This window comes from Flavobacterium caeni (assembly GCF_900101895.1).
GTDB lineage: Bacteria > Bacteroidota > Bacteroidia > Flavobacteriales > Flavobacteriaceae > Flavobacterium > Flavobacterium caeni.
Map to the genome: position 1 here is coordinate 57,672 of NZ_FMVF01000009.1, position 115,343 is coordinate 173,014.

General features: G+C 50.3%; 101 protein-coding genes and 3 tRNA genes (2 of these 104 cut by a window edge). 56 read left to right on the forward strand and 48 right to left on the reverse strand.

Annotated elements, in window-relative coordinates:
* The 5 genes in view from BLP55_RS10110 to mraZ are tightly spaced (at most 20 nt apart) and all read right to left on the reverse strand, a layout consistent with a single transcriptional unit that may run on beyond the window.
* A protein-coding gene (locus BLP55_RS10110; RefSeq protein WP_091143093.1) for a UDP-N-acetylmuramoyl-L-alanyl-D-glutamate--2,6-diaminopimelate ligase crosses the window boundary here: on the reverse strand, nt 1–1,225 show its 5' portion. 239 nt of this gene lie to the left of the window's left edge; only the first 1,225 of its 1,464 coding nucleotides appear in the window; its start codon is at nt 1,223–1,225; the stop codon falls past the left edge of the window.
* Nucleotides 1,222–3,231, reverse strand: coding sequence for a penicillin-binding protein (locus BLP55_RS10115; RefSeq protein WP_091143096.1), 2,010 nt, complete (start codon nt 3,229–3,231; stop codon nt 1,222–1,224). The genes BLP55_RS10110 and BLP55_RS10115 overlap by 4 nt, the downstream gene beginning before the upstream one ends.
* Complete coding sequence (locus BLP55_RS10120; RefSeq protein ID WP_091143510.1) at nt 3,225–3,575, reverse strand: FtsL-like putative cell division protein; 351 nt, start codon at nt 3,573–3,575, stop codon at nt 3,225–3,227. The genes BLP55_RS10115 and BLP55_RS10120 overlap by 7 nt, the downstream gene beginning before the upstream one ends.
* A 20-nt stretch (nt 3,576–3,595) precedes the next feature.
* Nucleotides 3,596–4,504 (reverse strand): 16S rRNA (cytosine(1402)-N(4))-methyltransferase RsmH, encoded by a 909-nt coding sequence (rsmH, locus tag BLP55_RS10125; protein WP_170826843.1) that lies wholly within the window; start codon nt 4,502–4,504, stop codon nt 3,596–3,598.
* The gene (gene mraZ, locus BLP55_RS10130) at nt 4,479–4,952 is read right to left on the reverse strand and encodes a division/cell wall cluster transcriptional repressor MraZ (RefSeq protein WP_091143100.1); all 474 of its coding nucleotides are present in this window, start codon (nt 4,950–4,952) and stop codon (nt 4,479–4,481) included. Before mraZ ends, rsmH begins: the two co-directional genes overlap by 26 nt.
* Nucleotides 4,953–5,313: 361 nt before the next feature.
* Between mraZ and BLP55_RS10135 the strand changes: the two genes are divergently transcribed.
* The 3 genes from BLP55_RS10135 to BLP55_RS10145 all read left to right on the forward strand — a co-directional run bounded on the left by BLP55_RS10135 (nt 5,314) and on the right by BLP55_RS10145 (nt 8,952).
* Nucleotides 5,314–6,090, forward strand: coding sequence for an alpha/beta fold hydrolase (locus BLP55_RS10135; RefSeq protein WP_091143103.1), 777 nt, complete (start codon nt 5,314–5,316; stop codon nt 6,088–6,090).
* A gap of 236 nt (nt 6,091–6,326) precedes the next feature.
* Nucleotides 6,327–6,947: a ribosome biogenesis GTP-binding protein YihA/YsxC gene (gene yihA / locus BLP55_RS10140; RefSeq protein WP_091143107.1), complete on the forward strand. Its 621-nt coding sequence runs from the start codon at nt 6,327–6,329 to the stop codon at nt 6,945–6,947.
* Nucleotides 6,948–7,008: 61 nt separating this feature from the next.
* Nucleotides 7,009–8,952 (forward strand): S9 family peptidase, encoded by a 1,944-nt coding sequence (locus BLP55_RS10145; protein WP_091143111.1) that lies wholly within the window; start codon nt 7,009–7,011, stop codon nt 8,950–8,952.
* Here BLP55_RS10145 and gldC read toward each other — a convergent pair whose 3' ends face one another.
* Both gldC and gldB read right to left on the reverse strand, forming a co-directional pair.
* The gene (gene gldC, locus BLP55_RS10150) at nt 8,953–9,285 is read right to left on the reverse strand and encodes a gliding motility protein GldC (protein WP_091143115.1); all 333 of its coding nucleotides are present in this window, start codon (nt 9,283–9,285) and stop codon (nt 8,953–8,955) included.
* Nucleotides 9,282–10,241, reverse strand: a complete 960-nt coding sequence (gldB, locus tag BLP55_RS10155) for a gliding motility lipoprotein GldB (protein ID WP_091143119.1) — start codon at nt 10,239–10,241, stop codon at nt 9,282–9,284. Before gldB ends, gldC begins: the two co-directional genes overlap by 4 nt.
* 99 nt (nt 10,242–10,340) lie before the next feature.
* On the opposite strand from gldB, the gene nadE reads away from it, so the two are divergent.
* On the forward strand, nt 10,341–11,141 hold the full coding sequence (gene nadE, locus BLP55_RS10160; protein WP_091143123.1) for an NAD(+) synthase: 801 nt from the start codon (nt 10,341–10,343) through the stop codon (nt 11,139–11,141).
* Nucleotides 11,142–11,230: 89 nt separating this feature from the next.
* Nucleotides 11,231–11,860, forward strand: coding sequence for a response regulator transcription factor (locus tag BLP55_RS10165; protein WP_091143126.1), 630 nt, complete (start codon nt 11,231–11,233; stop codon nt 11,858–11,860).
* On the opposite strand, the gene dnaG is transcribed toward BLP55_RS10165, so the two are convergent.
* The 5 genes from dnaG to BLP55_RS10190 all read right to left on the reverse strand — a co-directional run bounded on the left by dnaG (nt 11,857) and on the right by BLP55_RS10190 (nt 17,577).
* Complete coding sequence (dnaG, locus tag BLP55_RS10170) at nt 11,857–13,836, reverse strand: DNA primase (protein ID WP_091143130.1); 1,980 nt, start codon at nt 13,834–13,836, stop codon at nt 11,857–11,859. The genes BLP55_RS10165 and dnaG overlap by 4 nt on opposite strands.
* A gap of 320 nt (nt 13,837–14,156) precedes the next feature.
* A complete protein-coding gene (locus BLP55_RS10175) occupies nt 14,157–15,200 on the reverse strand; it encodes a hypothetical protein (RefSeq protein ID WP_091143133.1) in 1,044 nt (347 codons plus the stop codon).
* A 24-nt stretch (nt 15,201–15,224) separates the two neighbouring features.
* Nucleotides 15,225–15,902 carry a hypothetical protein gene (locus BLP55_RS10180; protein ID WP_091143136.1) on the reverse strand — a complete coding sequence of 226 codons (678 nt, stop codon included), beginning with the start codon at nt 15,900–15,902 and terminating at the stop codon, nt 15,225–15,227.
* Nucleotides 15,889–16,449, reverse strand: a complete 561-nt coding sequence (locus BLP55_RS10185) for an RNA polymerase sigma factor (protein ID WP_091143139.1) — start codon at nt 16,447–16,449, stop codon at nt 15,889–15,891. Before BLP55_RS10185 ends, BLP55_RS10180 begins: the two co-directional genes overlap by 14 nt.
* A gap of 150 nt (nt 16,450–16,599) precedes the next feature.
* Complete coding sequence (locus tag BLP55_RS10190) at nt 16,600–17,577, reverse strand: polyprenyl synthetase family protein (RefSeq protein ID WP_091143142.1); 978 nt, start codon at nt 17,575–17,577, stop codon at nt 16,600–16,602.
* 118 nt (nt 17,578–17,695) lie between these two features.
* On the opposite strand from BLP55_RS10190, the gene BLP55_RS10195 reads away from it, so the two are divergent.
* Together BLP55_RS10195 and BLP55_RS10200 are read left to right on the forward strand one after the other, a co-directional pair.
* Nucleotides 17,696–18,523, forward strand: coding sequence for a hypothetical protein (locus tag BLP55_RS10195; RefSeq protein WP_139149646.1), 828 nt, complete (start codon nt 17,696–17,698; stop codon nt 18,521–18,523).
* A 113-nt stretch (nt 18,524–18,636) separates the two neighbouring features.
* Nucleotides 18,637–19,431, forward strand: coding sequence for a hypothetical protein (locus BLP55_RS10200; RefSeq protein WP_091143157.1), 795 nt, complete (start codon nt 18,637–18,639; stop codon nt 19,429–19,431).
* Nucleotides 19,432–19,462: 31 nt separating this feature from the next.
* On the opposite strand, the gene rlmN is transcribed toward BLP55_RS10200, so the two are convergent.
* Entirely contained in the window at nt 19,463–20,506 is a 1,044-nt protein-coding gene (gene rlmN / locus BLP55_RS10205; RefSeq protein WP_091143160.1) for a dual-specificity RNA methyltransferase RlmN, read from the reverse strand.
* Nucleotides 20,507–20,573: 67 nt separating this feature from the next.
* On the opposite strand from rlmN, the gene BLP55_RS10210 reads away from it, so the two are divergent.
* Complete coding sequence (locus tag BLP55_RS10210) at nt 20,574–21,215, forward strand: O-methyltransferase (protein ID WP_091143164.1); 642 nt, start codon at nt 20,574–20,576, stop codon at nt 21,213–21,215.
* Here BLP55_RS10210 and BLP55_RS10215 read toward each other — a convergent pair.
* From BLP55_RS10215 to BLP55_RS10240, 6 genes are all read right to left on the reverse strand, one after another.
* Nucleotides 21,171–21,788, reverse strand: coding sequence for a phosphatase PAP2 family protein (locus BLP55_RS10215; RefSeq protein ID WP_091143167.1), 618 nt, complete (start codon nt 21,786–21,788; stop codon nt 21,171–21,173). The genes BLP55_RS10210 and BLP55_RS10215 overlap by 45 nt on opposite strands.
* Nucleotides 21,785–22,156 (reverse strand): Sec-independent protein translocase subunit TatA/TatB, encoded by a 372-nt coding sequence (locus tag BLP55_RS10220; RefSeq protein ID WP_091143170.1) that lies wholly within the window; start codon nt 22,154–22,156, stop codon nt 21,785–21,787. Before BLP55_RS10220 ends, BLP55_RS10215 begins: the two co-directional genes overlap by 4 nt.
* A gap of 71 nt (nt 22,157–22,227) precedes the next feature.
* Nucleotides 22,228–24,453 carry a M1 family metallopeptidase gene (locus BLP55_RS10225; RefSeq protein WP_091143174.1) on the reverse strand — a complete coding sequence of 742 codons (2,226 nt, stop codon included), beginning with the start codon at nt 24,451–24,453 and terminating at the stop codon, nt 22,228–22,230.
* Nucleotides 24,454–24,504: 51 nt separating this feature from the next.
* Nucleotides 24,505–24,999, reverse strand: coding sequence for a DUF6702 family protein (locus BLP55_RS10230; RefSeq protein ID WP_091143178.1), 495 nt, complete (start codon nt 24,997–24,999; stop codon nt 24,505–24,507).
* The gene (locus tag BLP55_RS10235) at nt 24,996–25,751 is read right to left on the reverse strand and encodes a hypothetical protein (protein ID WP_091143182.1); all 756 of its coding nucleotides are present in this window, start codon (nt 25,749–25,751) and stop codon (nt 24,996–24,998) included. The genes BLP55_RS10230 and BLP55_RS10235 overlap by 4 nt, the downstream gene beginning before the upstream one ends.
* Entirely contained in the window at nt 25,732–26,487 is a 756-nt protein-coding gene (locus BLP55_RS10240) for a hypothetical protein (RefSeq protein ID WP_091143186.1), read from the reverse strand. The genes BLP55_RS10235 and BLP55_RS10240 overlap by 20 nt, the downstream gene beginning before the upstream one ends.
* 180 nt (nt 26,488–26,667) lie before the next feature.
* Between BLP55_RS10240 and pepE the strand changes: the two genes are divergently transcribed.
* Complete coding sequence (gene pepE / locus BLP55_RS10245; RefSeq protein WP_091143189.1) at nt 26,668–27,375, forward strand: dipeptidase PepE; 708 nt, start codon at nt 26,668–26,670, stop codon at nt 27,373–27,375.
* A 201-nt stretch (nt 27,376–27,576) separates the two neighbouring features.
* On the opposite strand, the gene BLP55_RS10250 is transcribed toward pepE, so the two are convergent.
* A tRNA-Gly gene (locus tag BLP55_RS10250) sits at nt 27,577–27,649 on the reverse strand.
* Between the two features lie 121 nt (nt 27,650–27,770).
* Between BLP55_RS10250 and BLP55_RS10255 the strand changes: the two genes are divergently transcribed.
* From BLP55_RS10255 to BLP55_RS10265, 3 genes are read left to right on the forward strand one after another with little or no spacing between them, the layout of a single operon-like run.
* Complete coding sequence (locus BLP55_RS10255; protein ID WP_091143192.1) at nt 27,771–28,208, forward strand: GNAT family N-acetyltransferase; 438 nt, start codon at nt 27,771–27,773, stop codon at nt 28,206–28,208.
* Between the two features lie 46 nt (nt 28,209–28,254).
* On the forward strand, nt 28,255–29,838 hold the full coding sequence (locus tag BLP55_RS10260) for a L,D-transpeptidase family protein (RefSeq protein ID WP_091143196.1): 1,584 nt from the start codon (nt 28,255–28,257) through the stop codon (nt 29,836–29,838).
* A complete protein-coding gene (locus tag BLP55_RS10265; protein ID WP_091143199.1) occupies nt 29,835–31,121 on the forward strand; it encodes a DUF2268 domain-containing putative Zn-dependent protease in 1,287 nt (428 codons plus the stop codon). The genes BLP55_RS10260 and BLP55_RS10265 overlap by 4 nt, the downstream gene beginning before the upstream one ends.
* A 6-nt stretch (nt 31,122–31,127) precedes the next feature.
* On the opposite strand, the gene BLP55_RS10270 is transcribed toward BLP55_RS10265, so the two are convergent.
* The gene (locus BLP55_RS10270; protein WP_091143202.1) at nt 31,128–31,829 is read right to left on the reverse strand and encodes a murein L,D-transpeptidase catalytic domain family protein; all 702 of its coding nucleotides are present in this window, start codon (nt 31,827–31,829) and stop codon (nt 31,128–31,130) included.
* Between the two features lie 236 nt (nt 31,830–32,065).
* Here BLP55_RS10270 and BLP55_RS10275 point away from each other — a divergent pair, with 236 nt between their 5' ends.
* The 9 genes from BLP55_RS10275 (at nt 32,066) to BLP55_RS10315 (ending at nt 43,552) form a co-directional block, all read left to right on the forward strand.
* Entirely contained in the window at nt 32,066–34,477 is a 2,412-nt protein-coding gene (locus BLP55_RS10275; RefSeq protein ID WP_091143205.1) for a DUF5916 domain-containing protein, read from the forward strand.
* 66 nt (nt 34,478–34,543) lie between these two features.
* Nucleotides 34,544–36,061: a 2,3-bisphosphoglycerate-independent phosphoglycerate mutase gene (gpmI, locus tag BLP55_RS10280; protein ID WP_091143208.1), complete on the forward strand. Its 1,518-nt coding sequence runs from the start codon at nt 34,544–34,546 to the stop codon at nt 36,059–36,061.
* A 15-nt stretch (nt 36,062–36,076) separates the two neighbouring features.
* The gene (locus tag BLP55_RS10285; RefSeq protein ID WP_091143212.1) at nt 36,077–36,841 is read left to right on the forward strand and encodes a DUF2490 domain-containing protein; all 765 of its coding nucleotides are present in this window, start codon (nt 36,077–36,079) and stop codon (nt 36,839–36,841) included.
* A 174-nt stretch (nt 36,842–37,015) separates the two neighbouring features.
* A complete protein-coding gene (map, locus tag BLP55_RS10290) occupies nt 37,016–37,834 on the forward strand; it encodes a type I methionyl aminopeptidase (RefSeq protein WP_091143518.1) in 819 nt (272 codons plus the stop codon).
* Between the two features lie 253 nt (nt 37,835–38,087).
* Nucleotides 38,088–38,852: a class I SAM-dependent methyltransferase gene (locus BLP55_RS10295; RefSeq protein WP_091143215.1), complete on the forward strand. Its 765-nt coding sequence runs from the start codon at nt 38,088–38,090 to the stop codon at nt 38,850–38,852.
* 82 nt (nt 38,853–38,934) lie between these two features.
* The gene (locus tag BLP55_RS10300; RefSeq protein ID WP_091143218.1) at nt 38,935–40,188 is read left to right on the forward strand and encodes a type IX secretion system plug protein; all 1,254 of its coding nucleotides are present in this window, start codon (nt 38,935–38,937) and stop codon (nt 40,186–40,188) included.
* A 74-nt stretch (nt 40,189–40,262) separates the two neighbouring features.
* The gene (apaG, locus tag BLP55_RS10305) at nt 40,263–40,649 is read left to right on the forward strand and encodes a Co2+/Mg2+ efflux protein ApaG (protein WP_091143222.1); all 387 of its coding nucleotides are present in this window, start codon (nt 40,263–40,265) and stop codon (nt 40,647–40,649) included.
* 186 nt (nt 40,650–40,835) lie between these two features.
* On the forward strand, nt 40,836–42,467 hold the full coding sequence (gene pruA / locus BLP55_RS10310) for an L-glutamate gamma-semialdehyde dehydrogenase (protein WP_091143225.1): 1,632 nt from the start codon (nt 40,836–40,838) through the stop codon (nt 42,465–42,467).
* Between the two features lie 74 nt (nt 42,468–42,541).
* Nucleotides 42,542–43,552, forward strand: coding sequence for a T9SS type A sorting domain-containing protein (locus BLP55_RS10315; protein WP_091143228.1), 1,011 nt, complete (start codon nt 42,542–42,544; stop codon nt 43,550–43,552).
* Nucleotides 43,553–43,832: 280 nt separating this feature from the next.
* On the opposite strand, the gene rsmG is transcribed toward BLP55_RS10315, so the two are convergent.
* Nucleotides 43,833–44,465 carry a 16S rRNA (guanine(527)-N(7))-methyltransferase RsmG gene (rsmG, locus tag BLP55_RS10320; protein ID WP_091143232.1) on the reverse strand — a complete coding sequence of 211 codons (633 nt, stop codon included), beginning with the start codon at nt 44,463–44,465 and terminating at the stop codon, nt 43,833–43,835.
* Nucleotides 44,466–44,573: 108 nt separating this feature from the next.
* Here rsmG and BLP55_RS10325 point away from each other — a divergent pair, with 108 nt between their 5' ends.
* From BLP55_RS10325 to BLP55_RS10340, 4 genes are all read left to right on the forward strand, one after another.
* On the forward strand, nt 44,574–45,668 hold the full coding sequence (locus BLP55_RS10325) for a fatty acid desaturase family protein (protein ID WP_091143235.1): 1,095 nt from the start codon (nt 44,574–44,576) through the stop codon (nt 45,666–45,668).
* A 19-nt stretch (nt 45,669–45,687) separates the two neighbouring features.
* Nucleotides 45,688–46,875, forward strand: coding sequence for a pyridoxal phosphate-dependent aminotransferase (locus tag BLP55_RS10330; protein WP_091143239.1), 1,188 nt, complete (start codon nt 45,688–45,690; stop codon nt 46,873–46,875).
* Nucleotides 46,876–46,995: 120 nt separating this feature from the next.
* Entirely contained in the window at nt 46,996–48,162 is a 1,167-nt protein-coding gene (gene purT / locus BLP55_RS10335) for a formate-dependent phosphoribosylglycinamide formyltransferase (RefSeq protein ID WP_091143242.1), read from the forward strand.
* 5 nt (nt 48,163–48,167) lie between these two features.
* Nucleotides 48,168–48,518 carry a DUF6370 family protein gene (locus BLP55_RS10340; RefSeq protein ID WP_091143245.1) on the forward strand — a complete coding sequence of 117 codons (351 nt, stop codon included), beginning with the start codon at nt 48,168–48,170 and terminating at the stop codon, nt 48,516–48,518.
* Nucleotides 48,519–48,543: 25 nt separating this feature from the next.
* On the opposite strand, the gene BLP55_RS10345 is transcribed toward BLP55_RS10340, so the two are convergent.
* Both BLP55_RS10345 and BLP55_RS10350 read right to left on the reverse strand, forming a co-directional pair.
* A complete protein-coding gene (locus BLP55_RS10345) occupies nt 48,544–49,098 on the reverse strand; it encodes a sugar O-acetyltransferase (RefSeq protein ID WP_091143248.1) in 555 nt (184 codons plus the stop codon).
* Between the two features lie 50 nt (nt 49,099–49,148).
* Entirely contained in the window at nt 49,149–50,012 is an 864-nt protein-coding gene (locus BLP55_RS10350) for an AraC family transcriptional regulator (protein ID WP_091143251.1), read from the reverse strand.
* Between the two features lie 87 nt (nt 50,013–50,099).
* Between BLP55_RS10350 and BLP55_RS10355 the strand changes: the two genes are divergently transcribed.
* The 8 genes from BLP55_RS10355 (at nt 50,100) to BLP55_RS10390 (ending at nt 59,323) form a co-directional block, all read left to right on the forward strand.
* A complete protein-coding gene (locus BLP55_RS10355; protein WP_091143254.1) occupies nt 50,100–50,459 on the forward strand; it encodes a DUF983 domain-containing protein in 360 nt (119 codons plus the stop codon).
* A gap of 175 nt (nt 50,460–50,634) precedes the next feature.
* The gene (locus tag BLP55_RS10360) at nt 50,635–51,309 is read left to right on the forward strand and encodes a response regulator transcription factor (protein WP_091143258.1); all 675 of its coding nucleotides are present in this window, start codon (nt 50,635–50,637) and stop codon (nt 51,307–51,309) included.
* Nucleotides 51,309–52,670 carry a sensor histidine kinase gene (locus BLP55_RS10365; RefSeq protein WP_091143262.1) on the forward strand — a complete coding sequence of 454 codons (1,362 nt, stop codon included), beginning with the start codon at nt 51,309–51,311 and terminating at the stop codon, nt 52,668–52,670. The genes BLP55_RS10360 and BLP55_RS10365 overlap by 1 nt, the downstream gene beginning before the upstream one ends.
* Nucleotides 52,671–52,767: 97 nt before the next feature.
* Entirely contained in the window at nt 52,768–53,487 is a 720-nt protein-coding gene (locus tag BLP55_RS10370) for a hypothetical protein (RefSeq protein WP_091143266.1), read from the forward strand.
* 39 nt (nt 53,488–53,526) lie between these two features.
* Nucleotides 53,527–54,450 (forward strand): bestrophin family protein, encoded by a 924-nt coding sequence (locus BLP55_RS10375; RefSeq protein ID WP_244503453.1) that lies wholly within the window; start codon nt 53,527–53,529, stop codon nt 54,448–54,450.
* Nucleotides 54,451–54,513: 63 nt separating this feature from the next.
* Nucleotides 54,514–55,389 carry an ACP S-malonyltransferase gene (gene fabD / locus BLP55_RS10380; RefSeq protein ID WP_091143272.1) on the forward strand — a complete coding sequence of 292 codons (876 nt, stop codon included), beginning with the start codon at nt 54,514–54,516 and terminating at the stop codon, nt 55,387–55,389.
* A 111-nt stretch (nt 55,390–55,500) separates the two neighbouring features.
* Nucleotides 55,501–56,769, forward strand: a complete 1,269-nt coding sequence (locus tag BLP55_RS10385; protein ID WP_091143276.1) for a hypothetical protein — start codon at nt 55,501–55,503, stop codon at nt 56,767–56,769.
* 4 nt (nt 56,770–56,773) lie between these two features.
* Complete coding sequence (locus BLP55_RS10390; RefSeq protein ID WP_139149647.1) at nt 56,774–59,323, forward strand: tetratricopeptide repeat protein; 2,550 nt, start codon at nt 56,774–56,776, stop codon at nt 59,321–59,323.
* Nucleotides 59,324–59,367: 44 nt separating this feature from the next.
* On the opposite strand, the gene galE is transcribed toward BLP55_RS10390, so the two are convergent.
* Together galE and BLP55_RS10400 are read right to left on the reverse strand one after the other, a co-directional pair.
* Nucleotides 59,368–60,381, reverse strand: coding sequence for a UDP-glucose 4-epimerase GalE (galE, locus tag BLP55_RS10395; protein ID WP_091143285.1), 1,014 nt, complete (start codon nt 60,379–60,381; stop codon nt 59,368–59,370).
* A gap of 110 nt (nt 60,382–60,491) precedes the next feature.
* Entirely contained in the window at nt 60,492–61,625 is a 1,134-nt protein-coding gene (locus BLP55_RS10400) for a DegT/DnrJ/EryC1/StrS family aminotransferase (protein ID WP_091143288.1), read from the reverse strand.
* 99 nt (nt 61,626–61,724) lie between these two features.
* Between BLP55_RS10400 and BLP55_RS10405 the strand changes: the two genes are divergently transcribed.
* The 3 genes from BLP55_RS10405 (at nt 61,725) to BLP55_RS10415 (ending at nt 65,734) form a co-directional block, all read left to right on the forward strand.
* Nucleotides 61,725–62,987, forward strand: coding sequence for a 3-deoxy-D-manno-octulosonic acid transferase (locus BLP55_RS10405; protein WP_091143292.1), 1,263 nt, complete (start codon nt 61,725–61,727; stop codon nt 62,985–62,987).
* A gap of 160 nt (nt 62,988–63,147) precedes the next feature.
* The gene (locus tag BLP55_RS10410) at nt 63,148–65,286 is read left to right on the forward strand and encodes a S46 family peptidase (RefSeq protein WP_091143297.1); all 2,139 of its coding nucleotides are present in this window, start codon (nt 63,148–63,150) and stop codon (nt 65,284–65,286) included.
* Between the two features lie 205 nt (nt 65,287–65,491).
* Nucleotides 65,492–65,734 carry a hypothetical protein gene (locus BLP55_RS10415; protein ID WP_091143300.1) on the forward strand — a complete coding sequence of 81 codons (243 nt, stop codon included), beginning with the start codon at nt 65,492–65,494 and terminating at the stop codon, nt 65,732–65,734.
* Between the two features lie 71 nt (nt 65,735–65,805).
* Here BLP55_RS10415 and BLP55_RS10420 read toward each other — a convergent pair whose 3' ends face one another.
* The 4 genes from BLP55_RS10420 to mutS all read right to left on the reverse strand — a co-directional run bounded on the left by BLP55_RS10420 (nt 65,806) and on the right by mutS (nt 69,159).
* Entirely contained in the window at nt 65,806–66,180 is a 375-nt protein-coding gene (locus BLP55_RS10420; protein WP_091143302.1) for a DUF1508 domain-containing protein, read from the reverse strand.
* Nucleotides 66,181–66,243: 63 nt separating this feature from the next.
* Nucleotides 66,244–66,329: transfer RNA gene (locus tag BLP55_RS10425), tRNA-Leu, on the reverse strand.
* A gap of 9 nt (nt 66,330–66,338) precedes the next feature.
* A tRNA-Gly gene (locus tag BLP55_RS10430) sits at nt 66,339–66,414 on the reverse strand.
* Nucleotides 66,415–66,552: 138 nt separating this feature from the next.
* Nucleotides 66,553–69,159 carry a DNA mismatch repair protein MutS gene (mutS, locus tag BLP55_RS10435; protein WP_170826844.1) on the reverse strand — a complete coding sequence of 869 codons (2,607 nt, stop codon included), beginning with the start codon at nt 69,157–69,159 and terminating at the stop codon, nt 66,553–66,555.
* Nucleotides 69,160–69,299: 140 nt separating this feature from the next.
* Here mutS and BLP55_RS10440 point away from each other — a divergent pair, with 140 nt between their 5' ends.
* Both BLP55_RS10440 and BLP55_RS10445 read left to right on the forward strand, forming a co-directional pair.
* The gene (locus tag BLP55_RS10440; RefSeq protein WP_091143305.1) at nt 69,300–69,755 is read left to right on the forward strand and encodes a DUF1573 domain-containing protein; all 456 of its coding nucleotides are present in this window, start codon (nt 69,300–69,302) and stop codon (nt 69,753–69,755) included.
* Between the two features lie 59 nt (nt 69,756–69,814).
* Complete coding sequence (locus BLP55_RS10445) at nt 69,815–70,345, forward strand: RNA methyltransferase (RefSeq protein ID WP_091143308.1); 531 nt, start codon at nt 69,815–69,817, stop codon at nt 70,343–70,345.
* A gap of 71 nt (nt 70,346–70,416) precedes the next feature.
* On the opposite strand, the gene BLP55_RS10450 is transcribed toward BLP55_RS10445, so the two are convergent.
* Nucleotides 70,417–70,959: a MepB family protein gene (locus BLP55_RS10450; protein WP_091143312.1), complete on the reverse strand. Its 543-nt coding sequence runs from the start codon at nt 70,957–70,959 to the stop codon at nt 70,417–70,419.
* A 34-nt stretch (nt 70,960–70,993) separates the two neighbouring features.
* Nucleotides 70,994–72,124: a 2-amino-4-hydroxy-6-hydroxymethyldihydropteridine diphosphokinase gene (gene folK, locus BLP55_RS10455; RefSeq protein ID WP_091143316.1), complete on the reverse strand. Its 1,131-nt coding sequence runs from the start codon at nt 72,122–72,124 to the stop codon at nt 70,994–70,996.
* A 101-nt stretch (nt 72,125–72,225) separates the two neighbouring features.
* On the opposite strand from folK, the gene sppA reads away from it, so the two are divergent.
* On the forward strand, nt 72,226–73,989 hold the full coding sequence (gene sppA / locus BLP55_RS10460) for a signal peptide peptidase SppA (RefSeq protein ID WP_091143319.1): 1,764 nt from the start codon (nt 72,226–72,228) through the stop codon (nt 73,987–73,989).
* Between the two features lie 131 nt (nt 73,990–74,120).
* Nucleotides 74,121–76,709, forward strand: a complete 2,589-nt coding sequence (locus BLP55_RS10465; protein WP_091143324.1) for an AsmA-like C-terminal region-containing protein — start codon at nt 74,121–74,123, stop codon at nt 76,707–76,709.
* Between the two features lie 53 nt (nt 76,710–76,762).
* On the opposite strand, the gene BLP55_RS10470 is transcribed toward BLP55_RS10465, so the two are convergent.
* Together BLP55_RS10470 and BLP55_RS10475 are read right to left on the reverse strand one after the other, a co-directional pair.
* On the reverse strand, nt 76,763–77,254 hold the full coding sequence (locus BLP55_RS10470; RefSeq protein ID WP_139149648.1) for a helix-turn-helix domain-containing protein: 492 nt from the start codon (nt 77,252–77,254) through the stop codon (nt 76,763–76,765).
* Between the two features lie 163 nt (nt 77,255–77,417).
* The gene (locus BLP55_RS10475; RefSeq protein ID WP_091143331.1) at nt 77,418–78,215 is read right to left on the reverse strand and encodes a DUF2797 domain-containing protein; all 798 of its coding nucleotides are present in this window, start codon (nt 78,213–78,215) and stop codon (nt 77,418–77,420) included.
* Between the two features lie 126 nt (nt 78,216–78,341).
* Here BLP55_RS10475 and BLP55_RS10480 point away from each other — a divergent pair, with 126 nt between their 5' ends.
* A complete protein-coding gene (locus BLP55_RS10480) occupies nt 78,342–79,865 on the forward strand; it encodes a GH3 auxin-responsive promoter family protein (protein ID WP_091143335.1) in 1,524 nt (507 codons plus the stop codon).
* Nucleotides 79,866–80,068: 203 nt separating this feature from the next.
* Nucleotides 80,069–82,540: a TonB-dependent receptor domain-containing protein gene (locus BLP55_RS10485; protein ID WP_091143339.1), complete on the forward strand. Its 2,472-nt coding sequence runs from the start codon at nt 80,069–80,071 to the stop codon at nt 82,538–82,540.
* A 69-nt stretch (nt 82,541–82,609) separates the two neighbouring features.
* Here the strand turns inward: BLP55_RS10485 and clpX are convergent, their stop codons facing one another.
* The 4 genes from clpX to BLP55_RS10505 all read right to left on the reverse strand — a co-directional run bounded on the left by clpX (nt 82,610) and on the right by BLP55_RS10505 (nt 86,443).
* A complete protein-coding gene (gene clpX, locus BLP55_RS10490; protein ID WP_091143342.1) occupies nt 82,610–83,842 on the reverse strand; it encodes an ATP-dependent Clp protease ATP-binding subunit ClpX in 1,233 nt (410 codons plus the stop codon).
* A 76-nt stretch (nt 83,843–83,918) separates the two neighbouring features.
* The gene (clpP, locus tag BLP55_RS10495; RefSeq protein ID WP_091143526.1) at nt 83,919–84,593 is read right to left on the reverse strand and encodes an ATP-dependent Clp endopeptidase proteolytic subunit ClpP; all 675 of its coding nucleotides are present in this window, start codon (nt 84,591–84,593) and stop codon (nt 83,919–83,921) included.
* A 91-nt stretch (nt 84,594–84,684) separates the two neighbouring features.
* Nucleotides 84,685–86,010, reverse strand: coding sequence for a trigger factor (tig, locus tag BLP55_RS10500; protein ID WP_091143346.1), 1,326 nt, complete (start codon nt 86,008–86,010; stop codon nt 84,685–84,687).
* 88 nt (nt 86,011–86,098) lie between these two features.
* Nucleotides 86,099–86,443: a phage holin family protein gene (locus tag BLP55_RS10505; protein WP_091143349.1), complete on the reverse strand. Its 345-nt coding sequence runs from the start codon at nt 86,441–86,443 to the stop codon at nt 86,099–86,101.
* 146 nt (nt 86,444–86,589) lie between these two features.
* On the opposite strand from BLP55_RS10505, the gene BLP55_RS10510 reads away from it, so the two are divergent.
* Nucleotides 86,590–87,915, forward strand: a complete 1,326-nt coding sequence (locus tag BLP55_RS10510; protein WP_091143353.1) for a T9SS type A sorting domain-containing protein — start codon at nt 86,590–86,592, stop codon at nt 87,913–87,915.
* A gap of 25 nt (nt 87,916–87,940) precedes the next feature.
* On the opposite strand, the gene BLP55_RS10515 is transcribed toward BLP55_RS10510, so the two are convergent.
* Both BLP55_RS10515 and BLP55_RS10520 read right to left on the reverse strand, forming a co-directional pair.
* Nucleotides 87,941–88,708, reverse strand: a complete 768-nt coding sequence (locus BLP55_RS10515) for an alpha/beta fold hydrolase (RefSeq protein ID WP_091143356.1) — start codon at nt 88,706–88,708, stop codon at nt 87,941–87,943.
* An 89-nt stretch (nt 88,709–88,797) separates the two neighbouring features.
* Nucleotides 88,798–89,511, reverse strand: a complete 714-nt coding sequence (locus BLP55_RS10520) for a pyridoxine 5'-phosphate synthase (protein WP_091143360.1) — start codon at nt 89,509–89,511, stop codon at nt 88,798–88,800.
* A gap of 97 nt (nt 89,512–89,608) precedes the next feature.
* Here BLP55_RS10520 and BLP55_RS10525 point away from each other — a divergent pair, with 97 nt between their 5' ends.
* From BLP55_RS10525 to murI, 8 genes are all read left to right on the forward strand, one after another.
* Nucleotides 89,609–90,268, forward strand: a complete 660-nt coding sequence (locus BLP55_RS10525; RefSeq protein ID WP_091143364.1) for a CBS domain-containing protein — start codon at nt 89,609–89,611, stop codon at nt 90,266–90,268.
* Between the two features lie 87 nt (nt 90,269–90,355).
* Nucleotides 90,356–91,240, forward strand: coding sequence for an NAD kinase (locus BLP55_RS10530; RefSeq protein WP_091143368.1), 885 nt, complete (start codon nt 90,356–90,358; stop codon nt 91,238–91,240).
* Between the two features lie 172 nt (nt 91,241–91,412).
* Nucleotides 91,413–92,096, forward strand: a complete 684-nt coding sequence (porG, locus tag BLP55_RS10535) for a type IX secretion system protein PorG (RefSeq protein ID WP_091143371.1) — start codon at nt 91,413–91,415, stop codon at nt 92,094–92,096.
* 1 nt (nt 92,097) lies between these two features.
* Nucleotides 92,098–92,838, forward strand: a complete 741-nt coding sequence (locus BLP55_RS10540) for an isoprenyl transferase (RefSeq protein ID WP_091143374.1) — start codon at nt 92,098–92,100, stop codon at nt 92,836–92,838.
* Nucleotides 92,771–95,482: a BamA/OMP85 family outer membrane protein gene (locus tag BLP55_RS10545; protein ID WP_091143377.1), complete on the forward strand. Its 2,712-nt coding sequence runs from the start codon at nt 92,771–92,773 to the stop codon at nt 95,480–95,482. The genes BLP55_RS10540 and BLP55_RS10545 overlap by 68 nt, the downstream gene beginning before the upstream one ends.
* A gap of 43 nt (nt 95,483–95,525) precedes the next feature.
* Nucleotides 95,526–96,539, forward strand: coding sequence for an OmpH/Skp family outer membrane protein (locus BLP55_RS10550; RefSeq protein ID WP_091143529.1), 1,014 nt, complete (start codon nt 95,526–95,528; stop codon nt 96,537–96,539).
* A 38-nt stretch (nt 96,540–96,577) separates the two neighbouring features.
* Nucleotides 96,578–97,078 (forward strand): OmpH/Skp family outer membrane protein, encoded by a 501-nt coding sequence (locus BLP55_RS10555; protein WP_091143533.1) that lies wholly within the window; start codon nt 96,578–96,580, stop codon nt 97,076–97,078.
* Nucleotides 97,079–97,141: 63 nt separating this feature from the next.
* On the forward strand, nt 97,142–97,915 hold the full coding sequence (gene murI / locus BLP55_RS10560; protein WP_091143380.1) for a glutamate racemase: 774 nt from the start codon (nt 97,142–97,144) through the stop codon (nt 97,913–97,915).
* 1 nt (nt 97,916) lies between these two features.
* On the opposite strand, the gene BLP55_RS10565 is transcribed toward murI, so the two are convergent.
* Genes BLP55_RS10565 through BLP55_RS10575 form a run of 3 tightly spaced genes read right to left on the reverse strand, consistent with a single transcriptional unit; the run spans nt 97,917 to nt 104,624 of the window.
* Nucleotides 97,917–98,441, reverse strand: a complete 525-nt coding sequence (locus BLP55_RS10565) for a gamma carbonic anhydrase family protein (protein WP_091143384.1) — start codon at nt 98,439–98,441, stop codon at nt 97,917–97,919.
* A gap of 33 nt (nt 98,442–98,474) precedes the next feature.
* Nucleotides 98,475–99,473 (reverse strand): PorP/SprF family type IX secretion system membrane protein, encoded by a 999-nt coding sequence (locus BLP55_RS10570; protein ID WP_091143388.1) that lies wholly within the window; start codon nt 99,471–99,473, stop codon nt 98,475–98,477.
* Nucleotides 99,474–99,479: 6 nt separating this feature from the next.
* Complete coding sequence (locus BLP55_RS10575; protein WP_091143392.1) at nt 99,480–104,624, reverse strand: choice-of-anchor L domain-containing protein; 5,145 nt, start codon at nt 104,622–104,624, stop codon at nt 99,480–99,482.
* Nucleotides 104,625–104,736: 112 nt separating this feature from the next.
* Between BLP55_RS10575 and BLP55_RS10580 the strand changes: the two genes are divergently transcribed.
* The 5 genes from BLP55_RS10580 (at nt 104,737) to BLP55_RS10600 (ending at nt 110,162) form a co-directional block, all read left to right on the forward strand.
* Nucleotides 104,737–105,630 carry a NifU family protein gene (locus BLP55_RS10580; protein ID WP_091143396.1) on the forward strand — a complete coding sequence of 298 codons (894 nt, stop codon included), beginning with the start codon at nt 104,737–104,739 and terminating at the stop codon, nt 105,628–105,630.
* Nucleotides 105,631–105,921: 291 nt separating this feature from the next.
* The gene (locus BLP55_RS10585; protein ID WP_091143399.1) at nt 105,922–107,943 is read left to right on the forward strand and encodes a thioredoxin domain-containing protein; all 2,022 of its coding nucleotides are present in this window, start codon (nt 105,922–105,924) and stop codon (nt 107,941–107,943) included.
* 50 nt (nt 107,944–107,993) lie between these two features.
* A complete protein-coding gene (locus BLP55_RS10590) occupies nt 107,994–108,557 on the forward strand; it encodes a hypothetical protein (RefSeq protein WP_091143402.1) in 564 nt (187 codons plus the stop codon).
* A 53-nt stretch (nt 108,558–108,610) separates the two neighbouring features.
* Nucleotides 108,611–109,441 carry a mechanosensitive ion channel family protein gene (locus tag BLP55_RS10595; RefSeq protein WP_091143406.1) on the forward strand — a complete coding sequence of 277 codons (831 nt, stop codon included), beginning with the start codon at nt 108,611–108,613 and terminating at the stop codon, nt 109,439–109,441.
* A 43-nt stretch (nt 109,442–109,484) separates the two neighbouring features.
* Nucleotides 109,485–110,162 (forward strand): hypothetical protein, encoded by a 678-nt coding sequence (locus BLP55_RS10600; RefSeq protein ID WP_091143410.1) that lies wholly within the window; start codon nt 109,485–109,487, stop codon nt 110,160–110,162.
* Here BLP55_RS10600 and tsaB read toward each other — a convergent pair whose 3' ends face one another.
* The 5 genes in view from tsaB to BLP55_RS10625 are tightly spaced (at most 59 nt apart) and all read right to left on the reverse strand, a layout consistent with a single transcriptional unit that may run on beyond the window.
* Nucleotides 110,163–110,825 carry a tRNA (adenosine(37)-N6)-threonylcarbamoyltransferase complex dimerization subunit type 1 TsaB gene (gene tsaB / locus BLP55_RS10605; protein ID WP_091143413.1) on the reverse strand — a complete coding sequence of 221 codons (663 nt, stop codon included), beginning with the start codon at nt 110,823–110,825 and terminating at the stop codon, nt 110,163–110,165.
* Nucleotides 110,825–112,117 carry an efflux RND transporter periplasmic adaptor subunit gene (locus BLP55_RS10610; protein WP_091143418.1) on the reverse strand — a complete coding sequence of 431 codons (1,293 nt, stop codon included), beginning with the start codon at nt 112,115–112,117 and terminating at the stop codon, nt 110,825–110,827. The genes tsaB and BLP55_RS10610 overlap by 1 nt, the downstream gene beginning before the upstream one ends.
* A gap of 5 nt (nt 112,118–112,122) precedes the next feature.
* The gene (locus BLP55_RS10615) at nt 112,123–113,490 is read right to left on the reverse strand and encodes a TolC family protein (RefSeq protein ID WP_091143422.1); all 1,368 of its coding nucleotides are present in this window, start codon (nt 113,488–113,490) and stop codon (nt 112,123–112,125) included.
* A 59-nt stretch (nt 113,491–113,549) separates the two neighbouring features.
* Nucleotides 113,550–114,671, reverse strand: a complete 1,122-nt coding sequence (locus BLP55_RS10620) for an efflux RND transporter periplasmic adaptor subunit (protein ID WP_091143426.1) — start codon at nt 114,669–114,671, stop codon at nt 113,550–113,552.
* Between the two features lie 21 nt (nt 114,672–114,692).
* On the reverse strand, nt 114,693–115,343 hold the 3' portion of the coding sequence (locus BLP55_RS10625) for an ABC transporter permease (RefSeq protein WP_091143429.1). Its footprint extends 615 nt past the window's final position; the window shows 651 of its 1,266 coding nt (coding positions 616–1,266); its start codon lies beyond the right edge, outside the window — the gene reads right to left on this strand; it ends in the stop codon at nt 114,693–114,695.

Sequence of the window (115,343 nt, forward strand, 5' to 3'; positions counted from 1 at the left end):
CTTCGGTACGCGGATTGTCGGACGTGATGATCAGTTTGTCGCTGAGTTCCGACCCGATACGCGCCATCACCGGACGTTTGGTCTTGTCGCGGTCGCCGCCGCAACCCACCACGGTAATGAGCTGTTCGTTCTTGGTACGGATGTCGTTCACGGTAGCCAGCACGTTTTCGAGTGCATCGGGCGTGTGCGCATAGTCGACAATGGCCGTTATTTTTTGGTTGGAGATGATGTATTGGAACCTACCCGAAACGCTTTCGAGTTCGCTCAACAAACGCAACACCTCGAGCGAATCCATACCCAATTCGACCGCCGTGCCGTAAATCGCAAGCAGGTTGTAGGCGTTAAAGGTGCCGATGAGCCGCACCCAAACCTCGTTGTCGTTCACCTTCAAAAGCAAACCCGACAACTGGCTCTCCAAAATTTGCGCACGGTAATCGGCATACGATTTCAACGCATAGGTCAACTTTTTGGCTTGTGTGTTCTGCAACATTACCGGCCCGTTCTTGTCGTCGGCATTCGAGAGCGCAAAAGCCGATTTTGGAAGCGCATCAAAAAACGACTTCTTCACGTCGCGGTATTCGGCAAAAGTCGCATGGTAGTCGAGGTGATCGTGCGACAGGTTCGTGAACACGCCGCCCGCAAACTGCAAACCTTCGGAACGTTTTTGGTGCACGCCGTGCGACGACACTTCCATAAAACAATAGTCTACACCCGCATCGACCATATCGCGCAAGAAGTTGTTGATCGTGATCGAATCGGGCGTCGTATGGGTTGCCTTGAACTCGAGCTCATCGACCATGATTTTGACCGTCGACAAAAGCCCCACTTTGTACCCCGCTTTTTTGAACAACTGGTACAGCAACGACGCAATTGTGGTTTTGCCGTTGGTTCCCGTAACGCCCACCAATTTCAAGTCCTGCGAAGGGTTCCCGAAATAGTTGGCCGCCAGATACGCGAGCGCCTTATTGGTATCCTTGACCTGGATGTAGGTCACGTGGTCGTGCGCCGTCTCGGGCATCGTATCGCAAACAACGGCCGTCGCGCCGAGCGAAATGGCTTTTTCGATAAAATCGTGCCCGTTCGAGACGGTTCCGCGGATGGCCACAAAAACGTCATCGACGGTAATCTGGCGCGAATCAAACGCCAGCTTGCCGATGTTGATCTCGGTCGAACCCTTGACGGCTTCGATCGATACTTTGTACAATATGTCCTTGAGTACGGTCACGATAATTCGAGTATGAGGGTTGCATTCTTATCGAGGCGCTGCCCGGGAAGAATCGATTGCTTTTTTACCTTGCCGATGCCCACGACCTTGACTTTCATGCCCAGGTTGCCCATCAGCGCGACGGCATCCATCCCAGACATACCTTTGAGGTTCGGGACAACGGTGTGTTTTTGTTGCGCCTTGTCGTAATACTGCGCGTAGAGTTTTTCGGTCTTGGCGTCTTTTTTGTCGATGTTCTTGATTTCGTTCATCGATGGCGCATCGGTAAAAATCTTTTGCGCGATGCGTTTGAACACAGGCCCGGCTACACCCGCTCCATAGTAGTCATTGCCCGCGGTGCTGGGTTCATGCACCACGACAATGCAGGAATATTTGGGTTTGTCGGCCGGGAAATAACCCACGAACGACGAAATGTAGTGCTTGGCCGTCCCGTCTTTTTTGTTGTAGTTCGCCTGCGCGGTACCTGTTTTTCCGGCCATCGAGAAATCTTTGGAATACAATTTCGCGGCGGTTCCGCGTTTGACCACATTCTCCAAAACGGCGTGCAGTTTCTTCAGGGTCTCGTCTGAACAAATTTTCGGGTTGATGACTTCTTTCTCGAACTTTTTGATCGTGCGGTTCCACTCCTTGATCTCCGACACGAACTGCGGCTTGACCATCTCTCCGTTGTTGGCCACGGCATTGTAATACGTAAGCGTTTGCAGCGGGGTGATCGAAACACCGTATCCGAAAGCCATCCACGGTAGCGAAATGGCGCTCCAGTGTTTGTCGCCCGGTTGCGGGATGTACGGTTTGCCCTCGCCTTCGAACGGCAGACCGAGCGGCTTGTTGAGTCCAAAATCGTTCAGATGGTCCACGAATTGTTTGGGATCGTCTTTGTAGGCGTTGTAAACCGATTGCACCAAAACCGTGTTCGACGAAACTTCGAAGCCGCGGCCGAGCGAAATCTTGCCGTAACCGCCTTCGTGCGAATCGCGCACTTTTTTGCCGCGGTAAACGATGGTGCCGCCTTGGCTGTCGTACACGTCGCTGGTATCGGCTTTTTTGTCTTCCAGCAGCGCCATCAAATCGGCAAGCTTGTAGGTCGATCCGGGTTCGTGCGATTCGCGGATCGCATAATTTTCGGTCTCAAAATACGTGCTGTCTGTTTTGGATGCGCGCCCCAAATTCGCAATGGCCTTGACCTGACCGGTCTTGGTTTCCATCACCACCACACAGCCGTGATCGGCTTTGTATTTTTGCAACTGCTTCAAAAGCGCGTGGTGCGCGATGTCTTGGATGTAGACGTCGATGGTCGATGTGACGTCGAAACCGTCCTGCGGCTCGACTTCGTTGACGTCGCGGATGGGCTTCCATTGGCCCTTGGCGATTTTCTGCTTGAGGATCTTGCCGTCCTTGCCGTTCAAGTATTTGCGGTAGGCCCATTCGATGCCTTTACCCACGTGCTTTCCGCTTTCGTTGATGCGCTCATAGCCGATGGTACGCCAGGCGATTTTACCTATCGGATATTCGCGGACGGTTTCCTGCTCGGTGATCATCCCACCCTTGAACGCGCCAAGATTGAACAGCGGAAACGTCTTCATTTTCATGTACTGCGTATAGCTCAGCCCGCGCGCAATCAGGTAATAGCGGTTCTTGTTGGCGCGTGCTTTGCGCAATTCCGATTGGTAAAAACCGGCGGGTTTGCCGAGCAACATCGACAGCGAATCGGCCAGGGAATTGACGTTCTTTTCGAAATTTTCGGCTTTGGGTGCCACTGCGTCGAAACGGATGTCGTAGTTCGGAATCGACGTTGCGAGCAAACTGCCATCGGACGAATAAATGTTGCCTTTGTTGGCCGGAATCACAAAATTACGCACCGTACGTTCCTTGGCCAGTTTGCGGTAGTAATCGCCTTCGACCCATTGGATGTTACACAGCTTGACCCCGATGGCCGCCGCTATGACAAACATCGCGAAAGCCACGAGATACATCCGGTAGGAAATATGTTTGTCTTCGTTTACCATAGGTTGCTGAAAAATCCTTTTTGTTCTTCTTTTTTGACTTTGATTTTCACCGGCGGCACCGATGAAGGGAAGATTTGTTTGCCTTCCATTTGCGCCGATACGGTCGATTCCATCTTGAGCTGCATGAGCTCTGAACGCCGATCGACAAACTCCGACCGCAATTCCTTGACTTCGCTCGTCAGGGCGACAATCTTAAATACTTTTTGCTCGTAGCGCTGCGTGTTGGCGATCATCAGGATGGCCAGCAAAATCAGGAAAACGATAAACCGCCAGTTCTTGGCCGCGTTGGCGTCTTCGTTGATCAGGTACCGCGCCTTGAGGATGCTGTACACGCCGTGCTTCATTTTCTTTTCTTCGGCCATCGTTACACTTTTTCTGCGATACGCAACTTGGCGCTGCGTGCGCGGTTATTGGCGGCTATTTCGTCGTCGGTTGGGATGATCAGTTTTTCGATCGATTTGAATGGCACCGAAAAATTGCCAAAGAAATCGCGTTCGGGCTCGCCCTCGAACATCCCGTTGCGGACAAACCGCTTGACCAGACGGTCTTCGAGCGAGTGGTACGAAATCACGCTGAGCCTTCCGCCGGGCTTGAGCACTTCGAGCGCCTGCTCGAGAAACTCCTTGAGCACTTCCATTTCCTGGTTGACTTCGATTCGGATAGCCTGGTAGATCTGGGCGAGGATCTTGTTGCTTTTGTGTTGGGGCAAAAAGCGGTTCAAAACGACTTTGAGCTGTTGGGTGTTCCGTATCGGAGCGTGCTCACGGGATTCTATGATGACGCGCGCCATGGCCGGGCCATTCTTGAGTTCGCCGTATTCGACGAATATTTTAGACAGATGGGCGTGGTCGTATTGGTTGACGACCGTAAACGCACTGAGATCGCTCTTTTGGTTCATGCGCATGTCGAGTTCGCCCTCGAAACGTGTCGAGAAGCCGCGCTCGGGCACATCGAATTGGTGCGACGAAACGCCCAGATCGGCCAGGATGCCATCGACCTGTTTGACGCCGTGAAACCGCAAAAACCTTTTGAGGAAGCGGAAATTTTCGTTGATGAGCGTAAACCGATCGTCGGGCAAGGCGTTGGCGAGCGCATCGAGGTCTTGGTCAAAGGCGAACAGTTTGCCGCCCGGACCCAATCTGCGCAAAATTTCTTTGGAATGGCCGCCGCCGCCGAAAGTCACATCGACGTAAATCCCGTCGGGCTTGATGCCGAGACCGTCCACGGAGTCATGGAGCAATACGGGATTATGATAGTCCATTGTCGTCATCATTTACATTTCCCATTACGTCTTCGGCCAGGTCGGCGAAGTCGATTACAGAATCGTCGATTGCTTTTTCATACGCATCCTTATCCCATATCTCGACAATATTCACAGCGGAAGACAACACCACATCTTTGGAGATGTTTGCAAAAACAGCCAGATCCTTGGCAATCAAGACACGACCGAGATCGTCGACCTCGATGATTTTCACGCCCGCGGTAAAGCGACGGATGAAGTCGTTGTTCTTTTTGACAAAGCGGTTGAGCTTGTTGATTTTTTGCATCATCAGGTTCCATTCGGCCATCGGATACAACTCGAGGCACGGCTGAAACACCGAACGCTTCAAGACAAAACCGTCCTGAATACCGGAAGCCAATTGCTTCTTGAGCGGCGCCGGCAACAGCAGCCTCCCTTTGGCATCGACTTTACATTCGTATGTTCCTACAATGGAATTCACAAAAGTGGATTAAATGATTACAGGCAAAAATAAAAAGATTTTACCACAATTTACCACAATCTACCACTTTGTTGATAAGTTTTACCACTTTCTCCCAAAAAGCAAAAGCAGCGGCTTTACTGGTCGTTTTCAGACGTTTAACAAATTGTTAAGAATTTAAGAAGTTTGGATTTTATGTTTCGGATTCTTGTTCAAAAACCGCCACGGAATTGTCGATTTTTTATTAAAACGAATATTTCGTTTCGGAATATGGGCCGCAAGCGCACTTCTTTCAAAATTTCCAAAATCTGTATGCAGACGTTAACATTTCGGCATAAAATCTTATATTTGTCCGCACAAACCAAGGGGCGACCCCTACTTTATGGAAAATTTGATCCAGGACGGGAAATACAAATACTTCGAAGCCGGCGAAGGAACACCCATCATCATCCTGCACGGACTCATGGGCGGACTGAGCAATTTTGACGGCGTCGCCAACTATTTCCCGCAACACGGCTACAAGGTGGTCATCCCCGAGTTGCCGATTTACACGCAAAACATACTCAAGACCAACGTCAAGGCTTTTGCAAAGTTTGTCAAGGATTTTATCACCTATAAGAAGTTCGACCGCGTGATCTTGCTCGGCAATTCGTTGGGCGGTCACATCGCTTTGTACCACGCCAAGATGTATCCCGAAAAGATGATCGGGCTCATCATTACCGGAAGTTCGGGATTGTACGAAAATGCGATGGGCGACAGTTATCCGCGTCGTGGCGACCGCGACTACATCCAGAAAAAAGCCGAAGACGTTTTTTATGACCCGAAAATCGCTACACCCGAAATTGTCGAGGAAGTGTATGCCGTGGCCAACGACCGCATCAAACTGATCAAGACGCTGACCATCGCCAAGAGCGCGATACGCCACAACATGGCCAAGGATTTGCCCAAAATGCACGTCCCAACCTGCATCATTTGGGGCCGCAACGACAAGGTTACCCCGCCCGAAGTGGCCGAAGAATTCCATGAATTGCTCCCCCATTCCTGGCTGTATTGGATCGACCAATGCGGGCACGCGGCCATGATGGAGCATCCCGATGAGTTCAACCGCATCATGCACGAATGGCTCACAGAAAAGGCGTCGTTGCTGTTCAAGGAATAACGAAATCTTTGTTTCGTTGAAAATTACAGTTTTTCTATAAGGTTGCTGCGTTTTAAAATTGTATTTTCGTCTCGTAGGGAAGGGGGCAGTGAAGGTATTCCCTACAAATTCCCGATGAGACACCATTACAGAAATTCTGTACATTTTGTTAAATTTTCTGTTGGCCGCCAACTCGTCGCCGCGATTCTCGATCAGATGTCTAGCAGTTTCTTGCTACCTTTGCACAAAATCCTACCATGAAAATCAACACCGCCGAATTTATCGTCAGCAATTCAGACGCTGCCAAATGTCCCGCCGAGCGCATCCCTGAATACGCCTTCATCGGCCGATCGAATGTAGGCAAGTCTTCGTTGATCAACATGTTGACAGGCAGGAACCATTTGGCCAAGACCTCGGCCAAACCGGGCAAAACGCAGCTCATCAACCACTTCAAGATCAATGCAAACTGGTTTCTGGTCGACTTGCCCGGGTATGGGTATGCCAAAGTTTCAAAATCGACCAAGGCGACGTTCCAAAAATTCATCACCGACTATTTCGAAAAACGCGAGCAGCTGGTTTGCGGCTTTGTGTTGATCGACATCAGGCACGAGGCGCAAAAAATCGACCTCGAATTCATGGCCTACATGGGCGAAAGCGAGATCCCGTTTTGCATCATCTTTACCAAGGCCGACAAAATCAGTAAAACCAAGATCGATTCGCACATCGCCGCCTACCGAAAAGCAATGAGGGCGAACAACTGGGAAGATATGCCACCGTATTTCGTTACGTCTTCACTCGAAGCCACGGGGCGCGATGCCGTCTTGTCGTATATCGACGACCTGAACGAGGACATTTTCAAAAACGCCAACGAATTTTAGCAGTCGGCAGTCGGTGCAACTCGGCTTTTTTTTGTAATATCGGCCGCACAAATCAACCGATATGAAACCAACCCTATTGCTGCCCGCACTACTGGCCTGCGGACTGTTCGTCCAAGCGCAAACCGCCAAGAATGTAGTAGTTCCGAACGAAAACCTCATCACCGAAAACATCCCCGACATTCCCAAAACGCTCGCCACCGAGGTAAAAAAATATACCGAATCGCGCGGCGCGAGCCTTGTCGACGTACATCCTGCCACGGGCGAAATCATCATCGGGACGCGTTTTGGCACGACTTCGCAATTGCACCAAGTCAAGCAACCGCTGGGGACCCGAACGCAAATCACTTTTGCCGATGAGCCTGTGGGCGGCGCGCAATTCGAACCCACCAAGGGCGAATACCTGGTTTATTCGAAGGACATCGGCGGCAACGAATTCGGGCAGTTGTTCAAGCTTGACCTTAAAACGTTGCAATCGACGCTGCTTACCGATGGCGGCCGATCGCAGAACGGCGGCGTGACCTGGCGCAACGACGGAAAGGGGTTCTATTTTATGTCGACCAAACGCAACGGTGGCGACCGCGAAGTGTATTTCATGGACCCGAACAACCCCAACGCCAAGCTGGTGCTCGAGCGCAAAGGCGGTGGCTGGGGCATCAACGACATTTCTGAAGACAATCAAACACTGATCATCAGCGAATACGTTTCGGCCAACGAGTCGCATTTGTGGTTGCTCGACATCGCTTCGGGCCAAATCTCGGAACTCACCGACCGTAAGAAATCGAAAGGCGTGGTGCAATCGAGCGCTTCGTTTTCGCACGACCCGAACCAGATTTGGTATGTGACCGACCGCGATTTCGAGTTCAAACGACTGGCTTCGTACAATCTGAAAACCAAAAAAACAACGTATCATTCCACCGACATCCCATGGAACGTAGAAGGTTACCGACTTAGCGAAGACAAAAAAACGCTCGCCTTTTCGACCAACGAAGCCGGTCTGGACAAACTTTATTTGATGGACGCTTCGACCAAAACCTACAAAGCGGCCGCCAATTTGCCCGTGGGTCTGATTGGCGGGCTGCGCTTTACCAAAGACGGGAAACATTTGTTCTTTACGCAATCGACGGCCAAAACCTCGTCGGATGTCTACCGCTTGACGGTGGCAACGGGAAGCATCGAACGATGGACGCAAAGCGAGCTCGGCGAAATGCAGGAATCCGATATTTCACTTCCGAAAGCGATCGAATGGAAAAGCTTCGACGGACTCAAAATCAGCGGATTTTACTATCCGGCCGCGGCCAAGTTTTCGGGCAAACGACCGGTGGTGATCAACATACACGGCGGTCCTGAAGGCCAATCGCAGGCCTCGTTCCTGGGCGCGTCCAACTACTACACCAACGAAATGGGCGTGGCGATCATTGCGCCCAATGTACGTGGTTCATCGGGTTTCGGCAAATCCTATTTGGCCAAAGACAACGGTTATTTGCGCGAAGATTCGGTCAAGGACATCGGCGCATTGCTCGACTGGATCGCGCAGCAACCCGAACTTGACAAGGACCGCATCATGATCATGGGCGGCAGTTACGGCGGCTACATGACGTTGGCCACGGCATTCCATTATGCCGACCGCATCCGTTGCTCGGTGGATATCGTAGGGATTTCGCACTTTGGCACGTTCCTCAAGAACACCGAGGAGTACCGACGCGACTTGCGCCGTGTAGAATATGGCGACGAACGCGACCCGAAGATGGCGGCATTTTTCGAGAAAATCGCACCGCTGAACAACATCGACAAGATCAAAAAACCGCTGTTCATCGTGCAGGGCACCAACGACCCGCGCGTTCCGGTGACCGAGGCCACGCAAATGCGCGACAAACTCAAGGCCAACGGCAATGTGGTGTGGTACCTCGAGGCCAAGGACGAGGGCCACGGGTTCAGGAAAAAACCGAACGCCGACTACCAAAGACTAGCCACCATCCGGTTCATGCAGGAATATTTGCTTAAATAATTATTTGAGCAGCTCCATTTTTTCGGCAAAATAGTCGCAAAAGTCTTTCATGGTTGCGGCCATTTTTTCGTCGTTGGTCGCGCGCTCGAAGGTATCGGACATGGCCACCAGCGTTTGGTGGAAAAACTTTTTCATTTCGTCTACGGGCATGTCCTTGGTCCAAAGATCGATGCGCAACGTTTCCTGCGCCTTGCTGTCCCAGATAGACAACAGCAATGCCTTGGCCGCCGCATTGTCGACACCGCCATCCTTGGCCGTCCAGCTCAATTTTTCGGGTACGCGGTTTTCGTCGAGTTCGATGTGGAATTTTATTTCAGAAGTGAGGTTGCTCATGGTTTCTTGGGTTTGTATTTGGATTGTTCGAACAACGTCTTGCTGTCGGTTTGCAGCATTTGTTCGAGTGAAACTTCGTTGTTTCGCATGTATGCCCGAACGATTTGCCATCCGAGCCACGCACCTACCTGGCCAGGCGATTCATTGTCGATTTCAAGATAGAACTTGGAAAACGGCGCAGGATTGATGAAACGCGGCAGCAATTTCTGGTCGGTATCGTAAAGCAAGGTGTTGTCGATAAAAAAGCGCCACATGTCGGCCTGGTTTTCTTCGCACCATTTGATTTGTTCGGGTTTGTAGCCGATTTTTTGCGCATCGGTGTAATCGGGCAACAACATATCCTTGAGATACAGTTCTTTCCCTGCATATACCATGTACGACAGCAAGGTGTTTTCCTGTGGCGGCGCTATTTTTCCTACCGAGAATGCGCTGGCGATATCGGGCAGGATTTGCTCTGGTTCAAAATTTTGCTTCAAATAATCGGGGAACTGGTAAAACCTGTGGTCTTTGCCCAAATACAATTCGAGCGAAACGATCATCACGCTGTCGGCATAGATGACCTTGTTCTGGTAATCCATTTCGGCGATGACGGTCACCACCTTGGGCACTTTCGTTGCCGGAAAATAATACTTGATGTGTTTGAACAGTGCGTCGATGCCTTCGGTTTCCTTTTCGAAGTTGCCGAATTTCTTTTGCACTTCCTGATAGAGCTCGCGCCATTGGGGATTCTGCATTTTGTCGGTCCACACCTTGTCGTCGTTGCCCTTTGGAAAAAACAACGGGTACTCGGCCTTTAACTTGGGCAGATCCTGCGGCTTGGCTTCAAAAAAGGCCTTGTCGAACCGCTCGACTTGAACCGAAACCGGAATTTCCTCGACCGCCTGTTCCACTTTCGACTTTTTGTCGCAGCCGAATGCAAAAAAAACAAATGCCAATAATGTAAAAATTTTCTTCATCAGATGGGGTAAATTAGCCAGCGGTTTCAAAGCGATAAGCGCTGAATAATCGCTAAGTTTGCAAATATACATTGCGCAATATTAAAATTTCTAAATAGTATGCAAAAATTAGAACCCATCGACGCGTCGAGCGTCAACGACCAAATCGTGCGTTGGCTCAAGGAATATGCGCAAAACGCGGGCGTCAACGGATTTGTGGTAGGCGTCTCTGGCGGCATCGACTCGGCGGTGACCTCTACGCTTTGCGCGCAAACCGGTTTTAAGGTGGTGTGTGTCGAGATGCCGATCCATCAGGCGGCCAGCCAGGTCAGCCGTGCACAGGAACACATCGCCCAGCTTAAGAACAGGTTCTCGAACGTAGACGAGGCCAGGATCGACCTCACCCCTGTCTTTGAAACATTCAAACAGCAAGTGCCTTCGCATGCCGACACGGCCAAGCTCAATTTGTCGTTGGCCAACACGCGCGCGCGTTTGCGGATGACGTCGCTTTATTATTTGGCGGGCATCCACGGGCTGCTTGTGGCGGGAACGGGAAATAAAGTCGAGGATTTTGGCGTCGGGTTCTTTACCAAGTATGGCGATGGCGGCGTCGATTTGAGCCCGATTGCCGATTTGATGAAATCAGACGTTTACGCGCTGGCCCGCTACCTGCAGGTGCCCGAATCGATCCAGCAGGCGCAGCCTACCGACGGTCTTTTTGGCGACGACCGTACCGACGAAGACCAACTGGGCGCGAGCTACGACGAACTCGAATGGGCCATGCTGCAAAACGAAGCCGGCAAGGTTGCGGGCGACTTTTCGGGGCGCGAATTGGTCGTTTTTAAAATCTACCAACGGCTCAACAAAGCTAACCAACACAAAATGAACGCGATACCCGTTTGCTACGTTAATCGTCGATAAACGTATTTTATCTAAAAAATTTGAAACTTTATATTTTTTTTAACTAAATTTACTCTTGATTTCTAACAAACACATTTAAAACAACGGTTATGATTAGAGTTTGTTTAGCGGATAATTATCCTGTAGTCCATTTTGGGGTCAAATCCTATTTTAAGGACCACATCGATATCAGTATTGTAGCCAATGTCGGTAATTTTTCGATGGTAAAAGACGTGCTCTATACCAAGGAAATCGACGTGTTGGTGTTGGATTTGGATTTGGACGGCCTCTCGAGTATATACGAATTGAAAGCAATCATCAAGAATTACCCGAAAACGAAAATCATCGTGTTCAGCAGTTTTTCGGAACAGATTTATGCGCCCAACGCCATCAAGGCAGGCGTGGCGGGCTATGTCCACAAGACTTCAAAGCTCGAAAGTTTGGGGATTGCGATCATGAAGGTACACCAGGGCAACGTCATCCTTAACGAGACGATCAAGAAAAACCTCGCGCTGATTGCCAAGCAAAACAAAAGCGAGCGGCTGTACCGCAAATTGTCGAACCGCGAAATCGAGGTGCTTCGCTACTTGAGCAGCGGCAAAAAGAACAACGAAATTTCAGCCATTTTGGGCTTGAACGAAAAAACGATCAGCACCTATAAATTGCGTCTGCTGACCAAACTCAACGTGACCAACCTGGTCGATTTGGTCAACAAAGCCAAAACGCTCGAAATCGTTTAACTGTAGCGCGACATTACCCTTCCCAGTTTTTTCGAAAAAGCATTGATGAGCTTGTAGTAATCCATGGCCATCGATAGAGGTTCGCTATTGTCGGCATCGGGCTCGGTCGAGATGTCGGCCTTGAGCGTTTCGATGATGCGGTCTACCAAATACCAGCGCAGCGTAAGGATGGTTTCCGATACGTATTGCGCAATCGACTGGTCTTTGCGTTTGACGATGATTTGCTGGCCCTCCCAATTGTGCAGTGTTTGTTGCTCCTCGAGCATCAGGATGTCGGTCACTTCGGCCGAAAATTCCGTGGGCAATTGCGTCAGGTATTGCTCGATCTGGAATGTTTCGTGTTGATGGAAATAGTCGATCAAGTGGTTGTAGATACCTCGAAACATAGGGTTCGCGAGCTCGACCTCATCTTCCTGCAAACTCAGGAAAATCCGCTGGTAGACTTTGTATTCCTTGTATTGCGACTTGGTTTCGACCTCGCCTTCGTCGTTGGTGGTAAGCACCACGTCTTCAAAATCCTCCGATTTATGGCCGTAAAGCAATAGTATTTCGATGATTTTACGCTCGAGTTCATACAATACGTCGATTTTCTCGGCCGCGATCGGCTCGTCGTTTTTGACCACTTCGAACGCCTTTTGCTGCTCTTCCCTGAAATTCTTATTGGCTTCCTTGAGGTCTTTTTGCGCCATTTGCGCCAGCGTATTGAGCAACACCTGCTCTGAAATATCCATGATGCGCGACGTTTCCTGGATGTACACCTCACGCTGGATGCGGTCTTTGATTTTCGAGATGCTCACGACCATGTCGCGAATCAGATCGGCCTTTTTGACGGGGTCGTTCTTGGCCTCGTCCATGAGCAGCGACGCCTTGAACTGGATGAAATCCTTGGCGTTGTGCTCCAGATAGGCGAGCAAATCTTCATAAGACGATTTTTTGGCAAAACTATCGGGATCCTCTCCGTCCGGGAACGTACAAACTTTGACGTTCATGCCTTCCTCGAGGATCAAATCGATACCGCGGACCGACGCGCGTAAACCCGCCGCATCGCCATCAAAAAGCACCGTGATGTTTTTGGTGAGTCGGTTGATGAGCCTGATCTGGTCGGGCGTCAGTGCGGTGCCCGATGAGGCCACGACGTTCTCGATGCCTGCCTGATTGAATTGGATGACATCGGTATAACCCTCGACCAGGTAACAATTGTTGAGCTTGGCGATCGACTGCTTGGCATGGAAAATCCCGTACAACACCTTGCTTTTGTGGTAAATGTCGCTCTCGGGCGAATTGAGGTACTTGGCCGCCTTTTTGTCGTTGGTCAAAATACGTCCGCCAAAACCGAGCACACGCCCCGACATGCTTTGGATCGGGAACATCACTCGCCCGCGAAACCGGTCGATCAACCGCTCTTCTTTGTTGATCGTAAGCCCTGTACTCTCGAGGAATTCCAGCTGATAGCCTTTGCCGAGCGCCTCCTTCGAAAACGCGTCCCAGGTTTCGGGCGAATAGCCGAGTCCGAATTTCTTGATGGTTTCAGCCGTAAAACCGCGCTCTTTGAAATACGACAGGCCGATGGCTTTGCCTTCTTCGGTATGCAACAATGTGTCGTGAAAATACTTTTGCGCGAACTCCGACACCAGGTACATGCTTTCGCGTAAATCGGTATTGGCTTTTTCTTCCAGCGTTTGTTCGGTTTCCTCGACCTCGATGTTGTATTTCTTGGCCAGATAACGGATGGCTTCGGGATAGGTGAAATGCTCATGCTCCATCAAGAACGCGACGGCATTGCCGCCCTTGCCCGACGAAAAGTCTTTCCAGATTTGCTTGACGGGCGACACCATGAACGAAGGCGAACGCTCGTCGGTGAACGGGCTGAGTCCCTTAAAGTTACTGCCCGCGCGCTTGAGTTGCACGAAATCGCCAATCACTTCCTCTACGCGGGTGACTTCGAAAACGGTATCTATCGTTGCTTTTGAGATCAAGGCTTGGCTTTTTGGCAGGTTTCAAATGTACAAAGATTCGGGCCTTGAAAAAAAAGAAATCGCGTTCGTCCAAAAATTGAATCGCGTGGCAGAAAACGCTAAAAACACACTTGCTTCCCCTGAGAAAACTTTAACAAAATCTACAGATTTTCTATAATGGAATGTCGGTTTTATTTTGTTGGGGTATACTTCCAATGCCCCCTTCCCTATCGTGAAGATACCATTATTTCAAATACACCCCTTACATAAAATCTGTAAATCCACCACAAAAAAAGCGCCCCCAAGGAGCGCCTCTTCATTGCAAACTAACTCAAGTTTCTTTAATTGAAGTCAAAACGGATGCCCGCCGACGCGTTGTGCTGGTCGATCGTGTTGTTCTTGAACATCGGACTAAGGTCGTATTTGACATACAAGCTCACTTCTTTGTAACCCACATACGCGCTCAAACCATAGTTAAAATCTTCTACATTCCAGCTGCCTTTCTGACGTGTGTTGTAGCGGTAGCCATCAATTTTGTACGACAAAAACTGTTTCGAATTTGTGTTGTAGCCCACATAGCCACCCAACCCCACGCGGAATCCGTTGTGCGAACGGAATACTTTTTTACCGTCCTCGACCTTGGTCTTGCTGAAATCAAACTCGAGGTGTACAGGCAAAGTCAAATACACATTCTTAAAGTGCGTATCCTTGGCGCGCAACCCCAGCGGATGCACTTCGAGATCGGTGGTTTGGCCGTTGTCTACAAAGTAGCGGTTCTCGGTAGCCGTGAGGTGGTTGTACATGAACGACAGCCCGTATTTGGCATGCAATAAATTACTATCGTGCAACAGGCGGGTATTGAACGTAAAACCCCATTCAAAAAACGTCGAGCGCAGGTAATAAAAATCAGAGTTGGCCACCGCGCCGTTGGTCACGAGGTTGTTGAAACCGAATGCAATAACTCCCTGCGAAGTGGTACGCCGCTCGCCGTTCTTTTCGATCTCCTCACAGTTCTGGTATCCGCCCGGAATTGAAATAGAGTGTTTCCCTCTTTTGCTTTTTTCTTCTATCTTCCCGTCTACTTTTTGCTGGATCAAATCTTCGAGTTCGCGTTTGGCCGGCGCCACACGTACTTCGATGTTGTTGGCGCGCGCCTCGGCGAGTTGCTGCTTCTTCTCGTCGGCTTGCGCGGCGCTGAGCGAGCCGTTCTCGAGTTGCAGGTTCACCGCTTCGATTTCGGTTTTGAGCGCGTCTTTTTCTTCTTTGGTGATGGTTTCGATTTTCTCGGCGATGACTTTGGCCTTGTCTTCAAAGGTTTCTTGTGCCGATGCGGTGCCAAAAATCAGGCATAGCAATGCCGTTAAGCAAAAGGTTGCATTTTTCATGTGTTCAGGATATTTGATTGTTGATTATTCGATGTTGCGGTTCAAAACGGCCGTGGCGACTTCTCCGGCCCGGCGGCGTACCTTTTCGCGGAACGACAGGTTGACATCGCGGTCTACTTCGCTAAGCAAGCTTTTGGCGTTGACCTTGACCGAGGTTTTTGGATGGGCCAGTGCCGATTGCGCTTCGGCAAGCAAGGCATCTGCATCTACCTGTACCGATGGGCGCTCGGTTGCGTTTTGATTGGCTGAAGCGATCAACTGCGGTTTTTGGATTTCGTTAACCGCTTCAACAGGATTTTGATTGATGATGGGTTGATTGATTGGATTTTGGTTGATGATTGATTTCTTTTGACTTGTCTTTGCTTTGCTGTTTGGCTTTTCGGCAGATGCGATTGCGCCTGGCTCGTCTGGTGCAACAACCGCTTCAGGCTCGGGCTGGGGTGCCACGATCGATTCTTCAAAAACCACTTCACGGCCTTGGTCGACCACTTCTTCGGATTGGCTCAAAAACACGCCGCCAATCGTGAGGAAACCTAAGATGCTTGCGGCTACGTAAAGCCAGCCATAACCGCGCCGCGACTTTTTTTCCTCGGCCACCGACAGCATCGCGTCGAGCCGGTCCCATGCCGCCGGCGAAGGCGTCATTTCACGTGCGTTGAGCTTGTCCCTGAAATCCTCTTCCATTGTCTTACGCTGTTCCATGGCTGTAGTTCTTTTGTTGGTTTATTTGTTGCTGCAACATTTTTCGCGCATGATGCAATTGCGACTTCGAGGTGCTTTCGCTGATGCCCAGCAACGCGCCAATTTCTTGGTGTTTGTATCCTTCGATGGCATACAGGTTGAACACCATCTTGTAACCGTCGGGTAGCGCGTCGATGAGTGTTTGGATGTCGTCTACACTCAGGTTGCTTTCGATGTTGTTGAACGCATCTTCCTGGTAATATTCGTCTTCGAGATAACCGATTTTCTTTTGCGCCCTGATAAACGAAATGCATTCGTTGACCATGATGCGCCTAATCCATCCCTCGAAACTGCCTTTATTTTCAAAATGTTTCAAATGGGCAAACACCTTCATAAAAGCCGTGATCATCAAATCTTCGGCGTGGTGCACGTCCTTGATGTATTGGCGGCACACACCCAGCATCCGCGAAGCATACTTGTCGTAAATCTGGTGCTGTGCGTGTCGGTTGTTCCCGACGGCCAGCGCGATGATTTCGGATTCTTCCTGATGCAGGTTGATGACTTTCAAAACGATTGAATTGGTTTGCTATGGGGATAGACGGAAACGGGTTAAAAATAGTTGCATGGAAGTTTTGAGAAAATTCCAAATTCCAAATTCCAAATTCCAAAAACCCAACAACCATGGGGATTTGCGACTGAAAAAATATTTTAGAAAATTTTATTTTTTTCGTTCTATGACATAATTGACCATGAGCGTAAGGGCTTCCTTGAACTCCGATTCGGGGTACTGTCGGAGCAATTCGAGCGCGGCCATCTGGAATTCGGTCATCTTTTGTTCGGCATAGGCCAAGCCGTTGCGGTCCTTGACAAACGCAATGACTTCTTTGACGCGCTTTTTGTCTTTGTTGTGGTTTTTGATCGAGTTGATGAGCCATGCTTTTTCCTTGGCATCACAATGGTTGAGGACGTGGATCAGCGGCAGCGTCATCTTTTGTTCCTTGATGTCGATGCCTGTGGGTTTGCCGATCGCCTCTTCGGAATAATCGAACAAATCGTCCTTGATCTGGAACGCCATCCCGATGAGTTCCCCAAAATGACGCATGTTTTCTACCTGTTGCGCATCTTCTACCACCGAGCGCGCACCGAGCGCACAACACGACGCAATCAACGTAGCGGTCTTTTTGCGGATGATGTCGTAGTACACTTCTTCGGTAATGTCGAGCCTGCGCGCCTTTTCAATCTGCAGCAATTCGCCCTCGCTCATCTCGCGTACCGCCACCGAAATGATCCGGAGCAAATCGAAATCGCCATGGTCGATGGACAGCAACAATCCTTTCGAAAGCAAATAGTCGCCCACGAGTACCGCAATTTTATTCTTCCACAATGCGTTAATAGAAAAGAATCCGCGACGGCGGTTGCTGTCGTCCACCACATCGTCATGTACGAGCGTGGCCGTGTGGATCAGTTCGATGACCGAGGCGCCGCGGTAGGTACGCTCGTTGACCGTGCCTCCCGAGACCATCTTGGCCGTCAGGAACACGAACATCGGACGCATTTGTTTGCCTTTTCGGTTGACGATGTAGTATGTGATCCGGTTCAAGAGCGCCACCTGCGACGACATCGACTGGTAGAACTTCTTTTCGAAAAGTTCCATTTCCTGTCGGATGGGATGTTTTATTTGTGAGGTGATGTTCATCGGCTCTCAAAGATACGCCGAATCGTACAAAAGTGATAAATTCGATCCAGATTTTTTAACCCGCGTTAAACCCTTCTGAATGAAGCCAGTCAATAGCGCAACTTTAAACCAAAAAACGATGAAAACGAAAATCCTCTGGCTCACCGCAGCCTTTTCGCTGGTGCTCATCGGCTGTAACAACGACGACGACAACCCAACAACACCCACCGTACCGATTGCAACCAATGACGTGCGCGCCAATTCAGAAATGGACGATATTTCAGACGATGTGCTCTACATCGCCGAATCCGAATCGAACGAAGCCATCTCGGGTCGTGGCGGCGGCAACACGTTCCTGGCCGGATGCGCCACGATCAATACCGAACAAGACGGCGACACCTGGATCAGGACGATTGATTTTGGCGACACCAATTGTACCTTATTCACGGGCAACCAGGTACGCGGAAAAATCATCCTGACGTTTACCACCGATTTCGAAGCGCAAACACGCACCGTATCGTATGCCTTTGATGGTTTTTACCACAACGACCGCAAAGTCGAGGGCAACCGCACCGTCGTCAGACAAATTCTTGGGAACGGCCATCCGCAGGCCACCATCAGCCTCAACCTGACCGTCACCGCGACAGACGGAACCGTTTACAACCGCGTTGGCGAACGTGTTCGTGAATTTACGGCGGGCTACGACACACCATGGAATTTGTTCGACAACGAATTTTCTATCACCGGAAGCTGGGTGACCTCGGTTTCGACCACGGGGCAAACCTATGCGACCACCATCAACACGCCGTTGCACATCAAATGGACGTGCCCGCATATCGTAAGCGGCAGTGTGACCGTGGTGCGCGGCAGCGATGGTGCGACAGCCATTTTGGATTACGGTGATGGAGCATGTGATGACGATGCAGTGCTCACGATCAACGGCATTGCCTACGACATCAATTTGTAATTTACTGTCCTACAAATACAGAACCGTCTTTATAAGGCGGTTTTTTTATGCCGCATTCGAAATATTTTGCGTGCGAATCCGTTTGTTAATTAAAACCAATTAACGAAAAACCTATGCAAAAGAAACTTTTAGGGTGCGCGGTCGCGTGCCTGCTGCTCTCGGGCTGCGGCAAGGACGATGACTTCCCGCTCAACGATTATCCAATCAACATTGATGTATCGGATGGCTACAACATCGATAAAATAGCCGACGACGTGGCCCAAATCGCGATTCTTGAATCTGACGACACAGCCATCAACATCGACTGCGCAACCATTACCGACGAAATTTCGGGAAGCAACCGGATCCGGACCATCGACTTCGGGGCGAGCAACTGCACACTATTTACCGGCAACCAAGTCCGCGGCAAAATCATCCTGACCTTTGAAACAGATTTTGGCGCGTCGACCCGCAACATATCGTTTGCGTTTGAAAACTTTTTCCACAACAACCGGTATGTTTTGGGCAACCGCGACGTTACAAAAACTACATTGGAAAATGGCCATCCGCAGGTTAAGATCAACCTAAACATGATTGTCACGGGGCCGACCGGCACCACCTTTACGCGAATCGGTGAACGCACACGGGAATTTACAGCCGGATTTGACACGCCTGGCAATGTGCTCGATGATTCCTACTTGACTACCGGAAGCTGGTCTACGACGATATCGGTGACCAAAATGACGAGCATTGCACAGATCGAAAGCCCGATAACCGTCACTGCAGATTGCGATTATATTTCGAGTGGCCTGATTTCGTATACGCGCGAAGATGGGGAATATTTGTCGTTCGATTATGGCGACGGCACGTGCGACAACAAGGTGTTGTTCACGCTAAACGGAATCACTTCCGAAGCGATTATCCCTTAAAAACAAAACCGCCTTCAACGAGTCGGTTTTTTTAGGCCTCTTTGTTGGCCAATTGCCCGCAGGCCGCATCGATGTCCTTGCCACGGCTGCGACGGACTTTTACCACAATATCGTTGGCTTCGAGCGCACGGATGTAGGCGTTGATCGATTCCTCGGAGGCTTGCTGAAATTCGCCATCGTCAATCGGATTGTATTCGATCAGGTTGACTTTGCACGGGGCATACTTACAAAATTTAACGAGCGCGTCTATGGCCGCCTTGTTGTCGTTGATGTCCTTCCAAACGACATATTCATAGGTGATTTTGCTCTTGGTCTTGGTGTACCAATACTGCAACGCCTCGCGTAAATCCTTGAGCGGAAAGTTCTCGCTGAACGGCATGATTTGCGCGCGTACCTCATCGATGGCCGAATGTAGCGACACCGCCAGTTTGAATTTGACCTCATCGTCGGCCATTTTCTTGATCATCTTTGGAATTCCCGAGGTCGAAACAGTGATTCTCTTCGGCGACATCCCCAAACCTTCGGGCGAAGTAATTTTATCGATGGCCTTGATCACGTTGTTGTAGTTCATCAGCGGCTCGCCCATACCCATAAAGACGATGTTCGACAGCGGGTGGCCATGGTACAATCGGCTTTCTTTGTCGATCGCGACCACCTGGTCGTAGATTTCGTCCGGGCCCAGGTTGCGCATGCGCTTGAGCCGCGCCGTCGCACAAAAATTGCAATCGAGGCTACAGCCCACCTGACTCGACACGCAGGCCGTGGTTCGCGTTTCGGTTGGAATCAACACCGATTCGACCACCAGACCGTCGTGCAAGCGCACCGCGTTCTTGACCGTACCGTCGGACGAGCGCTGCATTTGGTCGACCTTGATGTGGTTGATGACAAAATGTTTGTCGAGCATCTCGCGCGTAGGCTTGGCCACATTGGTCATGTCGTCGAAACTGTGCACCGCCTTACCCCAAAGCCATTCGTAGACCTGGTTGCCGCGAAATGCCTTGTCGCCGTTGGCCACAAAAAAATCGCGCAATTGGTCCTTGCTCAAGGCGCGGATGTCTCTCTTTTCCAATTCCATGGCGCAAAAGTAGCACTTATTAACGAACCGTCCGATTTTGATTTTATAACTTTGGGAAAAAATTACGATGCATTTCATCTCTGAAGCCCTCGAAAACTACGTCGCCAACCACTCGCAGGACGAACCCGAATTGCTGGCACGGCTCAACCGCGAAACGCACCAAAAGGTGTTGCAACCGCGTATGCTTTCGGGGCATTTACAAGGACGTGTGTTGTCGATGCTCGCCAAGATCATCCGCCCTGAAAACATACTCGAAATCGGGACCTATACCGGTTACGCAACCTTGTGCATGGCCGAAGGACTGGCGCCCGGCGGCACCATCGATACGCTCGACAACAACGAAGAATTGTTCGATTTTCAGCGCAAGTATTTCGACCAGTCGAATTGGGGTGCGCAAATCGTGCAGCATTTGGGCCAGGCGTTGGAAATCCTTCCGGGATTGGACAAAAAATACGATCTGGTTTTTATCGACGCCGACAAGGAAAACTACATCAACTACTTTCACGCCATCGTCCCGATGATGAACCCGGGCGGTATCATTTTGTCGGACAATGTGCTGTGGAGCGGCAAGGTGCTCGATGAGGTCAAGCCCAACGACAAAAGCACCAAGGTGTTGCTCGAATACAATGAACTCTTGAAAAACGATCCGCGTGTCGAGACGGTCCTACTCCCTATCCGCGACGGTCTCACCCTGAGCCGCGTCGTCTAAAAACTCGGGCTCATCGGGAAAAAGTTGGTTTTTTGACCTTTGGTAAATCTGCCACATCAAAAGCGCCATCAAAATCCCCCAAAGGTAACCGCACAAAATGTCGAGCGGGTAATGCAACCCAAGGTAAATACGGCTGTAGGCAAAAATCAGCGGCCACAAAAAGATAAAGCCCATGTGCCGCACATGCGGCCGGAGCACCATGAAAAGAAAAAATGCCGAGGCCATCGAATTGGACGCATGTCCCGAGATGAAGCTATACGACGTGCGCGTAATCACCGCACGGATGTGCCCCACCAAGTCGGGATCGCTGCCCGGCCTGAGCCTTTCGAAATAATTCTTGAACAGATTGGTCGTTTGGTCGGTGAGTGCGATGAGCAGCCCGATCATGAACAAAATCAGCAGTGCGTGTTTCCAGCCGAGGTGTTTGAACACCAGGTAGCCAAAAACCAAAAAAACGGGAATCCAGTTGATTTGTTTGGTGATGAACAGCCACAGCCCGTCAAACGGCGCGCTGCCCAACGAATTGAGGAACACCAAAAGGTCGCGGTCGAGCTCGAGTAATGTGTCGATCATCGGCCCTGGCGTTTGATAGGTCCGGTCATTTCCTCGATGTCCTGGTTGGTTTTGGAAACTTGCTGTGGCAAATCGCCTACAATGTCATCTTGGATTTTATGGAGTTGTTCGGGCGCATTGCCGATCAGGTTTTGCTTGGCTTTGTCGATTTCGGCGTTGATGTTACCCGTGATGTCGGTCATCGATTGCGTAATGCCGTTCTCGTCCATCCCTTTGTGGATTTCGCTCTTGATCTCGTTGGTCGCGTTCTTGAGTTGCGCCATCCCCTTGCCCAAAGCGCGCGCCAGTTCGGGAATCTTATCCGATCCGAACAACATCAACACGATGAACAAGATAAACACCAATTCGCCGCCGCCAATTCCAAACATAACCGTGGTTTTAAGTTATCGCAAAGGTACAAAGATACGAAAGCCCCAAATTCATATTAACAATAATTTGATTACTCGAACTTGGACTTCGTTTCTACTTTAGGCCATTGGTTGTTCGACAAATCGATGTCGGCCGTTTCCTGTTTCGGGTCGAGCGTTATTTTCGAGAGGACCTTTTGTGTGGCAAAAATGCGCGACACCTCGACATCGTTGAACTTCCAGATTTGCGCGGGAAACACGTGGTTTTCCTTGCTGCCGTCTTCGAACGTCAATTCGACCAGGATCGGCATGACCAGACCGCCGGGTTTGTTGAACGTCACTTCGTAAAAATATTTGGGCGATTGCAGCTTGGCCCGCTCTTGCGCCGTAAACTTGGCGTCGAGAAAAGCATCGAGCGTCTTGACGTTCTTGACTTCGAACGGCGCGTCCATGCCTGGCTTGAAATGAGCGCTGTCTTCTTTGACCAAATACACGTTGGGTGCCGGTTTGCTGTTGCGGCGTCGCGGATTCTCGGGCTGCTGGAATCCCTGCGGCGCCTGGTCGCTTACAAAAAACCGCTTGACCTGCTTGATGCCGATGTCGTTGAAATCGGTCGTGTAAAACCAACCACGCCAAAACCAGTCGAGGTCTACGGCCGAGGCATCTTCCATGGTCCTGAAAAAATCCTCGGGTGTCGGATGCTTGAACTTCCAGCGGTTGGCGTAGGTCTTGAACGCATAGTCGAACAGGTCGCGTCCCATGACGGTTTCGCGCAAAATGTTGAGCGCCGTGGCAGGCTTGCCGTAGGCGTTGTTTCCAAACTGGCGGATGCTTTCAGAATTGGTCATGATGGGCTCGAGCGTGCTCGGATCGCCACTCATGTAAGGAACGATGTGTTTGGCCGGACCGCGGCGCGTCGGGAAATTCGGGTCCCAGGCGATTTCGGTCAAATACTCCAAAAACGTGTTGAGACCTTCGTCCATCCAGGTCCACTGACGTTCATCTGAGTTGACAATCATCGGGAAAAAATTGTGTCCTACTTCGTGGATGATCACGCCCATCATGCCGTGTTTGACGCGGTCGGTGTACGAGCCATCGGGTTCGGGACGACCCCAGTTCCAGCAAATCATCGGATACTCCATGCCTTGGTCCTGCGCATGTACCGATACAGCCTTGGGATAAGGATAGTCAAAAGTATGCTTCGAATACACCTTCAAGGTGTGCGCCACGATACGCGTCGAATACTCGCCCCACAACGGATTGCCTTCCTTGGGATACACCGAAACGGCCATCGCGGTTTTGCCGTCGAGCTGCACCGCCATCGCATCGAGTATGAATTTGCGCGACGTCGCGATGCCAAAATCGCGTACGTTCTCGGCCTTGAATTTCCAAGTTTTCTTTTGCGTCGAAAAGTGTTTCTCGGCGGCCTCGGCCTCCTGTTGCGTCACGACCACAACGGGTTTGTCGAACGATTTTTCGGCCTGCGCGTAGCGTTTGAGTTGCGCGCCGGTAAAAACCTCGGCGCGGTTCTGCAACGTCCCGGTCGCTTCCATGACATGATCGGCGGGCACGGTAATGTTGACCTCGAAATTCCCGAACGGCAACGCAAATTCGCCGGAGCCCCAAAACTGCATGTTCTGCCAGCCCTCGACGTCGTTGTACACCGCCATGCGCGGATAAAACTGCGCCAAAATGTACACGTTGTTCCCGTCTTTTTCGAAATGTTCGTAGCCCGAGCGGCCGCTTTCGACCAGGTAATTGTTGATGTTGTACCACCATTTGATCGAGAACGAAATTTTCTCGCCGTGTTGGAGCGGCTTGGCGAGCTCGACGCGCATCATGGTTTGGTTGATGGTATACGGCATCGGCTTTCCATTGGCGTCTTTGATGTAGTCGATGTTGAACCCACCGTCGAATTTTTCCTGCAGATAGGTTCGCGAAAATTCGTTCACGCCCACCGATTCATTGGCTTTTTGGTCCTGGATCAGCGGCGACTGAGAATTTCGCGCCCTGCGGTTCTGGTCGAGTTGCAGCCACAGGTAGTCGAGCTGTTCCTTGGCGTTGTTGTGGTAGGTGATGACCTCGGTGCCGTACAGCTTGGTGTTTTTGTCGTCGAGTTCGATGTCGATCTTGTAATCGGCTTGCTGCTGGTAGTACTCGGGGCCGGGCGCACCCGATGCCGTGCGGTACATGTTGGGCGTGGCCATCACATCGTACATCTGCCGGAATTTATCGTTCCGTTCGCGGTCGTTTTTGGGCTGTTGCGCATGCCCGAGCAACGAGCAAAAAGCCACCAGCGCGGCCAAAGAATGTCTCATAAGATTGGATTGGGCTCTAAAAATACTTTTTTCGGATGGCAAAAAAACACCTCACGGCCATTTTAACACCCCCGATTTTTGATCGCGTGTGAGCAACAGGTTTCGTTTCTTGCCCGAAACACTGGCCTGGATGATGTTTTGTTGGTCGTCGAACAGCTCAAACAGCGCGGTATTATGCACTTCGAGCGATTGCACCTTGGCCACGTCGGTCACGCGAAAATACCCGAGCACCACATTGTCCTGCAATTCGTGACTGACGTATTCGATTGCTCTCGGCTTGCCGTTGACCTTGACCGTCATCCGATCGGAAAGATATTGCTTGAAAAAAACGACGTCTTGCGCCGACGCTTTGGCATCGCCTAAAAATGTACGGGTCTTGTACTGCTTTTCGAGCGCTTCATTGAGGTCGTCGACAAAAATGCGCGAAGTAATTTGCAGCATTTTCTTCTCGGGCGCAAAGTTGATTTGGTAAATCGACACGTAAAAAGGATGCGCGGCAAACGACACCAACAGCACCGACAACCCTATCAGCAGCCACTTTTTCATTTTTGCGTTTCGGTGCTTTTGGCGGCTTCGGCTTCTTCCTGTTTGATCAAATCGACATAATCGACGGCCAGCTTCTTGATGTAAAACATGGTCAGTGTTTTGTTTTTGTCGACCAGTGCGCGCGCAAAATCGGGGTCTTCGACAATGTAATACTGGAACCCGCCGATGTAATCGTTGGGGATCTTGAGCACGTCGGTGTAGTACTTGTCTTCATACAAACCGTCGAGCTTGAGCAGCAATTTCTCGTTCTTTTCGACCAGCACCTGCTTTTTGAGCATACGCGTACGGCCCGAGAGTTTGTTGAACAGCGGATCGAGCAAACCCGTGGTGGCGGTCCGCACCTTGCGTTCGGCCGGCGTGTAGTGCTTGGTGGCCGTCGGGATGCGCAGGCTTTCGGCCGTGATTTCAGATTGCTGGACCTTTACTTCGTCGAGTTCGTTGGCGAGCAGCGTCATTTTGAGCAGGATCAACTCGCCCCTTAGGTCCTCGGCGCGCACGAATTTGCGCTTGGTCTCGAGGTTGAACGACGACAAAATAAGCAAATCGCCAATCTTGACGCCCATCGAAAACTCGCCTTTGGCATTGGTTACCGTTGCTTTTTGCGTACGCGAATTGAGCACGTTGATGTTCTCGACCGATGCCGAATCGACCACGATCTTACCGTAAAAAGTTGGTTCGGCCGTTTGCGAAAACGCCCACTGCGCCACCAGCAGCAGCGCGATAAGGAGGATGTTATTTTTTTTCGTCGACAAGGATTTGTTTGTATTGTACGGCCAATTCGCCCATGATGAACGTGGCCATCGTTTTGTTTCGGTCGTTCAGTGCTTTTACAAAACTAGGGTTTTCTACGATATAAAAGTGAAACCCTTTGACGTGTTCTTCGGGCAGACCCAATTTGTCGGTAAAATAATCGGTTTCGTACCAGTAGTTGATCTTGTCGATCATGCGTTCTTTTTTCTCGACCTCGACGTTTTTTCGCAATTCGGCGCCGCGGCCCGTGAGCGCATTGATCAGCGGATCGAGCTGCAACGAACTGTTGAGCCCGATTTGCGGCTCGTAATCGGTGCCCGCTTTGAGCTTCCGCTCGGCCGGCGTATAGGTCTTCTGGCCTTTGGGGATGATGCCCAGCGACACCGCATTGATGTGGTCGTAGCGCACGATTTGCACCTCATCGAGTTGCTGCATCATGGGCTCCAGCCGAACGACGAACAAACCCTTCTCGAAATCTTGTTCATCAAGCGCCACCTTACGCCCTTTGAACCTGATCGAAGAAAAAACCAAGGTATCGCCCACGGCCGCGGCGATCGAAAAATAGCCGTTCTCTTCGGTCAAGACGCTTTTCTCGGTTTGCGGATTGATGACATAAATCCCACGAAGGTCGTTGGCAAAAGCCGAAACCTTGCCCTTGAGTGTACGTCGGGCCTGTTGCGCGGTGGCAGATTGGGGCGTCATGGATAGGGCTACAAAGGCGATCAGCAATTTGTTCATCGCAAAGCGGTTAGGGTTAGCTTGGTAAAAATATCGGGCGCGCCTGCCAATTGATTGCCAACACATTTGTAAATTAATGTTAATTGAGGTGAACAGACCATTTGTTGCGGTGAATGCCGATTGCGGCAGATTTGCTACCTTTATCGCGGGCCACCAGCCCCAAACTTCAAACCAGATACCATGAAGAAAATGATCATCGCCAGTACATCGACTTTGCACGGCGGCGGATACCTCGATTATCTTTTACCCACACTGACCGAATTTTTTAAAGGCCGCAGGTCGTTGCTTTTTGTCCCGTATGCGCGTCCGGGCGGGATATCGCACGACGAGTACACCCAACGCGTGCGCGACGCTTTTGCCCCGCTCGGGATTTCGGTTACGGGTTTGCATGAATACGAAGATGCGGCGGCGGCCATCGCAAAGGCGGAAGCGATTTTTACGGGCGGCGGCAACACCTTTTTGCTTGTCACGCAGTTGTACAAAAACAACGTGATGAATGCCTTGGCCGATGCGGTCAAGACCGGAACGCCCTATTTGGGCAGTAGCGCGGGCAGCAACGTTACGGGCCTTACGATGCAAACTACGAACGACATGCCCATCATTTATCCGCCGAGTTTCCAGACGTTGGGTTTGATTCCGTTTAACCTGAACCCGCATTATCTTGACCCCGATTTGCAGTCGAAACACATGGGCGAAACGCGCGAGACACGAATTAAAGAATTCCACCAATTCAATACGATTCCGGTGTTGGGGTTGCGCGAAGGCAGCTGGCTCGAAGTTTCGGGCGACAAGATCACGCTCAAAGGCGACTTGCAGGCGCGGTTGTTCCGGCAAGGGAAAGACCCCGAGGAACTGGCGGCGGGAAGCGATTTGTCTGGTTTGCGATAAACGTTCAAAGCGTTGCTCGCGTTAGCGGGTGAAGTGGAAATCCTTTTTTAAAAGGATTCGCCGGAGCGATAGCGCAGGCAAATCTCTTTTAAAAAAGATTGCAACGGAACACGCGGCGGCGGCGAGGAAAATGCGATCAGCTTTTTGCGAGCCGACGAACGCCCTAAAATAGAAAAGCCCGAACTAGGTTCAGGCTCTATGAGCGGAAGACGAGGCTCGAACTCGCGACAACCAGCTTGGAAGGCTGGAGCTCTACCAACTGAGCTACTTCCGCATGTGGGTGCAAATATAAATAACTATTTTGCTTCGATGCAAGTTTTTTTGGAAAAATACCATTTTTTGGACACCTCCATACAGTAAGGGTTTTAGGATGACGACTTTAAACTTGAAAAAACATGATCTGCGAAATTAACGCGTTGGCCACTTATCCGGTTCGGCACCCCGTATTGCGGGCCGGAAAGCCGCTGGAAACCTGTCGTTTCGATGGCGACGACGATGCGAAAACGGTGCATTTTGGCTACTACGAACATGGTCGGTTGCTTGGGGTTGCGTCGTTGTTTGCCGTGCCCAACCACGAATTCGAGTATCCGGCGCAGTTGCAGTTGCGCGGGATGGCCGTGTTGCCCGACGCGCAAAAGAAAGGCATCGGCGAGCAGCTCGTTCGGCATGCCGAAGACTTTGCGCACCAGCGGCATTACAAGCTGATTTGGTTCAATGCGCGCGAGGTGGCCGTCGGGTTTTATCAAAAACTGGGGTATTCGGTTTGGGGCGGACCATTTGCTATTGCCGGGATTGGGACGCATTTCATGATGTTCAAAAAATTGCGCGGCTAGTCGGCCAATGCATCTTGAAAATACCTATCTTGTATAAAAATCGCGTATGCAAAAAAACTACTGGATCCTCTTGCTGGCTTGTTTGGTCTTGGGCTGTAAAAAAGAATTGCCGCCCGAAAAACCGGTGGCTGCGCCGCCTGTAAAGGTATTGCGCGATTCGGCCAGCGTGACGTTTGATTCGGTGGTTGTGACCAAAAAAGACGATGCGACGCTTACGGCGTTTTACCGGCTCTACGGATTCGGGACGGTGTGGCACAAACCGCAATTGCGCCAAAAGCTGATCCAACTGTTGCGCGACGCCGAATTCGAAGGGCTGAACCCACGCGATTACAAAATCAGGAAAATCGAAAAACTAGAGGCCAAGGCCAAGACATTCTCGGATGCCGAAATGGTAGACTACGATTTGGTGCTCACCAAGTCGGCACAAAAATACCTTTGGCATTTGAGCAACGGCAAACTCAACCCGCGTCATATTTACCGCGATTGGGATTTGAAACGGAATCCCGTTGATTTGAACGGATTGCTTTCGGGCGGGATACAGGGCGATTCGCTCGCCGCGGTATTCGAAAGCGTCAAGCCGCACCATGAAATTTACGCAAGTCTCAAAAAAGCGCTGGTCAAAATGGACGATTATGCGAAGGACACGATCAAACCCGTTGTGTTCACCGAAAAAATCGTGCGTGGCGACACGAGCAGCCTGATGCCCTCGATCAAACGCAAGCTGATTGTTTGGAAAGAACTGCCCAAGCAAGACACACTGACCGAAATTTACGACAAAAAAACGGTCGCGGCCATCAAGAACTTCCAGCGCAAGCAAGGCCTTTCGCCCGACGGCGTGATCGGCAAGAGCACGGTCGAGGCGCTCAATTTGTCGATGGCGGAACGCAAACACCAGATCGTGGCCAACCTCGAGCGGTGGCGGTGGTTCCCGCGCGATATGGGCGACCATTACATCATCATCAACATCCCGGGCTACTATTTGCGCGTGATCAAGGACGGCGATACGATCGAGCGCAAACGCATCGTAGTGGGCAAATCGACGCGAAAAACACCCATACTGTCGTCTACGTTCAACAACATAGTGTTCAACCCCACCTGGACCGTGCCGCCGACCATCATCCGCGAAGACCTTGTGCCCGACGCGACCAACAACCGCGGGTATTTTGCCGCGCGCAGCATCACGATCTACAATTCGAAGGGCCAGGTTGTTGATCCGCAAAAGTGGAACCCCAAGAATCCGCGGGCGTACCGCTACGTACAGGCGCCGGGATACTATAATTCGCTGGGCGTGGTCAAATTCAACTTCCCCAACAATTATACGGTGTATTTGCACGACACCAACCACCGCGAGTATTTTGGCAAGCAGTACCGCAGTTTGAGTTCGGGTTGTGTACGGGTCGAGGATCCGTTGCCATTGGCGCAATACATGCTCAACGATTCGATCGAATGGCCGCGCGAAAAGATCGACACGCTGGTCGCGACCAAAAAAACCAAGACCATCGCGCTCAAACAAAAAATAAGGCTACACCAACTGTATTGGACCGCTTGGATGGAACGCAACGGCGAGATCGAGTTCCGTCCGGACATTTACAAATTGGATGAAGACTTGTATCAGAAATTGCAGAAATGACCAAGTGGATGGCCATCTTGATGTTGCCCACACTTTTGATGGGACAAAAAAAGCAGGTATTCGAAGCCAGCGACCTGAACTATTTTTGGACGGCCTATGATTTGATTGTCGCCACAACCGATACCATCGAAAAGCAGGAACTTCTGGAAAACCTATACTTCAATCCCGGCACGCCCGGACTCGACGCACTGCGCGAGGTGCGCCGTTACACCACCAAAGATTACCTTGATGCGATCGCGAACTACCCCAAGTTTTGGGCTTCGTTACGTGCAAAAACACAAACGGTCGAGACGCTTTATCCCGCAATCGAAACCGACATCGAGAAACTTCGGGCGGCCTATCCCGCACTCAAACCCGCAACCATCTATTTTGCCATGGGCGCGTTCAGGACCAATGGAACGGTATACCTAGACCGCGTGCTCATTGGCGCCGAATGCGCATTGGCCGACCGGTTTGTCGTGATCGACGAATTGCCCGAATGGCGGCAACCGTTTTACCGCGAATCGGAGCCGCGCGAAAATCTGGCGCTGTTGTGTACACACGAATACCTACACATCCAACAAAAACCATTGGTCGAAAATTTGTTGTCGATGTGCTTGTACGAAGGCGTGGCCGAATTTATTTCCTGCCTGGTAACGGGCAAAAAATCGACCGTGCCCGCAATTGACTTCGGCAAAGCGCATGAAAAAGAGGTTGTTGATTTGTTTGTCAAAGATTTGTACGTGATGAGCCACAACTACAACTGGATTTGGGGCGAAAACCGAAACGATTTCAAAATACGCGATTTGGGTTACTACATCGGATATGAAATCGCCGAGCGCCATTATGCAAAAGCATCCGACAAAACAAAGGCGATTGCAAACCTGATCGAACTCGATTATTCGGATGAAAAAGCGGTGGCGCGTTTGGTAGATGACACAAAGTTATTTCCGGAAGCGCTTTCGAAACTCAACGCCGACTATGAATCGCGACGCCCGACTGTTGTTTTGGTCGAACCGCTAATGGATGGCAACAAAATAAAGTCGGGAAAAACGCTGCTCAAAATCGTGTTTTCGGAACCGCTCAACGGCACGAACACCGGCGTCGATTTTGGCCCTTTGGGCGAAAGCGCATTTCCCGCATTGGGCGTGCAAAGAAAATGGTCCGACGACCATAAATCGTGGACCATTGAAGCGGATCTTGCGCCGAACCGGCACTATCAGATTTTGATATCGAATAATTTCAGGAAAGCCGATCAGACAAGGCTCAAACCTTATTTGATTGATTTCTGGACTTCAGATTAACCTTCTTTAGGAAACCAACCTGCTCGGCGCCTTGCGCGACGGATGGTAAATGAACAAACACGATTTGTCCTTGATCGCATCGATGATGCCATCGGTGAGTTCGACCGGGATGGCCGGACAACCCTGGCTGCGGCCCAAACGGTTGTGGTTCCTGATGAACGATTCCGATACATAATCGGCGCCGTGCATCACTACGGCACGGTGGCGCGCGTTGTCATTGACGCCTCGTTCCTGTCCGTCCAAACGCAACGATTTGCCGTGTTTGCCGGTGTAGATTTCGCCCGTGATGTAAAACCCGAGGCTGCTTTTGTAGGATTCGGCCTTGTTCGAGAACACCTTGGCGAATTCCTCGCCCGTGTTGCGGCCGTGCGCGACCAATGAGTGGAACAGTATGGTGTTCGTACCCAGGTCGATGACCCAAAGTCTTTTGGTGTTCGACGACAGGCTAAAGTCGACGAGCGTCAATACGTCTTTCTCGATTTTGCCTTTGGCCTTGAGTGCGTAGAATCCTTCGAGTGCCTTGGTAAAACTTTCCATTTTGGGCAATGCCGAAACGGTTGCCGAATGCAATTGTCCGTAAATAGAGGCCGCCTTGGTTTCAAGGGCCGATGCGGTATGGGAAGCGACGAGCGGTGTCTTGCTGTTGGTCTGGTTGGCCGAGAATGACATCAGGAGCAGCGCCATCATCGGTAAAATCTTGTAAATCATTCTTTTAATTTAGGTTAAACAATAGATTGGGGACGGCAAATGTAACAAAAAACGAATAGCGTCAAAATCTTTTACTGTTAAAATAATCGTTAAAACGCAAATTTTACCGATTAACTGCACAATACTCCCGAATTGGGCACCTGGAGAGGGGATAACGACAGCTTTTAAGTTTTATTGTGAAAAGCGTTGTGATTGTCAACATAATAGTTATTTTTGCTTGAGCGAACCCCAAGTTTATGACCAAAATCCGGTGCCTTTTTGTCGTTTTGACGCTGCTCGCGTGCCTTGTTTCGACGGCGCAGCGCAAATCGCTTCAAGCCATTTCAGTCACCGAAAACATTACAGTTGACGGCATCCTCGACGAAGAAATCTGGAAAACGGCCCCCATCGGTTCAGACTTTGTCATGTTTGCACCCGACAACGGGAAGCTCGTCGACGAAACCAAAAAAACCAACGTACAGGTCGTGTACAACGACGATGCGGTATACATTGCCGCGACCATGTACGACAACGAACCCCAAAAGATATTAAAGGAAGTCACGCAACGCGACCTGTTTGGCACGTCGGAACATTTTGGCGTGTTCATCAACGGTTACAACGACGGGCAACAGGATTTTCGCTTTTTTGTGTCGGCGGCCAATGTGCAAATGGATTGCGTGTTCACCGACCAGCAAGGCGAAGATTATACGTGGGACGCGATTTGGGAAAGCAACGTCAAGATCACCGATTTTGGCTGGGTGGCCGAACTCAAAATCCCTTACGCCTGGCTGCGTTTTTCCGAGTATCCCGTACAAACGTGGGGCATCAACTTTTACCGCGAATTCCGTCGCGACCGGCAACAATACACCTGGAATTTCATCGACGCCAAGATCGCCAACGAAAGCATGCAATCGGGCTATCTCGAAGGCATCCAATACATCGAGCCGCCTACGCGTTTGTTTTTTATCCCCTACTCTTCTTTCTATTATGAAGACACGGCCCGCGGCGCCGAGCAGAAGTTCAAGATCGGGATGGACATCAAATACGGGATCAGCGATGCGTTTACCCTCGACGCGATCCTCGTACCCGACTTTGGCCAAACGCGGTTCGACAACGTCATCCTGAACCTGGGGCCGTTCGAACAGCAATTCAACGAAAACCGTCCGTTTTTTACCGAAGGCACCGAACTGTTCAACAAGGGGAATTTGTTGTACACGCGTCGCATCGGCGGTACGCCATCGACCTATCCGGTCACGGGCGACAACGAAACGGTGACCGAATATCCGTCGGCGATCAACCTGATCAATGCGGTCAAGGTTTCGGGACGCACCAAAAAAGGACTCGGCATAGGCGTACTCAATGCCATCACCGAGCGCACGTCGGCGGTGGTGCTCGATACGGTTTCGGGCATCCGACGCAAGGTCGAGGTCGAGCCGATGGCCAATTACAACGTGCTTGTAGTCGATCAGCGCTTCAACCAGAATTCATCGGTATCGCTGGTGAACACCAACGTCACGCGCGGCGGCAGCTACCGCGATGCGAATGTGAGCGCGGCCGTTTTCGATTTGAACACCAAGAAGAACACCTACAACGCCTCGGGCAATTTCAAGTACAGCTACATCAACGAATTGGGGAACAATCCCGATTACGACGGTTTCAGCGCGGCGCTCAGTTTGGGCGAAACCAGCGGCAAATTCCGTTACCGCGTGGCGGGCAGTTATGTATCGAAGGATTACGACAACAACGATCTTGGGATCAACTTTTTGACGAATTACCACACGCTCGAGGCCTATGGTTCTTACCGCATCCTGAACCCGACCAAGCGTTTCAACACCTTTACGTTTTACACCGAATGGTACTCGGAATTCCAGAACACGACGGGCCGTATGCAGCAGGGTACGCTCAACATGTACGTCAATTCGACGAGCCGCAAGAACCACTATTTTGGTTATGGTGTGAACATCCGCCCGTTCAAGACGTATGATTTTTATGAATCGCTTACCGAGGGCCGTTTTGTCGAATTGCCCGAAAACTACCGCGGCTGGGTTTATTTCTCTTCGAATTACAACTACAAATTCGCGCTCGACATCCAGCCAGCGCTTACGCTCACCAGCGAAAAAGACCGGCTCAATTTCGAGTTTTTCATAAGTCCGAGGTACCGCGTGAGCAACCGCGTGATGCTGATTTATTCCTACGATTACCTGTACAACAAAAACAACCGCGGCCGCATCGCTTTTGACGGCGACGACATCATTTTTGCGCGTCGTGACCGCGATACGCACACGCATACGATCGAGTCGAAATTTGCGATCAACAACCGCATGACCGTTAATTTGCTGGCGCGGTACTATTGGTCTTATGCCAAGAATCTGGCGTATGAAGAACTACAGCCCAACGGCAAATTGGCGCCTTCGGACTACAACCAATACCTTAACGTGAACTTCAATTCGTGGAATGTCGATTTGTCGTATTCATGGTGGTTCGCGCCGGGCAGCCAGTTGTCGTTTTTGTACCGTAACAACGCGCTCTCGGACAAGCGCAACCTGGGTTACATCGACAAAAACCTGGGCGACAATTTCACCGATTTGTTTCGCGGCGACCTCAACAATGTATTCTCGGTGAGCATCCGCTACTTCCTCGATTACAACAACGTCAAGGGCTGGTTTTAAAGTTTATTTAACCGCTTGCGATTTCGCGCCACGCGGAATTTGCCTATTTTTGTAAAAATCCAAACCATGAACAAAAAAGTCATCCTCATGATCCTTGACGGATGGGGAAAATCGCCCGATCCGAAAGTCTCGGCCCCAGACAACGCCAACATTCCGTTTATCAAATCGCTTTTCGAAAAATACCCGAGCGCCGAGTTGCGCACCGACGGACTCAATGTTGGGCTTCCCGATGGCCAGATGGGCAATTCGGAGGTAGGCCACATGAATTTGGGCGCGGGCCGTATCATTTACCAGGACTTGGTCAAGATCAACCTGGCCGTCGAGAACAAGACGTTCAACAAGGAAAAGGCGATTGCCGATGCGTTCCATTACGCCAAGGAATACGACAAGGACGTGCATTTGCTCGGGTTGGTATCCGACGGCGGCGTGCACTCGCACATTTCGCATTTAAAGGGCTTGATCGATGCCACGCACGACTATGGTTTGAACAAAGTATACGTCCATGCGTTTACCGACGGACGCGACGTAGATCCCAAGTCGGGTGCCGGCTTCATTGGCGAAATCGTCGATCATGTCAAGGGTACGTCGGCCCAACTGGCTTCGGTTGTCGGAAGATATTATGCGATGGACCGCGACAAACGCTGGGAACGCGTGCAAAAGGCGTATGATTTGCTCGTACATGGCACGGGGCAACATTCGCGCGACGCCGTGGCATCGATCGAAGCCAGCTATGCGAAAAACGTGACCGACGAATTCATCGGCCCGATTGTCATGACCAATTCGCACGACGAGCCGCTGGTGACCATCAAGGAAGGCGATGTGGTTATTTTCTTTAACTTCCGCACCGACCGCGGACGCCAGCTTACCGAAGTCTTGTCGCAAAAAGACCATCCCGACCACCACATGCACAAAATGAATTTGTACTATGTGACGATGACCAACTACGACGACACGTTCAACAACATTTACCGCATTTTCGACAAGGACAACATCACCGAAACGTTGGGCGAAGTGTTGTCGCGCGCGGGCAAGAAGCAAATCCGAATCGCCGAAACCGAAAAATACCCGCACGTGACGTTTTTCTTCTCGGGCGGACGCGAAGAACCGTTCGAGGGCGAAAGCCGTATTTTGCGCAATTCACCAAAGGTCGCCACCTACGATTTACAACCCGAGATGAGCGCCCATGAGCTGGCCGATGCACTCGTGCCTGAACTCGAAAAAGGCGACGTCGATTTTGTATGTCTCAATTTTGCCAACGGCGACATGGTGGGCCACACCGGTGTTTTTGACGCCGCGGTCAAAGCATGCGAAGCCGTCGATGCATGCGCGAAAAAAGTAATTGACGCGGCATTGGCCAACGGTTACACGACCATCGTTATCGCCGACCACGGCAATTGCGAGACGATGATCAACCCCGACGGCAGCCCGCATACGGCGCACACGACCAATCCGGTGCCCATCATCTTGGTCGATCCCGAGATCACAAAAATCAACAGCGGCATTTTAGGCGACATTGCCCCTACCATCCTCGATTTGATGGGCGTGCCGCAACCCGCGTCGATGACGCAACATTCGCTTTTATAAATTTAATAATACGTTTTGAAGTTCAAGTTCTTTTTCCTTTCGCTTTTTTGTATCGCTTTTTCGCACGCGCAAACGCGCACCACCGACAAAAACAACATCGGTTGGTTTGCGGCCACTGGCACGTTCAACCTGTCTGAAAAATGGGGCCTCCACACCGAATACCAATGGCGCCGCGACGACTATGTCGAAAACTGGCAACAGGGCCTTTTGCGCGTGGGCGTCAACTATAAATTTTCGTCCGATGTGTTGTTTCGCGTGGGTTATGCGTGGGCCGAGACGTATCCGTACGGCGAGATTCCGCTCAACAATTTCGGCAAGGATTTTACCGAGCACCGCGTGTATGAGATGGTGCAATTGGGGCACAAGGTCGGCAGCCTGTCGCTCAACCATCGTTTTATGTTCGAGCAGCGTTGGGTGGGCCGGTACACGAATGCGTTGCTGACTTCGGAAGACGATTATGTGTATTTGAACCGATTGCGCTACATGATCCGACTGCAACTGCCGGTCTATAAAAAACTGTATGCCGCCGTGTACGATGAATTGTTCATGGGCTTTGGCGAGAACATCGGCGAGAACATCTTTGACCAGAACCGTTTTGGTGCGCTCATCGGCCATCCCATCGGCAAAAACATCCGTATCGAGGGCGGCTATTTGAACCAAACCGTACAGCTCGGCCGTGAAGTAGGTGGCAAAAATGCTTTCCAGAAAAACAACGGATTCATCATTTCGGGGATTTTCAATTTCGATTTGTACAAATCCGAAGACGCCGCAAAACCTTAAGTTTTTACCGCAAAGCAGGGAAGAAAACGCAAAGCACGAAAAGTTGCGTTTGTAGGCTCGACCTGCTTGGCTGTTGCTTATTTGATTGGCTTTGTGTACTTTGCGAGCACGCTTTTTTCTTTGCGGCAAAAATCAAATAAGATTCCTTATTTTTGCAGTCGAAAATTTGACGACATGATCATTCCAAAAACCAGCGAGGAAATCGAACTCATGCGCGAAAGCGCGTTGCTCGTTTCGAAAACGTTAGGCATGATTGCGGGCGAAATCAAACCCGGGATCACCACTTTGCAATTGGACAAAATGGCCGAACAATTCATACGCGACCACCAGGCCGTCCCTGGATTTCTTGGGTTGTACGGCTGTCCGTCGACGCTGCTTACGAGTGTCAACGAACAGGTCGTACACGGCTTGCCTGCCGATCGCCCGATCGAGGAAGGCGATATCGTGTCGGTAGATTGCGGCGTGCTCAAGAACGAATTCTACGGCGACCACGCCTATACGTTTGCCATTGGCGAGATCGCGCCCGAAACGCAAAAATTGTTGCAGGTGACCAAAGAATCGTTGTACGTCGGCATCCGCGAATTCAGGGCGGGCAACCGCGTAGAAGATGTTGGGAACGCCATCCAAAAATACACCGAGGCGCATGGTTATGGGGTCGTACGCGAACTCGTAGGGCACGGGCTTGGCAAGAAAATGCACGAAGATCCCGAGATGCCCAACTATGGCAAACGCGGCCGCGGCAAAATGTTTGTCGAAGGCATGGTGGTGGCCATCGAGCCGATGATCAACATGGGGACCAAAAACATCAAGCACCTCAAGGATGGCTGGACGATCGTGACCGCCGACCGCAAACCGAGCGCGCATTTCGAACACGACGTGGCGTTGATCAACGGGAAGCCGGAATTGCTTTCGACGTTTGCCTACATCTACAAAGCGCTGGGGATCGAGAGCGATGAGGAACGTGAATTCAGACGCGAACCGTTGGTCGTTTGATGGTCTTGGTGAAAAAGTGCAGTTTTTCTGTAATTGACCTTTAAGGGAAATGCGTATTTTTACCGTAGGGAAGGGGGCATTGGAAGTATACCCCAACAAAATAAATTTGACACGGGGCTACAGAAAATCTGTACATTTTGTTAAAGTTTTAGTTTCTGTTTCCGGATTGGCTCCGGCATCCCCAAACAAGGCCCTTTTTTAATATTTTTATGGCTCCCTATAGCATGTTCTTGTGCCGGCATCTTTCTAAAAAATGAAGAAAATCTTCAAATTCATACTCAACACCATCCCGCGTCCGCTCTTGATACGGCTGAGTTATGTGGCGCGGCCGATTTTGGCATTTTTGCTCAAAGGAAATACTTTCACCGATCCGATCGACGGCCAAAGTTTCAGACAGTTTTTGCCTTACGGATACGGCACACAACGCAACAACGTTTTGTCGCCCAGCACCTTGTCGCTCGAACGCCATAGGTTGTTGTGGCTGTATTTGAAGAACGAAACCGACTTTTTTACGGCGCCCAAAAAAGTGTTGCATTTTGCACCCGAACAGGCTTTTTACAAACGCTTCCGCAACCAAAAGAACCTGGATTATACCACGACCGATTTGTTCTCGCCGCTGGCCGACGTCAAGGCCGACATCTGCAATTTGCCGTTCGAGGACAACCAATACGATTTGATTTTGTGCAACCACGTGCTCGAGCACATCCCCGACGATACCAAGGCCATGCAGGAGCTGTACCGCGTACTCAAACCGGGCGGCATGGGCATCTTCCAGATTCCGCAAGACTTGAAGCGCGAAACCACATTCGAAGACGATTCGATCACCGATCCCAAACAACGTGCCGCCATTTTTGGCCAGTACGACCACGTTCGGGTGTATGGTCGCGATTATTTCGACAAGTTGCGCAGCATCGGTTTTAGGGTAATCGAAGAAGATTACACGCAAAAATTGACACCGGATTTGGTCGAAAAATACTGCTTGGCCAAGGGCGAAATCATCCCTGTTTGTTTCAAATAGCCGTCAATTAACACTTTGACGTACCGCCGTGCAATATCGTTTGTGCATTATTTGTTATATTTACCATCCTGAACGCACAATTATGACCAAACAAATTCTTGCCGGATTGCTGTTTTTGCTGGCAATCCCGATGGCTTCGGCCCAAATCGAAAAGGAAATCATTCCACCTTACAACATCAAGACCGTGAGTTTTACGCAGAACGGCATCAACATTGTCCCGCTCATCAAACTGGGCGATGCGTTTCGGTTTTCGTTCGACGATTTGTTTGGCAACGAGGCCAACTATTATTACGTGATCCAGCATTGCGACTACGATTGGAAACCGTCGCAATTGGTCAAGCAGGAATATTTGCAAGGGTTCGACGAGCAGCGCATCCAGGACTATCAAAACTCGTTCAACGCACTGCAACTCTATTCGCATTACAGGGTCGATTTCCCGAACCAACGCACCCGTTTGCTCGTGAGCGGCAATTACATGCTCAAGATATTGAACGAAGACCGCGATGTGGTTTTCTCGAGAAAGTTTATCCTTTACGAAGACCTGGTGAGCGTACCGCTGCAAATCAAACGCGCGCGCAACGTGGCCGATGTCAACTACAAACACAACCTTGATTTTTCGATCAAATCGCAAAATATTTTGTTCCAAAGCCCGCTCAAGAACGTCAAGGTGTTGCTGTTGCAGAACGGCAACCTCAACACGGCCATCACCAACGTTCCGCCCATGTATACCATCGGGAACGACTTGATTTACAAATACGATGTCGAGACGCAATTTTGGGGCGGTAACGAATTCATGTATTTTGAAAACAAAGACATCCGCGGGGCCAACAATTTTATCGCCAAGGTTGAATCGGGCGGCGGTTTGTACAACAATTACCTGTACACCAACAACGCACGCGGCGCGAACCCGTACACGTTTTACCCCGATTACAACGGCAATTTCATCATCCAGAACATCAATGCCGAGAACAACGATATCGAAGCCGATTATGCCTGGATTTTCTTTTCGCTTTCGGCACCTGCCTATTTTGGGAAAGGCGACATCTACATCAATGGCATGTTCAACAACTATGCGCTTTCGACCGAAAACAAGATGGATTACAACCGCGAAAAAGGGGTTTACGAAAAGGCAATCATGGTCAAACAAGGATTTACAAACTACCAATATGTAATTGCCGACAAGGCGGGCAAGATCGACAACGCCAATGCCGTAGACGGCAATTTTTACCAAACCGTCAGCGATTATTTCGTTTTGGTGTACTACCGCGAAAACAACCAACGTTATGACCGTGTCATCGGTCGTGGTGTGGCAACCTCGGAGGATATCATTAATTAACAAATTTTAAATCTAAAATTCACGTTGTCAAAGGTTATTTTTGTAAATTTGACATCATTTTGAGCAATCTACGCATGGTTTCACAAATCACAAGAGGTATAAAAATTTCGGTCTTGACGACTTTTGAAGGCACGTACTTCAAGAATCACAAGCTGCATTTTGCCTTTAGTTATGAAATCACGATCGAGAACCACAGCAAGGATTCGGTGCAACTTACTTCGCGCCACTGGGAAATCCTCGATTCGCTCAACGACCTCGAAACCGTAGACGGCGAAGGGGTCATCGGTAAAAAACCGGTGCTCAAACCCGGCGAATCGCACACGTACAATTCGGGCTGTTTGCTTGCGTCGCCGTTTGGGGCAATGCGCGGTTGGTTCAACATGGTCAACTTCACATCGACGCGAAACTTCAAGGTAATTGTCCCAAGTTTCAGGCTCAGCGCGCCATTTGCGTTAAACTAACTTTTATTTTTTCAAGTCTTGCATGGAGCCGTTTGGTTACTTCCATCGACATTGCTTTTGGGAAGACGGAACAGATTGAACCGATGCCGGGACGCTATGTTATCAAATTCGTAAAATCAGCGTCAAACCAATTCCATTTCTTATCTTTGCATCACTAAATTTTGACAATTCTTAAAAATATATCGTATGCTCAAAGGATTTTTTCACGTACCCAAAGCCGTCAACGAACCGGTAAAGACCTATGCCCCCAACAGCCCCGAAAAAAAGGCCGTTAAGGACGCCTACACCAAGATGTGGAACGAAACGATCGAGGTTCCGCTTTACATCGGCAGCGAAGAAATCCGTACAGGAAACACCAAAAACATGACCGCGCCGCACGACCACCAGCATGTGGTTGGAAAATACCATTTGGCCGAAAAACAACATGTCGAAAAAGCAATCGCCAATGCGCTCGAAGCCAAACACGCATGGGCCGACATGGCATGGGAACAACGCGCAGCGATTTTCTTGAAAGCCGCTGAACTCATTGCCGGACCTTACCGTGCCCGTATCAACGCGGCCACGATGATTGCACAATCGAAAACTATTTTTCAGGCCGAAATCGACGCGGCTTGCGAACTCATCGACTTTTTGCGTTTCAACGTCGAATACATGACCCAGATTTACAACGACCAGCCGAATTCGCCTTCGGACATGTGGAACCGTTTGGAATACCGTCCGCTCGAAGGATTTGTGTATGCGGTGACGCCGTTCAACTTTACGGCCATTGCGGCGAATTTGCCGGCGAGTGCGGCGATGATGGGCAATGTGGTGTTGTGGAAACCGAGCGACAGCCAGGTATTTTCGGCCAAAATCATTATCGATGTGTTCAAGGAAGCGGGCGTTCCCGACGGCGTGATCAACGTCGTATTCGGCGACGCGGCGATGATTTCTGACGTCGTGTTCAACCACGCCGATTTTGCGGGCATCCACTTTACAGGATCGACGCATGTGTTCAAGGACATTTGGGGCCACATCGGACAAAACATCCACAAATACAAGACGTATCCAAGAATTGTCGGCGAGACTGGCGGCAAGGATTTCGTATTGGCGCATCCGAGCGCGAATGTGAAACAAGTCGCGACGGGCATCGTGCGCGGCGCGTTTGAATTCCAGGGACAAAAATGTTCGGCGGCTTCACGCGGATACATCCCACAGAGTTTGTGGCCAGCGGTGAAAGACCAATTGATTGCCGACGTCAAATCGTTCAAAATGGGATCGCCTGAAGATTTTACGAACTTCATCACCGCGGTCATCCACGAAGGATCGTTCGACAAATTGGCGTCGTACATCGACCAGGCGAAAAAAGATGCCGATGCCGAAATCATCGTCGGCGGCAATTACGACAAATCGAAAGGCTGGTTCATCGAGCCGACGATCATCGTGACGACGAACCCGAAATACAAAACGATGGAAACCGAATTGTTCGGCCCCGTCATGACGATTTATGTGTATGAAGATGCCAAATGGGCCGATACGTTAAAACTCGTCGACCAAACATCGGAATACGCCTTGACCGGCGCTGTGTTCAGCCAAGACCGTTACGCGATCGAAGAAGCGACCGTCGCTTTGAAAAACGCCGCCGGAAACTTCTACATCAACGACAAACCAACCGGCGCCGTCGTGGGCCAACAGCCGTTTGGCGGGGCACGTGCCTCAGGAACAAACGACAAGGCAGGATCGGCATTGAACCTGTTGCGCTGGGTGTCGCCACGTACGATCAAGGAAACGTTTGTGACGCCTACGGACTATCGTTATCCGTTTTTGGCCGAAAAATAATTGAAAATCAAACCATTCAAAGCCCGATTCTTTCGGGCTTTTTTTGTTACTTTGGGTAACCTTAAAACTCGCTTATGAAATCAAAATTACTTTTAATTGCACTTTCTATCACTTCGTTTGCGTTTGCGCAAAGCCCAGTGCAAAGCTACTACGGGACCAATGGTGTTTCTTTCACCATTGTAGGAAACACCATCAACCACGCTGCTGCGGGCGCGAACGCCACTTGGAATTTTACCGGACTCACCAGTATCGGCGAATCGATAGATACAGACGCGCTTCCGAACGGATCCGAACTCGCCTCTTTTCCTGGCACTACGCAAAAAGTCGTCACAACCAGCACCTATGACAACAACACGACCGACACTTTCACCATTTTCTCGAAATTGGTGGGTGGCGTGTTATCGTTCACGGCCATTGACAATGGCGATGTGGTTTTGAACTACAATACCAACAATGCCGCAATCGGGTCATTCCCGCTTTCGTACGGTTACTCGAACACAGACAACGTTTCGGGAAATTACGACAATGGCAGCTACGCAGGGACATTTAGCGGAAGCATCACCACTTCGGTCGATGCATGGGGTACTTTGACGGTATCAGGCGCCGGGTTTACGCCCTTTAGCGGAGCGGTGACACGACTCAAGACCACGCAAACACTGAGTTTGAATTATGGGGCTTTCCCCAACGTGGGCACGGTAACCGAAACGACCTATTGTTACTACCCTACAACCGGATTCGCTCCTGGCATTCCTGCCTTTAGGACATCGATCATGACGATATCGGTTCCTTTGCTGTCGCTCAACGATAACATTACACAAAATGAAGCATTTTTGAGCGCGCCCTTGGCAACAAACCAATTCGTCGGCGCGCAGGACGTGTTACTCGCGCCCAATCCGGTAACCGACATACTCAACATCCAAAGCCAAGACGCCATCCGATTGGTTAGTTTGACCGATGTGACCGGAAAAATAGTTCTGACCGCTTCTGGTTCCAGCATCGATGTCGCGCATTTGCAAAAAGGCGTTTACTTTGCCAACATTCAAACCGATTCGGGTTCGACGGTGAAGAAATTCATCAAAAAATAAATTGATTTACCGCAAAGCGCTCCGAGTTTTCGCAAAGTTTAGAAAGTTTTTCTTCTTGCCTTTGCGGAAAACTCTGCGCTCTTTGCGTTTAAAATTACTTCGCTACGTATTTGAGCGGTAAGTGCACGACTTTTTTGGTTTCGAAGAATTCGTCGTCAAAAAAAGTGAAGAAATTCATCAAAAAATAAACTGATTTACCGCAAAGCGCACCAAGTTTCCGCAAAGTTCAGAGAGCGATTCTTCCTTTCTTTGCGAAAACTCGGCGCCCTTTGCGTTTAACTTATTTGGCTACGTATTTGAGCGGTAAGTGCACAACTTTTTTGGTTTCGAAAAATTCGTCCTTGAAAAAGTCTGCAATGTTGTATTCGACGGCCTTCGGAAAATCCTTCAATTCCTCCTGCAAATCGCCGCCTTTGAGGTACAAAATCCCGTTGGGCAAATCGTGTTTGTTTTGTTTTTTGGTCTTGCCCTTGACCCAGGTCACAAAATCGGGCATGTTGGTCACGGCGCGCGAAACGATGAAGTCGAATTCGCTTTTGACGAGCTCGGCGCGCAATTGTTCGGCTTTGATGTTTTGGAGCCCGAGCGCTTCGGCCACGGCCTGGACAACTTTGATTTTTTTGCCGATGACGTCAATCAAATGAAACCTTGTTTCGGGGAATAAAATCGCGAGCGGAATCCCGGGAAATCCACCGCCTGTGCCCACATCTAAAACCGTGCTTCCGGGCACGAACGTTTGCACTTTGGCGATGGCCAATGAATGTAATACGTGTTTGGTATACAATTCATCGATGTCCTTGCGCGAAATGACGTTGATTTTGGCGTTCCAATCCTGGTACAACGCTTCGAGTTTTTCGAATTGCATCCGTTGATTTTCAGACAGGTTATGGAATTGTTGGAGGATTTCTTCCATTTTCAAAATTTTGCACAAAAGTAAACATTTTACTGTTGAAATATTTTGCCAATTAACACGTTTCGATTGTGATTAATATTTACCTTTGGGCTCTAATTTAGAATGAATATGAACACCGTGATACCGACGTTTTCTAAAAACGACAGCCTCAAATTCTTCCGCACGCTGAATTCGAGGGTCAACAACTATTTTAAGGAAAACAACATCAAAAAAACGGGCAACTGGAAATTGCACCTGAAGGCCATTATCCTGTTTACCGTGTTTTTGACGCCGTACTTTTTGATCCTGACGCTTGACATGCCGTTTTGGGTGATGTTGCTGTTGTCTGTGGTAATCGGTATCGGGATGGCCGGTTTGGGAATGAACGTGATGCACGACGGCAACCACGGTTCGTATTCAACCAAATCGTGGGTCAATAAGTTTATGGGCGGAACCATTTATATTTTGGCCGGAAACGTTTACAATTGGCAAGTCCAACACAATGTTTTGCACCATACATACACCAACATCCACGGCCACGATGAGGATTTGGATGCCGGAAAAATCATCCGATTCACCAAAGAAGCCGAGTGGCGCAGATTCCACAAATTCCAACATTACTATTCCGTTTTTCTATACGGATTGCTCACGTTCAACTGGGCGCTTACGACCGATTTCCGCCAAATGCGCAGTTACCTCAAACGCAAATTGTCGTACGGCGAGGCGAAAAGTCCGAAGATTTTGTGGACGACGCTCATCATCACCAAAATCATCTACGTATCGGTTTGGATCGTATTGCCCATAGTGATCGGCATCACCTGGTGGAAAGTCCTGCTCGGGTTCTTTGTGATGCACTACACCGCCGGACTCATCTTATCGATCGTATTCCAGCTTGCACATGTGGTCGACGAAACCACCAATCCGGTGCCCAACGAACAGGGCGAGATCGAAAACACCTGGGCCATCCACCAACTCTACACCACCGCGAACTTTGCGCCTAAAAACGCCGTCGTCAACTGGTTTACAGGCGGATTGAACCACCAAATCGAACACCATTTGTTCCCGCACATCAGCCACATCCACTACGGAAAAATCGCCGACATCATCAAACAAACCGCCGCAGAATGCAACCTGCCGTACCACGAATTCAAAACGACGCGTGGCGCGATCATTGCGCATTTCAAGCACTTGCGCGATTTGGGCATGAAGCCTGCCATCGCATAACACAACTAACCCAACCATAATGAACCACCTTTTATCAGACAGAATCAACAATTTGTCTACCTCACAGACATTGGCCATGGCCGCGCTCGCGAGGGAACTCAAAGCCCAAGGCAAAGACATCATTTCACTGAGCCTCGGCGAACCCGATTTCAACACGCCAGATTTCATCAAAGCCGCCGCCAAACAAGCGATTGACGATAATTACAGCACCTACACGCCGGTCGATGGCTACGGCGATTTAAAAGACGCCATCTGCCGCAAATTCAAACGCGACAACAACCTCGATTACAAACCCGCCAACATCGTCGTATCGACGGGCGCCAAGCAATCGTTGTACAACATCGCGCAAGTCATGCTCAACGATGGCGACGAAGTCATTTTGCCTGCGCCGTTTTGGGTCAGCTATTACGAAATCATCAAACTTTCGGGCGGCGTTCCGGTAGAAGTTCCCACCACCGTCGACACCGATTTCAAGATCACGCCCGAACAGCTCGAAAAAGCGATCACACCAAAAACAAAAATGATGTGGTTTTCGTCGCCGTGCAACCCGTCAGGTTCGGTGTACAACCGCGAAGAACTCGAAGCTTTGGGCAAAGTCCTCGAAAAACACCCGAACATCTACATCGTTTCGGACGAAATCTACGAACACATCAACTTTAGCGGCACGTTTTGCAGCATCGGCACAATTCCGGGACTGTTCGAACGCACCATTACCGTCAACGGCGTCGCCAAAGCATTTGCAATGACAGGCTGGCGCATCGGCTACATCGGCGCACCCGAATTCATCGCCAAAGCGTGCACCAAAATGCAAGGCCAGGTCACCAGCGGCGCGAATTCAATCGCCCAACGCGCAACAATCGCAGCAGTCGATGCCGATCCATCGGTGCTCAAAGACATGGTCCAAGCGTTCCACAACCGACGCGATTTGGTCGTCAAATTGATGCAGGAAATCCCGGGCATCAAACTCAACGTTCCCGAAGGTGCGTTTTATGTTTTCCCGGACGTTTCGTCGTTTTTCGGCAAGACGCTCAAAGGCCAAACCATCAACAACGCCGACGATTTCTCGATGTATTTGCTCTCAGAAGCGAACGTCGCAACGGTCACCGGCGATGCATTCGGCAACCCGAACTGCATCCGTATTTCCTACGCGACCAGCGAGGACGTTTTGACCGAAGCAATCAAAAGAATCAAAGAAGCCTTGGCTTAAACATATGCCCCGTTTTTTCGGGGCTTCTTTTATTTTAAGTTTTGAATGATAAATTTTAAATGACGTGGATCATGCGCAATTTAAAATTCAAAATTTATCATTTAAAATAATTTCTCCTCCATGCAAAAGAAAATACTCCTCCTCGGCTCGGGCGAACTCGGCAAAGAATTCGTCATCGCCGCCCAACGCATCGGCCAAACCGTCATTGCCGTAGACAGTTATGAAAATGCCCCGGCCATGCAGGTCGCGCACGGTTTCGAAGTCATCAACATGCTCGATGGATCCGAACTCGATCGCATCGTTGCCAAACACCAACCGGATTTCATCGTCCCTGAGATTGAAGCCATCCGCACCGAGCGTTTTTACGATTACGAAAAGCAGGGCATCACCGTCGTGCCGTCCGCAAAGGCCGCGAACTTCACGATGAACAGAAAAGCCATCCGCGATTTGGCCGCCAAGGAACTCGGGCTCAAAACCGCGAATTACCGCTACGCGACGACTGCCGAAGAATTGCGAAAGGCCGTCGGCGAAGTCGGGATTCCTTGTGTCGTCAAACCGCTCATGTCGTCTTCGGGCAAAGGCCAATCGACGATCAAATCCGAAAGCGACATCGAAAAAGCCTGGAACTACGCGGTCAAAGATTCGCGCGGCGACGTGGTCGAAGTCATCGTCGAGGCGTTCGTTAAATTCAATTCAGAAATCACGTTATTGACCGTCACGCAAAACGGCAACCCAACGTTGTTTTGCCCGCCCATCGGCCACCGCCAGGAACGCGGCGATTACCAGGAAAGCTGGCAACCCGCATTGGTTTCGGATAAAGATTTGTTCGAGGCGCAGGACATGGCCGAAAAAGTCACCGAGGCCTTGGGTGGCGCGGGATTGTTTGGCGTCGAATTCTTTTTGGCCGACGACGGCGTGTATTTTTCGGAACTCTCGCCACGTCCGCACGACACGGGCATGGTTACTTTGGCCGGCACACAAAACTTCAACGAATTCGAACTGCATCTACGCGCCATTTTGAGCCTGCCGATTTTTGAAATCAAACTCGAAAAAACCGGCGCGAGCGCGGTCATCCTGGCTTTAGAAAATTCGCAAAACCCAACTTTTTCGGGCATCGACAAAATTGCCGGACTACCCAAAACCGATTTTCGTATCTTTGGAAAACCGACTTCGCGTCCGTACCGACGAATGGGCGTTGCCCTCGCGAGCGACACTTTGGAAACGCCCGTCGCCGAAGTGGTCGAACGCGCGAAATCGGCGGCAAAAACAGTAACCGTTAATCCTTAATTACCATGAAAAAATTTATCGCGATAGCACTGTTCCTCGGCACTCTGTCGGTCAGTGCGCAAGACAAGAAAATTGAGAACCAAACCGTAGACGCCTCATGCGGCCAATGCAAATTTGGGATGAAAAGCAAAAAAGGCTGCGATTTGGCGGTCAAGATCGACAACCAAACGTATTTTGTCGAGGGCGCCAAGATGGACCAATTTGGCGATGCGCACGGCCATGACGGTATGTGCAACACCGTCCGCAAAGCCCAAGTCAGCGGCGAAATCAAAGGCGACAAATTCGTTGCGAGTAGCTTCAAGGTGCTTCCGGTAGAAGGACACAAACACGATGCGCACGACGGACACAAACACTAATAGAGCGGACTTCGGTCCGCTTTTTTTATTCGTTCAATTGACGGATGACCTTGGCCGGATTGCCTACGGCTAGCGAGTCGTTTGGAATGTCTTTGGTCACGACCGCGCCTGCTCCAATCACGCACCGGTCGCCAATCGTGACGCCGGGGCAAATGATCGCACCGCCGCCAATCCAACAATCGTCGCCAATCGATACTGGTTTTGAAAACTCGATTGTCCTTCTCTCCATCGCGTTCAGTGGATGTGAAGCCGCGTAAATGTGCGCGCCCGGCCCAAAAAACACATTGTTCCCAATTTTGACTTTCATGGTGTCGAGCACCACGCAATTGACATTGAAATACACATTCTCGCCCGATTCGATGTTGTAACCGTAATCGCAATGAAAAGGCGGTTCGATGTAGGTGCGCTTGTGCGCGTTGGGCAACAGCTGGCGCAAAATCTGGCGCGCGTTGCCGTTCATCAGGTACTCGGTGACGTTGAGTTTGTGGAGCAATTTCTTGGCGTGCGTACGTTCGGCGGTGAGCTGTTTGTCGTTGGCGAGGTACGATTGCCCGGCCAGCATTTTTTCTTTTTCGGTCATGGTGTTGGCTTTACCGCAAAGTTCGCGAAGTTTTCGCAAAGGCAAGAAGTTTATTGGGTGGGTTTTTTGCGAAAATCGGATGGGGATTGTCCGGTTTGTTTTTTAAAGAAGCGTGAAAAATAGGAATAATCTTCGAACCCCAGCGTGTCGGCAATTTTGTTGACACTGAGTTTACGGTCGGCGAGCAAGCGCTTGATTTCGAGTAACACGCGGCCAGCGATGACCTCGGTCGCCGTCTTGCCGAGCATTTCACGGCAGATGCGGTTCAAGTGTTTGAGCGTGATGTGCAGGCGTTCGGCGTAAAACGACGGGGATTTTTCGTCGTGGAAATGTGTTTCGAGCAACGTTTCGAACACGCCTATTTTTGTGTTATAGCGATGGGTTCCGTGCGCCTCGTTTTCGGCATACTTTCGGGCGATGAAAATGTGGATGCAATCGATTAAATTGAACATCTGGTCGCGACGCAAACGCAGTTCGGATTGGCCTTCGCGAATCAGCGTCTCGAAGTAGGGCAAAACCGATTGCATTTCAAGTTGATCTAAAACCACTTCTGGCTTTTGGTGCGCCGATGCGTAGAACGGATAATCCGACAACTGTTTTCGTCCGAAATAAAGGTTGTATTCCTCGGTCGAATAAATCACTACAAATCCATCGATGTCTGTCGACAAATCCCAATGGTGCAATTGCCCCGGCTGTAGTGCAAACAAACTGCCCGGCGCGATGGTATAGGTATCAAAATCGACGGTGTGCGTACCCGAACCTTGCGTAAAAAAAAGCAACAAATGCGAATTGTGGCGGTGGGGCTCTTCGACAAAGGCGTGGCTTTTCAAATGTTCCTGAAATGTGTTCACATACAAATCGTCGTGTATCGATTGGCATTTGAAACGCTGGACTTCATAAATTGGATAGACCATGTCTTAATTGTGCTAGTATTGGCGAAGATAGCAAAATTTGTTACAACCATTATCATCGTAAATTTGTTCTTATAAAATCAAAACAAAATGAGCCATACTTTATTCCACATCCTAAAAGCAGAATGTCCGAATTGTCATAAAGGAAAGATTTTCGACAAACAAAGCATCCTCACGATTGGCTTTCCAAAAATGAACAAACAATGCGACCACTGCCACACGCAGTTCAACAAAGAACCCGGGTATTTTTTTGGCGCGATGTATGTCAATTACATGCTCAATGTGGCGCAGGGCATCTTGATTTACTTCCTGATCCGGCCTTTTTTTGACGGCCCTTTCGATTTGCGTATGTTTCCGATCATCGCCGGATTTTTGATTTTGTTCACATTTTTTAACATCCGTTTGTCGCGTTTGTTGTGGATTTACATCTTTAAAAACTACGCAAATTGAGTCTTCAGCGCTTTGCGTTTAGGCAGATTCCGAAAAAAACCGACCACTTAGAAGCATATCGACAACAAACGTCCAACTAAACTGCGTTTCCTTCAAAACGGCCTGTCACTGAAGCATTTTGGGAAAAATTTTAGATTTCGCGACCTATTTTTGCGAGAACGACCAAAGGAAACCCATGAAACTGCTTATCGTAGAAGACCAACCCACCTTGCTGTCTGCCATTTGCCGCGGCCTTACCGAGAAAAATTACCAAGTCAGCGCGGCTCCCGACGGAACAACCGCATTGGAGATGCTCGAACATCACCATTTCGATGCGATTGTGCTCGACGTCATGCTGCCCGACATCAATGGGTTGGAAATTTGCCGCCGTTTGCGGGCATCGGGTAATTTTACGCCCATATTGATGCTTACTGCGCTCGGCAGCACCGAGAACATCGTGGCCGGATTGCAGGCTGGCGCCGACGACTACCTGCCCAAGCCGTTCAAATTTGCCGAACTCGAGGCGCGCGTGATGTCGTTGTTGCGACGAGCGGGACAGGAGCACAAGCAGTCCGAGATCTTGTCGGTGGACGATTTAGAGATCAACCTAAAATCCAAATCGGTGCGCCGCGGCGAAGACGACATTTCGCTTACGGCCAAGGAGTTCCGACTACTGCACTACCTGGCGCGCCACCACGGGATGATTTTGTCGCGCGAGCAAATCCTCGACCATGTGTGGGACATCAACTTTGACATGAACACCAATGTGGTGGACGTTTACATCAACTACCTGCGCAAGAAAATAGACAAGCCTTACGCCAACAAACTGATCCATACCAGCAAAGGCATGGGCTACACGCTAAAATCCTGATGCAGATACGCAAGAGAATCACCTTTACCTATGTGACGCTTTCGGTACTGAGCACGCTGCTGCTTTGCTTGGCCGTGTTGGTGCTGTTCCGGCAGAACAACCGTTACTATTTTCTCAAAAGATTGCAGGACCGTGCCCGAATCGTGGCGTCGATCCACTATCAAAACGATCCCGCCAAGGCCGAATACTACCGCAAACTCAAATCGGAGGGTCTCGAAGAACTCATCGACGAGGCCGATTATGTACTCAAGGTCAACGGCAACCAAACTTTCGAATACAACACGAATTTGCTCTTGCCCACCGAGTTCTACACCGAGGTCATGCGCAAGAACACCGCCTGGACCGAAGACAACCACCGCTATTTTTACGGGCAGGTTTTTGACGAGGAAGGACAAAAATACCTGGTGATTGTCACCGCGCTGGACCTTCGCGGCGATTTGAGTACGCTGTACATGATCCGTATTCTTTTCATAGGCGGGTTGGGATTCATCGTGTTGGCTTTTTTCTTGGGGCGTTTTCTGGCGCGGCGCGTCGTGCAGCCCGTGGCCCGCATCACCAAAGAAGTCAAACGCATCAGCGCGTCGAACCTGCACAACCGGCTTCCGCAGGTCGAGAACCAGGACGAAATGGCCGATTTGACGCAAACTTTCAACGACATGCTCGACCGTTTGGAAACGTCGTTCGAGATCCAGGCGAATTTTATCAACAACGCCTCGCACGAACTCAAGACGCCCATCACCACCATCCTCGCCGAATCGGAAATCATGCTGTTACAAAAACGCCAGCCCGAAGAATATGAAGCGGCGCTTACGAACATCTACAACCAGGCCAACCGATTGGGTAACCTTACCGAAAGCCTGCTCAAACTTACCCAAACCGGATACGACGGTCAAAAACAGGTCAAGGATGTAGCGCGGCTCGACGAATTGCTTATGGACGTCAAGGACGACCTCGACAAATTATACCCCGACAACCAGGTGCATTTGCGGTTCGACGATTTGCCCGACGACGAATCGCTGTTGTTGATCCCGTGTAACAAACCATTGATCCAGCTCGCGTTGTCGAACATCATTTCGAACGGCGTCAAATACAGCAACAACGAAACGGTGTTTGTGACGCTGTCGGCTTGTAAGTCCCAGCTGCTCGTGACCATTACCGACATCGGGATCGGGATTCCGCCCGAAGACATCCCGCACCTGTATGAGCCTTTCTTTCGCGGCAAGGAGGCCTCGCGCTATACGGGCTATGGCCTTGGATTGCCGCTGGCGATGAAAATCATCCGCATGCACAAAGGCGAGCTCAAAATCCAATCGCAGCCGCAACAAGGGACGATGGTGACGATCGTTTTTTCGCGGGATTAGAATTTCTAATCTACATTCTAATAAAATTCTAATCGTATTCTAAGATTGCTCTAAAGTGGGGGCTGTTGTTTTGCAAGTGTAATCAAAAACACTTTCCATGAAAAACATCCTCATCCCCACGACGCTCCAAAAGGACACCGTTCAAGCGGTAAGGGTCGCCTTGGCCGACGCCGCCGATAAGCCACTGCAGATTGTTTTAATGACACTCGAGGAAACGCCCGATGTGGCATCGGCTGCCTACTGGCTTCGCAAATCCAGAAACGGGCTCGATGCCGCGCAGGAAGCGGTGTTCGCCGAATGTCTGGAATTGGCCGAGGCCTGTCCGCTCGTCAAAATCAAAATGCAACGCCAGTTTTCGATGACCAAGCCTTTGTTGCGCAATTTTACCGCCGCGTGCGAAATCAGCTTGTCGATCATCCCCAATTCGTTTGTCCAATCAAGCGATTTGCCGCACAGGCATTTCCTTCACCTGCTCAAGAACAGCAAGACCCCTATTTTGCAGCTGACCCCTGAGTGCGAAGATGCACCGTTCACCAAGGCACTTTTTATCGAAAACACCAAGTCGCAGGTTCAGGCCAAAGATGTGGCGCAACTCGTGGGCGGCCACTTTTCGTTCCGCATCGTCAGTCAAGCACGGCCTTTCGACGAGGCCAACCACGAAGAACTGCTTCCGGCGCTGTTTGACGCGATCAGCAAAAACGGGATCGACCTTTTGATCGAGACCCGCAAACCCCAAAAAGTTTTCGGAAAGACGTCTGTCGCCAACCACGAGAATTTGGGCCTGCCCGTACTGTCTGTCTGCGAACCTGCCTACTAACCAAAAACGATTGCTATGTTGTTAAAGAAACGAATTCCCATGAAATATGTGCTGGGCAAAATCAGGACCGAACTCGTCCTGGTGACGCTTTATGCCACGTCTTTCTCGCTGTTCCATTACTATTACGGGACGGTATCGCTCGAAATCCCGATTGCCATCCCCACGATAGTAGGTACCGTCATCTCTTTGTTGCTCGCCTTCAAATCGAACCAGGCCTACGATCGTTGGTGGGAAGCCCGGATCATTTGGGGCGCCATCGTCAACGATTCGCGTACGTTGCTGCGTCAGGTGGTGACGTTTTACAAGGATGCTGATTTTTCGGACGATGCCAACAATTTCAAGGAGCGATTCGCCAAAAGGCAAGCCGCCTGGTGCTACAGCCTTGCGCAGTCTTTGCGCGGACGCAATCCCATCAAACCCATCAAATCGCTGCTCGACGACGAGGAATTGCAGTTCGCCCAACGCTACAAACACGTACCCAACGCGATTTTGATGCTGCACGGAAAGGAACTCACGCAGGCCACACAAAACGGCAAGTTCAATACGTTCCAGCAGGTTGAAATAGACAATACGCTGTCGCGTTTGTGCGATTCGATGGGCAAATGCGAACGCATCAAGAACACGATTTTCCCGACCACCTACAGCATGTACATTCGGTTCACGTTGTGTTTGTTCATCATTTTGTTGCCGTTTGGCGTGGCCGATCACTTGGGTTGGTTGCAGATTCCGGTGACCGCGCTCATTGGGGCCGCGTTCTTTTTGATCGAAAAAATGGCGATCCATTTGCAGGACCCGTTCGAAAGCCGACCAACCGACACCCCGATGACCACCATCGCCGAGAACATCGAAAAGAACCTGTTGCAAATGGTCAACGAATTCCGCGACGAGTACGAACACGAGATTCCGTCGAAGCCAACCGTACACCGCATCCAACCATTGCAGAATGCCTATTTCGTTTTGTAATCATTAGGTCGCAGCAATGCCAAAAAGTTTTACTTTTGTGGGTTCAAGACAAAAGGACAAACTATGAAAGCATATGTATTCCCGGGACAAGGTGCCCAATTTACAGGTATGGGCAAGGACTTGTACGAACAATCTGATCTGGCGAAGGAACTTTTTGAACGCGCCAACGAAATTTTGGGCTTCCGCATTACCGACATCATGTTCGAAGGCACGGCCGACGAGCTCAAGCAAACCAAGGTGACGCAACCTGCAATTTTCCTGCACTCGGTCATTTTGGCCAAGACGATGAACGAAACTTTCAAACCCGAAATGGTGGCCGGACATTCGCTTGGCGAGTTTTCGGCGCTCGTGGCCAATGGCGCTTTGTCGTTCGAAGACGGGCTCAAACTCGTCTCGCAACGGGCGATGGCCATGCAAAAAGCCTGTGAAATAACGCCTTCTACGATGGCCGCCGTGCTCGGCCTGGACGATGCAAAGGTCGAAGAAGTATGCGCGTCGATCGACGGCGTGGTCGTTCCGGCCAATTACAACTGCCCGGGACAACTCGTCATTTCGGGCGAAACATCGGCCGTGGAACGCGCTTGCGAAGCCATGAAAGCCGCCGGGGCCAAACGTGCTTTGATTTTACCCGTAGGCGGTGCTTTCCACTCACCCATGATGGAACCTGCGCGCGAAGAATTGGCCGCAGCCATCGAAGCGACGCTTTTTTCGCAGCCGATTTGTCCGGTGTATCAAAATGTACCGGCAAGCGCGGTATCAGACCCTACCGAAATCAAGAAAAACCTCATCACGCAGCTCACCGCTCCCGTAAAATGGACACAATCGGTACAGCAAATGGTCAAGGATGGGGCAACTTTGTTTACCGAAGTAGGGCCTGGAAACGTTTTGCAAGGGTTGGTCAAAAAAATCGATGCCACGGTCGAAGTGGCCTCGGCCTAAGACTGTTAAAGTTCTAAAATCTCCATCGTTTTTCGAAAAGCGATGGAGATTTTTTTATTTTTGCCGTATCCCAAACAAATTAAACTTGCTTTTTAACTACTCTGTATTGTATTGTTGTTCAGCGAACTGACGCTGGCGCAACACGATTATTTCGCGCCCATCCAGTTCAATTGTCAACTGGGGAAAACCGAACAACACGCCGGAGGGCTTTCGGTATCGGTCACGCTCGCCAACCAAAAAACCGTTTCGGTACCACAAGCCGGGCTTGAAAACAATACGTCTTACGACAAAAACGTTTTTTCTGTCTTCTTTACGATTACCAATAATGGCCCCGACGAAGTGCTGATTTCCGACTGGGTGTTTCGCGCCATATGTCCTGAAAACAACATGGGGCTTGCCTGGCAGGAACATTCTTCGGTTCCGTTGGTGGCCGCTTATGTCCCGTTCGACCAATACTTGGTCTTGGCACCGGGCGATAAACGCAGCTTTTTTTCGGCCGAAACCGATTTTTACTGGTGTCTTCCAAAGAACCAAAGCGCACTCATGACCAGTCCGCAGTATGTAAGCGTGGTGATCATTTGCGTCAAGAGAGCGGTTGCCAACGTTGCGGCTACACCATCCGGTAGCACCAACACGACCCAACAACAGAAAAATTCGCCGCTGGATCAGACATTCGTGGACATGATCGAATCGGTAAAAAAAGCCTACGCCGCGGGCGATAGCGCCAAGGCCGAAGCGCTCAAAACCGAAGTACTCGAACTTGCCGGACACGTCTATCCCGATCGGCTGACGGAAATCGGTGAAATGATGTCGCCGCCCGTCGTCAAAAAAGCCCAGCCCGTTGCGGCGGCACCGAATCCTTCGGCCGCGAGCCCATCGAACATCAAAACGGCGGAACACGGCGGAAACTACAGCGATTGGTTGTTCATGAACAGCGACAAGGCGGTACAGGTACGGTACATGCTCGAAAAAACCGAAGGCGACATCGGGTATTTCAGCGTGCAGTTTCGCGTCAACCACGACGATGCCATTTTTTGCACGTATCCGAATTGCGAGGGCTATATCGCCACGTTCAGCTATCCGACACCCGACAACCAGACGTCGGTATACCACCATCTGAAAATCTACAACTCGTACAGACAAATCTATACACTTCCTGAACTGATGCCGTTGCGTATGCATTTTGCAGATGGTTCCAAACGGATGCTCCTCAAACAAGGTTTTTTCTATACGACCGCGCAAAACCCTAATCCTATGCCGGCCGACACGATGTTCTACAATTGTGTCGACAACATTTTGTCTGACGACCCCAAAAACCGTTGTACGCGTGGCGGCTGGCGCGACATCTATAAAGAATCTGAAGCCATCATCTTAAAATAATCCCATGAAAAAAACCCTACTTACACTCGCGCTATGCGGCCCGTTGTGGCTCACGGCACAAACCAAAAGCTACCAATCGTCTGAAGACGCGCTCAACCAATTGCTCAACAATCCGCAGTTTGTGGAAGATGTGGTCAAGCTTGGCAATGAACCGCTTTCGGCACAAGGCATCGACCAATACCTGTCGAAATACGTTCCGGAATACGCCAATTTCAAGATGTCGAACAACCTCAACTTCGACCAATTGTATTACGCCAACCTCAACGATGTTTCGACCGAAGCCGTCACCGATAAATTGTCGGAATTACTTGGACTCAACCCGATGCAATCGCAACAGATGAAAAGCACGCTGACGGGCAATTACACCTATACCCCGACCAATGCATCGAGCGGTATAGCAGGCCAGTTGTACGATCGCCGCAAAGACCCAAAATTTGACTATGCGATAGACAATGCCGTTGACTTTTTTCAAGGTGAATTTGGCGACGGAGGCGGACTCAAAAGTTTTGGTATCGACGTGGCCGGTGGATTAGCGGCGTATGCATTTTCTGGCATCAACAAACGTTATGAGGAAAAAATGCGCCAGGAAAAAATCCTGACCGATGCGATGAGCGATTACAACGTTTACGCTGGAGGCGGTATGCTTAAAAATGAAAAGGCATCGCAAAACGACCTCTATTTTCACGGACAGGCCGTAGGAATGTCGGATATTCAGTTCAGCTTGGCCAAACCTATGGATTACAAAGGGGCCATTCCGTTGCTCGATAAAGCCATTGAGATGTACAAAAAAAATCCGGCGCGCGCCTACTACCTCTTTCAAGCCTACCAAAGCCGCGGAAAGTGTAAAATGCAGCTGGGAGCCTACCGATCGGCCATCATCGACTTTTACTATGCACAAGCGCTGGTCGAGCGCATGCTGGCTGGCAACCTGCCTGACCGATCTGTGCAAGAGCACTATCCGGACGGCTTTTACGATTCAACCAACAAGGCTACATTTGGCAAGGGAAAAATCGAGTTCACTATTGGCCGCATCACCAAAACCGACCTCGTCACGGTGCTGGTAGCCCGCGCTTACGCCAAATACCGCTCCGAAGATTTCACCGGCACTTTGGCCGATTGCGCATTGGCCCAGCAAATCAATGCCACGCTTCCGCCTACAGGAAAGGCCAATGATCCCGGCGCGATTATTTTGGCCGTCAAGGCGATGGCAGAATTCGGACTCAAAGACTTTGCTAAATCCTATGCGTCCTTTGCGTCGGCCAACCTTACGGATGCCCTCGTGGCCGACAATGATGCCGACGGAATCGTTGACTTTTCAGACCGCGACAAAGCCGGAAAGCCATTTATGCTCGATTACGCCGAAAATCTCGGTGACGTATTGTACATCGGTCTTCCAGAGTATTTCCCTTATGACATCGCGCAAATCCACGGATTGTCGGCTTACAAAGCGGGGCAAATCGACAAGGCCATTGCTACCTATGAAGTGATCTTGCAAAATGAAATCGGGAAAGCCCAATATACACAGTCTGAAAAAAAGGCGTTCACCAAATCGGGCGGCGACGTGTCGACCGTATATGCGGCGTTGGGGAACTTTTATGTAACCAAGGGCGACAAACCAAAGGCGCTGTCTTATTTTGACAAGGCCATCAGCATCAAACCAGACCAACTGGAGTACTATTTGAACCGCGCGCACTGTAAAAAATTGATGGGTGACAAAGCGGGCTACGACAAAGACATGGCGGTCATCAAAAAACCTGAATCGACTGCGACCATCAAAAAAACAGAAGAATATTACGGCACCAAAATCGTCGAACTCGAAACATCCAAAAACAATACGGCGCTGATAGACCTTGCACGCGAAGCGAGTGCAATTTACCCTAAAAACGACAAATTCTTCTATACGTTGGTCAAGTCGTTGGTCACCGAAAACAATGCGCAAAAAACGCAAACCGCCGTCAATGCCGTTGGAGCAGATGCGAAGAAAAAATCGGTGCTCACGGCCCTTCATAGCCGTCAAACGGGCGATGTCGCGGCCGAAGAAGCGCATCTAACGACAGCTTTCGACAACGGACTGGGCTTGTATGAAGCCGTCAAAATCTACCCGATACAACTCACCGCACGCCCCTACTATTGCAAGGTGGTAGCCAAGTACGCGACCAGAACCAACAACACCTTTATCCCTGCCGATTTCGACAAGGAAAAAATGCGCAAGTCGCTCGATTCGATCTACAACGCCATTCCTGAATACCAAAATGCGACGGGAATCGTCAAAAAGATGCTCGAGACATCGAAGCGAAAAGAATACGCAAAAAATCTAGGGGAAATCGAAAACTACCTTAAGGAGTTAGACAACGACAAAACCGTGACCGAAATGGTCTCGATCACTTCGCTCGACAAAATCGAATGTTTGTTCATTTTGGAGAAAGATGCCGACGCGATCAAATTTGCCAAAAAAATCGCATCGGCCGGTAAAATAGTGCCGCTGCCCGACAATCCGATTTGCAACGACGCGCTCATAGGTATACAGACGATTGCACAAGGCAATTGCCAGTAAAACAAAAGACCCCGAAAAAATTTCGGGGTCTTTCTTTATACATCTTAGCTTCTAATCTTTTGCTCCCATTTCCAGGCGCTCGCCAAACCTTCCTCGAGCGTCAGCTTGGCTTTCCAGCCCAAGACGTCGTTGGCCTTATCGGTGTTGGCGTAGGCCGAGATGATGTCGCCTTCGCGGCGTCCGACGATTTGATAGGGTAGCGTTTTGCCGCTGACCTTTTCGAAAGTTTGGATCACTTCGAGTACCGAACTTCCTGTGCCTGTCCCCAAATTAAACGTTTCGACGCGGTCGAGGTTTTTGCCGCCAATCAAACGCTGCAGCGCGACAACGTGCGCCTTGGCCAGATCGACCACATGGATATAATCGCGGATGCAAGTGCCATCGGGTGTCGGGTAATCGTCGCCGTAGACAGACAGTTGTTGGCGCATGCCGATGCCCGTTTGCGTGATGAACGGTACCAGGTTTTGCGGAACACCGTTGGGCAATTCACCGATTTCGGCGCTCGCGTGCGCCCCGATCGGATTGAAATAACGCAACAAAATCGAACGGATGTTGCTTACTTTGCACGTTTCTGTGATGATTTCCTCGCCAATTTGCTTGGTATTGCCATAAGGAGACAAGGCTGGTTTGACCGGCGCATCTTCTGTAATCGGCATTTGATCGGCTTCGCCATAAACGGTACACGACGAACTGAAGATGAAATTTGCGGATTCCTTTTTTTGCAACTCCTGAAGGATATACACCAGCGCATTGATGTTGTTTTCGTAATACAACAGCGGGTTTTCGACGCTTTCGTTGACGGCCTTGGATGCCGCGAAATGGATCACTCCCGAAACATCGGCATGGCGCGCAAAGAAATTCTGTACGGCCGCTTTCTCGCGCAAATCGAGATTTTCAAAAATGGGCTTCTTGCCGGTGATGGCCACAATGCCGTCGAGTACGTTTTCGGATGAGTTCGACAGGTTGTCGATGATCACCACATCGAACCCTTCGTTTTGTAATTCGACTACGGTGTGCGAGCCGATAAAACCTAAACCTCCTGTGACTAGTATTTTCATGGTTGTGTTGTTACTTGCTTAAAAAATATTGCGTGGCGACAAAGGCAACGGCAAACGTCACCACAAAAATGACGATTTGCATGATGAGCTTCTTTTTGTCCTGTGGCATGTTATCTGTTTAAGAATTCAAGGATCGACCCGGTGATGAACGCGATTTGCTCGTCGTCGAGCTCGGTGTGCATCGGCAACGAAATGACTTCCTTGACCAATTGGTTGGTGACCGGAAAGTCCGACTCCTTGTAACGCGCATCGAGATACGCCTTTTGCGCGTGCAACGGAATCGGATAATAAATCGCACACGGGATGCCTTTGTCGAGCAAATGTTGCATCAAGCCGTCGCGGTCTGCGTTCAAAATCCTGAGTGTATACTGGTGGAACACGTGGCTGTCCTTATCGCCGACAACTACAGGCGTCACGATATTTTTGTGGTTGGCCAATGCCGCCGAATATTTGGCCGCGGCTGTCTGGCGCGCCTGGTTGTATGCATCGAGTTTGGGCAACTTGGCGTTGAGCACACCCGCCTGGATGCTGTCAAGACGTGAGTTCACGCCTACCACATCGTGGTGGTAACGCACATACATGCCATGGTTGACGATTCCGCGAAGGATGTGCGCGAGCGAATCGTCGTTGGTAAAAATCGCACCGCCGTCGCCGTAGCAACCGAGGTTTTTCGACGGGAAAAACGATGTCGATGCGACGTGTCCGATACAACCGACTTTGGTTTTCTCGCCGTTTTGCGATTTATAGTTCGCACCGATGGCCTGCGCATTGTCTTCGATCACAAACAAATTGTGCTGCGCGGCCAGCTCCATAATTTCATCCATATTGGCGGCCTGTCCGAACAAATGGACGGGAACAATCGCCTTGGTTTTGGGCGTAATCGCTTTCTTGATTGCGTCGATCGAGATGTTGAACGTATCAATATCGACGTCTACCAGCACCGGCGTGAGTTGCAAAAGTGCGATCACCTCGACCGTGGCGGCAAACGTAAAATCGGCCGTGATGACCTCGTCGCCCGGTTTCAAACCAAGACCCATCATCGCAATCTGGAGCGCATCGGTACCGTTGGCGCACGGGATCACGTGCTTGCAGCCCAGGTAATCTTCGAGATTTTTCTGGAAACTGTGCACCTGCGGGCCGTTGATGTAGGTGTTGGTATCGAGTACTTCCTGGATCGAAGCGTTGACGGTATCTTTGATTTGTTCGTATTGCCCTTTGAGGTCAACCATCTGGATTTTTTTCATCGGATGTTCAAATTTAAACTACGCAAAACTACTAATTAAATGACGCGCGACAATGAAATTTCTGTAAAGTGTGTATTTTAGCGACACAATTCACACTGTATGTTTTTCGTCTACGATTTGTTGATTTCGGCAACAGGATTCGTCCTGAAAATAGTGGCATGGTTCAGCCCGAAGATGAAGCTTTTTGTCGACGGACGCAAAACGGTTTTCGATACTTTGACCGATAAAATAAAACCGACATACCGCACCATTTGGTTCCACGCGGCATCGCTGGGCGAATACGAGCAAGGGCTTCCCGTCATCGAGAAAATCAAGGAAAAATACCCCGCGCATAAAATTGTGTTGACGTTCTTTTCGCCGTCGGGATTCGAGGTGCGCAAGAACAATGCGGTGGCCGATGCAACGGTATACCTGCCGCTCGACACACAGCGCAACGCCAAGCGCTTTTTGGATGCCGTGCATCCCGATATGGTTTTTTTGATCAAATATGAGTATTGGCCGAACTATCTGCAAGAACTCAAGAAACGAAAAATCACGACCTACCTGGTTTCGGGAATTTTCCGTGAAAATCAAGTTTTTTTCAAATGGTACGGCGGGTTTTACCGAAAAGCGCTCGAGGCTTTCGATCATTTTTTTGTCCAGAATACCCAATCGAAAGACCTGTTGCTGTCGTTGGGCAAGACCAATGTGACGGTGTCGGGCGACACGCGGTTCGATCGCGTCGCGGCGATTTTGGAAAAAGACAACACGCTCGATTTTATTTCCCAATTCAAAAACGACACTTTGACGATTGTTGTGGGCAGCTCATGGCCCAAAGACGAAACGCTGCTGGTGGATTACATCAACAAAACCAACAATGCGGTCAAATTCATCATCGCGCCGCACAACATCAAACCCGATCAAATCGCCCAACTCAAAAATTCCCTCTCAAAGAAGACGGTTTTGTTTTCTGAAAAAGAAGGGAAAAATCTTGCCGATTACGACGTGTTCCTCATCGACACCATCGGCATCCTGACCAAAATATACAGCTATGCCGACATCGCCTATGTGGGCGGCGGTTTTGGGAATCCCGGTGTGCACAACATACTCGAACCCGCGACATTTGGCGTGCCCATTGTCATCGGGCCGAACTTTTCGCATTTTGCCGAGGCGACGGCATTGGTAGGAAACGGCGGCTGCGTGTCGGTTTCAAACCAAACGGAACTCGATGAAACGCTGGACAGCCTGATCCGCAACCAAGACATTCGCGGCGAAAAGGGCAGTATTTGTGCGACGTTTGTACAAATGAACAAAAATGCCACGCAAAAAATTTTGAAACAAATCGAAGCAAGCGGCGACACATCCAGCGGATTGGCGTCGTAAAAAACATTCAAGCATTTTCGGAATCCGCTAAATTATCGTTAAAGTTGGTCCGTCCTGCGCCATGCATCGCAATCCAACCGTTCAAAAATCCTATCTTTCGGCCCCAGATCGGGTCGTAGGGTGGCCCATTTGCAAAAACAATTCACTCAAACCCAATATTATGAGATTTTTACGATTACTCTTTTTGTTGTTCGTCATCCAAACCCAAGCGCAACAAGGCGGCATGTGGCTGCCGAACCTGCTTTCGGGCATGAACGAAAAGGAAATGAAAAGCCTGGGCATGAAAATGTCGGCGTCGGACATTTACGACGTGAACAAGTCGAGCCTCAAAGATGCCGTCCCGCATTTTAACGGCGGCTGTACCAGCGAGGTCATTTCACCCAAAGGACTGCTGCTCACCAACCACCATTGTGGGTACGGTCAAATCCAGGACCATTCGACCGTTGAGCACGATTACCTGACCAACGGTTTCTGGGCCTACAAGATGGAAGACGAACTGCCGAACAAAGATTTAGTTGTGACGTTCATCGTGCGTATCGAAGACGTGACCACCAAGGTACTCGACGGTACACAGTCGTTGGCCGAAGCCGACAAACAAAAGAAAATCCAGGACAACATCCAGTCGCTGAGCACGTCGCTGCCCAAAGAGAGCTGGCAGGAAAACCGCATCCGTACGTTTTATGAAGGCAACCAGTATTTGCTTTTTGTGACCGAAACCTATAAGGATGTACGACTCGTGGGCGCGCCGCCGTCGTCTATCGGCAAGTTCGGATCGGACACCGACAACTGGGTGTGGCCGCGTCATACCGGCGACTTTTCTTTGTTCCGCATCTATGCCGACAAAAACAACCGCCCGGCCGAATATTCGAAAGACAACGTGCCGTATACGCCCAAACATTTCTTACCTGTTTCGCTCGACGGGGTAAAAGAAAACGATTTTACGATGGTGTTCGGCTATCCAGGCCGTACTACAGAATACTTGCCCGCGGTGGCGGTCGAGCAAATCTTGAACGACATCAATCCGGCGCGTATTGCCGTACGCGATGCGGCGCTCAAGGTCGAGGACGGATTCATGCGCAAGGACCCGGCCATCAAGATCCAGTATGCGTCCAAGTATGCGAGCATCGCGAACTATTGGAAAAAATGGATCGGCGAATCGCAAGGTTTGAAAAAGTCGAACGCGGTTTCGGTCAAGAAAAAACAAGAAGCCGATTTCACCAACCGCGTCAATAAAGCGGGCAAACAAGCCGAATATGGCACCTTGCTGGCCGACTTCGACAAATACTATAAGGAGATCGCGCCCTATGCATTGGGCCGTGAGTATTTTCTGGAAATCGCGTTGCGCAATACCGAACTGCTCAGCGTGACCTATAAAATGTACCAACTCGAACAAATTTACAACAACAAGGGCGAGCAATCGTTCAACGACCGACGCAAAAACCTTGTGGACGGACTTGGGGATTTCTACAAAGACTTCAACAAAACTGTAGACGAAAAGGTGTTCGAGCAGTTGATTGCGATTTATTCGAAGAACTATCCGGCGCAATTTCTGCCGTCTGGCCTTTCGAATATCGATGCGGCCAAATTGAGCGCCGATGTATACGGGCAATCCAAAATGACGAGCCTCGACGGCGTCAGACAACTGCTTTCGGGCGATGCCCAAACGACTTTGGCCAACCTCAACAACGATCCGGCTTTTAAGTTGGTCAAGGAAATGGCCGATAAATACACCAAAGAAATCGCACCAAAATACGACGAGCTGAACCTCAAGATCACGGCTTTGCAGCGCAGCTACATGAAAGCGCAACTCGAACTGAACAAGGACGCGCGCATTTTCCCCGATGCGAACGGTACGCTGCGCGTGACCTATGGCAAGGTAAAAGGCTATGAGCCAAAGGACGCCACGATCTACACGCCTATTTCGTACCTGGATGGTGTGCTTGAAAAATACATTCCCGGCGACTATGAATTCGATGTGCCGTCTAAATTGATCGAGCTTCACAACAAAAAAGATTACGGGCCTTATGCCGAGAATGGGAAAATGCCGGTTTGTTTTATCGGGACCAACCACACCACGGGCGGTAATTCGGGCAGCCCGGCCATCGATGCTAGAGGCAATTTGATTGGCTTGAATTTTGACCGCGTTTGGGAAGGCACCATGAGCGATGTATACTACGATCCGGCCATTTGCAGGAACATTATGGTAGACATTCGGTATGTTTTATTCATCATCGACAAGTACGCCGGCGCCAAAAACCTGATCTCGGAACTTAAATTGGTTCATCCCAAAAAGAAATAAAAATTTGAATATCAACGAATTAAAAGCAATGTCAAACGGAAAATAAATATTTTGTTTACGTTTCGTTTTTGGCACGGTACTTGTAAGTAGTTTTTTTAGGTAACAGGTATCGGTTTTTGAAAAAAAAATTGAAAAAAAGTTTTGAGTATTAAAAAATTTATATCTTTGCCTCGAATTAATAATTAACCTTTTATAATTAAGTAAGATGAAAAAAGTATTTTTGAGCATGGCTGCTATCGCTGCTTTGACCGTAGTATCTTGTAAACAAGCTGAAGCTCCTGCAGAAGAGGCTCCAGTAACTGAAGAAGTTGCTCCTGTAGCTGAAGAGGCTGCTGTTGTTGCTGACTCTGCTGCTGCTGCTGCTACTGAAGCTGCTGCTACTGCTACTGACGCTGCTGCTACTGCTACTGACGCTGCTGCTGCTGCTACAGAAGAAGTGAAAAAATAATTAGGACCTCCTAATTACTTCAAAAGCCACGCATTGCGTGGCTTTTTTGTTTCTATACATTTCCGGAATAACTATTCCTGATCCAGGAATATAGTGTCGGCATCGGGGAAAGCCAAGCTCGGCTCTGAAAAATCCAATGTTTCCGATTCGGCCACATACTTCACGATTTCGTCTATGCCTTTTTGAAGCAACAATTCGGTGGTAAATTTTCGGCTGTTGGCCAACACCAATCCATCTTTGGAAAGCCTGAAAAAAAACTTCCCGCCGGTATTGCGCACCTTGGTAAACGCAAATGCTGTCGTGTTTTGCTTGATCTCGGCAATCATCAACTCGCAGTCGGATTTGTGTTTGGTGCCGATACTGGTAAAAATAGTTTTACCCTTGCGCGAAGCAAAGATAAACTTAAAATCGCCGTTTAGCTTTTTACTGATGACGAACGCACCCATAAGATTGGATTGATTGCAACCAAAAAAAAACTCCAAACAAAGTTTGGAGTCGATTTCTTTTTGTACTCGGAGCGGGACTTGAACCCGCACAGGCATTACTGCCCACTGGATTTTAAGTCCAGCGTGTCTACCGATTTCACCATCCGAGCAGTACACATTGGAGCGAAAAACGGGATTCGAACCCGCGACCTCCACCTTGGCAAGGTGGCGCTCTACCAACTGAGCTATTTTCGCGTACATTCTTTTAAAGAACCAATACATTGCTGTATTGCGAGGGCAAATTTACTACTAAAATCCAATTATGCAAACGTTTTTTGCAAAATTTGTCCCGAAAAAAATTAATCCGCTGATAACGAAACGGTAATACCCGAACTATTTTTTGGTCAGCATCCGTTTGATCTCGTTGAGTTTCATCATCGCCTCGATTGGCGTGAGCGTATTGAGGTCGAGCCCCAGGATTTCTTCCTTGATTTCTTCCAGCAGCGGATCGTCGAGGTTAAAGAAACTCATCTGCAGTTCCTGCTTTTCTTCCTTGACACCATTGAGCGCTTCACCCGAATGGTCTTTCTCTAATTTCTTGAGCAACTTCTGCGCGCGTGAAATCACCGTTTGCGGCATACCCGCCATCTTTGCGACATGGATTCCAAAGCTGTGCGCGCTTCCACCCTGCACCAACTTTCGGATGAACAGCACCGTATCTTTCATCTCCTTGACCGCCACGTTGAAATTCTTGACCCTTCCAAAAATATCCGACATTTCGTTGAGTTCGTGGTAGTGTGTCGCAAACAACGTCTTGGGACGCGCCGGATGTTCGTGCAAAAATTCGGCAATCGCCCATGCAATCGAGATGCCGTCGTAGGTGCTTGTCCCGCGTCCGATCTCGTCGAGCAACACCAAACTACGGTCTGAAATATTGTTCAGGATCGACGCCGTCTCGTTCATCTCGACCATAAACGTCGACTCGCCCATCGAGATGTTGTCCGAGGCGCCCACACGCGTAAAAATCTTGTCCACCACACCCATCGTGACACTTTCGGCGGGCACAAAGCTTCCCATCTGCGCGAGCAAAACGATCAATGCAGTTTGCCGCAAAATCGCCGATTTACCCGACATGTTCGGGCCCGTAATCATGATGATTTGCTGGTTTTCGCGGTCGAGCAGCACATCATTGGCGATGTACGGCGTTCCCACCGGAAGCTGTTTTTCGATCACCGGATGGCGTCCGTTCTTGATGTCGAGCGCAAAATCGTCGGTCAGTTCGGGGCAAACGTATTTGTTCTCGATGGCCAATTGGGCAAACGACGCCAGGCAATCGAGCTGCGCAACCAACTGGGCATTGGCCTGCACCTGTTTGATGTAGCCCGAGAGCCATGCGACCAACTGCTCGAACAATTCGACCTCGAGTTTGTATATTTTTTCTTCGGCGCCCAGGATTTTGCTTTCGTATTCCTTGAGTTCCTCGGTGATGTAGCGCTCGGCGTTCACCAACGTTTGCTTGCGGATCCATTCCGCAGGCACCTTGTCTTTGTGCGTATTGCGTACCTCGATATAATACCCGAACACATTGTTGAACGAAATCTTGAGCGACGAAATGCCCGTTCGCTCCGATTCCGATTTTTCGATGCCTTCCAGAAAATTCTTGCCCGAAGTCGAAATCGCGCGCAACTCATCGAGCTCTGGATGTACGCCTTGTGCGATGGCATTGCCCTTGGCGATCGCAACAGGTGCCTCCGGGTTCAGGGTCGCGGCTATTTTCTCGCGAAGCATTGCGCAGTCGTGCAACCGCTCGCCAAACGCCTTGACCGACGGATGGTCGCTGCCCAGCGCAAGGGCTTTGATGGGCGCAATGGCATCGAGCGATTCCTTGAGCGACACCACTTCGCGCGGACTGACCTTACCCGTGGCGATTTTCGAGATCAAACGCTCCAAATCGGCCATACGTTTGATTTGCTGTTGGATATTTTGCAGCACGTTTTTGTGGTCCTTCAAATAACCGACAAGCTCATGCCTTTCGACGATTCGCGAGCGGTCTTTGAGCGGCAGCGCCAGCCAACGTTTGAGCAAACGCCCGCCCATGGGCGACAACGTGCGGTCGATCACATCGAGCAACGTCACGGCGTTCGGATTGTAGCTGTGGTACAGTTCGAGGTTTCTGATCGTAAAACGGTCCATCCACACATAGGCGTCTTCGGCAATGCGTTGGATCGAGGCGATGTGCTGCAGTTTGTTGTGTTGCGTTTCAGACAGATAGTACAAAATCGCACCCGACGACACCACGCCTTCGGCCAAATCCTCGATCCCGAAACCTTTGAGCGAATTGGTCCCGAAGTGTTTGGTTAACGACTCCTCGGCATAGTCTTGTTTGTAAATCCAGTCCTCGAGCAGGAACGTATGGAAATCGTCGCCAAAAAAAGACTTGAACTGTCCCTTGTGCGCCTTGGGCACGAGTACTTCGCTCGGACGAAAGTTCTGCAACAGTTTGTCGATGTATTCTTCGTTGCCCTGCGCCGTCAGGAATTCCCCGGTCGAGACGTCCAGGAATGAAATCCCGATGAGCTTCTTCCCGAAATGAACCGACGCCAAAAAGTTGTTCGACTTGGACTGCAACACCTCGTCGTTGAGCGCCACGCCGGGCGTCACCAATTCGGTCACGCCACGTTTGACGATGGTCTTGGTCATTTTCGGATCTTCGAGCTGGTCGCAAACGGCCACGCGCAACCCGGCCTTGACCAGCTTGGGCAAATAGGTGTTCAACGAATGGTGTGGGAATCCGGCCAATGCCGTCTCTGATTCCGAACCGTTGCCGCGTTTGGTCAGCGTAATACCAAGGATCTTCGAGGCGCGTATCGCATCTTCGCCAAAGGTCTCGTAAAAGTCGCCCACGCGAAACAACAAGCACGCATCGGGATACTTGCGTTTGATCTCGTTGTACTGCTTCATGAGCGGCGTTTCCTTGAATTCTTTTGATGCGGCGGCCAAACTTTACGGGGTTTTTAAATTCGTGTCGGCGAATTTAGCGAATAAATACCAATCCAAAAATTAATTTAATTTTATGACGGTTTTGTATTCATCTAAAATTTTTTTATCTAGATTTGTCGGGTAATTCAAATAAAAACACAATGAAAAAAATATTTTTAGTTGCTGTTTTGGCTGTATTCAGCGTTACCGCACAAGCGCAAGCCAAGAAAACAACCAAAGCCGCTCCGGCCAAAAAAGAAGTCAAAGCCGATGCTCCTAAAGTAGAAGGCGCAGGCATGGTGTTCGAATCAGAAACCATCGATTACGGTACGATTCCACACAACGCCGACGGCAAACGCGAATTCGTTTTGACCAACAACGGCAACAAGCCCTTGATCATCACCAACGCCACAGGTTCTTGCGGCTGTACGGTTCCTACTTATCCTAAGGAGCCGATTGCACCAGGCGCCAAAGCGGTTATCGGTGTGAAATATGCCACCGACCGTGTGGGTGCTTTCACCAAAACCGTGACCATCACGTCTAACGCCGAAGGACAAGCTTCTAAAGTATTGACCATCAAAGGAACCGTCTTGGGTGACGACGCACCAAAAGGCTAATCCCCATTAACGATATCACAAAAGCTCTCTTTTTAGGGAGCTTTTTTTATTTTTGCACCATGCGTAAATTAGAAAACAGCGAACTCGACCGTAAATCGGTACAGGATTTCAAACAGGCCCAAAAAACGCCGCTCATCTTGGTGTTGGACGACATCCGAAGCCTGCACAACATTGGGTCGGTGTTCCGTACGGCCGATGCCTTTTTGATCGAAAAAATCTACCTGTGCGGCATCACGGCCACCCCACCCAACAAGGAAATCCACAAAACGGCGCTGGGTGCCACCGAAACCGTCGATTGGCAGCACGACAAAGATGTGCTCTCGGTGATCGCGAACTTGCAAGCCGAGCAAGTGGCGGTTTATGCCATCGAACAGGTCGAAAACGCCACCTTCCTGAACGACTTTGCGCCCGAACCGGGCAAAAAATACGCGCTCGTGTTTGGAAACGAAGTTTTTGGCGTCAACCAAAAAGCGGTAGCGGCCTGTAACGGCAGCATCGAAATCCCGCAACTGGGATCGAAACACTCGCTCAACATTTCGGTCAGCGCCGGTATTGTCGTGTGGGATTTGTTCCAGAAAATGGCCCGATAACGTTTCGCGCCACTACGAATAGGCGCTGGAGCTAAAAACGAGCGTTCAACTTACCGAAATCCAGCCCTTGCTTAACGCCGCTGTTGGCCGACATGCAATTGGTTTTCTAAATAAATTCTTTTTGCCAACGCCAAATCCAGCGTTTTCTCATCGGATATTTCGATGAAATATTCCAACTGCCATTTTTGCGTTTTTTCGGCTTGTTTACTATTTGGCTTATCCCAAATCGGATAAACACGCAAACCTCTTTTTCCTTGGGTTGAAGCACTTGAAATTATACCTTGACGCAAAAGAACAGGCTTCGGAAATACGAATTGTGCGGTTCTTTTTTCGAACGCTACATTTATGATGATATAGTCAAGTTGGTCAGCGACATCATAAGGTTGCGTGACCCCAATTTCATTTCTTTTCCAAACCGTAACAAATTGCCCAATTTTCTTTGGCGTAATCTTAGCATTTCTAAATAGTACTTTTTTGGCGTCAATGTCAAAACTGTATGCCGAATATGCTGCACTTTCTTTATTTTCTATAAGATTGCCGAAACGCATTCCAAGTTTATCAAAAACCTGACTTTTAATCTTAAAGAGGATTTCCGGAATTTTTGTTTCAGTCATTGTTTTGTTCGCAATGTTGCAGCAGGTCGGCTACCTACCCTATTTTTTGCTGGATCTGTTCGAGTATGAACACATAGTCTTCCTGGTTCTTGACGAAATCGCGATCAGAAACATCAATAACCAGCACGTTCAAATCGGGTTGCGATTTGATGTAATCCAAATACCCCCTATTGATTTTATCGAGATAATCGGCCGGGATTTCCTGCTCGTAACTGCGCCCGCGCTGTTTGATGTTGGCCAGCAACCGCTCGGTGTTCTGGTACAGATACACATACAAATCGGGCTTGGGCATTTCGCGGTAAATGATCTCGAACAACTTGCGGTACAGCCTGTACTCGTCGTCGGTGAGCGTGATCTTTGCAAAAATCAACGATTTGAAGATGTGGTAATCGGCCACGATAAAATCCTTGAACAAATCAAATTGCGCGAGGTCGTCGGCGATTTGCTGGTACCTGTCGGCCAAAAAAGACATTTCGAGCGGAAACGCATACCGCGCCTGGTCTTCGTAAAACTTGGGCAAAAACGGGTTGTCGGCAAACCGCTCGAGCACCGTCTTGGCGTTAAAATCCTCGGCAATCTTGTTGGTAAGCGTGGTTTTGCCTGCCCCGATGTTTCCTTCGATGGCGATGTAGTTGAAATGCTCGAGTTGGATGGCCGAAAGCGGCGCCTGCAACGTGCCGATCACCTTGCACTGGCTTTTGTCTTCGGAAGCGCGCAACAATTCGGGCAGGTATTTTTGCAGGATCGGATGCCGCCAATCGAGCTTCAAGTCGCGCATCGGAAGCAATACAAACAAACGCTCCTGCATGTGCGGATGCGGCACCTGGAGGTTGCCTGTGGCGATGATATCTTCGTCAAAAGCAATCAGGTCGATGTCGATCGTACGCGATTGGTAGCCTTCGCCCTGGTTCCTGACACGGCCCAGGCTTTCCTCTATCGAAAGGATTTTCGAAAGGATTTCCTGCGCGGTCCTGGTGGCGTGCAACACCAACGCGCAATTGTAAAACGGTGCGCTTTCGAAACCCCAGGCAGGTGTTTCATACAGCTTTGAAACCTTGACCACCGTACCCGCCTTTTGGTGGATCAGCGCCAACGCCGATTGGATATACTGCAAGCGGTCGCCCTGGTTGCTGCCTATCGATAAAATGACTTGGTGCTGGTTCATATTAAGGGCAAATTAACTAAAAGAATTTTAGAAACCGCGTATATTTGCTGGGGCTGTTGATAAGTTGTTCGCGGCCCGGCAAACCCAAACCCTTTCACATTATGCGGTTTTTATCGAACGTTTTGGCCACGCTGGTTGGCCTGTTTATTTTTTGCATGATGGGCTTTTTCCTGCTCATCTTTATCGCCGCCATCGCGGGCAGCGGTTCCGATACCGTTTCGGTCAAGGACAATTCGGTGATTGTACTCGATTTGTCGCGTATCACCAACGATTACGGTGGCAAGATCAACTACAAAGACATCGACTATTTCGAGGAAAACCACGACGGTGTCGTCGACATACTGCGCGCCATCGAAGCCGCGCAAACCGACCCGAGCATCAAGGGCATCTCGATCCTGAACAACCAATCGCAACTCGGCATGGCGCAAAACAAGGCCATACGCGATGCGCTCGAACAGTTCAAGCAATCGGGCAAGTTCGTCTACGCCTACGCCAACTACTATACGCAAAAGGAATACTACCTGAACTCGGTGGCCAATGCGGTGTATTTGAACCCGGTAGGTGAAATGGACTTCAAAGGGCTGTCCTCAGAAATCATGTTCTTCAAAGACCTGCAGGAGAAATCGGGTGTCAAGGTCGAAGTGATCCGTCACGGCAAATACAAAAGCGCCGTCGAACCGTTCCTCGACAACAAAATGAGCGACGCCAACCGCGAGCAAATCTCGGCCTTGCTGCAATCGGTTTGGGATGCGACCATTGTAGACATCGCCAAAAGCCGAAACGTGCCCGAACAAAGGCTCAACGAAATCGCTAACGGACTCCTCGCGCGTACGCCCGAGATGGCGCTGGCCGAAAAACTGGTCGACAAAGTGGTGTATGAAGACGTATACCACGACGACATCCGCAAAAAACTCAAGGTAGACGCAAACGAAAAATACAACCAGATCGACATCCTCGATTATGCCGAAAACATAGCCACCACGGCCGATACTTACCTGGCGCCCGACAAAATCGCGATCATTTATGCGCAAGGCGAAATCGACGGTGGCGAAGGCGACGTGACCACCATAGGCGAAGGGTCGATCCGGCGTTCGCTTCAAGAGGCGCGCAAAGACGATGCGGTCAAGGCCATCGTTTTGCGCATCGATTCGCCCGGCGGAAGCGCGCTGACCTCCGATTTGATCTGGCGCGAAATCGAACTGACCAAAAAAGAAAAACCCGTCGTGGTATCGATGGGCAACCTCGCGGCCTCGGGCGGCTACTACATCGCGTGCAACAGCAACCGCATTTTTGCCGAAGCCAACACCATTACGGGATCGATCGGCGTGTTTGGGATGCTTCCGAACTTTACGCCATTGGCCACCAAGATCGGCATCAACACCGAACAGGTTTCGACGCACGCCAACGCCGCGGGCTACAGCGCGTTCAAGCCGTTGTCGGAAAACTTCAAGAACGTCACGCAGGAAAGCGTCGAGCGCATTTACGGCACTTTTGTAGACCGCGTGGCCAAGGGTCGGAAAATGACGACCGCCGCGGTAGATTCGATTGGGCAAGGGCGCGTATGGTCGGGTTCCGAAGCACTGAAGATTGGGCTCGTAGACGAAATCGGCGGACTCGACGACGCCATCGCGTATGCGGCCAAACTCGCCAAGACCGAAGATTTTGCCACGCAAGACTTTCCCGAGTACGAAAAGAGTTTTTGGGATTGGCTCGAAAGCATGGGCATGCCATTCGCCAAAAGCCGCGAAACGGTACTGCGCGAAGAAATCGGCGAGGAAAACTACCGCATGATCCAACAAATAAAGCGCATCACCGCGCAAAAAGGCGTACGGGCGGCCCTGCCGTTTGGCATCGACATAAGATAAGCCAGGCCAAGACGTCCTAAAATTTTGATAAAAGTGCGGCAAAATCCAACATTTGCCGCACTTTGTCGTTACTTTTGAAACTGTTAAAATTTGCGCTATTTTTGCGCCATCGTAGAACCAAACCCTGAATCATGGTCAAGAAAATTTTAAAGATTTCCGGAATCGTTTTGTTGTTGCTGATCGCGGCGCTTGTTGCGGCGCCGTTCTTATTCGAAGATACCATCAAGGCCAAAATCGCCGAGGCCATCAACGAAAAAGTAGACGCCAAGGTGTCGTTTGCCGATGCCGATTTGAGTTTGTTGCGCAGTTTCCCGCAGGCCAGCGTCAACGTAGAAAAGTTGCTTATCATCAACAAGGCGCCGTTCGAGGGCGATACGCTGGTTTCGATGGGCGAAATCAACCTCAAGATGTCGGTCAAGGAATTGTTCAAAGGCAAGGACGAACCCATGAACATCGAGGCGTTTTCATCCAAGGACGCCAAAATCAACATCCTGTTCAACAAAGACGGCGTGGGCAATTTTGACATCGCGCTCAAGGACGACCAGCCGAGCGACGGGACCAGCGATCCGTTGTCGCTCAAGATCCAGGAATACAAATTCGAGAACCTGCGTTTTACGTATTTTGACGAAGGCTCGAAGATCAAGATGGTGGTCGACAGCTTGAACCACTCGGGTACGGGCGACTTTACGGCCTCGAAACTCGACCTCGACACGCACTCGACGGCCAAGGTGTCGCTCGACATGGACAAGATCAACTACATGAACAAGGTGGCGCTCACGCTCGATGCGGTGCTGGGCATCGATCTCGAGAAAAGCAAGTACGAATTCAAACAAAACAAGGCGCTCATCAACCAATTGCCGCTCGAGTTCAACGGCTTTATCCAATTGGTCGAAAACGGGCAGCAGTACGATTTGACGTTCAAGACGCCTACGTCGAGCTTCCAGAATTTCCTCGGACTGATTCCAGGCGCCTATGCGGGCAGCCTCGACAAGGTCAAGACCACGGGCGATTTTACCGTATCGGGATTTGCCAAAGGAATTTACACCGATACGACGGTGCCGAAATTCAATATCGCCATCGCATCGAACAACGCCTCGTTCCAATACCCCGATTTGCCCAAATCGGTCAACAACATCGTGATCGACACCAAGATCGTCAACGAGACGGGCAACCTCAACGATACGTATGTGAACCTCGACAAGCTGTCGTTCCGCATCGACCAGGACGTGTTCAACGCCAAGGCCAACATCCGCAATGTGGCCGAAAATGCGCTGGTAGACGCCGCGCTCGACGGTACGATCAACCTGGGCAATTTGTCGAAGGCCTATCCGATCAAGCTCGACACGCCGCTTTCGGGTATTTTGGTGGCCGATATCGACACCAAATTCGACATGAAATCGGTCGAGACAAGCCAATACCAGAACATGCAGAATTCGGGCAACCTGACGCTCACGGGCTTCAAATATGTAGACGAACAAAGCAAGGCCATCAACATCAACAAGGCCGTGGTCGATTTCACCAACACCAAGATCGACCTCAAACAACTCGACGCGACCACGGGCAAAACCGACCTCAAGGTAAGCGGCACGCTCGAGAATTTTTACGGATTCATGCTCAAGAACCAAGAGCTCAAGGGCAACTTTAACCTGCAATCGAACCAATTCGCCGTATCGGATTTCATGACCGACGCCGCGCCAAAGGCCAACGAAAAGGCCACGAACAAAGAAGCCGTAAAGATCCCGGCGTTCCTCAATTGTACGCTCAACGCCAAGGCCAACAAGGTGTTGTACGACAACCTGGTGTTGCAGGATGTATCGGGAAAAATCATCGTCAAAGACCAAAAAGCGACGCTCGAAAACGTCAAGACGGCCATTTTTGGGGGTAACATCGGTGTAGACGGTTCGGTATCGACCAAGGAAAAAGTGCCGCGTTTCGACATGAACCTCAAACTCAACGCAGTAGACATCAAACAAACGTTTACGCAGCTCGAGATGATGAAGAACATCGCGCCGATTGCGGGCGTGATCAACGGCAAACTCAATTCGACGGTCAAGGTATCGGGCAACCTCGATGCGACCGAAATGACGCCCGACCTGAATTCGATCACGGGCGATTTGATCGGGCAGTTGCTCTCGACGACGGTCAACGAAAAAACATCGCCATTGCTCACCAAACTCGATGACAGCATGGGCTTTATTGATTTGCAGAAACTCAACCTCAACGATTTGAAGGCGGCGCTTACGTTCCAGGACGGCAAGGTCAACGTCAAACCGTTCGATTTGAAATACCAGGACATCAAGGTAACCGTGGGCGGTTCGCACGGTTTTGACCAATCGATGAATTACAACCTCAAGTTCGATGTGCCCGCCAAATACCTGGGTACCGAAGCCAACAAACTGATCGCGAAACTCACGCCGGCCGAGGCCAATAAGTTAGAGAACATTCCGGTCAATGCCGTGATTGGCGGTAACTTCTCGAATCCGAAGATTTCGACCGATATGAAACAGGCCATGACCAACTTGACGGCGCAACTCGTCAAACAGCAAAAGGACAAACTCGTCAACCAAGGCACGAGCGCGCTGGGCAACATTCTGAGCGGCGGCGGGAAAAAGGACACCACCAAAACCGCGACGCCAACCACCAAGAACGAAGACGTCAAACAGGCCGCGGGCCAGGTACTCGAAGGATTGTTCGGCAAGAAGAAAAAGCAACAGCAATAGACTAAAACGACAAAAGGCCCGGTGTTTCGGGCCTTTTTTATTTACTGATCCTGTCAGCCGCGCAAACGACCTTCGATCCATGCTTGCTCCTGCCTGAGCTGTTCGAGCCGCAATTCGGCTGCCACCCACTCCGACAACGATTCCGCCGCCTGTTGGGCCGATTGCTTGCCCGTGACGTCTACAAAATTGGTGTAGACCTTGGGCTGTCTTTGCGAGGTGAATCCGGCCAAGGCCGAAGCCGTCAAGGCCTTTTCGTATTTTCTGCGGTGCAAGTCGATTTTTTTGGACACGCGCCACTGCCGCAGTCGATTTTGCTGTAACAGGGCATGCAACTGCCGCTCGCGCTCGGCGTCGGCATCGGGCGGCGCGGCCTTGCTTTTGTTGATCCAGGCCAACAGTTCGGTGAATTTTTGGCTGGCCTCGAGCGGAAGGTCGCGTTGACCACATTCGATCATCGAAAGATACCCGGTACTGATACCCAGTATCTGAGCGGCATCGGGCTGTGTAAGCCCTAGTGTTGCACTAAGTGAAGTATTGTTTTTCATGTGGTTTGATTTTTTTGTTGATGTCGATCAAATCCAATCTGTTGTGAAAAATCTGTTGTGTTTTTTTCACAACAGATTTTTCACAACAACAATGCCACGTTTGAAGAAACGCCGAACCGCTGCCCCGAAGCCAGTACAAAAAAAGAAGTGCCGTCGCAGAAAATCAGACGATGCTAAGGCGCACGATATAGCCCTCGAAACCGCGGACATTGAACACCGTGCCGTCGTCAAAAATCAGGTATTGCCCTTGGATCCCCACCAAGGTACCCGAGTATTCGGGCGTTTTGTCGAGGTTGAGCCCCGTGACTTTTACCGGGCGCTGCGTCACCGGATAGTCCATGGTGTAGTGCTCGACCAGGCTTGGGTTGAAGTAGGGCTTGACTTCGTCGGGAAGCCAATCGTATACGCGCAACCGCTCGGCCGCGAGGTCGCGTTCGAGCACATCGTGTTGCAGCATTTTGCGCCAATTGGTTTTGTCGGTAAAATGGTTTTTGAGCGCGACTTCGGTGATGCCCGCCAGGTAGCGGTTGGGTACCTCGACAACAGAAATGGCCTGCCAGGCGCCCTGGTCGATCCAACGCGTCGGGATTTGCGACTTGCGCGTCACGCCCACCTTGACCTCGCTCGAGAGCGCGAGATACACCACATGCGGTTGCACCTGTACGCGGGTTTCGTAGTCCAAATCGCGGTCGGCAATGCCGAGGTGCGCCGTGCTCAGTTCGGGCCGCATGATCCAATCGCCCACGGCCGGGCTGCTGTAAAAACAATCGTAACAAAAACCCTGTCGGTAAATTTTCTTGTGTTTTTTGCAGTTGAGGCATTGGTAGCCTTCGAACGCCAGCGCGATACGCTTGCCGATCAATTGGTTGACGTTGATGAAACTGGTTTCGAACACCAAATAATACTGGATGGGTGTGGCGAATTCGGTTTCCATTTTGGCGAGCGTTCCTTGGTATTGCATGGCGGTGTACAGATTTTGCGGATTGCGGACGACGCATATCCTAAAATTTTTTATTTTTGGTGAAGTTGTAAAGGTAGCATTTGTGATTTGAATTGTCAATCACAATGTTCAAATCAAAAGAGGCCTATGCCGTTTCCGATCATCAATTCCATCGCTTCGTGGGTGCTCAAGCAGCGCATCCACCAGATCGAATTGTTCCTCAAGTACCCGCATGAAGTGCAGGAGGAATTGTTGATGAATTTGGTGCGCGACAACGAATACACGGCCATCGGCAGGCACTATGACTTTGGCTCGGTCAAATCGTACCAAACCTTTACCGACCGCGTCCCGATATCGGCCTACGAAGACCTCGAGCCGTTGATCGAACGCACGCGCAAGGGCGAACAAAACCTCTTTTGGCACAATCCGATCAAGTGGTTCGCCAAATCGAGCGGCACGACCAACGCCAAAAGCAAGTACATCCCCGTGAGTGGCGAGGCGCTCGAAGATTGCCATTACAAGGGCAGCAAGGATTTGTTGTGTTTGTATTTGAACAACAACGAGAATTCGGAATTGTTCATCGGCAAGAGCTTGCGGTTGGGTGGTTCGTCGCAAATTTACGAAGACAACAACACCTATTTTGGCGATCTGTCTGCGATTTTGATCGAAAACATGCCCATGTGGGCCGAATTCAGCAGCACGCCCAGCAACAAGGTATCGCTTATGAGCGAGTGGGAGTCGAAGCTCGCGGCCATCATCAGCCAAACCGTCAATGAAAATGTGACGAGTTTTGCGGGCGTACCGTCGTGGATGCTCGTGCTCATGAACCGCGTGCTGGCCGAAACGGGCAAAGACAACCTGCTCGAAATATGGCCCAACCTCGAAGTGTATTTCCACGGCGGTGTGGCGTTTGACCCGTACCGCGAGCAATACCAGAAAATCGTCCCCAAGAAAGACTTCCAGTACTACGAGATCTACAACGCATCCGAAGGTTTTTTCGCGATCCAGGATTTGAACGATTCGAACGATTTGTTGCTCATGCTCGACTACGGCATTTTCTATGAATTCATCCCGATGGATGTGTTCGGGACGCCCCAGCAAAAAGCGATACGGCTTTCGGATGTCGAACTGAATAAGAACTACGCCATCGTGATCACCACCAACGGCGGGCTTTGGCGTTACATGATTGGCGATACCGTTCGGTTTACGTCATTGTCGCCCTACCGCATCAGGGTGACGGGCCGCACCAAGCACCACATCAATGTGTTCGGCGAGGAACTCATGGTCGAAAACACCGATATGGCCATCGCCAAGGCATGTCAGCTTACGCAAACCCAGGTGGTCGACTATACCGTGGCGCCCGTTTTTATGAAAGGCAAGGAAAAAGGCGCGCACGAATGGATGATCGAGTTCAAGCAGAATCCCGCCGATCCCGAACATTTCAGGAAAACACTCGACGACATCCTGCAAACGTTAAATTCGGATTACGAGGCCAAGCGGTACAATAACATGACGCTCAATCCGTTGGTACTCAATATCGCGCGTCCGAATTTGTTCTACGACTGGCTCAAGGAACACAACAAACTGGGCGGACAACACAAAATCCCAAGGCTGTCGAACCAGCGCGATTACTTGGAACAATTGAAAAACCTACAAGTATTTGCCAAATGAAATGGACGATTGTATGGCTGATGGCACTGGCGTTACTGGCCTCTTGCGGCCCGCACCGGATGAAGTGCGGCCCGCGCGGGATTTGCGAAAAAAACGCGCCCGCCCCTACCATCGGGTAAGCCCATTCAAAAAAAATTTAACAACGGTGTAACATTTGATGCCGATGACGGTCTTGTAAAAATCATCATCAATCATCATCAATCATGAAATCACTACTCTTGGCACTGGCATTCCTAACGGCCGGCCACGCGCTTGCGCAACAATCCCCATCTTTAGTTTGGAACACGCAAACCAACCTGGCCTGCGAAACCGATCAAATCCAGCGAAATTTTACGCTTGAACGCACCGACGTTCCAAAAACCATCGGCTCCTACAACGTCAACGGCTGCGCATTTAAACTCGACGCGCCGCTTGAAGCCGGATCGTATGCGCTCACCGTATCGGCCATGGGTTTCGAAGCAGCGACCGTTAAGTTCGACGTCGCCGCCGATACACCGCTACCCATTACACCCGAACCCATCGTACTGCGCGAAAAAAACAACGCGCTGGCCGAAGTGACGGTGTATGGCAACAAAAAGCAGTTCGTCAAGATGGAGGCCGACAAAACAATTGTGTCGGTCAAAGAGAATCCGTTGCTGAGTACGGGCAGCACGTTCGATGCGGTCAAGAAACTACCGGGCGTGATCGCATCGCCCACGGGCGGACTCACACTCAACGGCAAAGGCGTCGCCATATACATAGACGGGGCGCCCAGCACGCTCAGCGGCACCGACCTGCAAAACTACCTGTCGAGCCTGCCGGCCAGCGCCATCGAAAAAGTAGAACTCATTTACAATCCCGGCGCGGCCTACGATGCCAATGCGAGCGGTTCGGTCATCAACATCGTCACAAGCACCAAGCGGTTGAAAGGCGTCAATGCGAGCTTTAACATCAACTACAATTTCAACAAATACCAAAAACCGAGTCCGCAGATTTTGCTCAACGGAAAGGAAAAAAGGTTGAGCTGGCAAACGATGACGGGGTACAACTACATCGAGGGCGAAAACAAGGGCCGTTTTGGGCAAACCTTTACGTCGTTTGATCCGCCAAGGGAGCTCCGCCAACAAAACCTACAGGAGATGACCTGGCGCAATTTTTACTTTAGGCTGGGCACCAACTACAAATTGTCGGACCGATCGAATTTGTTGCTCAACTACAACAACAACTTTGGCAACGACCGTGCGTTTACGCGTTCGACAGCCGTATCCGAAGACATTAACTTTTTTAACCATACACGCGGCAAGAACAAAAGCCATCTGCACGAATTGAGCCTGCAATACAAAACCAAGCTCGACACTTTGGGGCGCACGCTCGATGTGACGGCCTACGGGACGTGGTTTGGCAAGAACCCGCTTTCTGAAGCCACGGGCGCCGACTTGCGTACGGCCACCTACAGTTTCAACAACAGCGATCTGGACTTTAAGATGGCCAACTACTACCTCAAGTATGATTTTGCTTTTCCGTTCGACAAGATCGGATTCTCGGTCAATACGGGCGGTAAATATGCGATGACAAGCGTCGAGAACAACGGACGGTACAACTTTAACAGCAACGACATCCGTATTTTCGACATTCCGCTGTATACAGACCACATCGGGTTCGACTACGACGAAAGCAACCTCGCGTTCTATGTAGAAGCGCGCCAAAAGATCAAGAAGTTCTTTTTTACCGCAGGTTTGCGTTTCGAGAATTTCCATGTAGACCGCGAAGCCGAAAGAAGTTCGGGCGATCCGGTGCAACGCATTTCATTTACGAATACGAATTTGTTCCCGACCGCGAGCGCGTTGTACCAGATTGACGACGACATGAACGTCAGCGCCAATTACTCGCGCAAGATCGCACAGCCCGACTACAATTTGCTCGATCCGAACAATTCGGCAAATTTTGACCAATACAACACCTCGCAGGGCGACATGACGCTCGACCCGACCTTTTTTGACAATTACGAACTCAAATTCACGGCGCTTCAATTTGTGAGCTTGGGGGCGAATTATACGGTTTCGAAAGACAACAACCGCTTTGTGTTCAATGCGCAGCCGGGCGAATTGGTGGCCAACCAAACCGCGCAACAGTTTGAGAAAATCAACATCTTTAGCGCTTATTTGTCGTTCCCGATTCCGCTTGACTACTTTCTCAAGGGCAAGGAAGAATTCAACAAACGCATGAACACGATCGACAAGATGAACTACATTTTCATCAACACCAACTATGTCAAATCGGAGATCAAGGGGTACGACAACCCGTTGCCGAACAAGGCCATCGTCAACTTCGCCATGCAATCGCAAATCATCTTGCCGTGGGACATCACCAACACGATGAACTATTTCATCCTACCCAAAGGAACTTGGGAAATCTACCGCATCGACAAGGCGATCCAGCAATTCGACGTTTCGTTCAACAAGGATTTCCTCAACAAAAACCTTAAGATCGGGTTGCATTGTTTTGATGTGTTCAACGCCAACGAAGTCAATGCGCTGATTGCGGCGCGTAACCTCAACACCAATTTTTACCAGAAGGCCGATTCGCGCCATTTTCGCGTGTCGCTCACCTGGAATTTTGGCAACCTCAAACTCGAAAAAGACAACACCAACATCGATACCGAACGCAAAAGCCAAGGTGGCGGCTTGTTGAAATGATGATGAAACGCTGGCGTTAGGGCAGCCAACAACCGCCATTAAAAAAGCCCCTTTACGGGGCTTTGGTTTTTAGGATGCAATCTCAAGACGTTTGAGCAAATTCTTGGTCAACGCGTCTTTTGCGTAGTTCTTGTCGATCCTGAGGATTTTTTCGTCGGTACCCGGAAGGTCGTACATCGCATCGGTCAGGATGGCCTCGCAAAGCGAACGCAGGCCGCGCGCGCCGAGTTTGTATTCGAGTGCCTTGTCTACGATGAAATCGAGCGCTTCTTCGGTGATGTTGAAATCGACGTCGTCCATTTGGAACAACTTCTGGTATTGCTTGATCAGCGCGTTTTTCGGCTCGGTCAAAATCGCACGTAGCGTTTCGCGGTCGAGCGGGTCCATGTGCGTGAGCACCGGCAAACGTCCGATGATTTCGGGGATCAGGCCAAAATCCTTGATGTCTTTCGGGATGATGTATTGCAACAAATTGTCTTTGTCGATTTGGTCTGAATTCTTCGAGGTGCTATAGCCCACGGCCTGACGGTTCAAACGCTTCGAAATGATGCGCTCGATGCCATCGAAAGCACCGCCTGCAATAAACAGGATGTCCTTGGTGTTGACCTCGACGAATTTCTGGTCGGGGTGTTTGCGCCCGCCCTTGGGTGGTACGTTGACGACCGTTCCTTCGAGCAATTTGAGGAGCGCCTGTTGCACGCCTTCGCCCGATACGTCACGCGTGATCGAAGGGTTGTCGCTTTTGCGCGCGATCTTGTCGATCTCGTCGATAAAAACGATGCCGCGCTCGGCCTTGGTCACGTCGTAATCGGCGGCCTGGAGCAAACGCGTGAGGATGCTTTCGACGTCTTCGCCAACATAACCGGCTTCGGTGAGCACCGTGGCGTCGACAATGGCCAGCGGCACGTCGAGCATCTTGGCGATGGTTTTGGCCACGAGGGTCTTGCCCGTTCCGGTTTGGCCTACCATGATGATGTTGCTCTTTTCGATCTCGACATCGTCGCCCATTTGCTGTTGCATGAGGCGTTTGTAGTGGTTGTATACCGCCACCGACATCACTTTTTTGGTTTGGTCCTGGCCAATCACGTACTGATCGAGGAAACCGCGGATTTCTTTTGGCTTCTTGAGGATCAAATCGGCCACGAGCTTCGAGTTCCCGTTGGTCTTGAGCTCTTCGAGGACAATACCGTGCGCCTGCTCGATGCATTTGTCACAGATGTGTGCATTGATGCCCGCGATCAGCAGATTGGTTTCGGGCTTTTTACGGCCGCAAAACGAACAATCCAATATTTCTTTAGCCATATCTCTTTGATTTGGGTTAAATGCCGAATGTCATAAAACTGGCTTTTAGACTTTCGACTTTATGACTTTCGACTGTTTAGCTTCTTCTGAGCACTTCGTCGATCATGCCATACTCCTTGGCTTCATCGGCTTTCATCCAATAGTCGCGCTCGCTGTCCTTGTGTACGCGGTCGTACGGCTGGCCCGAATGGTGCGCGATGATTTTGTATAGTTCTTCCTTCAATTTGAGCATTTCGCGCAAGTTGATCTCCATGTCGGTGGCCACGCCCTGCGCACCGCCCGACGGCTGGTGGATCATCACACGCGAATGTGGCAACGCCGAACGTTTGCCGTCGGCACCCGCGCACAACAACACCGCACCCATAGACGCGGCCATTCCGGTACAAATGGTGGCCACATCGGGTTTGATGTATTGCATGGTGTCGTAAATACCGAGGCCCGCATAGACGCTTCCGCCCGGTGAATTGATGTAGATCTGGATGTCTTTCGACGCATCGGCGCTCTCGAGGAACAACAACTGCGCCTGTACGATGTTGGCGATCTGGTCGTCGATTCCGGTGCCGAGGAAAATGATGCGGTCCATCATGAGTCGCGAAAACACGTCGAGTTGCGACACGTTGAGCTGGCGTTCTTCGATGATGTATGGAGTCATGCCTGTAGGGGTCATCGCGCCTACGATCTTGTCGTAGTACATGGCGTTTACGCCCTGGTGTTTGGTGGCAAACTTCTTGAATTCTTTACCGTAGTTCATGGTATTTAACGTGGTGTTGAAGTGTTGGTACAATTAGGAACGGCGTCAAAACCCAATTTGACGCCGTAAATATAGGAATTTATTTTGAAAATCAGTGTCCGTACGACGCGGCGATGAAATCCTCGTAAGAAACCTCCTTCGTTTTGGCCTTCACTTTGTCTTTGAACAAGTTGAGCATCTTTTCGCTCATGACCTGGTCGGACAAGCGCTTGATTTCTTCCTGGTTTTGCAATACACGTGCTACGATGCCATCTACATCGGCATCGGTTGGATTGGTTTGCCCGAATTGCGCCATTTGTTTGCGGATCATTTGCGACGTGTAGGCCTTCAAATCGTCGAACGTGATTTGCAGGTTGTTGTCTTTCATGATCTTGCCTTCGATGAGTTGGTAACGCAAACCGTTTTCAGAACGGTTGTATTCTTCTTCGGCCTGTGCGGCGTCGAGCGGGGTTTCGCCTACGGTTTGGATCCACTTTTTAAGAAACGTCGACGGCAATTCGAATTGCGTGGTTTGCAAAAGCGACTCGGTCACGTCGTTGAGGAACTTTTGGTCGGCTTGCTGTGCGAACTGACGCTCGGCATCTTCCTTGATTTTTGCCTTGATTTCGTCGACAGAACCCACATTGCCAGGGCCGAACAATTTGTCGAACAACTCCTGGTTGAGCTCGGCCGGCTCGGTTTGCGTGATTTCTTCGATCTTGAAATCAACGTCGATGTCAAGCCCGTGCACATCGTCGTGGCCCAATTTGAGGTAGTCCATGAGTTTGTGGTCGTCGTCGAACAACCCTTTGGTGTTGACGGTCACCACATCGCCTACTTTTTTGCCGAGGAATTTATCGGCCTCTTTTTTGTTCTTGAAAATATCGAGCGAAATACGCGTCGGGCTTTCGATGCCGCGCGCTTCATTGACAAATGTTCCCGAAATGTCGTCGCCATTCTCGACGGTGTCCTTGGCATTCATCTTGCCGTATTGTTTGCGGATGCGCAACACCTGGTCGTCGAGCATTTTGTCGTCGGCGAACACTTTGTATTGTGTCAGGTTCTTGACGTTGTCGAGGCTGACTTCGAACGATGGCGCCATGCCCAATTCGAATTCAAATTTGTAGTCTTCGGCCTCCCAATCGAAACCTTCGTCGATTTTTGGCAGCGGATTGCCCAAGATGTCGAGTTTTTCCTCCGACAAATATTTGTTCAGGTTTTCTTGCAAAACCTTGTTGACTTCTTCGAGTAAAACCGCCTTGCCGTATTGTTTTTTGATCAGGCTCATTGGGACAGCACCTTTGCGGAACCCAGGAACGGCGGCACTTTTTGAATAATTCTTCAATACTTTTTCGACCTGCGGCGCATAGTCGGCTTTCGAAACCTCGACCGTAACGATGGCGTTGAGGGCATCGGTATTCTTTCTGGTGATATTCATCTTTTTACATACTAAAATTGGGTTGCAAAATTAGTACATTTTTACAACCCAACCAAGTTTTTAACCTATTGTGTGAAATTGGGCCGAATCAGTCTTTTTGCCCTGAAAGCGAATACATTATCGATTGCAAAATCGACAGGATGATGCTGAACAACAACGCCGTCCAAAACGATTTGACCTCAAATCCGGTGACCAATTCGGTACACAGCAAGATGATCAGCGCGTTGATGACCAGCAAAAAAAGCCCAAACGTGATGATGGTGACCGGCAACGTAAACAAAATCAACAGTGGCTTGACAAAAATGTTGAGCAACCCGAGCACGACGGCCACAATCACCGACGTCATAAAACTGTCTACGACCACGCCGGGCATGAAATGCGCAATCACCATGACCAGCAGCGATGTAATCAAGATTCTTAGTAATATCCCCATAATTTTGAATTGTTAGCTACCCAAAGTTACGCAAATACCGCCGAAATTCCCGTTCACGGCGCATAATTGTTAAATGTATTTTGCGTCAAAAAAAGTGTGTCATTAATCCTTACCTTTATTGCTTTAACAACCAATTTGTTACGCCTATGAAAAAATTTCTACTCTTTACTTTATTGACCTGTTTTGAACTCACGGCTCAGGATTTTTGGGCCGAAGTTGTTCCGTTCAGCGATTTGTCGACGCACTATCCGAGCGAAATCTCGGCAGTAGACGATCAAGTCGTTTGGGTCAAAGCCAGCCCCCATACGGTGGGTTATTTTCGGTTCAGCATTTCGACCGATGCGGGTGCTACCTGGACCGAGGGCGACATCAACCTCAGCGGCCCTACGATGGGCGTTGGAAACCTACACGCCGTATCGGCCACCACGGCCTATGCCATAGGCATCCCCAGCGACCCGTTACTGGGCGGCGGCGTATGGGTCACAAGGGATTCGGGTGCGACTTGGGAACAGCAAACCACGGGACTCGTCGGTCCCGCTTTGAGCCTGGTTCATTTTTTTGATACAGAAACAGGACTGGTCGTTGGCGACCCGCAAGATAGCGGTTTCGAGATTTTCACCACGACAAACGGCGGTACCGCATGGAGTCAGGTAGCCGCGGCGAACATCCCTCCTCCATTAGATGGCGAGTATTCTTATACCTCGGTTTTTGAAGCGCGCGACACGCATTTTTGGTTTGGCACCAACATGGGAAGAATCTATCATTCAACCGACATGGGCCAACACTGGACGGTAGCGCAAAGCCCTATTCCTGATTTGGGCGCGGCATTGGCTGGTGGCTCATTTGCGTTTAAGAATGGCAACGACGGCATCCTCATCGACAAATTCAATGCGATGTGGAGAACCCACGACGGTGGCGCCACCTGGAATCCAGACACCTATAGTGGCGTACTGCGCAATGCCGAAGTGGTATACATCCCGGAAACGGCCAATGCTTTTTTCTCATGGGGTTCCGATGCCGATGATATTTTGCGCGGCGGGTCTTATTCTCTCGACGACGGCAGCCTTTGGAATGATTTGAATGTATTGGATGCTAATCCGATCATCCCTATCGACGCGGTATTCAAAAGCAACACCGTCGGCTTTTGCATTGGGCTGCCCCAAAGCAACAGTGGTGCCATCGCCCGCTTTTACCGATTGGATGACCCTGCCGGTCTTTTGAATACCCAGAAATATGAAAGAAATATTGGGTTATTTGCCGCACCCAACCCCACATCGGACGTAGTGAAACTTTCAGGACACGCGATCCAATCGGTGATTGTCGGCGACCTCTCCGGAAAAATACTTTCCAAACGGGATTTCGAACCGATGGACGAAGTGGATTTGGATTTGTCGGCGTACCAAAGCGGCGTTTATCTGGCAACCATCCAAAACGAAAAAGGCGGACAAACAATAAAGATCGTCAAAAACTGAAAGAAGCCCTCGAATGAGGGCTTTTCTATTTCAAAAACGCAACCGTCTTCTCAAAAAACGCCGTAGGATTTTCGGCGTGCAGCCAATGTCCGGCGTTGGAGATGGTTTCTATTTGGGCCTTCGGGAAATGGTACGCGATCTCGATTTCGTCTTGCTGGCCGATGTAACCCGACTTGTCGCCGCGCAAAAACAGTGTCGGTTTGTCGAAATGTGCATCGGAGGGCAACGGCTGCCCGATGTTTTCGATTTGGCGCTGAAAGACCGGCAAGTTGAACCGGAACCCGAGCTGGCCTTCCTCGACCCAATACAGGTTTTTCATCAAAAATTGACGCGTTCCGAAATCGGGGATTTGCGGCTTGAGGATTTCCTCGACGTCGTTGCGCGAGGGTTTTTTAGAAAAGTCGACGGCCGAAAGCGCCGACATGATGTCCTGGTGGTGCGGCGCATAGTACCGCGGCGCGATGTCGGCCACGACCAGCTTGTGCAGCAGTTCCGGATGCGTCATCGCAAAAAACATCCCGACCTTGCCGCCCATCGAATGCCCAATCAAATCGATGTTTTGCAATTGGTGCTCCTGGCAATAATCGTACACGTCCTGCACCATCGCGGCATAGGTAAATTCATCGGAATGGAAACTGCGGCCGTGGTTGCGCAAATCGATGGCGTGTGTCTCGAAACCTTGCGCGGCATACTGCGTGGCGAGTGTTTTCCAGTTGTCGGACATACCCAGGTAGCCGTGTAAGATCAAGAGTGGTTGGCCTTGGCCTTCTATTTTGGAGTGAAGTGTGTTCATGGTTTTTTGGGATTCTGAACTTGTTTCAGAATCTATGGTTGCACGGCTCTTGGTACAGATTCCGAAACAAGTTCGGAATCCCCAACCCGCTATTTCAATTTATTCAAATACATATTCACCACATTCTCAAGCCCCAGGTAAATCGCCTCGGCAATCAGCGCGTGGCCGATAGACACCTCCAAGAGCCCTGGAACATTCTGCTTGAAAAATTGGATGTTGTCGAGGCTCAAATCGTGCCCGGCATTGATGCCCAAATCCAATTCGACGGCTTTTTCGGCGGCCTTGACATAAGGGTCGATGCCTTTGCGGTTGCCCAGCGCGTACTGGTGCGCAAAACTCTCGGTGTACAATTCGATGCGGTCGGTACCGGTGGCTTTTGCCCCTTCGACCATCTCCTCTACTGGATCAACGAAAATAGAAGTGCGGATGCCGTGCCGTTTGAACTCGGCAATGACATCCACCAAATAATCTTGGTGTTTGATGGTGTCCCAACCCGCGTTGGATGTGATTGCGCCAATCGCATCGGGCACCAACGTCACCTGCTCGGGCTTGGTCTCGAGCACCAAATCGATGAAATTGTGCTGCGGATTGCCCTCGATGTTGAATTCGGTATAAACGATGGGCCGCAAATCGCGTGCATCCTGGTAGCGGATGTGCCGTTCATCGGGCCGCGGATGCACCGTGATGCCGTGCGCACCAAAGCCCTGGATGTCGTTGGCTGCCTTTAAAATATCGGGCACATTGCCGCCGCGCGCGTTGCGCAGGGTGGCCAGTTTGTTGATGTTGACGCTGAGTTTGGTCATGGCTTGTAGGTTGAAATGTGAAAACTGACACAAAAATACGAAGTTCGCGCGGCGCTTTGGCCTTTTTTTGATTATTTTGCATCAAGAATTGACACCCATGACCGAGCTAAAAGACTACCTCAACAACGACATCCGACCTATCGACAGCCGCGAGACCGTGGCCAACGTACAGGATTTTTTTGCAGACCTCGCCTTCTCGCATTTTCCGGTGGTCGAGGAGAGCATCTATGTGGGCAGTTTGTCGGCCGAAGACGTCGAAACGTTTGATGCCCAAAAGCTCGTGGCCGATTACCGCTACACTTTTGACAGTTTTTTTGCGCGCACCAACATGGTTTGGCTCGACGTGCTCGAGGTATTCGCCAAGCACAGCACCAACCTGGTGCCGGTGCTCGACGAGACGAACAAATATGTGGGGTATTACGAGATTGGCGACGTGATCCAGTTCTTTAACGAAACGCCTTTTCTCAAGGAGCAGGGCGGCATCATCGTCATCAAGAAAGGCGTACTCGATTTTTCGATGAGCCAGGTGGCACAAATCGTCGAGAGCAACAACGGCAAAATACTGGGGCTTTTCATTTCGCAGGCCGAAGCCGATGCGGTGGAGATTACCGTTAAGATCAGTCTTGGTGCGATGAACGAAATCATCCAGACCTTTCGCCGGTACAACTACGAAATCATTTCGGAACACCAGGAAGACACCTACATCAACAATTTGAAGGAGCGCTCGGATTATTTGGACAAGTACTTGAATATTTAAAGGTTGAATCGGTTAATCGGTTAATCGGTTAATCGGTTAATCGAATACGATTAAACAACAAAACGGTTAAACGATTAAACTTTTTCAATGAAAGTCGCCATTTACGGACAATACTACCAAAACTCCACCGAGCCCATCATCAGGGACATTTTTGTGTTTTTCAACAACAACGGTGTCGAAATGGTCATCGAGGCGAACTTCCTCCAAATGCTGTATGAAAAGCAGCTCATCAAAAAAGAATACAAGACTTTTGCGTCGCACACCGAGCTCGATTCGAGTTTCGACATGATGATTTCGATTGGCGGCGATGGTACGATACTGCGCGCGACCACGCTCGTGCGTGACTCAGGCATCCCCATCCTGGGCGTCAATGCAGGACGTCTCGGTTTTTTGGCATCGGTACAAAAAGACAACATCGAGCAATTCCTGCGGTTTGCGGTCGAGAAAAACTACAAAATTTCGAAGCGCAGCATGCTGGCCCTTCATTGCGAGCCTGAAATAGAGTCGATATCGGCGATGAATTTCGCGATGAACGAAGTAAGCGTCAGCCGCAAAGACACCACCTCGATGATCACGATCGAAACGTTTCTCAATGGCGAATTCCTCAATTCGTATTGGGCCGACGGACTCATCATTGCAACGCCCACGGGCTCCACAGGCTATTCGCTCAGCTGCGGCGGACCGATCCTTACCCCCGACGCCAACAGCCTGGTCATCACCCCTATCGCCCCGCACAACCTGACGGCGCGACCGCTCGTGATTCCGGACGATACCGAAATCAAACTCCGCGTGACCGGACGCGAGGAGCATTATCTGGTATCGCTCGATTCGCGCATCGCCTCGATCGCCAAGGAATCGGTGCTCACCGTGCGCAAGACGCCGTTTTCGATCAACATGGTCGAAATCCCGGGCGAAACCTTCCTCAAAACGCTCCGGCACAAACTGCTTTGGGGCGAAGACAAGCGAAATTAACACCGATTTCTGAACTTCGGTTATACCAAAACGCGCAAAACTGTCGTTTTCCTACCGGCCTTTTGGGCCAAAAAGCCTGTATTTACTAACGTGAATATAATTGAAATAAATACCGATTTGCATACCGGATTGGTGTTCAGAATTGTTATATTTGCACGCTATTTTCGAATCGATGAATAGATTTTTGATTGTTGTATTCCTGTTGTTCGGTGCCACCGCCGCCAAAGCGCAAATCCACGAGATTGGCGTGTTTTTGGGAGGCGCAAATTACATAGGCGAAATTGGCGGTAATTCGCATATTTCGCCGCGTGATCCGGCAGCGGGGATTTTGTATAAATGGAACCGAAGCCCTAGACATTCATGGCGTTTTTCGCTCATGCACGGCCGTGTTTCTGCCGACGACGCCGATTCGAAGGCGCCCGCACGCAAGTTGCGCGACCTGAAATTCGAGAACGACATCACGGAACTTTCGGCCGGATTGGAGTTCAATTTTTTTGATTTCAACCTACACGAATCAGAACCCAAGATTACGCCGTTTGTCTACACGGGTTTGAGCTACGCCTTTTACAAAGGATTGTTTTTTGTAGGCGACGAGCCGCGTTCGGATTCATCGCACGGTACGCTGGCGATCCCGATGCTTTTGGGCATCAAAGGACGTTTGCTGCCGCATTTGGTGGTGGCCGTAGAATCGGGGGCGCGTTTTACGCTGGCCGATGACATCGACGGAAGCAACCCAACCAACGACAACCTGGCCCCAATGCGGTTCGGGAACCTGAACAGCAAAGACTGGTATGTATTTACCGGCATAACGCTCACGTATACTTTTGGAAATAAACCTTGTTATTGCGCGGAATAATATGAGTGTACTCGACACCCTTGACCAAAACAACCTCCCCAAGCACCTGGCCATCATCATGGACGGCAACGGGCGTTGGGCCAAGCAAAAGGGAATGTTGCGCGCCTTCGGACACGAAAATGGCACCAAATCGGTACGCATGACCGTAGAGAATTGTGCGCGCCTCGGCATCGAAAACCTCACGTTGTATGCTTTTTCGACCGAAAATTGGAACAGGCCCAAACTCGAGGTCGACACGCTGATGAAACTGTTGATTTCGTCGCTCAAAAAAGAACTGCAGACACTCGACAAAAACAACATCAAACTCAATGCAATCGGCAACCTCGAAATGCTTCCCAAAAAAGTACGTGCTGAATTGCAAGATGTTATCGAAAAGACAAAAAACAACACCAGAATGACCCTAACTTTAGCATTAAGTTACGGATCTCGCGAAGAAATTGCGAATGCCGTAAAATCTTTGTGTTGTAAAGTTAAAAATAATATAATTTCAATTGACGCTATTGACGAATCGGTTATTAATCAGCATCTTTACACGCAAAATTTACCGGACGTCGATTTGTTGGTAAGGACCAGCGGCGAGTGCCGAATCAGCAATTTTTTGCTGTGGCAAATCGCTTATGCAGAGTTGTATTTTACCGAAGTGCTTTGGCCTGATTTCAGCGAACAACATTTGTATGAGGCCATCGCAAGCTATCAAAAGAGGGAACGTAGATTTGGAAAAACCAGTGAACAAATTAAATAAAAGCTTTGTGTTGCAAAAAAGAATAACCCTTGTACTTACCTTATTGTTATTGGGAATCCTCTCCCCGTTGCGCGCTCAGGAAGACCGCGTAGCGTTTGACCAAGGGACCACTTATTTTCTTGCCGATGTTGCCGTAACGGGAAAAATCAGCTACAACGAACAAACCGTCATTACGTTTGCCGGACTTCAAAAAGGCCAGGAAGTAACCGTTCCGGGCGAGGAAATCAGCAACGCGATCAAAAAGCTCGGCAAGCTGGGTCTTTTTAGCGAAATCGACTTTTATGTCAACAAAATTGCAGGCGACAGCATTTGGCTGGAACTCGCCATTGTCGAACTTCCAAAACTGAGCGAAGTCAAATTTACGGGCGTCAAGAAAGGAAAAGTCGAAGGACTGATCAAGGACACTGGGCTCACCAAGGGCAAGATTGTCAACGAAAACCTGGTCACGACCACCAAAAATTACGTCGAAAACAAGTACAAAAAAGACGGCTTTTACAGCACCAAGGTCAACATCGTCACGAGCGCCGACACCACGGCGGGCGAAAACCATGTCAAGATGCTGGTACAGGTAGACCGCGGCAAGAAAATAAAGGTGCGCGAGATTGAATTCACAGGGAACGAACAATTCACCGACGTGAAACTCAAACGCGCGATGAAGAACACCAAGGAAAAGCACATTTACCGCTTTTTCAAAACCTCGAAGTTCATCAAAGACAAATACAAGGAAGATTTGACGAGCGTCGTCAACAAATACAAAGCCAGCGGTTACCGTGATGCCCGCGTGGTATCAGACACGGTGATTTTCGACCAGGAGCGCAAAGACCTTTCGATCAAAATCCAGATGGAAGAAGGTCGTAAATATTATTTTGGCGACATCAAATTCATTGGCAACACGGTTTATTCCGACCAAGGCTTGGGCCGTTTGCTCGGCATCAAAAAGGGCGACGTATACAACGGCGTATTGCTCGAACAGCGCATCGCCGACAAAACCAAGCCCGACGGCGAAGACATCACCAACCTGTACCAAAACAACGGCTACCTGTTCTCGAACATCAATGCCGTCGAAACGCGTACCTACAACGACACAATCGATTTCGAGATCCGTATCGTAGAAGGGCCCATCGCCTACTTCAACAAAATCTCGGTCGTGGGCAACGACAAGACCAACGACAGGGTCATCTACCGCGAATTGCGCACCAAGCCGGGCGAAAAATACAGCAAGGAAACGCTGGTAAGAACCGTTCGTGAAATCGGACAGCTTGGATTTTTTGACCCAGAGGCCATCGAGCCAAAATTCAAGAATGTCGATGCAGGTGCGGGCACCGTGGACATCGAATACAACCTGGTCGAAAAAGGATCGAGCCAAATCGAATTGCAGGGCGGCTATGGCGGCGGTGGCTTCATCGGTACGCTTGGTTTGAGCTTCAACAACTTCTCGATGCGCAACCTGTTCAACAAAGACGCCTACCGACCACTCCCAATGGGCGACGGACAAAAAGTATCGTTGCGTTTGCAGGGCAGCCAGTATTTCCAGACGTACAGCCTTTCGTTCTCGGAGCCCTGGTTTGGCGGCAAAAAACCGATCCAGTTCAGCAGCTCGCTTTCCTACAGCAAGCAGTACTACTTTGCCTCGACGGGTGTAGACCGTTCGCGAAGCTTTAACATCATCTCGGGATCGATAGGCGTGGCCAAACGTTTGCAGGTACCCGACGACTATTTTGTGTTGTCGCATGCGGTAAGTTTCCAATACTACGATTTGCACAACTACAACACCGGATTGTTTACCTTCGGCGACGGATCGGCACGCAACCTGGCCTATACGATCGGCATCAGCCGCAACAACAAGGGTGTCAACCCGATCTTCCCGACCTATGGTTCGGAATTCAGCCTCACGGGTAAATTTACGTTGCCGTATTCTATGTTCAACGGCATCGACTACAACGCGTTGCAATACCAGGAAGAATACAAGTTGCGCAACACGACGGGCGCCAACATCCCGCAAGCCAACGGACAGGGCGACATTTTGCCGGGTCAATACATCGATCCGAACGGCAACCGTGCCGACACCTACCAGCAGGCTGCGCTCGACCAATCGAAGTACGACCAAAAACGCTTCAACTGGCTCGAATACTATAAAATTAAGTTCAAGGCCGATTGGTATACCAAAATTTATGGTAAATTGGTCATGCGTTCATTGGGTGAATTTGGCTACTTGGGCTACTACGACAAGGCACGCGGATTGGTACCATTCGAAAGGTTCTACCTTGGCGGCGACGGTTTGGCCAACTTTGCGATGGACGGACGCGAGGTCATCCAGTTGCGCGGGTATCCGAACAACTCGTTGTCATCGGCCGATGGCGGTTCGATTTACAACAAATTCTCGTTGGAATTGCGCTACCCGATTACGATGAAGGCCGCGGCATCGATTTTTGTGCTCGGATTCCTCGAAGGTGGTGCCTCGTATGACAATTTTAGCGAATATAATCCGTTTGTACTGAAGCGTTCTGCGGGCATGGGCCTCCGTATCTTTATGCCGGCGTTTGGATTGTTGGGTATCGATTTCGGATACGGCTTCGACCCGTTGACCGGCGCCACCAAACCGAACGGTATGGAAACGCACTTTATTATTGGTCAACAATTTTAAATTAGATATATTTGGCATGGTATTTTCTAAAAATTTTTCGATTATGAGGAAACATTTTCTAGTGCTGCTTATCCTGACAACCGTCTCGCTGACGGTTAATGCGCAAACCCGCGGCGTCAAGGTGGGCTACATCGACATGGAATACATCCTCCAGAATGTCCCCGATTATACCGAAGCCAAGAACCAACTCGAGCAAAAAGCGCAAAAATGGAAGCAGGAGATCGAAGTCAAGAAAAACGACATCACCAAGCTTAAGGACGCGCTCAAGACCGAAAGGGTTTTGCTCACCAAAGAACTCATCGAAGAACGCGAAGAGGAAATCAAATTCCAGGAAACTGAATTGCTCGATTACCAGCAAAAAAGATTCGGCCCCAACGGCGACCTGGTCACCCAAAAAGCCGTGTTGACCCAACCTGTACAAGACCAGGTTTTCAATGCGGTACAGGACATTGCCGAAGCCAAAAAATACGATTTCATTTTTGACAAAACATCCGATATGACTATGTTGTTCGCGGCAAAGCGTTACGACATCAGTGATCAGGTGGTGCGCGCCATTTCACGTGCGTCCAAAAGAAGCCAGTTGACCAAAAAGCAACTCAAGGAAGAAGAAGCCAAGGAAGCCGCCGAAGACATGGTCGACGAAAACCCTGCGCTTGCCGAAAGACAAAAGAAATTGGACGAACGCAAAGCCGCGCGCGAAAAATTGGTCGCAGAACGCAAAGCTGCCCAACAAGCCAAGCGCGATGCCGCAGCCGCCGCGCGTGAAGCCAAGAAAAATGGAACAGCCGTCCCCAAGACCGAAACGGCCAAAACCGCAACCGATTCTACGCAAGTAGAGACCGGTGAAGTAGAAACCAAAGAAACCGCCAAGCCAACCGCCAAGGACAGCGCGGCCGCGGCAGCAGCCGACAAACGCAAGAAAACCGCCGAAGAGCGCGCCAAAATTATCGAAGACCGCAAGAAGGCCGCCGAAGAACGTCGCAAGAAAACGCTCGAAGACCGTGAAAAGGCCAAGCAGGAAAAACAAGAAAAAGCCAAAGAAGGAAAACAAGACTAAAACAAGACTAAAACAATAATAATTAATTTTTTATGATGATGAAACAATTCAAAACGTTAGTAATTGCAGCCTTGATGATCGTAGGTGCTAGCCAGGCCGCACAAGCCCAAGCCAAGACCGCCCACGTTGATGTAGCCGATTTGATGTCGAAAATGCCTGCAATGCTGGATGCCCAAAAGCAATTGGAAAAATTAAGCACTACATACGATACGGAGTACAAAACCATGGTCGAAGAGTACCAGAACAAACTCAAGAAATACGAGCAGGAAGCGTCTACCGTGACCGATGCCGTAAACGAAACCCGTTCTAAGGAAGTACAGGACATGCAAAAACGCATCGTCGACTACCGTGACAACGCGCAGAAAGAATTGCAGCAAAAAGAAGCCGACATCGTAAAACCGATCATGGAGCGCGTCAAGGCGTCGATCCAAAAGGTAGGAAAAGCCAAAGGATACCAGTACATCCTGAATTCAGAAGGCCTGCTTTTGGCCGATGGTCCGAACATCACCGCCGATGTTAAAAAAGATTTGGGATTCTAATCGGCTCCCGCAAATACCAAAAACTGCTCTTAAATTGAGCAGTTTTTTTTTTAGCTTTGTTTTATGGTCAACCACAATCCCATCGGACTTTTTGATTCGGGCATAGGCGGCACGTCGATCTGGTCGGCGATCCACGAATTGTTACCGCACGAAAACACCGTCTATCTGGCCGACAGCAAGAATGCGCCCTACGGCCAAAAGTCGAAGGACGAAATCCTCGCGCTCAGCATCAAAAATACCGAGTTCCTGCTCGAACAAAACGCCAAGATCATCGTGGTGGCCTGCAATACGGCGACCACCAACGCCATCAAGGAACTGCGTGCGCAGTACGATGTTCCGTTTATCGGTATCGAACCCGCCATTAAACCGGCGGCCACGCATTCCAAGACACAAAATATCGGTATTTTGGCCACCAAGGGCACGCTCAGCAGCGAGTTGTTCAACAAAGCCGTAGAAATCTACCAAGACACCCACATTGTCGAACAGGTGGGATTTGGATTGGTACAGTTGATCGAAGAAGGCAAGATCGATTCACCCGAAATGACCCGGCTGCTTCACGAATACCTCGAGCCCATGATTGCCGCCAACATCGATTATCTGGTACTGGGTTGCAGCCACTATCCGTACTTGATTCCGCAAATTCAGAAAATCCTACCCAAACACATCAAGATCATCGATTCGGGCGAGGCCGTCGCGCGTCAAACGCAAAAAGTTTTAGAGGAAAAAGTAGGATTGAACCCAAGCGGCGGCGAACATGCATTTTACACCAACGCCGACCCGAAAGTACTTTCAGACATCTTGCACAACCAGTACGAAGTCGTCAGACGCGATTTCTGACCTATTCAGACTGATCCTTGAACCAACCCGAGTACATCACGTAATTGTTCGAAATACGCCCGATTTCGCCCGCAAACGCCGACGCATCGATGTCCTTGACCTTGCGCGCCGGAACACCTGCATAAATGCTCCCCGATTCTACCGTAGTGCCTTGGGTCACGACGGCTCCGGCCGCCACAATGGCATTGCTTTCCACGACGCAGCCGTCCATCACGATGGCACCCATCCCAATCAGCACATTGTCGTGCAACGTACAGCCGTGTACGATGGCGTTGTGCCCGATGGACACATTGTTCCCGATGACCGTTTCATGTTTCTGGTAGGTACAGTGGATGACCGCGCCGTCCTGGATGTTGACTTTGTCACCCACCGTAATGCGGTGTACATCGCCCCGTACGACGGCATTGAACCATACGCTACATGAATGTCCGAAAGTGACATCGCCCACGATGGTGGCATTTTCGGCCACATAACAATCCGCTGGAATATTCGGCGCTTTGCCGTTGACAGGTTTAATCAGTGCCATAAAAAAAGAGTCCCGACGAATCGGGACTTGGTATTAGTTAATTGCTGGACATTTACAGTGGTAACGTTCTTTTCTGCAGAACAGGTTCATACCCAAAGTGATTTGGTGGTAGCCGCCGTCGTCGAATTTCACTTTGCCGGTCAGGTGGGTATAGGTGTACGAAAACATAAAGTTCTTGTAGTTGACCCCCAAGATTGGCGTGATGTAGTTGAGCTTTTGCGTTTGCACCGAATTGTTTTCGATGTAGTCGGCGCCGTCAAAACTTCTTCTGTACGACAAACCGCCCCAAATTGAACCAAAGTCCATCATTTTATAGACCTTGAGGTTCACGTCTACCGCCGCTTCCTTGGTCTTGTCGACATACTGGAGCATCGCCGATGGTTCCCAAAGCAAGTTGGTTTCGTCGCCAAAAATATAACCGGTGTTCAAAATGATCTTACGGATGTTGTCGCTTTCGTATTCGCTGTAGATCTCACGACGGGTTTCGATCGCGTTCTTCAAGGTCGCGTGGATGTAAAAATCAAGGTAGTTGTACGACATCCCGAAGTCGATGTTGAAATACGAATCTTTTTGCACGAACCCTCCATATACATACGGATCGAATTCCCCTGGACGCAAAAATTCCGACTCATCCAATGAACTCTGCACCAACCCGACGCTCAAACCAAAAGACAATTGGTTCAAATCAATCTGGTCGCGCGAAAACATGATGTGGTGCGCATAAGTTGCCTTGATGCCGCGTTGCGAGTGGTAGCCGTTTTTGTCATTGTAAAGAATCACCCCCGCACCAGACTGTTCTCCTACCCTGCCGTTGAAACTGGCTGTTTGCAAGGCCGGCGCATCGTCTTGGCCAAACCACTGCTGACGCGCGGTAATCCGCAATTTTGCGCAGTTGGCGGCGCCCGCCATAGAAGGGTGTAATAAATAGTAATTGTCTGACAAATAATCGGAGTAAACTGCTACTCCTTCTTGGGAAAATGACCATTGTGCCGTTGCCAACACAAAGAACAACACTACCTTTTTAAAATTCATGTTTGCTTATCGTTTTAATGCGAAATGGGACTTGAACACCTTGCTTACATTGTCCTCTTCATAATGAACTGAGAACCAGTAATCTGTTGCCGGAAGAATATTCTGATTGAATGTTCCGTCCCAACCCTTGCCGCTAGGACTGATTTCTTTCAGTAATTTTCCATAACGGTCAAAGATATAAATTTTTGCATTAGCTTGGCCTTTCAGCGCAAAAATATTCCAAGTGTCGTTGTAGCCGTCTCCATTTGGCGTAAAAAACTTAGGATAATCCATCAAAAACGCGACATCTTCTAAAGTTCCGCAAGCATTTCGAACCTTAACGATGTGTTCCCCAGGCAGCACGTTTGTAAAAACGCTTCCCGGCTGAAACGCCCCGTTGTCCAGTTGGTACTCATAATCCCCCGAAGGCACAACGCTCACGGCAATGGTTTGCGACTGGTCAAAATAATCCGACGCAACCACCTCAATGGCCAACGGCGGCGAAGTCATATTTACCGTTGTGGTGACCATATGTGAAGCACAACCCGTCACCAAATCCACTGCAATCACGCCATAATTACCCGGCGCGCTGGCGCTGTAGCTGCTGTCGTATTCGTTGACGATCTGGCTGTACGAACCGTCCGTTTCCAGGTACCATTCAAAATCATACTGCGCATCGCTGAGTCCTGTCGTCAAGACATAAGGCGTTACCACCGTATTGGTGACGGTATTGTAACAAATGTTGCCATCCTGCGGCAATGTCGGCAACGGCAATGGGTTTACGGCAATTGTAACCGAGCCCGGCAAGCTAGGGCAGTTGGCCGATGTCGAAATCACGACGCTGTATGTTCCCGCCATCGACGCATCTGCATTTGCGATGGTTGGATTTTGCAATGACGATGTAAAGCCGTTCGGACCCGTCCAGCTATACGTTGCCCCTGCCACCAACGGCGTGCTCAAGGTGATGGTCTCTTCGGCACATACGTCGCTGCCCGTGGCCACCGGTGTCGCCGGGAAGGTAGGCGCCGGGATAATCGTAAACGTCCCCGGTGCCGATACGCAACCGGTTTGGGTGTTGCGCACCACGATGCTGTAGGTGGCGTTTGGAGCCAATCCCGAAAAATCGGTGCCCGCCTGGTAATTGATTCCGCCGTCGATGCTGTACTCAAGATTTGCTCCTGTAGGATTCGCAACCGAAATCGCACCCGTTGGCGCCGTACAAGTTGGTTGGGTCATGGTTCCTGTTGGCGCGGCTGGGTTGGCCGGAATAGGATCGATTACCACCGCAGTAGGTGCCGATACGCATCCTGTTACTGTATTCCTGACAATCAAATTGTACGTAGCGTTAGGCGCAAGCGAAGCGAATGTGGTACCCGCTTGGTAGCCCGATCCTCCGTTGATGCTGTATTCGAAATCTGTTCCGACCGGTGCGGTGATCACGATGGTGCCTGTTGGCGTAGTACAAATCGGCTGTACCGTAGCCGATGCCGTAGGTGCAGGCGGATTGGCCGGCAGCGGATCGACAAAAGCCGTCGAAGCCGTCGAGACACAGCCCGAAACATTGTCGCGCACGATCACGCTGTAAGTGGTGTTTGGCGCCAAGCCCGCAAAAGTGGTTCCCGCCTGGAAGTTGGTCCCGCCATTGATTGAATACGACAGGTTGGCACCCAGTGGCGCGCTGACCACAATCGTACCTGTCGGCGCAGAACAAATCGGCTGAACGGTAACACCCACGGTTGGTGCAGGAGGCACATTGAGCGCCGGATTGATGACCACTGCCCTTGCCGCCGAAACGCATCCGGTGGTCACGTCGCGCACGGTTGCGCTATAGGTCACGCCCGCAGCGAGTCCTGCAAAAGTAGTCCCGCTTTGGTAGTTGAGGCCACCGTCGATACTGTATTCAAAATTGCCGCCTACCGGTGCGCTGACCACAAAACTTCCCGTCGGGTCGCCACAAATAGGCTGGGTGATGGTCACCGTCGGCACAGCCGGATTGGCTGGAATAGCGTTTACCGCGGCCACACTGGCCGTCGATACGCACCCGGTTACCAAATCACGAACAATCAAATTGTAGTTGGTACTTGGCGCCAATCCTACAAATACTGGCGATGCCTGGTATGCCGTACCGCCGTTGATGCTGTATTCCAAGTTGGCACCGGTTGGCGCGCTGATGGTAACAGTTCCTGTAGGCGTCGTACAAATCGGCTGGACGATTGTCAACGTAGGCGCGGCAGGATTGGCCGGCATTGCATCGACGTTGACTATCGTGGTGGTCGAGACACAACCCGTAGCGGTATCCCTTACCGAAAGCGTATACGATGCATTCGGCGCAAGTCCGGCGAACGTGGTCCCCGATTGGTAAGCCCCGCCGCCATTGATGGTGTACTCTAAGTTGGCTCCTAGCGGCGCACTGATTTCGATGGTACCGGTTGGCGTGTAGCAATTCGGTTGAGCCGAAACCGCAGCCGTAGGCGCTGCCGGAATAATTAACGCTGGGTTGACCACAGCGGGTACTGTTGGCGACACACAGGCCGACAAAGCGTTGCGCACAATCACATCGTAGGTCGCGCCCGCCGCCACGCCCGAGAACATGGTGCCTGATTGGTAGTTGGTGCCGTTGTCGATACTGTATTCCAAGTTGACGCCCACCGGCGAACTGATGCTGATGGTAGCCGTATTGACCGCACAGTTTGGCTGGGTAATGGCAAACACCGGCGCGCTCGGCACCGGCGAAACCTCGACGCTAATCATCGCGCGTGGCCCTTCGCAATTGTTTACGGTTTGACTGACATAGTAATTGGTGGTCGCCGATGTAGCAGTACTCGGTGTTGGCGCGGTGGTATTGCCAACCCCACCCGTCGCGGCACTGTACCACAACAGGTTCGAACCGGTTGCGGTCAAGGCCGGTGCTGCAAAACCTTCGCAGTAACCAATCAAACTTGTTACCGCAGGTGCGGCAGGCAAAGCGATGGTCGTCACCGGAATTTCGGCGCGCAAACTCTCGCATCCATTGACCGTTTGGGTGACGTAATAATTGATGGTTCCATCGGTTGCTGTTGACGGTGTAGGCGCAATGGCACTTCCAACCCCACCCGTGGCCGAAGCATACCAAAGCAGGTTGCTGCCCGTTGCCGTCAAAGCGGTCGCAGTCGCATTCTGGCAATAAGGTGCCACCGCCGTGAATGAAGGTGCGGCAGGTGTAGCCTCTATGTTGACGACAATGGCGGCCCGTGGTCCTTCGCAACCATTGGTTTGGCTCACATAATAAGTGGCTGGTCCCGAAACACTGGTGTCCGGTGTAGGCGCGGTGGCGCTTCCCGTACCGCCGGTGGCTGCGGTATACCAAAGCAAGTTGGTACCCGTAGCGCTCAACGCAGGCGCGGCTTCTCCTTGACAATAAGCCAGCGGCGTCAAGATTCCCGGCGCGGCCGGCGTGGCCGTAATGGCTACCGGAATATCGTCTACCCTGAATTCAGGACAGGTAGCCGAAGCAGGCAATACATAATCAACCAGATAACTTCCCGGCGTACTCGCGCTCGGGTCGATATCACCTGTGGCTGAATTGATCGAAAGCCCCGCAGGCGTGGCGGTATACGTCCCTCCAGGCGTGACCGTGGTGTTCACAAGCTGCAGCGGCAACTCGGCGCAATAAGGGGTTTGCGGATAATCAAAAACGCCCGACGGTTCTTCGCCAATCGTGATGGTAAACGGCATGACAAAAACACAGCCGCTTCCCGCCACTTCCTCGAACCGAACCCAAATCTGGTCGGTGTCGGTCGTCATCGGGTAATTGGCCAGGGTGGCCGTAGGAATTCGTCCGTTGGGAACACCGTTGGTGGCATCGAGTTCAGACGAATTGTAATAGGTGATCATATAGTCTGATGCACTCGCAGTTCCTAAAATAGCGGCATTTTGGTTGATGTTGATGTTCATCGGCAGCGGATCAGAAGTACAAATATTCAAAGGTGGCGCCGTTTGCAATGGATTGGGCTGGAACCAAATTGTGATCTGGTCTTCGGCTACTTTACAATCATACGACGTTTCTACCGTCAGTTGATAGACCCCTCCTTGCGTTGCCGTGTATTCTACATCGTCGACGGTCGCAGGCAATAAAATAGAGGCTACGGGAACAAAAGCCGCAGGGTTGTAGGCCGGCAAATTGGCCGGGTCATAGGTGTTGTTGAACGACCAGTAAAAATTGTAATCGTCCGGATTCAGGATGTAATCGGGTACCGGAAGGTCTTGGTCGGTAAAATAACTGGCCGGCGGCATGGCCAGGTTGGTGTCGTCGCCACAAACCGACAAATTCTCGTCGAGGTTGGTGTCATCGACAAGCGCCAGCGGCGTAATCTTAAAATCCTTCAAGAAAACCGCCGAATCGTAGGCATTGTCACCCACGTTACCGATCGCCAATTTCATGTGATAAACTTCGCCGCATCTAAGGTTGGCCACCGCAGTCAGCACCGTCGTAAAACCGTCGTATTGCACATGCGGATTGGCCGCAGGCGTAGTCCCGGTTCCGTTGTTGACATAATACGTGCAATACTCGCACGGGCCATTATTGGTTTGTCCGTTGTTGACATTGTTGATCGTGATCGGCACTGTCGTATTGGGCACGAATGCAATGTTGTAAGCGTTGTAGGGTACCGATGCGTTGGCCGGATTCGGGCCCGTCAAAAAGAACCCGAAAACATCGTTGAAACCAGTGTTCGCAAATTCAGGGTATTCTTCTGAAGCGAACACATAGTCGAACGACATTTGCGAGCCCGTCGCCACGAAATCAAACTCGAGCACTGCCGAGTTCACGACATTGTTTGTCGTAAGCGCCGCCAGGTTTGTATCGGCATTGTATACGGGCGTAACAGGATCGGATGTACCGCCTCCGTTGTTGGGCCCATAACCCAACTGCGCGTTTCCGGTCGAGAGCATCACCCCGGCGGTGAGCCCCAAATTGGTCGGGTTAAAATTGGTGGTAAAATGCGCGGCCTGTAACTTGATCGCGTTGGCATTCGCAGCCGAACCATTGAAGGTGATGTTGTAGGGCGTAATACTTTGGTCGACCAATACATCGGTGACCAATTGGGCAGGCGTTTCGGCCGTATTGGTAATGATCAATTGCGCATGGGAGGCCCATCCGCAAAGCATTAAAATACAGAAAGTAAAGTTTTTCATTGTGGTTTAGTTGGTGGTTTGTTGTAGTTGTGTGTTAAAAAATCTTTAATCTCCAAATATAGAGATTCAACAAAAATAAGTTTGTTAATTTTGCAAAAAAATAAGGCATTCCATGACTATAAACATCAAGCAAACGCAAAACCCTACCATAATTAAGTTCGAATTTCCAGATTTTATCACAAAAAATGAAAATTTCGAATTTAAGAACATCGACGAAACCAAGAATTCGCCGCTGGCCAAGCAACTTTTTTATTTACCATTTGTTAAAACAGTGTACATCTCGGGCAATTTCATCGCCATCGAGCGCTACAACATTGTCGAGTGGGAAGACGTACAGGATGCCGTGGCCGAACAAATCCAAAACTACGTAGACTCGGGCGCCAAGATCCTCGAAATCGACGAAACCAAACCCAAAAAACAGCCCGTGACGGTGTATGGCGAAACCACGCCCAATCCGGCCACGCTCAAGTTTGTCGTCAACAAAATGATCACCAAGACACCCGTCGAATTCAAAAACATCGACGAGACCAAGGCGTCGCCGCTGGCCAAAGAACTGTTCAATTTCCCGTACGTCAGGGAGATTTACATGGATGAAAACTACATCTCGGTAAGCAAATACGAATCGTACGACTGGAGCGAAATCACACTCGAACTGCGTTCGTTCATCAAGTTGTATATCGAGAACGGCGGCCCGGTGCTCGACGAAACGCTCATCGAAGCGCCCAAAGCCGAAAAGCAGCAAATCAAAAACTTCGACCACCTCGACACCACCTCGCAGCAAATCATCAACATACTCGAAGAATACGTCAAGCCTGCCGTGGCGGCCGATGGCGGCAACATTTTGTTCGACTCGTACGACGAAACCGAAAAACGCGTCAAGGTGATCCTGCAAGGCGCGTGCAACGGCTGCCCGTCGAGCACGTTTACGCTCAAAAGCGGCATCGAGAACATGCTCAAGGACATGCTGCGCGACGAGGAGATTAAGGTCGAAGCGCTCAATGCTTAATTTTCTAAACGCAAAGATTTCGCAAAGTTTAGAAAGCTCTGCAACCTTTGCGCCTTTGCGGTAAATAAAAAACTAACTTTAAGCGTCCGAAAGGGCGCTTTTTTTAAGGAGCTATTTCCCGCTTTACGCTGTATCTTTTGCCTTGCTCGCGCCGGCAAAAGGATGCCGCTGCAATCGGGGCTAGGGCCCCTCGCTTCGATATTCGTCATTCCTTATTCGGCGTTCCGCGTTCGTTGACTATTTTTGAATGTTGAATGTCGAACAACGAATTTCGAATTTCGAACAATTACCATGAACGAACTTTCCCAAGAAACCAGCCCCTACCTGCTCCAGCACGCGCAAAACCCCGTGCATTGGAAAGCCTGGAACGAATCGGCTTTGGCCCAAGCGCAGTACGAGAACAAACTGATCATCGTATCCATCGGTTATTCGGCCTGTCATTGGTGCCACGTGATGGAACACGAGACCTTCGAAAACGACGAAGCCGCGGCAGTCATGAACGCCCATTTTGTCGCCATCAAGGTCGACCGCGAGGAACGTCCCGATGTAGACGCCGTATACATGAAAGCGGTACAAATCATGACCGGGCGTGGCGGCTGGCCGCTCAACGCCATTTGCCTGCCCGACGGACGACCGGTTTGGGGCGGCACTTATTTCAGGCAACCCGAATGGATCGCCAGCCTCGAACAGCTACAGGAACTCTGGCTTTCGAACCCCGAAAAAATGGTCGACTACGCCCAGAAACTACAGGACGGCTTGGTGGGTATTTCGGTCATCGAACCCAAAAGCCAACCCACCGACCTGAATCTGGAAAACCTCGCCCCATTGGTCGAAAAGTGGCAAAAAAGTTTCGATTGGGAATTCGGCGGCATGGCGCGTGCGCCCAAATTCATGATGCCCAACAACTACCGGTTCCTGATGCACTACGGCTTTTTGCATGCCGACCAAAAACTGCTCGATTTTGTTGATTTGACGCTGACGCGCATGGCCTGGGGCGGGTTGTTCGACACCGTCGGCGGCGGATTTTCGCGCTATTCGGTCGACATGAAATGGCATGTCCCGCATTTCGAGAAAATGCTGTACGACAACGGCCAACTCACCTCGCTTTATGCCGACGCTTTCAAACGCACGCAAAATCCGTTGTACCGCGAAGTGGTCGAAAAGACGTTGGCTTTTGTACTACGCGAACTCACCGCGCCCAACGGGGCTTTTTATTCGGCGCTCGATGCCGACAGTCTCGATGCCCAAGGCCATTTGGAGGAAGGCACGTTTTACATTTGGACGCAAAACGAATTGCAAGACCTTTTGGCCCAAGACTTCGCGTTGTTTGCCCAAGTCTTTAACCTCAACGATTTCGGTCATTGGGAGCACGGAAATTATGTGTTGATCCAAAACGAAACGATCGAAACCATCGCCGCAAAAAATGGCATCGCCGCTGCCGATTTGCAATCCAAGAAAAACGATTGGGAGCGTTTGCTTTGGGACGCTCGCGAAAAACGCAGCCGCCCAAGGCTCGACGACAAATGCCTCACGTCTTGGAACGCCATCATGTGCAAGGGGTTTGTCGACGCTTATAAGGCATTCGGGCACGAGCACTACTTACAAGCCGCCGTCGCCAATGCGCAGTTTTTGGTCGAAAAACAATGGAGCGCCGAAGGCCATTTGTGGCACAGTTACAAGGACGGCAAGAGCACCATCAACGGATATCTTGAAGATTACGCTCATACAGCCGAAGCGTTCGTTGCGCTGTACCAGGCCACATTTGAGGAATCTTGGCTTCACCATGCCAAACAGCTCGTCGATTATTGTTTCGACCATTTTTATGACGCGGTCGGATTTTTCCGGTTTACCTCCGATGCCGATGCGCCGTTGATCGCCCCGCACTTCGAGACCGAAGACAACGTGATTCCTGCTTCTAATTCGGTGCTCGCGCACGTGCTTTGGTGTTTATCGGTCTATTTCGAGCATACGCATTGCGAAACCGTGGCGCGCAAAATGCTCGAACACATGGCCACCGACATCGACTATCCATCGGCGTATTCGAACTGGTTGATCCTGTGGTTGCAACAATCCAATCATACGCGCGAACTGGCCATTTGCGGCCCGAATGCCGTACGACAGATGCAAACCATCAACAAACAGTATTGGCCGCATGTGTTGGTTGGGGGCGCCGAGCACGAGTCGGGGCTGCCGTTTTTGGCGCATCGTTTTGACCAAAGCCAAACACTCTTCTATGTTTGCCAGAACAGGGCCTGCCAGCGCCCAACAGACAATATCGACGATGTTAACAAAGATTTAAACCCTTATCGTTAAAGCATTTGCGATATTCTTTGTAAGTTTGGGTTTAACCAATCTAAATCAACATGGGACTAGGATCATTTTTTAAGAACCTGTTCGGCGGCAAAGACAACGTCGAGAACAGTGCACAAAAGGTCGAAAATAAAATCGACGACGTCAAGGACACCGTAGACCAAGTAGCCGAAAAGGCCAAGGATACCGTAGCGTCTGCCGCGCAAAAAGTCGAGGAAAAAATCGAACAGCCGGCCGCCGATTCTTGGCAAGACAAGGCCGAGAGTTTTGTCGACAACCTCAAGGACAAAGCCAGCGAATATGCCGACAAGGCCGAAGATTTTGTAGAGGAAAACTACGCCAAGGCCAAGGAAGCGGCTGCGCCTTACATCGAAAAGGCCGAAGATTTGGCCGAAGCCGCGCAGGAAAAAGTAGGCCAGTATTCGAAAGAGGCCGCCGATAAAATCGAAGACGTGGTCGATTCGGTCAAGGAAAAAGTATCGGACTGGACCAACAAAGCCGAAGACACGGCCGCACAAGCCAAGGAATCGGTCAACAACTTTGTGGGCGACGCCGATGCCGATGCCGAGCAAAAAGCGGCCGACGCAGGCAACCGCGTTGAAGAAGACGCCGATTAAACGACTAAAAACACTACCTTTACAACCTCCACAAACGGAGGTTTTTTTTTCGCATGAAACCGTTAATAGCCGACATCAACTACATCGAACAATACACGCAAAAATTCATCACCCTGCTCATCGAATATTCGCCCAAACTAATTGGGGCGTTCATCCTGCTGTTCGTGGGGTTATGGGTCACCAAACTGATCAACCGTTTTGCGCGCAAACTCATGGTCAAGCGCGACGTCGAACCTACGCTCGTCGAGTTCTTGTCGGACATCATCTTTTGGGCATTGCGCATCGTTTTGTTCATCGCGGTTATTTCCAAACTCGGGATCGAATCGTCGTCGTTTGTGGCGATTCTGGGTGCTGCGGGTCTGGCCATCGGTTTGTCTTTGCAGGGTTCGCTGTCGAACTTTGCGGGCGGGATGCTCATCATTTTGTTCAAGCCGTTCAAATTGGGCGACACCATCGAGGCGCAGGGCGTATCGGGCATGGTGATCGACATCCAGATTTTTGTCACGCAACTGCTCACGGCCAATAACCAGGTGATCTACATTCCCAATGGCGCGTTGTCCAACGGTACCATCATCAATTTTTCGCAACAGCAAACCCGACGCACCGACCTTACGATCGGCATTTCGTATGACACCAACATCAAGCAGGCCAAGGACATCATTACCGAAATCATCGACCGTCATCCCAAGATCCACAAGAATCCGCATGCAACAGTGACGGTAAGGGAATTGACCGATTCGGGGATCAAGATCGCCATTCGCGCCTGGACGGCCAACGAAGATTTCGCCGACGTGACCGCCGATCTGCTCGAACAAAGCAAAACGGCTTTCGACCAGGCAGGCATTTCGATCCAGCCGTTTTTGAAAGAGTTTTCGAAATCCTGAGAACTGTCTTATTTTTTGTAGTATTGTTGTTTAAATACGTACCATGAAAAAAATATCTTGTTTTTTGCTGGGATTGATTTGTTTTCCTTTGGCGGCGCAATCGCTTCAGGAAGAAGTACAGCATCCGGACATCGCAACCAAGTTGTTCAAAAACCCGAAATACGTAAAGGACAAGTCCCAAGGCTCGCCTTACAAACAAATAATGTTTGCGCAAGCAAGCGTCGAAAAGCTAAACATCAAGGCTTTTATGCGCTACAATGCCTACAAAGATGAATTTGAATTCATCACACCCAAAAGCGACACCCTGGTTTTGGACAAAATAGAAGACTTTGACCGCATCGTCTTTACAGGACTTCGAAAACAATACGAATTGATTCCGTATACCGAAGACAAGAAACTCGTTTATGGATACCTTGTAAACGTACACCAGAAAGACGGGTGGACCCTCTACCGCAAAGAGCGCGTGTCGTTTGTTGAAGCCAAACCCGCCAAAACTTCGCTCGAGGTCAGTATGCCGGCCAAATTCAGCCCGATGCGCGACATCTTTTTCCTGCGCAACAAAGAAGGTATGACAACCGATTTTCCGGAAAGCAAAAAAGCGTTAGTCAAACTATTTCCAGCGCACAAAGACAAAATCGACGTTTTTGTCAAACAAGCCCAGACGAATTTTGACAATGAATCTGACTTGATTCAGCTTGTGAACTTTCTTGCGACACTTTGATTACTTGCCGCCCACCAAAAAGTCCTTGAGGTAATAAGGCTCGAAGTACGCCACATCTACAAAATCCTGCGCCAGAAACTTGGCATGCGCCAGCGCACCCATCGCGTTGGCCGATGGAAAAACAACATCTTCGAGAAAGACAAAACGATCATCGGTTAACACCGTCTTGCATTTTTGCTGACAGTCGCCCACAATATACATTTTTGCGTTGGTATCGGCATACGATTCGGCCGTAAGGATTTCGGCCTGAACACCGCGCACCGCATTTCTATTGGCGTCAAAAACGGCGCTGTATACTTCCATACGCCGGGCATCGATCATGGGTATGATCAAACCGTCGGATACCGTGACCTGCGCCGCGAGAACGGCCAACGTATCGATGGCGACAAGCGGAATCCCAAGCGCGAAACACAATCCTTTGGCCGCCGATACCCCGATGCGCAAACCGGTATAAGACCCGGGCCCTTGGCTTACGGCCACCGCCGACAAATCGGCGTAAGTGATTTGTGCGTCCAACATCGCTTGCTCGATGAACAAATGCAATTTCTCGGCATGCGAAAAACCTTGCTCGGCCACCTCACGCAAAGCGATGGTCTGTCCGTCGCGCGATACGGCAACCGAACAGTTCTTGGTGGCGGTTTCGAGTTGTAAGAGATAAGCCATTACTTCTTGGAATCTTTCGTGGCCACGGTAATTCTGTCGCCCGAATTGAGGTCTTTGGTTACGGTGGTATACGGGCCTGTGATGACAACATCTCCTTTTTTGATGCCTTGCGTGACTTCGATGTTGGTGTCGTCCTGGATGCCCGTCTTGATCACGCGGATCTTGGCCTTGTTGCCCGATTTGACAAAAACACATTCATACTTTTTGTCGCTTTTGGGTTTGATTTTGTTTTCTTCGGAATCCGGGTCGTCTACCTCAAGCTTTTTGACCGCAGCCGTATCGGCCTTGACCACAACGGCACTGATCGGCACACCAAGTACTTTTTCCTTGCGTTTGGTGATGACGTCTACCGTGGCCGTCATGCCCGGACGAAAAGGCGAATAGCTCGCAGGTTTGCCTTCGGTCAAATCGGTATACGATTCCTTAAGGATCCTAACCTTGACCTTAAAATTGGTGACCTGGTCGGCCGTAAGCGCCGTGCTCGCCGAATTCGAGATGCTCGTGACAATACCCCTGAATTTCTTTTTGAGATAGGCATCGACCTCGACGCGTGCCGAATCGCCCACATTGATTTTGACGATGTCGTTCTCGTTGACATCGACCTCGACCTCCATGCTGTTCAGGTTGGCCACGCGCAAAAGTTCGGTTCCCGTCATTTGTTGCATCCCGAGTACGCGTTCGCCGAGTTCGACGTTGAGCATCGAAATCGTCCCGTCGGCAGGCGCGTAAATCGTCGTACGACCCAAATTGTCCTTGGCTTCGTTGACCGTAGCCGACGCGCTTTCTACATTGTAATACGCCGATTGTTTGGCCGCCTTCGCGCCTTCGTACAACGATACGATCTTGTCCCACTCGGATCTTGAGATGATGCCTTTGTCGAACAGCGATTTGTTGCGGTCGTAATTGGCCTTGGCCTCTTTGAAACTCGCGTCGGCCTGGCTCAAACTCGCCTTGGTACCCGACAATCCGGCCAGGGTGCGGTTGTAGCCCGAGGTATACAGATCGGGGTTGATGCGAACGAGCAAATCGCCTTTCTTGACGACCTGGCCCTCCTTAACAGGCAGTTCGATGATTTCGCCTGATACTTCCGAGGCGATCTTGACCTCGACCTCGGGTTGGATCTTGCCCGTAGCCGATACGGTCTCTACGATGGTAATCTCGTCAACTTGTGCGGTTTCGACCTCGATGCCTTTGTCTTTGTTGCCGATCACGCCGTTCTTGGCCAATACGACAAGGACCACGACCAACACCACGGCCGCACCGATTAACAGATAAGTTGACTTTTTAGACATGACGCTTATTGTTGGATGATCGGAATCCCAAAATAGAATTCGACGATCTTGGTTCTAAAAATATAATCGTACTTGGTGCGCAGCACTTCGCTCTGTGCGTTGGCGTAAAGCGTTTGCGCCTGGTTGTAATCGAAGGCGTTCATCATACCCACGTCGTAACGCGCCTGCGCATACTCGAACGCATTCTTGCGCGCCTCGAGTGCCGTGTTCGCCGATTCATAGCTGTTGAACGCGCCGTTGGCATCGGTAAACGCGGTATACACGGTGCGTTCGAGATCAACCTGGCTTTGCTCGAGCGCAATCTTGGCACGTTCGGCATTGACCTTGCTGCGCGACACATTGTTTCGGGCGGCAAAACCGTTCAAAATAGGCACATTCAATTGCAAGCCAAAGTTGTGTCCTTTGTTGTCGTCGAACTGCGTGAAAAAAGGATCCGGGCTGCGCGTCCCAATCACCTGTCCGTTGATCACATACGGCACATCGGCATACGAAATACGCGAATTGAAACTGTAAAAACCTTGCAGCGTTGGCTGATAGGCCCCGCGTGCGATCTTGATGTCGCGGTTGGCGATGTCGAGATTGGTTTGCGCGAGCTTGACCTCTACCCTGTTCTCGAGTGCTTTTTTGTAAATCGATTCGGGCGTTTGGAACATGACCTCACTTTGCTTGGCATCGTAATTTTCGTCGGCGATGTCAAAATTCTGAAAATCGTCGAGTTGAAGCAATTGCGCCAGGCTCAAACGCGAAATGAGCAACGCATTTTCGGCCGCGACAAGTTTTTGCTTGCTGTCGGCCACCGTCGCCTTGATGTCGAGCAAGTCGCCGCGCGGCACCGAACCGGCATCGACGAGTTGCTGTGTACGGTTAAACTGTCGTTCGTTGGCGGCCAACAATTCTTTTTGCACCTTGATGTTCTCCTTGTTGAACAAAATCTGCAGGAACGCATTGGCCACATTGAGCGACACATCGTCCTTCATTTTACTGAGCTGGTATTGCGCCGCGACCTCGGCCAACGCCGAACGGCGGTAACGGTTTTGGTTTTGCAAGCCTTTGTAGATGTCTACATTGGCGCCCACGCCCATAGAAGTAAACTGCGTCGTCTGGTTTTCAAGCAAACCGGTGGTGATGTTCTGGTTCAAACCGATGTTCCACGAATGTGATGCATTGGCGTTGATGCTCGGTATAAAATTGCCGCGCGCATCTTTTTTGTCGATGGCAGCAAGTTCACCATCGAGCGCCGTGTTGCGGATCGAAATGTTGTGTTCGAGCGCATAGTTGACACATTCGGCTATCGTCCATTTCTTGGCTTGGGCCTGGCCGATCGTCGCCCAACATGTGAACAATATTAAAAAGAAAAGATTTGATTTTTTCATGATTGATGATGGCGCCACGCGACGCACAAATTTAGCGAATTTCTAAAAACTAAGACCAATTATTGTTGCTTTTGCGCTTCTTCCCCCGTGGTGCCTTGGTTCCACACCTTGATTTTGTCGGACGCAGATATGCCGCTTTTAACCTGCACATAGAGCCCATCCGACACGCCCAGCTCGACGTCTTTGCGCTCAAATTTTTGGTCGCCTTTGTCGATTTCGATAAACGGTTTTTGCGTTTTGGGATCGAATTGCACAAGCGCCTCCTTGATGGCCAGCACGTTCTCGGCCTTGTCCAAAATAATCGACGCGTTGGCGCTGAGCCCCGCGCGGATGAACGTATCGTCACGGTCGGTGAGTTTGGCCTTGATCTCGAACTGGATCGCGCCGTTCTCGGTTTTGCCCTTGGGCGCGATGTCGGTGAGTACAGCATTGAAGATTTTGTTCTCGATGGCACCCACAGTGATTTCGATGGGCAGGTTGACTTTGATTTTGCCCACTTCGGATTCATCGACCTTGCCGACAAAAATCATACGGCCCACATCGGCCACGCTCGCAATGGTAGTCCCTTCGTTAAAATTGTTGCTCTCGATGACCTGGTTGCCCACCTTGACCGGCACATCGAGCACCATGCCGTTGACGGTCGATCGGATAATGGTATTGGCGTAGCTCCCCAACCCCGCCGAAGTTCCGGTCTTGATGATGTCGAGTCCTTGACGCGCGGCGTTGTAATTTTGTTTGGCTTGCGAAAACGCCACTTCGGCAGCCTGGAACTCGTTGGCCGAAATCACGCCTTTGTCGAACAGCGATTTCTGGCGGTTGTACAATTTTTGTTGGTTGTCGAGCTCGATCTTGGCCGATTGCACCTGGTTTTGCGAGCTGCTCAAATTCGACACATTGGCCACCACGCGGATCTTGGCGATCATGTCGCCAGCCTTGATGCTTTCGCCAGCCTTGATGTACACGGCTTCGATGATACCCGAAATATTGGGTTTGATGAGCACCTCTTCGTCGGGGACAATGTTGCCCGTGGCGATCGTATTCTTGACAATCGTCTTGGTCTCGGGTTTCTCGGACTGAAAAACCACCGGCGCTTCCTGGTTCTTGGCGTACAAATAGTACAGCGCGCCAAAAAACACGATGGCGATAAAGATCAAAACGGTAATGGTAACTCCTTTTTTCATTGTATGAAGATTGGTTGATGATTATTCAGTTCGTAAGGCATCGACGGGTTTGACATTGATGGCGGTTTGCGCGGGGATAAATCCGGCGAGCAATCCGGAGCCGATCAGGATCAGCAGCGCGATGAACACCACGGTCATGTCTACGCTTGGGTTGGCGAACATCATGTCCTCGGAGGGCATCGACGACAAAATCGAATTGGCGATGGCCAACACGCCCGTTGCCGCGGCAATACCCAACATACCCGCCAAAATGGTCAGTACGATCGACTCGGTCAAAATCTGGCCACGAATGGCCGATGGCGTAGCACCCAATGCGCGGCGCACGCCAATTTCCTTGGTGCGTTCCTTGACCACAATAAGCATGATGTTCGAAATGCCGATGATGCCCGAAAGCAACACCAACGTCCCTACAAAGTACGCAATAAATCGCAAAATCATGAACAGCCCCTGCACTTTACTGTACTCCTGGAACAAATCGAAATGCCCGATGGCGCGTTCATCTTCGGGATGGATCGAATGACGCGACTTGAGGAAATCAAAAATGCCCTGCTTGAGTTCGGTGATCGAAGCGCCGTCCTTGGCCGTGATGGCCATCCACCCGACGACATCGCCGTAATTGAACGCCTGCTGAAAGGTCGTAAACGGCATGAAGATGTTCTTTTGCGCCGCCTC

Bases quoted from the DNA above. Each gene is read 5' to 3' on its own strand.
- BLP55_RS10405 (WP_091143292.1), top strand. From the start codon at position 61,725: ATGTTTTTCGTCTACGATTTGTTGATTTCGGCAACAGGATTCGTCCTG.
- BLP55_RS10195 (WP_139149646.1), top strand. From the start codon at position 17,696: ATGAAAACGAAAATCCTCTGGCTCACCGCAGCCTTTTCGCTGGTGCTC.
- porG (WP_091143371.1), top strand. From the start codon at position 91,413: ATGAATAGATTTTTGATTGTTGTATTCCTGTTGTTCGGTGCCACCGCC.
- BLP55_RS10400 (WP_091143288.1), bottom strand. From the start codon at position 61,625: ATGAAAAAAATCCAGATGGTTGACCTCAAAGGGCAATACGAACAAATC.
- BLP55_RS10230 (WP_091143178.1), bottom strand. From the start codon at position 24,999: ATGAAAAAGTGGCTGCTGATAGGGTTGTCGGTGCTGTTGGTGTCGTTT.
- rlmN (WP_091143160.1), bottom strand. From the start codon at position 20,506: ATGGAATTGGAAAAGAGAGACATCCGCGCCTTGAGCAAGGACCAATTG.
- clpX (WP_091143342.1), bottom strand. From the start codon at position 83,842: ATGGCTAAAGAAATATTGGATTGTTCGTTTTGCGGCCGTAAAAAGCCC.
- gldB (WP_091143119.1), bottom strand. From the start codon at position 10,241: ATGAAGAAAATTTTTACATTATTGGCATTTGTTTTTTTTGCATTCGGC.
- BLP55_RS10260 (WP_091143196.1), top strand. From the start codon at position 28,255: ATGCAAAAAAACTACTGGATCCTCTTGCTGGCTTGTTTGGTCTTGGGC.
- BLP55_RS10520 (WP_091143360.1), bottom strand. From the start codon at position 89,511: ATGACCAAACTCAGCGTCAACATCAACAAACTGGCCACCCTGCGCAAC.
- BLP55_RS10300 (WP_091143218.1), top strand. From the start codon at position 38,935: ATGACCAAACAAATTCTTGCCGGATTGCTGTTTTTGCTGGCAATCCCG.
- BLP55_RS10445 (WP_091143308.1), top strand. From the start codon at position 69,815: ATGCGTAAATTAGAAAACAGCGAACTCGACCGTAAATCGGTACAGGAT.
- BLP55_RS10510 (WP_091143353.1), top strand. From the start codon at position 86,590: ATGAAAAAATTTCTACTCTTTACTTTATTGACCTGTTTTGAACTCACG.
- BLP55_RS10420 (WP_091143302.1), bottom strand. From the start codon at position 66,180: ATGGGTGCGTTCGTCATCAGTAAAAAGCTAAACGGCGATTTTAAGTTT.
- BLP55_RS10255 (WP_091143192.1), top strand. From the start codon at position 27,771: ATGATCTGCGAAATTAACGCGTTGGCCACTTATCCGGTTCGGCACCCC.
- BLP55_RS10215 (WP_091143167.1), bottom strand. From the start codon at position 21,788: ATGATCGACACATTACTCGAGCTCGACCGCGACCTTTTGGTGTTCCTC.
- BLP55_RS10615 (WP_091143422.1), bottom strand. From the start codon at position 113,490: ATGAAAAAATCAAATCTTTTCTTTTTAATATTGTTCACATGTTGGGCG.
- BLP55_RS10410 (WP_091143297.1), top strand. From the start codon at position 63,148: ATGAGATTTTTACGATTACTCTTTTTGTTGTTCGTCATCCAAACCCAA.
- BLP55_RS10275 (WP_091143205.1), top strand. From the start codon at position 32,066: ATGACCAAAATCCGGTGCCTTTTTGTCGTTTTGACGCTGCTCGCGTGC.
- BLP55_RS10465 (WP_091143324.1), top strand. From the start codon at position 74,121: ATGGTCAAGAAAATTTTAAAGATTTCCGGAATCGTTTTGTTGTTGCTG.
- BLP55_RS10135 (WP_091143103.1), top strand. From the start codon at position 5,314: ATGGAAAATTTGATCCAGGACGGGAAATACAAATACTTCGAAGCCGGC.
- BLP55_RS10450 (WP_091143312.1), bottom strand. From the start codon at position 70,959: ATGACTGAAACAAAAATTCCGGAAATCCTCTTTAAGATTAAAAGTCAG.
- BLP55_RS10165 (WP_091143126.1), top strand. From the start codon at position 11,231: ATGATTAGAGTTTGTTTAGCGGATAATTATCCTGTAGTCCATTTTGGG.
- BLP55_RS10355 (WP_091143254.1), top strand. From the start codon at position 50,100: ATGAGCCATACTTTATTCCACATCCTAAAAGCAGAATGTCCGAATTGT.
- sppA (WP_091143319.1), top strand. From the start codon at position 72,226: ATGCGGTTTTTATCGAACGTTTTGGCCACGCTGGTTGGCCTGTTTATT.
- BLP55_RS10440 (WP_091143305.1), top strand. From the start codon at position 69,300: ATGAAAAAAATATTTTTAGTTGCTGTTTTGGCTGTATTCAGCGTTACC.
- BLP55_RS10620 (WP_091143426.1), bottom strand. From the start codon at position 114,671: ATGAAAAAAGGAGTTACCATTACCGTTTTGATCTTTATCGCCATCGTG.
- gldC (WP_091143115.1), bottom strand. From the start codon at position 9,285: ATGAGCAACCTCACTTCTGAAATAAAATTCCACATCGAACTCGACGAA.
- gpmI (WP_091143208.1), top strand. From the start codon at position 34,544: ATGAACAAAAAAGTCATCCTCATGATCCTTGACGGATGGGGAAAATCG.
- rsmH (WP_170826843.1), bottom strand. From the start codon at position 4,504: ATGATGACGACAATGGACTATCATAATCCCGTATTGCTCCATGACTCC.
- BLP55_RS10350 (WP_091143251.1), bottom strand. From the start codon at position 50,012: ATGGTCTATCCAATTTATGAAGTCCAGCGTTTCAAATGCCAATCGATA.
- apaG (WP_091143222.1), top strand. From the start codon at position 40,263: ATGGTTTCACAAATCACAAGAGGTATAAAAATTTCGGTCTTGACGACT.
- BLP55_RS10600 (WP_091143410.1), top strand. From the start codon at position 109,485: ATGAAAAAAATATCTTGTTTTTTGCTGGGATTGATTTGTTTTCCTTTG.
- galE (WP_091143285.1), bottom strand. From the start codon at position 60,381: ATGAAAATACTAGTCACAGGAGGTTTAGGTTTTATCGGCTCGCACACC.
- BLP55_RS10190 (WP_091143142.1), bottom strand. From the start codon at position 17,577: ATGAACATCACCTCACAAATAAAACATCCCATCCGACAGGAAATGGAA.
- BLP55_RS10180 (WP_091143136.1), bottom strand. From the start codon at position 15,902: ATGGAACAGCGTAAGACAATGGAAGAGGATTTCAGGGACAAGCTCAAC.
- BLP55_RS10315 (WP_091143228.1), top strand. From the start codon at position 42,542: ATGAAATCAAAATTACTTTTAATTGCACTTTCTATCACTTCGTTTGCG.
- BLP55_RS10505 (WP_091143349.1), bottom strand. From the start codon at position 86,443: ATGGGGATATTACTAAGAATCTTGATTACATCGCTGCTGGTCATGGTG.
- pruA (WP_091143225.1), top strand. From the start codon at position 40,836: ATGCTCAAAGGATTTTTTCACGTACCCAAAGCCGTCAACGAACCGGTA.
- BLP55_RS10565 (WP_091143384.1), bottom strand. From the start codon at position 98,441: ATGGCACTGATTAAACCTGTCAACGGCAAAGCGCCGAATATTCCAGCG.
- BLP55_RS10545 (WP_091143377.1), top strand. From the start codon at position 92,771: ATGAGGCCATCGCAAGCTATCAAAAGAGGGAACGTAGATTTGGAAAAA.
- folK (WP_091143316.1), bottom strand. From the start codon at position 72,124: ATGAACCAGCACCAAGTCATTTTATCGATAGGCAGCAACCAGGGCGAC.
- purT (WP_091143242.1), top strand. From the start codon at position 46,996: ATGCAAAAGAAAATACTCCTCCTCGGCTCGGGCGAACTCGGCAAAGAA.
- BLP55_RS10330 (WP_091143239.1), top strand. From the start codon at position 45,688: ATGAACCACCTTTTATCAGACAGAATCAACAATTTGTCTACCTCACAG.
- nadE (WP_091143123.1), top strand. From the start codon at position 10,341: ATGCAAAAATTAGAACCCATCGACGCGTCGAGCGTCAACGACCAAATC.
- BLP55_RS10485 (WP_091143339.1), top strand. From the start codon at position 80,069: ATGAAATCACTACTCTTGGCACTGGCATTCCTAACGGCCGGCCACGCG.
- BLP55_RS10515 (WP_091143356.1), bottom strand. From the start codon at position 88,708: ATGAACACACTTCACTCCAAAATAGAAGGCCAAGGCCAACCACTCTTG.
- BLP55_RS10530 (WP_091143368.1), top strand. From the start codon at position 90,356: ATGAAAGTCGCCATTTACGGACAATACTACCAAAACTCCACCGAGCCC.
- BLP55_RS10375 (WP_244503453.1), top strand. From the start codon at position 53,527: ATGAAATATGTGCTGGGCAAAATCAGGACCGAACTCGTCCTGGTGACG.
- yihA (WP_091143107.1), top strand. From the start codon at position 6,327: ATGAAAATCAACACCGCCGAATTTATCGTCAGCAATTCAGACGCTGCC.
- BLP55_RS10475 (WP_091143331.1), bottom strand. From the start codon at position 78,215: ATGCAATACCAAGGAACGCTCGCCAAAATGGAAACCGAATTCGCCACA.
- BLP55_RS10550 (WP_091143529.1), top strand. From the start codon at position 95,526: ATGAGGAAACATTTTCTAGTGCTGCTTATCCTGACAACCGTCTCGCTG.
- BLP55_RS10390 (WP_139149647.1), top strand. From the start codon at position 56,774: ATGAAAAAAACCCTACTTACACTCGCGCTATGCGGCCCGTTGTGGCTC.
- BLP55_RS10120 (WP_091143510.1), bottom strand. From the start codon at position 3,575: ATGAAGCACGGCGTGTACAGCATCCTCAAGGCGCGGTACCTGATCAAC.
- map (WP_091143518.1), top strand. From the start codon at position 37,016: ATGATCATTCCAAAAACCAGCGAGGAAATCGAACTCATGCGCGAAAGC.
- BLP55_RS10370 (WP_091143266.1), top strand. From the start codon at position 52,768: ATGAAAAACATCCTCATCCCCACGACGCTCCAAAAGGACACCGTTCAA.
- BLP55_RS10525 (WP_091143364.1), top strand. From the start codon at position 89,609: ATGACCGAGCTAAAAGACTACCTCAACAACGACATCCGACCTATCGAC.
- BLP55_RS10115 (WP_091143096.1), bottom strand. From the start codon at position 3,231: ATGGTAAACGAAGACAAACATATTTCCTACCGGATGTATCTCGTGGCT.
- murI (WP_091143380.1), top strand. From the start codon at position 97,142: ATGGTCAACCACAATCCCATCGGACTTTTTGATTCGGGCATAGGCGGC.
- BLP55_RS10590 (WP_091143402.1), top strand. From the start codon at position 107,994: ATGGGACTAGGATCATTTTTTAAGAACCTGTTCGGCGGCAAAGACAAC.
- BLP55_RS10570 (WP_091143388.1), bottom strand. From the start codon at position 99,473: ATGAATTTTAAAAAGGTAGTGTTGTTCTTTGTGTTGGCAACGGCACAA.
- rsmG (WP_091143232.1), bottom strand. From the start codon at position 44,465: ATGGAAGAAATCCTCCAACAATTCCATAACCTGTCTGAAAATCAACGG.
- BLP55_RS10360 (WP_091143258.1), top strand. From the start codon at position 50,635: ATGAAACTGCTTATCGTAGAAGACCAACCCACCTTGCTGTCTGCCATT.
- BLP55_RS10265 (WP_091143199.1), top strand. From the start codon at position 29,835: ATGACCAAGTGGATGGCCATCTTGATGTTGCCCACACTTTTGATGGGA.
- BLP55_RS10585 (WP_091143399.1), top strand. From the start codon at position 105,922: ATGAACGAACTTTCCCAAGAAACCAGCCCCTACCTGCTCCAGCACGCG.
- BLP55_RS10175 (WP_091143133.1), bottom strand. From the start codon at position 15,200: ATGAAAAATGCAACCTTTTGCTTAACGGCATTGCTATGCCTGATTTTT.
- BLP55_RS10145 (WP_091143111.1), top strand. From the start codon at position 7,009: ATGAAACCAACCCTATTGCTGCCCGCACTACTGGCCTGCGGACTGTTC.
- BLP55_RS10470 (WP_139149648.1), bottom strand. From the start codon at position 77,254: ATGAAAAACAATACTTCACTTAGTGCAACACTAGGGCTTACACAGCCC.
- BLP55_RS10345 (WP_091143248.1), bottom strand. From the start codon at position 49,098: ATGACCGAAAAAGAAAAAATGCTGGCCGGGCAATCGTACCTCGCCAAC.
- BLP55_RS10580 (WP_091143396.1), top strand. From the start codon at position 104,737: ATGACTATAAACATCAAGCAAACGCAAAACCCTACCATAATTAAGTTC.
- tig (WP_091143346.1), bottom strand. From the start codon at position 86,010: ATGAATATCACCAGAAAGAATACCGATGCCCTCAACGCCATCGTTACG.
- BLP55_RS10540 (WP_091143374.1), top strand. From the start codon at position 92,098: ATGAGTGTACTCGACACCCTTGACCAAAACAACCTCCCCAAGCACCTG.
- BLP55_RS10415 (WP_091143300.1), top strand. From the start codon at position 65,492: ATGAAAAAAGTATTTTTGAGCATGGCTGCTATCGCTGCTTTGACCGTA.
- BLP55_RS10220 (WP_091143170.1), bottom strand. From the start codon at position 22,156: ATGTTTGGAATTGGCGGCGGCGAATTGGTGTTTATCTTGTTCATCGTG.
- BLP55_RS10325 (WP_091143235.1), top strand. From the start codon at position 44,574: ATGAACACCGTGATACCGACGTTTTCTAAAAACGACAGCCTCAAATTC.
- BLP55_RS10225 (WP_091143174.1), bottom strand. From the start codon at position 24,453: ATGAGACATTCTTTGGCCGCGCTGGTGGCTTTTTGCTCGTTGCTCGGG.
- BLP55_RS10210 (WP_091143164.1), top strand. From the start codon at position 20,574: ATGCATTTCATCTCTGAAGCCCTCGAAAACTACGTCGCCAACCACTCG.
- tsaB (WP_091143413.1), bottom strand. From the start codon at position 110,825: ATGGCTTATCTCTTACAACTCGAAACCGCCACCAAGAACTGTTCGGTT.
- BLP55_RS10340 (WP_091143245.1), top strand. From the start codon at position 48,168: ATGAAAAAATTTATCGCGATAGCACTGTTCCTCGGCACTCTGTCGGTC.
- BLP55_RS10575 (WP_091143392.1), bottom strand. From the start codon at position 104,624: ATGAAAAACTTTACTTTCTGTATTTTAATGCTTTGCGGATGGGCCTCC.
- BLP55_RS10295 (WP_091143215.1), top strand. From the start codon at position 38,088: ATGAAGAAAATCTTCAAATTCATACTCAACACCATCCCGCGTCCGCTC.
- BLP55_RS10240 (WP_091143186.1), bottom strand. From the start codon at position 26,487: ATGAACAAATTGCTGATCGCCTTTGTAGCCCTATCCATGACGCCCCAA.
- BLP55_RS10365 (WP_091143262.1), top strand. From the start codon at position 51,309: ATGCAGATACGCAAGAGAATCACCTTTACCTATGTGACGCTTTCGGTA.
- clpP (WP_091143526.1), bottom strand. From the start codon at position 84,593: ATGAACTACGGTAAAGAATTCAAGAAGTTTGCCACCAAACACCAGGGC.
- BLP55_RS10480 (WP_091143335.1), top strand. From the start codon at position 78,342: ATGCCGTTTCCGATCATCAATTCCATCGCTTCGTGGGTGCTCAAGCAG.
- BLP55_RS10610 (WP_091143418.1), bottom strand. From the start codon at position 112,117: ATGTCTAAAAAGTCAACTTATCTGTTAATCGGTGCGGCCGTGGTGTTG.
- BLP55_RS10555 (WP_091143533.1), top strand. From the start codon at position 96,578: ATGAAACAATTCAAAACGTTAGTAATTGCAGCCTTGATGATCGTAGGT.
- BLP55_RS10270 (WP_091143202.1), bottom strand. From the start codon at position 31,829: ATGATTTACAAGATTTTACCGATGATGGCGCTGCTCCTGATGTCATTC.
- pepE (WP_091143189.1), top strand. From the start codon at position 26,668: ATGAAGAAAATGATCATCGCCAGTACATCGACTTTGCACGGCGGCGGA.
- fabD (WP_091143272.1), top strand. From the start codon at position 54,514: ATGAAAGCATATGTATTCCCGGGACAAGGTGCCCAATTTACAGGTATG.
- BLP55_RS10200 (WP_091143157.1), top strand. From the start codon at position 18,637: ATGCAAAAGAAACTTTTAGGGTGCGCGGTCGCGTGCCTGCTGCTCTCG.
- BLP55_RS10595 (WP_091143406.1), top strand. From the start codon at position 108,611: ATGAAACCGTTAATAGCCGACATCAACTACATCGAACAATACACGCAA.